The 111,131-nt window shown below is 62.7% G+C and carries 114 protein-coding genes (1 of these 114 cut by a window edge); 54 read left to right on the forward strand and 60 right to left on the reverse strand.

Going from position 1 to position 111,131, the window contains the following annotated elements; translation table 11 throughout:
* Positions 1 to 122: 122 nt before the first annotated feature.
* Positions 123 to 545: an Hsp20/alpha crystallin family protein gene (locus AC5RTE_RS11650; RefSeq protein WP_494041552.1), complete on the forward strand. Its 423-nt coding sequence runs from the start codon at positions 123 to 125 to the stop codon at positions 543 to 545.
* A gap of 182 nt (positions 546 to 727) precedes the next feature.
* Here the strand turns inward: AC5RTE_RS11650 and AC5RTE_RS11655 are convergent, their stop codons facing one another.
* The 5 genes from AC5RTE_RS11655 to AC5RTE_RS11675 form a co-directional block, all read right to left on the reverse strand.
* Positions 728 to 1,696, reverse strand: a complete 969-nt coding sequence (locus AC5RTE_RS11655; protein ID WP_494041553.1) for an NAD(P)H-hydrate dehydratase — start codon at positions 1,694 to 1,696, stop codon at positions 728 to 730.
* Entirely contained in the window at positions 1,680 to 2,456 is a 777-nt protein-coding gene (locus AC5RTE_RS11660; RefSeq protein ID WP_494041554.1) for a histidine phosphatase family protein, read from the reverse strand. The genes AC5RTE_RS11655 and AC5RTE_RS11660 overlap by 17 nt, the downstream gene beginning before the upstream one ends.
* Positions 2,457 to 2,617: 161 nt before the next feature.
* The gene (locus tag AC5RTE_RS11665) at positions 2,618 to 4,294 is read right to left on the reverse strand and encodes an alkaline phosphatase D family protein (protein ID WP_494041555.1); all 1,677 of its coding nucleotides are present in this window, start codon (positions 4,292 to 4,294) and stop codon (positions 2,618 to 2,620) included.
* Between the two features lie 113 nt (positions 4,295 to 4,407).
* The gene (locus AC5RTE_RS11670) at positions 4,408 to 5,505 is read right to left on the reverse strand and encodes an LCP family protein (protein WP_494041556.1); all 1,098 of its coding nucleotides are present in this window, start codon (positions 5,503 to 5,505) and stop codon (positions 4,408 to 4,410) included.
* A gap of 192 nt (positions 5,506 to 5,697) precedes the next feature.
* On the reverse strand, positions 5,698 to 6,357 hold the full coding sequence (locus AC5RTE_RS11675) for an arsenate reductase/protein-tyrosine-phosphatase family protein (RefSeq protein WP_494041557.1): 660 nt from the start codon (positions 6,355 to 6,357) through the stop codon (positions 5,698 to 5,700).
* A gap of 165 nt (positions 6,358 to 6,522) precedes the next feature.
* On the opposite strand from AC5RTE_RS11675, the gene AC5RTE_RS11680 reads away from it, so the two are divergent.
* The 3 genes from AC5RTE_RS11680 to nhaA all read left to right on the forward strand — a co-directional run bounded on the left by AC5RTE_RS11680 (position 6,523) and on the right by nhaA (position 10,028).
* Positions 6,523 to 7,725, forward strand: coding sequence for an FAD-dependent oxidoreductase (locus tag AC5RTE_RS11680; protein WP_494041558.1), 1,203 nt, complete (start codon positions 6,523 to 6,525; stop codon positions 7,723 to 7,725).
* A gap of 166 nt (positions 7,726 to 7,891) precedes the next feature.
* Positions 7,892 to 8,566 carry a PAS and ANTAR domain-containing protein gene (locus AC5RTE_RS11685; protein WP_494041559.1) on the forward strand — a complete coding sequence of 225 codons (675 nt, stop codon included), beginning with the start codon at positions 7,892 to 7,894 and terminating at the stop codon, positions 8,564 to 8,566.
* A gap of 121 nt (positions 8,567 to 8,687) precedes the next feature.
* Positions 8,688 to 10,028, forward strand: a complete 1,341-nt coding sequence (gene nhaA / locus AC5RTE_RS11690; protein WP_494041560.1) for a Na+/H+ antiporter NhaA — start codon at positions 8,688 to 8,690, stop codon at positions 10,026 to 10,028.
* Between the two features lie 147 nt (positions 10,029 to 10,175).
* Here nhaA and AC5RTE_RS11695 read toward each other — a convergent pair whose 3' ends face one another.
* The 5 genes from AC5RTE_RS11695 to AC5RTE_RS11715 form a co-directional block, all read right to left on the reverse strand.
* Complete coding sequence (locus AC5RTE_RS11695; protein WP_494041561.1) at positions 10,176 to 10,439, reverse strand: GlsB/YeaQ/YmgE family stress response membrane protein; 264 nt, start codon at positions 10,437 to 10,439, stop codon at positions 10,176 to 10,178.
* A 105-nt stretch (positions 10,440 to 10,544) separates the two neighbouring features.
* Positions 10,545 to 10,769, reverse strand: a complete 225-nt coding sequence (locus AC5RTE_RS11700; protein ID WP_494041562.1) for a hypothetical protein — start codon at positions 10,767 to 10,769, stop codon at positions 10,545 to 10,547.
* 104 nt (positions 10,770 to 10,873) lie between these two features.
* Entirely contained in the window at positions 10,874 to 11,644 is a 771-nt protein-coding gene (locus AC5RTE_RS11705; protein ID WP_494041563.1) for an MBL fold metallo-hydrolase, read from the reverse strand.
* Entirely contained in the window at positions 11,641 to 12,228 is a 588-nt protein-coding gene (locus AC5RTE_RS11710; protein ID WP_494041564.1) for a hypothetical protein, read from the reverse strand. Before AC5RTE_RS11710 ends, AC5RTE_RS11705 begins: the two co-directional genes overlap by 4 nt.
* Positions 12,229 to 12,240: 12 nt before the next feature.
* A complete protein-coding gene (locus AC5RTE_RS11715) occupies positions 12,241 to 13,389 on the reverse strand; it encodes a zinc-dependent alcohol dehydrogenase (RefSeq protein ID WP_494041565.1) in 1,149 nt (382 codons plus the stop codon).
* 218 nt (positions 13,390 to 13,607) lie between these two features.
* Between AC5RTE_RS11715 and AC5RTE_RS11720 the strand changes: the two genes are divergently transcribed.
* Positions 13,608 to 14,132 (forward strand): DUF2243 domain-containing protein, encoded by a 525-nt coding sequence (locus AC5RTE_RS11720; RefSeq protein WP_494041566.1) that lies wholly within the window; start codon positions 13,608 to 13,610, stop codon positions 14,130 to 14,132.
* 77 nt (positions 14,133 to 14,209) lie between these two features.
* A complete protein-coding gene (locus AC5RTE_RS11725) occupies positions 14,210 to 15,094 on the forward strand; it encodes a manganese catalase (RefSeq protein WP_494041567.1) in 885 nt (294 codons plus the stop codon).
* 71 nt (positions 15,095 to 15,165) lie between these two features.
* Here the strand turns inward: AC5RTE_RS11725 and ctaD are convergent, their stop codons facing one another.
* The 4 genes from ctaD to AC5RTE_RS11745 form a co-directional block, all read right to left on the reverse strand.
* Positions 15,166 to 16,899, reverse strand: coding sequence for an aa3-type cytochrome oxidase subunit I (gene ctaD / locus AC5RTE_RS11730; protein WP_494041746.1), 1,734 nt, complete (start codon positions 16,897 to 16,899; stop codon positions 15,166 to 15,168).
* A 20-nt stretch (positions 16,900 to 16,919) separates the two neighbouring features.
* The gene (ctaC, locus tag AC5RTE_RS11735; RefSeq protein WP_494041747.1) at positions 16,920 to 17,738 is read right to left on the reverse strand and encodes an aa3-type cytochrome oxidase subunit II; all 819 of its coding nucleotides are present in this window, start codon (positions 17,736 to 17,738) and stop codon (positions 16,920 to 16,922) included.
* Positions 17,739 to 18,044: 306 nt separating this feature from the next.
* Positions 18,045 to 18,293 carry a hypothetical protein gene (locus AC5RTE_RS11740; protein ID WP_494041568.1) on the reverse strand — a complete coding sequence of 83 codons (249 nt, stop codon included), beginning with the start codon at positions 18,291 to 18,293 and terminating at the stop codon, positions 18,045 to 18,047.
* A gap of 45 nt (positions 18,294 to 18,338) precedes the next feature.
* Complete coding sequence (locus AC5RTE_RS11745; protein WP_494041569.1) at positions 18,339 to 18,698, reverse strand: hypothetical protein; 360 nt, start codon at positions 18,696 to 18,698, stop codon at positions 18,339 to 18,341.
* Positions 18,699 to 18,974: 276 nt separating this feature from the next.
* Between AC5RTE_RS11745 and AC5RTE_RS11750 the strand changes: the two genes are divergently transcribed.
* From AC5RTE_RS11750 to AC5RTE_RS11790, 9 genes are read left to right on the forward strand one after another with little or no spacing between them, the layout of a single operon-like run.
* Positions 18,975 to 19,841, forward strand: coding sequence for a metallophosphoesterase (locus AC5RTE_RS11750; RefSeq protein WP_494041570.1), 867 nt, complete (start codon positions 18,975 to 18,977; stop codon positions 19,839 to 19,841).
* Between the two features lie 28 nt (positions 19,842 to 19,869).
* On the forward strand, positions 19,870 to 21,342 hold the full coding sequence (locus tag AC5RTE_RS11755; protein WP_494041571.1) for an SDR family NAD(P)-dependent oxidoreductase: 1,473 nt from the start codon (positions 19,870 to 19,872) through the stop codon (positions 21,340 to 21,342).
* Entirely contained in the window at positions 21,339 to 22,985 is a 1,647-nt protein-coding gene (locus tag AC5RTE_RS11760; protein WP_494041572.1) for a LicD family protein, read from the forward strand. The genes AC5RTE_RS11755 and AC5RTE_RS11760 overlap by 4 nt, the downstream gene beginning before the upstream one ends.
* Positions 22,982 to 23,296 (forward strand): DUF6752 domain-containing protein, encoded by a 315-nt coding sequence (locus tag AC5RTE_RS11765; protein ID WP_494041573.1) that lies wholly within the window; start codon positions 22,982 to 22,984, stop codon positions 23,294 to 23,296. Before AC5RTE_RS11760 ends, AC5RTE_RS11765 begins: the two co-directional genes overlap by 4 nt.
* The gene (locus AC5RTE_RS11770; RefSeq protein ID WP_494041574.1) at positions 23,293 to 24,612 is read left to right on the forward strand and encodes a family 1 glycosylhydrolase; all 1,320 of its coding nucleotides are present in this window, start codon (positions 23,293 to 23,295) and stop codon (positions 24,610 to 24,612) included. The genes AC5RTE_RS11765 and AC5RTE_RS11770 overlap by 4 nt, the downstream gene beginning before the upstream one ends.
* A complete protein-coding gene (locus AC5RTE_RS11775; protein WP_494041575.1) occupies positions 24,602 to 25,735 on the forward strand; it encodes a glycosyltransferase in 1,134 nt (377 codons plus the stop codon). The genes AC5RTE_RS11770 and AC5RTE_RS11775 overlap by 11 nt, the downstream gene beginning before the upstream one ends.
* Positions 25,736 to 25,788: 53 nt before the next feature.
* The gene (locus AC5RTE_RS11780) at positions 25,789 to 26,127 is read left to right on the forward strand and encodes a DUF8129 domain-containing protein (RefSeq protein WP_494041576.1); all 339 of its coding nucleotides are present in this window, start codon (positions 25,789 to 25,791) and stop codon (positions 26,125 to 26,127) included.
* Positions 26,128 to 26,130: 3 nt separating this feature from the next.
* Complete coding sequence (locus AC5RTE_RS11785; protein ID WP_494041577.1) at positions 26,131 to 27,735, forward strand: M20/M25/M40 family metallo-hydrolase; 1,605 nt, start codon at positions 26,131 to 26,133, stop codon at positions 27,733 to 27,735.
* Positions 27,716 to 28,894 carry a carboxylate-amine ligase gene (locus tag AC5RTE_RS11790; RefSeq protein WP_494041578.1) on the forward strand — a complete coding sequence of 393 codons (1,179 nt, stop codon included), beginning with the start codon at positions 27,716 to 27,718 and terminating at the stop codon, positions 28,892 to 28,894. Before AC5RTE_RS11785 ends, AC5RTE_RS11790 begins: the two co-directional genes overlap by 20 nt.
* Here the strand turns inward: AC5RTE_RS11790 and AC5RTE_RS11795 are convergent.
* Together AC5RTE_RS11795 and AC5RTE_RS11800 are read right to left on the reverse strand one after the other, a co-directional pair.
* Positions 28,891 to 29,232 (reverse strand): YnfA family protein, encoded by a 342-nt coding sequence (locus tag AC5RTE_RS11795; RefSeq protein ID WP_494041579.1) that lies wholly within the window; start codon positions 29,230 to 29,232, stop codon positions 28,891 to 28,893. The genes AC5RTE_RS11790 and AC5RTE_RS11795 overlap by 4 nt on opposite strands.
* A 70-nt stretch (positions 29,233 to 29,302) precedes the next feature.
* Complete coding sequence (locus AC5RTE_RS11800) at positions 29,303 to 30,043, reverse strand: aquaporin (protein ID WP_494041580.1); 741 nt, start codon at positions 30,041 to 30,043, stop codon at positions 29,303 to 29,305.
* 46 nt (positions 30,044 to 30,089) lie between these two features.
* Here AC5RTE_RS11800 and AC5RTE_RS11805 point away from each other — a divergent pair, with 46 nt between their 5' ends.
* The 5 genes from AC5RTE_RS11805 to AC5RTE_RS11825 all read left to right on the forward strand — a co-directional run bounded on the left by AC5RTE_RS11805 (position 30,090) and on the right by AC5RTE_RS11825 (position 34,855).
* Entirely contained in the window at positions 30,090 to 30,761 is a 672-nt protein-coding gene (locus AC5RTE_RS11805) for an arsenate reductase/protein-tyrosine-phosphatase family protein (RefSeq protein WP_494041581.1), read from the forward strand.
* Between the two features lie 133 nt (positions 30,762 to 30,894).
* Entirely contained in the window at positions 30,895 to 31,317 is a 423-nt protein-coding gene (locus AC5RTE_RS11810; RefSeq protein ID WP_494041582.1) for an arsenate reductase ArsC, read from the forward strand.
* Positions 31,318 to 31,345: 28 nt separating this feature from the next.
* Complete coding sequence (trxB, locus tag AC5RTE_RS11815; RefSeq protein ID WP_494041583.1) at positions 31,346 to 32,353, forward strand: thioredoxin-disulfide reductase; 1,008 nt, start codon at positions 31,346 to 31,348, stop codon at positions 32,351 to 32,353.
* A gap of 187 nt (positions 32,354 to 32,540) precedes the next feature.
* Positions 32,541 to 33,848 carry an FAD-dependent oxidoreductase gene (locus AC5RTE_RS11820; protein WP_494041584.1) on the forward strand — a complete coding sequence of 436 codons (1,308 nt, stop codon included), beginning with the start codon at positions 32,541 to 32,543 and terminating at the stop codon, positions 33,846 to 33,848.
* Positions 33,849 to 33,880: 32 nt separating this feature from the next.
* Positions 33,881 to 34,855: an alpha/beta fold hydrolase gene (locus tag AC5RTE_RS11825; protein WP_494041585.1), complete on the forward strand. Its 975-nt coding sequence runs from the start codon at positions 33,881 to 33,883 to the stop codon at positions 34,853 to 34,855.
* 26 nt (positions 34,856 to 34,881) lie between these two features.
* On the opposite strand, the gene AC5RTE_RS11830 is transcribed toward AC5RTE_RS11825, so the two are convergent.
* The 3 genes from AC5RTE_RS11830 to AC5RTE_RS11840 form a co-directional block, all read right to left on the reverse strand.
* Positions 34,882 to 35,628, reverse strand: coding sequence for an ABC transporter permease (locus AC5RTE_RS11830; protein WP_494041586.1), 747 nt, complete (start codon positions 35,626 to 35,628; stop codon positions 34,882 to 34,884).
* A gap of 90 nt (positions 35,629 to 35,718) precedes the next feature.
* A complete protein-coding gene (locus AC5RTE_RS11835) occupies positions 35,719 to 36,000 on the reverse strand; it encodes a hypothetical protein (protein ID WP_494041587.1) in 282 nt (93 codons plus the stop codon).
* A 170-nt stretch (positions 36,001 to 36,170) separates the two neighbouring features.
* Complete coding sequence (locus AC5RTE_RS11840; protein WP_494041588.1) at positions 36,171 to 36,779, reverse strand: flavodoxin family protein; 609 nt, start codon at positions 36,777 to 36,779, stop codon at positions 36,171 to 36,173.
* Between the two features lie 204 nt (positions 36,780 to 36,983).
* Between AC5RTE_RS11840 and AC5RTE_RS11845 the strand changes: the two genes are divergently transcribed.
* The gene (locus AC5RTE_RS11845; RefSeq protein ID WP_494041589.1) at positions 36,984 to 37,784 is read left to right on the forward strand and encodes a hypothetical protein; all 801 of its coding nucleotides are present in this window, start codon (positions 36,984 to 36,986) and stop codon (positions 37,782 to 37,784) included.
* Positions 37,785 to 38,080: 296 nt separating this feature from the next.
* Here the strand turns inward: AC5RTE_RS11845 and AC5RTE_RS11850 are convergent, their stop codons facing one another.
* The 3 genes from AC5RTE_RS11850 to AC5RTE_RS11860 all read right to left on the reverse strand — a co-directional run bounded on the left by AC5RTE_RS11850 (position 38,081) and on the right by AC5RTE_RS11860 (position 41,402).
* Positions 38,081 to 38,383, reverse strand: a complete 303-nt coding sequence (locus AC5RTE_RS11850) for a DUF7793 family protein (RefSeq protein ID WP_494041590.1) — start codon at positions 38,381 to 38,383, stop codon at positions 38,081 to 38,083.
* 84 nt (positions 38,384 to 38,467) lie between these two features.
* Positions 38,468 to 39,646, reverse strand: a complete 1,179-nt coding sequence (locus AC5RTE_RS11855) for a PP2C family protein-serine/threonine phosphatase (RefSeq protein ID WP_494041591.1) — start codon at positions 39,644 to 39,646, stop codon at positions 38,468 to 38,470.
* Between the two features lie 493 nt (positions 39,647 to 40,139).
* Positions 40,140 to 41,402: a glycosyl hydrolase gene (locus AC5RTE_RS11860; RefSeq protein ID WP_494041592.1), complete on the reverse strand. Its 1,263-nt coding sequence runs from the start codon at positions 41,400 to 41,402 to the stop codon at positions 40,140 to 40,142.
* 301 nt (positions 41,403 to 41,703) lie between these two features.
* On the opposite strand from AC5RTE_RS11860, the gene AC5RTE_RS11865 reads away from it, so the two are divergent.
* From AC5RTE_RS11865 to AC5RTE_RS11875, 3 genes are all read left to right on the forward strand, one after another.
* Positions 41,704 to 42,492 carry a YsnF/AvaK domain-containing protein gene (locus tag AC5RTE_RS11865; RefSeq protein ID WP_494041593.1) on the forward strand — a complete coding sequence of 263 codons (789 nt, stop codon included), beginning with the start codon at positions 41,704 to 41,706 and terminating at the stop codon, positions 42,490 to 42,492.
* 215 nt (positions 42,493 to 42,707) lie between these two features.
* Positions 42,708 to 43,619 (forward strand): CPBP family intramembrane glutamic endopeptidase, encoded by a 912-nt coding sequence (locus AC5RTE_RS11870; protein WP_494041594.1) that lies wholly within the window; start codon positions 42,708 to 42,710, stop codon positions 43,617 to 43,619.
* A 195-nt stretch (positions 43,620 to 43,814) separates the two neighbouring features.
* Positions 43,815 to 44,573: a CPBP family intramembrane glutamic endopeptidase gene (locus AC5RTE_RS11875; protein WP_494041595.1), complete on the forward strand. Its 759-nt coding sequence runs from the start codon at positions 43,815 to 43,817 to the stop codon at positions 44,571 to 44,573.
* 25 nt (positions 44,574 to 44,598) lie between these two features.
* On the opposite strand, the gene AC5RTE_RS11880 is transcribed toward AC5RTE_RS11875, so the two are convergent.
* The 5 genes from AC5RTE_RS11880 to AC5RTE_RS11900 form a co-directional block, all read right to left on the reverse strand.
* A complete protein-coding gene (locus AC5RTE_RS11880; RefSeq protein ID WP_494041596.1) occupies positions 44,599 to 44,982 on the reverse strand; it encodes a DUF7793 family protein in 384 nt (127 codons plus the stop codon).
* Positions 44,983 to 45,089: 107 nt separating this feature from the next.
* Positions 45,090 to 45,737: a DUF305 domain-containing protein gene (locus AC5RTE_RS11885; protein ID WP_494041597.1), complete on the reverse strand. Its 648-nt coding sequence runs from the start codon at positions 45,735 to 45,737 to the stop codon at positions 45,090 to 45,092.
* 94 nt (positions 45,738 to 45,831) lie between these two features.
* Positions 45,832 to 47,979, reverse strand: coding sequence for a copper-translocating P-type ATPase (locus AC5RTE_RS11890; RefSeq protein ID WP_494041598.1), 2,148 nt, complete (start codon positions 47,977 to 47,979; stop codon positions 45,832 to 45,834).
* Positions 47,980 to 48,134: 155 nt separating this feature from the next.
* Positions 48,135 to 50,597 (reverse strand): Ig-like domain-containing protein, encoded by a 2,463-nt coding sequence (locus AC5RTE_RS11895; protein ID WP_494041599.1) that lies wholly within the window; start codon positions 50,595 to 50,597, stop codon positions 48,135 to 48,137.
* Positions 50,598 to 50,624: 27 nt separating this feature from the next.
* Complete coding sequence (locus AC5RTE_RS11900; protein WP_494041600.1) at positions 50,625 to 51,251, reverse strand: hypothetical protein; 627 nt, start codon at positions 51,249 to 51,251, stop codon at positions 50,625 to 50,627.
* A 426-nt stretch (positions 51,252 to 51,677) separates the two neighbouring features.
* Between AC5RTE_RS11900 and AC5RTE_RS11905 the strand changes: the two genes are divergently transcribed.
* Positions 51,678 to 53,000 (forward strand): BTAD domain-containing putative transcriptional regulator, encoded by a 1,323-nt coding sequence (locus AC5RTE_RS11905; RefSeq protein WP_494041601.1) that lies wholly within the window; start codon positions 51,678 to 51,680, stop codon positions 52,998 to 53,000.
* 62 nt (positions 53,001 to 53,062) lie between these two features.
* Here the strand turns inward: AC5RTE_RS11905 and AC5RTE_RS11910 are convergent, their stop codons facing one another.
* Positions 53,063 to 53,791: a TetR/AcrR family transcriptional regulator C-terminal domain-containing protein gene (locus AC5RTE_RS11910; protein ID WP_494041602.1), complete on the reverse strand. Its 729-nt coding sequence runs from the start codon at positions 53,789 to 53,791 to the stop codon at positions 53,063 to 53,065.
* A gap of 150 nt (positions 53,792 to 53,941) precedes the next feature.
* Between AC5RTE_RS11910 and AC5RTE_RS11915 the strand changes: the two genes are divergently transcribed.
* Positions 53,942 to 54,622 (forward strand): DUF4386 domain-containing protein, encoded by a 681-nt coding sequence (locus AC5RTE_RS11915; protein ID WP_494041603.1) that lies wholly within the window; start codon positions 53,942 to 53,944, stop codon positions 54,620 to 54,622.
* Between the two features lie 45 nt (positions 54,623 to 54,667).
* On the opposite strand, the gene AC5RTE_RS11920 is transcribed toward AC5RTE_RS11915, so the two are convergent.
* A complete protein-coding gene (locus AC5RTE_RS11920; RefSeq protein ID WP_494041604.1) occupies positions 54,668 to 54,820 on the reverse strand; it encodes a hypothetical protein in 153 nt (50 codons plus the stop codon).
* A gap of 32 nt (positions 54,821 to 54,852) precedes the next feature.
* On the reverse strand, positions 54,853 to 55,050 hold the full coding sequence (locus AC5RTE_RS11925; protein WP_494041605.1) for a DUF2795 domain-containing protein: 198 nt from the start codon (positions 55,048 to 55,050) through the stop codon (positions 54,853 to 54,855).
* A gap of 413 nt (positions 55,051 to 55,463) precedes the next feature.
* Here AC5RTE_RS11925 and AC5RTE_RS11930 point away from each other — a divergent pair, with 413 nt between their 5' ends.
* From AC5RTE_RS11930 to AC5RTE_RS11960, 7 genes are all read left to right on the forward strand, one after another.
* On the forward strand, positions 55,464 to 55,880 hold the full coding sequence (locus AC5RTE_RS11930) for an MmcQ/YjbR family DNA-binding protein (protein ID WP_494041606.1): 417 nt from the start codon (positions 55,464 to 55,466) through the stop codon (positions 55,878 to 55,880).
* Between the two features lie 224 nt (positions 55,881 to 56,104).
* Positions 56,105 to 57,121, forward strand: coding sequence for a 1,2-phenylacetyl-CoA epoxidase subunit PaaA (gene paaA, locus AC5RTE_RS11935; protein ID WP_494041607.1), 1,017 nt, complete (start codon positions 56,105 to 56,107; stop codon positions 57,119 to 57,121).
* A complete protein-coding gene (gene paaB / locus AC5RTE_RS11940; protein ID WP_494041608.1) occupies positions 57,118 to 57,579 on the forward strand; it encodes a 1,2-phenylacetyl-CoA epoxidase subunit PaaB in 462 nt (153 codons plus the stop codon). Before paaA ends, paaB begins: the two co-directional genes overlap by 4 nt.
* Positions 57,576 to 58,514, forward strand: coding sequence for a 1,2-phenylacetyl-CoA epoxidase subunit PaaC (gene paaC, locus AC5RTE_RS11945; RefSeq protein ID WP_494041609.1), 939 nt, complete (start codon positions 57,576 to 57,578; stop codon positions 58,512 to 58,514). The genes paaB and paaC overlap by 4 nt, the downstream gene beginning before the upstream one ends.
* An 11-nt stretch (positions 58,515 to 58,525) precedes the next feature.
* Positions 58,526 to 59,050: a 1,2-phenylacetyl-CoA epoxidase subunit PaaD gene (gene paaD, locus AC5RTE_RS11950; protein ID WP_494041748.1), complete on the forward strand. Its 525-nt coding sequence runs from the start codon at positions 58,526 to 58,528 to the stop codon at positions 59,048 to 59,050.
* 9 nt (positions 59,051 to 59,059) lie between these two features.
* Positions 59,060 to 60,301: a 1,2-phenylacetyl-CoA epoxidase subunit PaaE gene (paaE, locus tag AC5RTE_RS11955; protein WP_494041610.1), complete on the forward strand. Its 1,242-nt coding sequence runs from the start codon at positions 59,060 to 59,062 to the stop codon at positions 60,299 to 60,301.
* Between the two features lie 24 nt (positions 60,302 to 60,325).
* Complete coding sequence (locus AC5RTE_RS11960) at positions 60,326 to 61,108, forward strand: enoyl-CoA hydratase/isomerase family protein (protein WP_494041611.1); 783 nt, start codon at positions 60,326 to 60,328, stop codon at positions 61,106 to 61,108.
* A 3-nt stretch (positions 61,109 to 61,111) separates the two neighbouring features.
* Here the strand turns inward: AC5RTE_RS11960 and AC5RTE_RS11965 are convergent, their stop codons facing one another.
* A complete protein-coding gene (locus AC5RTE_RS11965; protein ID WP_494041612.1) occupies positions 61,112 to 61,420 on the reverse strand; it encodes a hypothetical protein in 309 nt (102 codons plus the stop codon).
* A gap of 191 nt (positions 61,421 to 61,611) precedes the next feature.
* Here AC5RTE_RS11965 and galU point away from each other — a divergent pair, with 191 nt between their 5' ends.
* A complete protein-coding gene (gene galU, locus AC5RTE_RS11970) occupies positions 61,612 to 62,502 on the forward strand; it encodes a UTP--glucose-1-phosphate uridylyltransferase GalU (protein WP_494041613.1) in 891 nt (296 codons plus the stop codon).
* Positions 62,503 to 62,522: 20 nt separating this feature from the next.
* Here galU and AC5RTE_RS11975 read toward each other — a convergent pair whose 3' ends face one another.
* The 7 genes from AC5RTE_RS11975 to AC5RTE_RS12005 form a co-directional block, all read right to left on the reverse strand.
* On the reverse strand, positions 62,523 to 62,969 hold the full coding sequence (locus tag AC5RTE_RS11975; protein ID WP_494041614.1) for a VanZ family protein: 447 nt from the start codon (positions 62,967 to 62,969) through the stop codon (positions 62,523 to 62,525).
* Positions 62,970 to 63,252: 283 nt separating this feature from the next.
* Entirely contained in the window at positions 63,253 to 63,870 is a 618-nt protein-coding gene (locus AC5RTE_RS11980) for an LPXTG cell wall anchor domain-containing protein (protein WP_494041615.1), read from the reverse strand.
* Between the two features lie 181 nt (positions 63,871 to 64,051).
* Positions 64,052 to 65,236, reverse strand: a complete 1,185-nt coding sequence (locus tag AC5RTE_RS11985; protein WP_494041749.1) for a DUF4012 domain-containing protein — start codon at positions 65,234 to 65,236, stop codon at positions 64,052 to 64,054.
* 688 nt (positions 65,237 to 65,924) lie between these two features.
* Positions 65,925 to 67,238: a UDP-glucose dehydrogenase family protein gene (locus AC5RTE_RS11990; protein WP_494041616.1), complete on the reverse strand. Its 1,314-nt coding sequence runs from the start codon at positions 67,236 to 67,238 to the stop codon at positions 65,925 to 65,927.
* A 46-nt stretch (positions 67,239 to 67,284) separates the two neighbouring features.
* On the reverse strand, positions 67,285 to 68,772 hold the full coding sequence (locus AC5RTE_RS11995) for a sugar transferase (protein WP_494041617.1): 1,488 nt from the start codon (positions 68,770 to 68,772) through the stop codon (positions 67,285 to 67,287).
* Entirely contained in the window at positions 68,756 to 69,994 is a 1,239-nt protein-coding gene (locus tag AC5RTE_RS12000; protein WP_494041618.1) for a glycosyltransferase family 4 protein, read from the reverse strand. Before AC5RTE_RS12000 ends, AC5RTE_RS11995 begins: the two co-directional genes overlap by 17 nt.
* Before the next feature lie 13 nt (positions 69,995 to 70,007).
* Positions 70,008 to 71,141: a glycosyltransferase gene (locus AC5RTE_RS12005; RefSeq protein ID WP_494041619.1), complete on the reverse strand. Its 1,134-nt coding sequence runs from the start codon at positions 71,139 to 71,141 to the stop codon at positions 70,008 to 70,010.
* A gap of 589 nt (positions 71,142 to 71,730) precedes the next feature.
* Here AC5RTE_RS12005 and AC5RTE_RS12010 point away from each other — a divergent pair.
* From AC5RTE_RS12010 to AC5RTE_RS12040, 7 genes are all read left to right on the forward strand, one after another.
* The gene (locus tag AC5RTE_RS12010) at positions 71,731 to 73,257 is read left to right on the forward strand and encodes a tyrosine-protein kinase domain-containing protein (RefSeq protein ID WP_494041620.1); all 1,527 of its coding nucleotides are present in this window, start codon (positions 71,731 to 71,733) and stop codon (positions 73,255 to 73,257) included.
* Positions 73,258 to 73,523: 266 nt separating this feature from the next.
* Positions 73,524 to 74,324, forward strand: a complete 801-nt coding sequence (locus tag AC5RTE_RS12015; RefSeq protein WP_494041621.1) for an ATP-grasp fold amidoligase family protein — start codon at positions 73,524 to 73,526, stop codon at positions 74,322 to 74,324.
* Positions 74,325 to 74,383: 59 nt separating this feature from the next.
* The gene (locus tag AC5RTE_RS12020; RefSeq protein ID WP_494041622.1) at positions 74,384 to 75,547 is read left to right on the forward strand and encodes an oligosaccharide flippase family protein; all 1,164 of its coding nucleotides are present in this window, start codon (positions 74,384 to 74,386) and stop codon (positions 75,545 to 75,547) included.
* 847 nt (positions 75,548 to 76,394) lie between these two features.
* The gene (locus tag AC5RTE_RS12025; protein ID WP_494041623.1) at positions 76,395 to 77,759 is read left to right on the forward strand and encodes a hypothetical protein; all 1,365 of its coding nucleotides are present in this window, start codon (positions 76,395 to 76,397) and stop codon (positions 77,757 to 77,759) included.
* Positions 77,760 to 79,230: 1,471 nt separating this feature from the next.
* Positions 79,231 to 79,377 carry a hypothetical protein gene (locus AC5RTE_RS12030; RefSeq protein WP_494041624.1) on the forward strand — a complete coding sequence of 49 codons (147 nt, stop codon included), beginning with the start codon at positions 79,231 to 79,233 and terminating at the stop codon, positions 79,375 to 79,377.
* 330 nt (positions 79,378 to 79,707) lie between these two features.
* Positions 79,708 to 80,931: a MinD/ParA family ATP-binding protein gene (locus tag AC5RTE_RS12035; RefSeq protein WP_494041750.1), complete on the forward strand. Its 1,224-nt coding sequence runs from the start codon at positions 79,708 to 79,710 to the stop codon at positions 80,929 to 80,931.
* A gap of 344 nt (positions 80,932 to 81,275) precedes the next feature.
* Positions 81,276 to 81,419: a hypothetical protein gene (locus AC5RTE_RS12040; protein ID WP_494041625.1), complete on the forward strand. Its 144-nt coding sequence runs from the start codon at positions 81,276 to 81,278 to the stop codon at positions 81,417 to 81,419.
* A gap of 53 nt (positions 81,420 to 81,472) precedes the next feature.
* Here AC5RTE_RS12040 and AC5RTE_RS12045 read toward each other — a convergent pair whose 3' ends face one another.
* Positions 81,473 to 81,868: an Hpt domain-containing protein gene (locus AC5RTE_RS12045; protein WP_494041626.1), complete on the reverse strand. Its 396-nt coding sequence runs from the start codon at positions 81,866 to 81,868 to the stop codon at positions 81,473 to 81,475.
* Positions 81,869 to 82,406: 538 nt separating this feature from the next.
* On the opposite strand from AC5RTE_RS12045, the gene AC5RTE_RS12050 reads away from it, so the two are divergent.
* Complete coding sequence (locus AC5RTE_RS12050; protein ID WP_494041751.1) at positions 82,407 to 83,447, forward strand: glycosyltransferase family 2 protein; 1,041 nt, start codon at positions 82,407 to 82,409, stop codon at positions 83,445 to 83,447.
* 3 nt (positions 83,448 to 83,450) lie between these two features.
* On the forward strand, positions 83,451 to 83,609 hold the full coding sequence (locus tag AC5RTE_RS12055; RefSeq protein WP_494041627.1) for a hypothetical protein: 159 nt from the start codon (positions 83,451 to 83,453) through the stop codon (positions 83,607 to 83,609).
* A 95-nt stretch (positions 83,610 to 83,704) separates the two neighbouring features.
* Here AC5RTE_RS12055 and AC5RTE_RS12060 read toward each other — a convergent pair whose 3' ends face one another.
* The 6 genes from AC5RTE_RS12060 to AC5RTE_RS12085 form a co-directional block, all read right to left on the reverse strand.
* Positions 83,705 to 84,793 (reverse strand): LamG domain-containing protein, encoded by a 1,089-nt coding sequence (locus AC5RTE_RS12060; protein WP_494041628.1) that lies wholly within the window; start codon positions 84,791 to 84,793, stop codon positions 83,705 to 83,707.
* Positions 84,794 to 85,079: 286 nt separating this feature from the next.
* On the reverse strand, positions 85,080 to 85,577 hold the full coding sequence (locus AC5RTE_RS12065; protein WP_494041629.1) for a hypothetical protein: 498 nt from the start codon (positions 85,575 to 85,577) through the stop codon (positions 85,080 to 85,082).
* Positions 85,578 to 86,225, reverse strand: coding sequence for a signal peptidase I (locus AC5RTE_RS12070; RefSeq protein WP_494041630.1), 648 nt, complete (start codon positions 86,223 to 86,225; stop codon positions 85,578 to 85,580).
* A complete protein-coding gene (locus AC5RTE_RS12075) occupies positions 86,215 to 86,823 on the reverse strand; it encodes a hypothetical protein (RefSeq protein WP_494041631.1) in 609 nt (202 codons plus the stop codon). The genes AC5RTE_RS12070 and AC5RTE_RS12075 overlap by 11 nt, the downstream gene beginning before the upstream one ends.
* 71 nt (positions 86,824 to 86,894) lie before the next feature.
* The gene (locus tag AC5RTE_RS12080; protein ID WP_494041632.1) at positions 86,895 to 87,449 is read right to left on the reverse strand and encodes an alternate-type signal peptide domain-containing protein; all 555 of its coding nucleotides are present in this window, start codon (positions 87,447 to 87,449) and stop codon (positions 86,895 to 86,897) included.
* Between the two features lie 138 nt (positions 87,450 to 87,587).
* Positions 87,588 to 88,052: an Lrp/AsnC family transcriptional regulator gene (locus AC5RTE_RS12085; protein WP_494041752.1), complete on the reverse strand. Its 465-nt coding sequence runs from the start codon at positions 88,050 to 88,052 to the stop codon at positions 87,588 to 87,590.
* Between the two features lie 161 nt (positions 88,053 to 88,213).
* On the opposite strand from AC5RTE_RS12085, the gene pdhA reads away from it, so the two are divergent.
* Genes pdhA through AC5RTE_RS12100 form a run of 3 tightly spaced genes read left to right on the forward strand, consistent with a single transcriptional unit; the run spans position 88,214 to position 92,129 of the window.
* Positions 88,214 to 89,467: a pyruvate dehydrogenase (acetyl-transferring) E1 component subunit alpha gene (gene pdhA, locus AC5RTE_RS12090; protein WP_494041633.1), complete on the forward strand. Its 1,254-nt coding sequence runs from the start codon at positions 88,214 to 88,216 to the stop codon at positions 89,465 to 89,467.
* Positions 89,464 to 90,576 (forward strand): alpha-ketoacid dehydrogenase subunit beta, encoded by a 1,113-nt coding sequence (locus AC5RTE_RS12095; protein WP_494041634.1) that lies wholly within the window; start codon positions 89,464 to 89,466, stop codon positions 90,574 to 90,576. The genes pdhA and AC5RTE_RS12095 overlap by 4 nt, the downstream gene beginning before the upstream one ends.
* Positions 90,577 to 90,578: 2 nt before the next feature.
* Positions 90,579 to 92,129 carry a dihydrolipoamide acetyltransferase family protein gene (locus AC5RTE_RS12100; RefSeq protein ID WP_494041635.1) on the forward strand — a complete coding sequence of 517 codons (1,551 nt, stop codon included), beginning with the start codon at positions 90,579 to 90,581 and terminating at the stop codon, positions 92,127 to 92,129.
* 191 nt (positions 92,130 to 92,320) lie between these two features.
* On the opposite strand, the gene AC5RTE_RS12105 is transcribed toward AC5RTE_RS12100, so the two are convergent.
* A complete protein-coding gene (locus AC5RTE_RS12105) occupies positions 92,321 to 93,241 on the reverse strand; it encodes an SGNH/GDSL hydrolase family protein (protein WP_494041636.1) in 921 nt (306 codons plus the stop codon).
* A 210-nt stretch (positions 93,242 to 93,451) separates the two neighbouring features.
* Here AC5RTE_RS12105 and AC5RTE_RS12110 point away from each other — a divergent pair, with 210 nt between their 5' ends.
* Entirely contained in the window at positions 93,452 to 94,216 is a 765-nt protein-coding gene (locus tag AC5RTE_RS12110) for a class I SAM-dependent methyltransferase (RefSeq protein WP_494041637.1), read from the forward strand.
* A gap of 43 nt (positions 94,217 to 94,259) precedes the next feature.
* Here AC5RTE_RS12110 and AC5RTE_RS12115 read toward each other — a convergent pair whose 3' ends face one another.
* A complete protein-coding gene (locus AC5RTE_RS12115; protein WP_494041638.1) occupies positions 94,260 to 95,279 on the reverse strand; it encodes a transposase in 1,020 nt (339 codons plus the stop codon).
* A gap of 322 nt (positions 95,280 to 95,601) precedes the next feature.
* Between AC5RTE_RS12115 and AC5RTE_RS12120 the strand changes: the two genes are divergently transcribed.
* Both AC5RTE_RS12120 and AC5RTE_RS12125 read left to right on the forward strand, forming a co-directional pair.
* The gene (locus AC5RTE_RS12120; protein ID WP_494041639.1) at positions 95,602 to 96,417 is read left to right on the forward strand and encodes an MBL fold metallo-hydrolase; all 816 of its coding nucleotides are present in this window, start codon (positions 95,602 to 95,604) and stop codon (positions 96,415 to 96,417) included.
* A gap of 113 nt (positions 96,418 to 96,530) precedes the next feature.
* Positions 96,531 to 97,325: an SGNH/GDSL hydrolase family protein gene (locus AC5RTE_RS12125; protein ID WP_494041640.1), complete on the forward strand. Its 795-nt coding sequence runs from the start codon at positions 96,531 to 96,533 to the stop codon at positions 97,323 to 97,325.
* A 35-nt stretch (positions 97,326 to 97,360) separates the two neighbouring features.
* On the opposite strand, the gene AC5RTE_RS12130 is transcribed toward AC5RTE_RS12125, so the two are convergent.
* The 4 genes from AC5RTE_RS12130 to AC5RTE_RS12145 form a co-directional block, all read right to left on the reverse strand.
* Complete coding sequence (locus AC5RTE_RS12130; protein WP_494041641.1) at positions 97,361 to 97,597, reverse strand: hypothetical protein; 237 nt, start codon at positions 97,595 to 97,597, stop codon at positions 97,361 to 97,363.
* Between the two features lie 364 nt (positions 97,598 to 97,961).
* Positions 97,962 to 98,597 (reverse strand): metalloregulator ArsR/SmtB family transcription factor, encoded by a 636-nt coding sequence (locus AC5RTE_RS12135; protein WP_494041642.1) that lies wholly within the window; start codon positions 98,595 to 98,597, stop codon positions 97,962 to 97,964.
* 269 nt (positions 98,598 to 98,866) lie between these two features.
* Positions 98,867 to 99,016: a hypothetical protein gene (locus AC5RTE_RS12140; RefSeq protein ID WP_494041643.1), complete on the reverse strand. Its 150-nt coding sequence runs from the start codon at positions 99,014 to 99,016 to the stop codon at positions 98,867 to 98,869.
* 266 nt (positions 99,017 to 99,282) lie between these two features.
* Complete coding sequence (locus AC5RTE_RS12145) at positions 99,283 to 99,537, reverse strand: hypothetical protein (protein WP_494041644.1); 255 nt, start codon at positions 99,535 to 99,537, stop codon at positions 99,283 to 99,285.
* A 201-nt stretch (positions 99,538 to 99,738) separates the two neighbouring features.
* On the opposite strand from AC5RTE_RS12145, the gene AC5RTE_RS12150 reads away from it, so the two are divergent.
* On the forward strand, positions 99,739 to 100,236 hold the full coding sequence (locus AC5RTE_RS12150; protein ID WP_494041645.1) for an Hpt domain-containing protein: 498 nt from the start codon (positions 99,739 to 99,741) through the stop codon (positions 100,234 to 100,236).
* A gap of 23 nt (positions 100,237 to 100,259) precedes the next feature.
* Here AC5RTE_RS12150 and AC5RTE_RS12155 read toward each other — a convergent pair whose 3' ends face one another.
* Both AC5RTE_RS12155 and AC5RTE_RS12160 read right to left on the reverse strand, forming a co-directional pair.
* Positions 100,260 to 101,078: a GAF and ANTAR domain-containing protein gene (locus AC5RTE_RS12155; RefSeq protein WP_494041646.1), complete on the reverse strand. Its 819-nt coding sequence runs from the start codon at positions 101,076 to 101,078 to the stop codon at positions 100,260 to 100,262.
* 120 nt (positions 101,079 to 101,198) lie between these two features.
* Positions 101,199 to 101,948 carry an SDR family oxidoreductase gene (locus tag AC5RTE_RS12160; protein ID WP_494041647.1) on the reverse strand — a complete coding sequence of 250 codons (750 nt, stop codon included), beginning with the start codon at positions 101,946 to 101,948 and terminating at the stop codon, positions 101,199 to 101,201.
* 195 nt (positions 101,949 to 102,143) lie between these two features.
* Between AC5RTE_RS12160 and AC5RTE_RS12165 the strand changes: the two genes are divergently transcribed.
* Positions 102,144 to 102,863 carry a GAF domain-containing protein gene (locus tag AC5RTE_RS12165; RefSeq protein ID WP_494041648.1) on the forward strand — a complete coding sequence of 240 codons (720 nt, stop codon included), beginning with the start codon at positions 102,144 to 102,146 and terminating at the stop codon, positions 102,861 to 102,863.
* A 265-nt stretch (positions 102,864 to 103,128) separates the two neighbouring features.
* On the forward strand, positions 103,129 to 103,866 hold the full coding sequence (locus AC5RTE_RS12170) for a hypothetical protein (protein WP_494041649.1): 738 nt from the start codon (positions 103,129 to 103,131) through the stop codon (positions 103,864 to 103,866).
* Here AC5RTE_RS12170 and AC5RTE_RS12175 read toward each other — a convergent pair whose 3' ends face one another.
* From AC5RTE_RS12175 to AC5RTE_RS12190, 4 genes are read right to left on the reverse strand one after another with little or no spacing between them, the layout of a single operon-like run.
* Positions 103,867 to 104,034, reverse strand: a complete 168-nt coding sequence (locus AC5RTE_RS12175) for a hypothetical protein (RefSeq protein WP_494041650.1) — start codon at positions 104,032 to 104,034, stop codon at positions 103,867 to 103,869. It lies immediately after the preceding gene.
* A 12-nt stretch (positions 104,035 to 104,046) separates the two neighbouring features.
* Positions 104,047 to 104,793 (reverse strand): GAF and ANTAR domain-containing protein, encoded by a 747-nt coding sequence (locus AC5RTE_RS12180; protein ID WP_494041651.1) that lies wholly within the window; start codon positions 104,791 to 104,793, stop codon positions 104,047 to 104,049.
* Between the two features lie 48 nt (positions 104,794 to 104,841).
* Complete coding sequence (locus AC5RTE_RS12185; protein ID WP_494041652.1) at positions 104,842 to 105,138, reverse strand: hypothetical protein; 297 nt, start codon at positions 105,136 to 105,138, stop codon at positions 104,842 to 104,844.
* 3 nt (positions 105,139 to 105,141) lie between these two features.
* A complete protein-coding gene (locus AC5RTE_RS12190) occupies positions 105,142 to 105,873 on the reverse strand; it encodes a GAF and ANTAR domain-containing protein (protein ID WP_494041653.1) in 732 nt (243 codons plus the stop codon).
* 379 nt (positions 105,874 to 106,252) lie between these two features.
* On the opposite strand from AC5RTE_RS12190, the gene AC5RTE_RS12195 reads away from it, so the two are divergent.
* On the forward strand, positions 106,253 to 107,512 hold the full coding sequence (locus AC5RTE_RS12195) for a glycoside hydrolase family 26 protein (RefSeq protein WP_494041654.1): 1,260 nt from the start codon (positions 106,253 to 106,255) through the stop codon (positions 107,510 to 107,512).
* Here the strand turns inward: AC5RTE_RS12195 and AC5RTE_RS12200 are convergent.
* Together AC5RTE_RS12200 and AC5RTE_RS12205 are read right to left on the reverse strand one after the other, a co-directional pair.
* Positions 107,509 to 107,922: an Hpt domain-containing protein gene (locus tag AC5RTE_RS12200; protein WP_494041655.1), complete on the reverse strand. Its 414-nt coding sequence runs from the start codon at positions 107,920 to 107,922 to the stop codon at positions 107,509 to 107,511. The genes AC5RTE_RS12195 and AC5RTE_RS12200 overlap by 4 nt on opposite strands.
* Before the next feature lie 30 nt (positions 107,923 to 107,952).
* Entirely contained in the window at positions 107,953 to 108,756 is an 804-nt protein-coding gene (locus AC5RTE_RS12205; RefSeq protein ID WP_494041656.1) for a GAF and ANTAR domain-containing protein, read from the reverse strand.
* Between the two features lie 449 nt (positions 108,757 to 109,205).
* Here AC5RTE_RS12205 and lepB point away from each other — a divergent pair, with 449 nt between their 5' ends.
* Positions 109,206 to 109,793, forward strand: coding sequence for a signal peptidase I (gene lepB, locus AC5RTE_RS12210; protein WP_494041657.1), 588 nt, complete (start codon positions 109,206 to 109,208; stop codon positions 109,791 to 109,793).
* Positions 109,794 to 109,922: 129 nt separating this feature from the next.
* Here lepB and AC5RTE_RS12215 read toward each other — a convergent pair whose 3' ends face one another.
* Positions 109,923 to 111,131: the end of a peroxidase family protein gene (locus AC5RTE_RS12215; protein ID WP_494041658.1), read on the reverse strand. The gene runs 4,017 nt beyond the window's last position; only the last 1,209 of its 5,226 coding nucleotides appear in the window; the start codon falls outside the window, past its right edge; it ends in the stop codon at positions 109,923 to 109,925.

Raw genomic sequence — 111,131 nt, forward strand, 5'->3', positions numbered from 1 at the left:
GAAAAATTTTTCCCGGAACCACTTGCAGATCTTTTTGGCCAGTGCTAAAAAATCTATATCAGCCAATACAGATCGGCTGGTACAAAAACTATGTTGGACCGTCTCTCACGAGGAGGGAAGCCATGTTGATGCGAACCGATCCGTTCCGCGAGCTGGACAGGCTGGCCCAGCAGGTCCTCGGCACGGCAGCGCGTCCGGCAGCGATGCCCATGGACGCCTGGCGCGAAGGCCAGGACTTCGTAGTCGCCTTTGATCTGCCCGGTGTTGCAGCGGACTCAGTGGACCTTGATGTCGAACGGAATGTCCTGACGGTGCGGGCAGAACGCCCTGAACCTGTAGGCAAGGATACCGAGATGATCGCCTCCGAGCGGCCGCGCGGCGTGTTCAGCCGCCAGCTGATCCTTGGTGACACCCTGGACACCGACAACGTGAAGGCGTCTTACGACGCCGGCGTCCTTACCCTGCGGATTCCTGTCGCTGAGAAGGCCAAGCCGCGTAAAATTGAGATTGAGACGAAGGGGGCAAAGCAGGAAATTTCCGCCTAGTCCCCAGCAGGATCGGGATGTCGGGCAAAGACTGTTGACTGCCTTTTGGGCGGATAGCCATTCTGAGCACGCCACAGCGCTGGACGCGCACGGGCAGGGTAGGCCTGCATTTCCCGATACGGTGGCCCCCGGTTTCGGCCGGGGGTCGTCCCATGTCCGGGCTGGAACCGCCGGGGATGGCTTTAGGTGTTCAGCTCCAGCATCAGGGCGGGCAATTCGTCGGCCAGTTCGCGGGCCAGGAATCCCAGTGGGCCCAACCTGCTGGCGAGCCGGTCTGCTGCGGCGGCGTGAAGGTGGGTCCCCCAGCATGCCGCCTGCGCGCTGGTGGTTCCCCGGGCGCGCAGGCCCGTGATCGCCCCGGCCAGCACGTCCCCGCTCCCGGATGTTCCCAGGCCTCCGTACCCGGTGGTCATCTTCCAGAGTTCCGATTCCTCCGGTGCGTCCCCGCCGGAGGGTCGGCCGATGAAGCCCTGGCAGCTCACCACGGCCTGGAACTTGTCGGCGATCTCAGCAATATCTGCCGGCAGGTCCTCCACGTCGCGCTCCAGCAGGACAGCGGCTTCCTTCGGGTTCGGCGTGAGGATCAGCCGCCCCTTCCACGGATCCAGCCGGTCCGCCACCTTCACCAGGCCGCCGAGGGCGTAGGCATCAAGCACGACGGCGGGACCTCTGCCTGTGGTCCCCTCACCAGAGCCTGAATCACCGGAGCCGCCCGATTCCCGGTCCAGCAGTGCCCGCAGCAGCTCCTCGGCGAGGTCCGGATCGTCAAGCCCGGGGCCCACCAGGATCGCATCGGCGCGGTCGAGATAAGAAGAAATCCGGTCCAGGCCCTCACCTGTCAGCGACCCCTCGGCGGTTTCCGGAAGCCCCATCGCCCCGCACTCCGGGAGGGCCACGCCCAACTGCATTGCTACCGACTCGGCCACGGCGAGCGTGAGCTTTCCGGCGCCTGCCCGCAACGCAGCGGTACCTGCCAGGAGTGCCGCTCCGGGCGTGGCCCGGGCACCGCCGATCACCAGCACGGAGCCCCGCGAATACTTGTCCGCGCCCGGCGCCGGCAGCGGCCAGTCGCGCAGCAGGGACGGCGTCACCAGCGTGGGCGACGCGGTGCCGGTTCCGGCGGTGGCTACGGAATCACTTTGGGTGGACACTGGCGTCTCCTGCGTGTTCGGTCACTGTTACGCCCTGCTCGGTAAGGTGGTCCGCCACGTTGAAGCTTTCCAAGGTCCATGGCCCTTCGCCGGACGGCCGCACATAGCGGGTCAGGGAAGCGTTGAGGACGGATGTGCCGGCCGCAAGGTCCAGGATTTCCCGCTCGGTCATGCCCTCCAGCACGTAGCGGAACAGCAGGATCACGGCGTCGTGGCAGACAAGCATTACCCGGTGGCCTGTGCCAAGGTTGTTCAGCTCATCCAGGACGGACCGCAGCCGCAGTGCCACGTCCGCCCAGGATTCACCGCCCGGGGGCCGGTAGTACATCTTCCCCAGCCACTCGCGGCGCTCCGCTTCTTCCGGGAAGCGGCTTTCAACACCGCGGCGCGTCAGCCGGTCCAGGATGCCGAGTTCGCGGTCGCGCAGGCGTTCATCCGTCCGCACCTTCACCGGCCAGCCCGCTGCCTCAACAGCGATTTCGGCCGTCTGGCGTGCACGGGCGTAGGGGGAGGAAACCACTGCGTCGGGCCGGAGGTCCTCAGCGATCCGGGCAAGCGCGGCACCCAGGGCCTTGGCCTGTGCCTGCCCGGTGCCGGACAAGTTTACGTCCGCGTCCCGGGCGGGGACCTCAATGACCTCCGCTCCGGCCAGTCGCGCATCCGTGGCCGCCACGTTGCCTTCACTCTCACCGTGGCGGATCAGGATCAACTCCACCGCCCCGGCTTCCTGGACAGCCTCTGTCAGTCCGTCTTCTTTCACAAAGCCTCACCCCGTCCGTGTGCCGTGCCGAATGCAGGAACATTACCAGCGGCGTACCCAGAGGGCAGGGCAAGTAAACGACCAACAGGGAACGGACGACGGCGGAGCCCGCCGGTGCGCAACAAGTGGCGCGCCCCGGGAAGCCCCGCCCACCGCCCCGGCTACCGCTCCGGCGTCAGCACCTTCGAAAACACTGTGGCGCCGTTCGCGTTGCGGAGGCTTGCGGTAAAGCTGCTGTCCTCGCCCAACTGCACGTGCCCAAAGAACTGGTTTTCGCCGTCGCGCGGTGACTCGCCGGGGAAGCGCCCGGCTTTGGCGAAGACCACCTCCGGGCCGAAGGTGCCGTCCATGGGATTGGGGCCGAAGGACCCTGCGGCAATGGGCCCGGCCACGAATTCCCAGAAAGGATCGAAGTCCGTGAAGGCGGCGCGCTCGGGGGAGTAGTGGTGGGCGGCGCAGTAATGCACATCCGCCGTCAGCCACACCACATTCTTAACCCGGTTGTGCTTGAACGCACTCAGTACCCCTGCGATCTCCAGCTCGCGGCCCAGCGGCGCGCCGGCGTCGCGGTTCGCCAGGCTCTCCTGGTTCACGCCGCCGTCGGGGACGATGATGCCCAGCGGCAGGTCTGCGGCAATCACCTTCCAGGTCGCCTTGGACCTGGTGACCTCACGGACGAGCCAGTCCACCTGCTCCTGACCCAGGATGTTGGTGGCGTAGGGTTCCTTGCCGTCGGTGTTCGGGGACTTGAAAGTGCGCATGTCCAGGCAGAAGATGTCCAGTTGCGGGCCCCGGCTGATTTTCCGGTAGATGCGCGCGGGCTGGTACTGGCCGGCATCGTCGAACGTACCTGGGCGCCAGAGCGCGGACGAGTCGGCGATCGGCATGTTCTCCTGCCACGCCTGCCGGCCGCGGGCCGCAAGGGTGTTGACATCGCGGACGGTGTAGCGCGGGTCATCCAGGATTTCACCCGGGTACCAGTTGTTGGTGGTCTCGTGATCGTCCCAGTTGGCGATCACCGGCACCTCCGCGAACATGGCACGCATGTTGGCGTCCATGGAGTTGTACCGGTGCCGGCCGCGGAACTCCGTGAGGGTTTCGGCCACCTTGGACACCTCCTCGGTCACCAGGTTCCGCCACACCTGCCCGTCCTTCTCCACCACGGTTTCGGTCAGCGGGCCGTCAGCGTAGACGGTGTCCCCTGAGTGGATGAAGAAGTCCGGCCGGGTCTGGTGCATGGCCCGGTAGCCGCGCATCCCGCCGATCTCCTCGTTGATGCCCCACCCCTGCCCGGCGGTGTCGCCGGTCCAGACAAAGCTCTGGGCGGACGACGCCGGCACTTCACCTCCCGCGCTCGTCCCACCGGTGCGGCCCTTGCCGTTGACCGTCCCGGCGTCCGGAGCCGTGCGGAAGGCGCCGCGGACCGTTTCACCTGCCGCGCCGCCGTCATCCTCGAAGCTGATTTCCAGCGCAAAGCGGGTGTTGGACGGCAGGTTTGCGGCGTGGATTTTGGCAGTGAAGTCGGACGCCTGGGTGGCGCGCGGCCCGCGCAGGGTGCGTTCAAAGGAGCCGCGGCCGCGCAGGACCTGGCCGTTGGCGTCAACCGCCCGCAGCACTGCCGTCAGTCGCCCCACGCCCGAAGCGCGGGACCACAGCACGGCGGAGTCGGAGGTGACGTCGCCCGTGGCGATGCCGCTGGGCAGGGTGAGCCGGTTCCGGACCAGTGCAACCCCGGCGGGTCGCTGGCTCGGGGCGGCCTGTGCGGTTGCGGGTGCGGTTGCCAATGCGGCGGCGAAAACGGAACCTTTGACAATGGTGCGGCGGGGTATGTCAGTCATGGTGCCAGCCTCCCGGCCCCCGGCGCACAGACTGTTTCCCTTCGATGAACGGGCGGTGAGCCAGGGCTGAACAGCTGGAGGGGTCACCTCCGCCCGCTCCTCCGGCTCCGGACCTACGGCACCGCGAACTCCCCGATCCGGCCCTCCCGCAGGGCTGCCCCCACAGCGTAGATGGCGCCGTAGTCCGGAAGCAGCACCGACTGCCCGGCGATAAAGCCGTTCCCGGCCGTAGGCAGCGTCATCGTACCGATGGCGTTCACGTCCAGGTTCCGGAGGCTGTATGCGAGGATGGCGGCCTGCACCGGGTCAAAGCTCTTGTTCACCGTCAGGCAGCAGGATGCGAAATCCACCAGGCTCCGGACGGCCGTCACGTCGTTCAGGGCGCCGCCGGCAGTGAGGCGGGCGAGGACGGCGCGGAGCAGGATCTGCTGGTTGCGCACCCGCTGGAAGTCGCCGTCCACGAACGCGTACCGCTCCCGGACAAACTCCAGCGCCGCCTGGCCGTCCAGGTGGTTCACACCCGGCCCGAAGACGTGCCCGGTATCGTGCGTGGACTGGAACGGGACGGGAACGTTCACGTCGATGCCGCCCAGCCCGTCCACCATCAGTTTGAAGCCACCGAAGTCCAGCATCAGGGTGTGGTCGATGGTGATCCCCAACAGCTGCTGCACCGTCCGGGTGGCCATGTCGATCCCGCCGTACTGGAGGCCCGCGTTGATCTTTCCTCCGCCGAAGCCGGGGATATCCACCCACATGTCCCTGTTCATGGACACGATGTACAGGGTCCGCCGGTCGGCCGGGACGTGGACCAGCATCAGGACATCGGCACGTTGGTCCATGGGCTGGCCGGTTGCCTCGGTATGGGCTGCCGCGTCCTTCGCGATGCCCCGCATGTCGCTGCCGATCACCAGTACGTTCATGGCAACGGCAGGGTGTTCCGGAATAGGCGGCGGAGGAGGCGGGGCCGGCGGCGGGGTTTCGGAAGGTGTTGCAGTTGGGATGGGTGAGGGAGTTTCGCTTTGCGTTGCAGCCGGTTGTGCCTCAGCGCCCGTGCGGCTAAGGCTGACGACGGCGACGACGGCAACCGTCACGAGCACCAGCGCCAGCAGTGCAGCGATCCACCGGCGCCGCCCGAGCGAAGCCAGGACAGGACCGCGCGGCCGGGGGCTGGAGGGGCTGGTGCCGGGTTCAGAACCGCTAGGCAAACTCATCGTGCCTCACCTCTTAGCGGGGATGGTGGGATCAGTGTCCGCCCGTCCGGGCCTCCCTGGCTACAGACGTGTCCAAACTGTCATCTGCGGGATATTTAAGGGCCGGGCCGGGCCGCGGCCAGGTACGGGGTCGCGCCAGGCGGTGCGCCGTCGTCGAGGGTCGTGGGGAAAGGTGCCGGGGTCGCCGGAGCGCTACAGCGTCCCGGCACGCGTCCAGCGAACGGGAGCGTTGAGGCGTGCGTGGCGCAGGATGGACACGATGGCCGGGGCGAGTTCGTCCTCCATCTGCCGGTACACCTCGGGCGCGCGGCGGTAGGGGTCGATTATGTCGTTTTCGGATGGGTCGGCAGGCAGCGACAGGTGCCGCACGGCGGCCGCGCTCGCCGGCAAGCCCCGCCAAAAGGCATGGTTGACGGCCTCCGGGTCGCCGTCGCCGGACAATCCTGCCTCAGGTTCCTTGTCCCCGGAGGCGGCGCGCTCGTCCAGAACGTCAAGCATCCGGGCAAACTCGCGGATGGTGAAGGTCCGTTTAAGGAGGGACGCGTCCAGCTGCAGGACTTCGCCGCGGTGCCCGGAGGTCATGGTGAGCACCAGGTCCACGCCGCGCAGGATCCCGGGCGTCAGCTGGCGGGCAGCGAAGTTTTCAGGGTCGCCGCCGAATGTACGCACGATGTCAGCGGAGATGGGCTGCATGGGGTCACCCACCATGGCCCGGGTCCCGGCGCTGGCAACCTCGAAACCGCCCGGCAGCACCTGGTTGAGCCCCGCCTGCAACAGCCGTTCGGCCACCGGGGACCGGCAGATGTTGCCCGTGCAGACGGTCAGGATTTTTACTGGTGCGGGTGAGTCCAAGGGAGATTTCTCTTTCCAGCCGGTGCGTCCGTGGTTTTCAACATACACGCAACTACCCGACGCCGGCCGCACCTCCCCGCATCCTCTCTCACCTTACGCAGGTTTTCCCGGGATCCTCTCTCACTTTCCTGCAGGAGGCACGATGATATGAGTGTGAAAAGCGCTATGGAACGTGACTGTGTCATTGCCGGCGGCGGCCCGGCCGGGATGGTCCTTGGCTACCTGCTCGCCCGCCACGGCCTGCGTGTAACCGTGCTGGAAAAACACGGGGACTTCCTGCGCGACTTCCGCGGCGACACGGTCCATCCATCCACCGTGTCCCTGCTCGGCGAGATCGGGCTGCGTGAAAAGTTCCTGGAACTGCCGCTGACGCGTTTGTCCACCCTGGACGCGGTTCTCGACGGCCAGCGCATCACCATCGTCGACTTCAGCACCCTGCCGCGTCCGGACAACTTCCTCGTCTTCGCGCCGCAATGGGACTTCCTGAACTTTCTTGCCCGGGAAGCGGCGGCCTTCCCCAACTTCGAACTGCGCATGTCCACCGAAGCCACCGGCCTCATTATTGAGAACGGCCAGGTTTGCGGTGTCCAGGTGGATGCGCCCGACGGCGGACGGGAGATCCGTGCGACGCTGACCGTCGCTGCGGACGGCCGTGCTTCCGCCCTGCGCGCCGCTGCCGGGTTCGCTCCCGATGGGTACGGCGTGCCAATCGACGTGCTGTGGTTCAACCTGCCAAAACCGCCCGAGCCACCGCCCGCCACCCTCGGATACATATCCGCCCAGGGAATGGTCCTCACGATCGACCGTGGCGACAGTTACCAGTCCGGGATGGTCATCCCGAAGGGCGGCTTCGACGAACTTCGCGCCGGAGGAATCGACGCCCTTCAAGCGCGGATAACCGCTGCTGCTCCTGTCCTTCAGCCGGTGGTGGGTACCCTCACGGGCTGGGATCAGATCAAACTCCTGTCAGTCCAGATCAACCGGCTCCGGCGCTGGTACCGACCAGGATTTATCGCTATCGGCGACGCCGCCCATGCAATGTCCCCGATGTTCGGAGTCGGCGTCAACTTCGCCATCCAGGATGCCGTCGCCCTGTTCAACGCCGTCGCGGAGGACCTCGCAACGGGGTCGGTCCCGGCAGACAAGCTCGCGGGCGTGCAACGAAGGCGGGAAAGGCCCGTGAAGGTCATGCAACGGCTGCAGCGGAATGGGCACAAGGCGTTGGCAAGGGCAACTGCCGGCCGCCGCATCGCACCCCGCTGGCTGGTGGTGCTGATACGGACCGCGTCGCCGCTGCTGCGCCCGGTCACAGCCCGTCTAATCGGAATAGGAATCCGCCCCGAACACGTCAAGAGCCGCAGGACATGAAACCTCAGGCCACCGGTCAGATTTTACGCTCCGCTCTATTCACCTTTCAGCGATGGGGGAGGCTCCGGCCTATCCGCCGCACCGCTTCTTGGCGATAATGAAGAAGACAGGCAACGATGCCTGCGCCCTTCGGGCGGGGCTGGACTATTGGACCGGAGGTAGCTCTGTGGCTGAGCTGAGCCGCCCCTACACGTACTCGAGCGCCTTGGGCAGCAACGAGTGCGCGGCGGGCACCTTCCACGTGGACGTGGAGGGCTGGAAGATTCAATGGTCGGACGGCATGTTCCAGCTGCACGGGTATGAGCGCGGCGAGGTGGTCCCTACGGTGGAGTTGTTGTTCTCACACAAGCATCCGGACGACAGGCCCAAGTGTGAAGACATCGTTGGGCAGGTCGTCAAAACCGGAGGCTACTTCTGCATGTATCACCGGATTATCGATTCCCGCGGCCGTACACGGCGGGTGCTGACCTCCGGCGAAGCCATCATAGGGGAAGCAGGGAAAGTCACCACTATGGAGGGGGTCATGATCGACCTTACCTCCACACTCCAGCGTGAAACGGAGGAAAAAACCCGCGAAGCCGTAGCGGGGGCAACCTCCACCCGCAGTGTCATCGACCAGGCAAGGGGGATCCTGATGGGCCAACTGAAGTTGGGCTCTGACGATGCCTTCCAGGTGCTGGTAAGCACCAGCAGCCACCGCAACGTCAAACTGGTGGTGGTGGCAGCCGAGCTCGTCCAGCTGGCGAACTCTGCGGCAACAGGCGCTTACCTCGACGCTGCCGTCAAAGCCATTGCCCACGACAGCAGGTGGCCAGGTGGCGTTGCGCGCCGGGCGGGCTGAACGAACTGCCCCGGACGTAACACAGGCCGAAAAGGAATCGCGGGCCCTGTAGGATCGTTTGAAGGTGCGCCGGGAAGTCTGGTCGGCATAAATTTGTCGATCCCGGATCTGAGGACGCTTCATGAGTCAAAAGCCCCCGCCCAGCCCCGCCCGCTCCACTATCTTTGGGCGCGGCAGTTATGCCGAATCCCTGCGGATTGGGGAGATCCTTCGCAAAGAGACGGTGGGCGGAGCCTTACTGGTTGCCGCAGCTATCATCGCTCTGGTCTGGGCCAACTCGCCCGCCGCCGACAGTTACTTCGCCCTGCGGGATTACAAAGTGGGCTACGAGCCGTGGCACCTTGACCTCAGCCTCGGCGCTTGGGCGGCAGACGGGCTGCTGGCGATCTTCTTCTTCCTGGTGGGACTGGAACTCAAGCGGGAGTTCGTTGCGGGGGACCTGCGGCAGATCAACAAGTCGATCGTTCCGGTGGCTGCCGCAGTAGGCGGTGTAGTGGTCCCCGCGCTGATCTATATCGCATTCAACTTTGCCAGCCCCGAAACCATCCGCGGCTGGGCTATCCCCACGGCGACGGACATCGCCTTCGCGGTGGCCGTCCTGGCCATCATTGGATCGCATCTGCCCAGCGCGCTGCGGATTTTCCTCCTGACGCTGGCCGTGGTTGATGACTTGATCGCCATCAGCATCATCGCGTTTTTCTACACCAGCGATTTGCACGTCATGCCGCTGCTCCTGGCCCTCATCCCATTGGCGCTTTATGCCTTCCTGGCGCATAGGTTCCGTTACTTCTTCGGCATGAAGGCGTCCGCGGCCTGGGTCATCCTGCTGCCGCTCGGGGTAACCACGTGGGCGCTGGTCCACGCTTCCGGCATCCACGCCACGGTGGCAGGGGTGCTGCTCGGCTTCGCCGTCCCGGTGATCCGCTCACAGGCAGGCGGCGGGCCCGAAGCAGGACCGGGGCTGGCAGAAATCTTTGAACACCGCTTCCGGCCCATTTCCGCAGGAATGGCCGTGCCGATCTTCGCGTTCTTCTCGGCCGGTGTGGCCGTGGGCGGCTGGGAAGGGCTGGGCTCGGCGCTAGTCGATCCTGTGGCCGTCGGCATCATCGCGGGCTTGGTTCTCGGAAAGCCACTCGGGATCATGGGCACCACCTGGCTGCTGACCAAAACCAGCCGGGCGGAGCTGGACAAGTCCTTCAAATGGATCGATGTCTTTGGCGTGTCCCTTTTGGCCGGCATCGGGTTCACAGTGTCCCTGCTGGTGGCCGAACTCAGCTTCGGCCAGGGCAGTCTGCACGACGACCACGCCAAAGTCGGGATCCTTACCGCCTCACTGGTGGCCGCGCTGCTGGCCACGGCAGTGCTCCGGACCAGGAACCGCCAGTACCGTGCAGCCGAGGAAGCCGAAAAAGTGGACGCGGACCAGGACGGCATCCCTGACGTATACCAGGACCGGGCGTAGGGAGCCCAAGCCAGCGGCCGACGTCGGGCTGTCACCACAGCCGGCGGGCGAACCTCATGCAACAGGCCCCGGGACATCCCAGGGCCTGTTTCATGACGTTCCGTCGACCGGCTGCCTGCCCACTTTGAATGGGCGCTCAGGCGGGCTTTAGCGCCGCACTGAATTCCGACGGCCCAAGACCGCCTCGGCGGTGCCGATCAGGAGCACCGCGGCGATGACAGCCACGATAAAGCCCAGGAAGTTCAGTTCGAAGATGTCTCCCGTGCCCAGCAGGGACGCCACCACTCCGCCAATGACCGAGCCAACGAGGCCCAGCAGGAGAGTGGCGAGCAGACCAAGGTTCTGCTTGCCCGGCTTAATGAGGCGGGCCAACGCGCCGATGATCAAGCCGGCAACGATGAATCCAATCACGGTGTGCTCCTTCATGGTGGTCACCGGGCTCGGCCCGGACTGCCGCAGGATGCCGCAATAGCTCTATTGTAAGCGTGCTTACTGTTGTCCCTGGAACTTAGGCCCTCAAGCCGTGGCCAGCGGCGCGATCGGTGCCTCGATGTGCCGGATCTCCAGCGCCTCCGGATCCAGCAGCTTCCGCGTTCCGGTCCTTGCATCCAGGATCCAAAACAGTTCCAGGGCGGGTACGACGTCGGTCACCCGCCCCCGGTGGAAGAGCTTGCCATTGTGCCACGCCTCGATCTGGTCGCCGATGCGGAGCTGGGCCGTCAGTACTTTTTGTGCCTCCATGAGAGCCTCCTGCTGTTGTATCCCCGTAGGCACAGCTTGCCGTGCCCAGGTTGCTGGCATGTTTCAACAGCGTGATATTTCTGCGTCAAGATGAGCCGCTGAACTTAGGAGGCCGCCTCCCGCCGGGCTGCCGCCACCGCCTCCTCAATTCCACCGGTCCAGGGTTGGCCGTGCCCGGGAAGTACCAGGGAAGCGCCGGTCCGGGCGAGTTGTGTGAGGGTGTCCAGGTTCTGCCGGCTGTCCATGGTGGCAGCCCCGGCCACGATGCGCGGCCCGGTCCGCCCCGAATATGGATCAAGCGTCACCAGTGCGTCCCCGCTGAACAGCACGTCGCGGTCCCGCAGGTACAGCCCGCAGTGCCCGGCGGTGTGGCCGGGGGAGAACACCACCTCAGGAGAGCCCGGCACGGGCAGCGTGCCGTTGGCGGCGGGAAACAGGGTGAGTTCGTCCACGCCCTTCACGCGCAGGGCACCGGCCTTGGTCATGCTGGCGAGGACGGGCAAACCGCGGGGGTGGGAGAGCGAGAAAACGAAGCGGGACTTCTCGTGCTGGTACCGGTAGGGGTGGCGGGCGATGAAGGAGTCACCGCCGTGAACCCAGACCGGCACCTTGAACTCGGTGTGCAGTTGGTGCGCCAGGCCCAGGTGGTCGAAGTGGGCGTGGGTGAGCACCACCGCCTTGATGTCGCCCACCCCGTGCCCCAGCCCCCGGACCGATCCCTCCAGCGTCTTCCACATCGCGGGCAGCCCGGAGTCCACCAGGGTCAGTCCGTCAGGGCTTTCCACCAGGTAGAAGTTGACGAAGGCTTCTGAAACGCAGTGCACACCGTCCGCCACCGTGGTGAATGAAGCCTTCCCCGAGGTGGCCGTGGTCATTTCCGGCCCGCCCGCAAAATCGCACGCACCGCTGCGACGCCACCCAGGCCGGCCAGTACCCAGGGCCCGCCCACCAGGATCGGATCGATCCACTGGTGGTTCACGTCCGCCCGTTTCTTCCCAAAGCGCGAGCTAAGGCCGTGGCGGGAGAACTCACTGAGCACTCCCGTCTCTGTCACCGGGTTGTCCGGGCGCGGGGTTGCCAGTGAGCGCAGGTGGTGCTCCCACGCATCCACCCGGTCCGCGGCAATGAGCAGCAGCCAGTGCGCGGCCCGGCCCTCGCTGAACCGGGCGTAGGAGTACTTCCGAATGGCCCCTGACGCGCCGGCCGGCGGGGTGGACGTGCCAAAAACAGGTGTGACGAAGGCGTGCTCGATGGACCTCTCCCGCGGCCACTCCTCCTGCTGGCGTTCGGGAAAGTCCCAGTGCGCTCCGGTTTCGATCCCGGGCTGCTCCCGGGGGAACGAAGGCCGGTCGGCGGGGTCGAGGTCTGCTCCCCACCCCGGAATCCGCGCCCGCAGGTCCTGCGCGGATTCCTTCAAGCCGGGCTTGCCGGCGGTGTAAGGCGTTGGTATTTCAGCCATAATCCGTTCCTTTCAGGCCGGGGTGGAAACGATCAGGGGCTTGATGCAGCCATCGAGCTTTCCGGAGAACATGTGGTACCCCTCGGCAATGTGCTCCAGCGGAACGCGGTGGGTGACGATGTCGCTGGGCTTCAAATAGCCATTCCGGATGTGCTCGAACAGCCGGGGCCACTGCCGCTTGACCGGGCACTGGTTCATCCGCAACGTTAGGCCCTTGTTCACGGCATCCCCGAACTTCACGGCACTGAAAATGGGCCCGTACGCGCCCACCACGGACACCGTCCCGCCCTTGCGCACCGCGTCGATGGCCCAGTTCAGCGCCACGGGCGAACCGCCCTGCAGCTTCAGTTTTGCAGCCGTTACGTGCTGGAGGAAGTTGCCGTCCGCCTCGGCCCCCACCGCGTCGATCACGACGTCGGCGCCCAGGTAGTCGGTGGCCTTCTTCAGGTGCACCACAATGTCGTCGTACTCAACAAAGTTGTACGTTTCAGCGTGTGCGAAGGTCCGGGCCTTCTCCAGCCGGTACTCCAGGTGGTCGATCACGATTACCCTGCCGGCCCCCATCAGCCAGGCGGATTTGGCGGCAAACAGCCCCACCGGCCCGGCGCCGAACACCACCACAGTGTCACCTTCAACGATGTCGCCCAGTTGGGCGCCGAAGTACCCGGTGGGAAGTGCGTCGGTGAGCAGGACGGCGTCCTCTTCGTCCATCCAGTCCGGAATCTTCGCGGGCCCCACGTCAGCGAAGGGAACGCGCACAAACTCGGCCTGGCCGCCGTCGTAACCTCCGCACGTGTGGGAGTAGCCGTAGATGCCGCCCACCGCCGTCGCGTTCGGGTTGACGTTGTGGCAGTTCGAAAACAGGCCGCGGGAGCAGAAGTAGCAGGAGCCGCAGTAGACGTTGAAAGGAACCATCACGCGGTCACCCGGCATGAGGTTCTGCACCGAAGAGCCCACCTCATGCACCACGCCCACGAACTCGTGCCCGAACGTCATTCCCACGCGCGTGTCCGGCATCATGCCGTGATAGAGATGCAGGTCGGAGCCGCAGATGGCTCCGGTGGTCACCCGGATGATGGCGTCGTTGGGGTGCTCGATCTTGGGAATGTCTTTTTCTTCGACCCGGATCTTGTACGGGCCCCGATAAACCATTGCTCGCATGTGTGCCGCCTTGGTTGTTGGCTGGCAGTGCGGTTCCCTCGTGCAGGAACCACCCCGCTGCTTGAGGCGCACCGCCTGCCCTACGTTTCCACCTCGGGCAGGGGCTGGTCAAGGGCCGCAACACGGGCACCGATAGTGGGGGCACGGAATGCTTAGAGCGTCCGACGGCGGGTAGGGGACAGGGTGATAGGCGGACCCATCGAAGGGGGAGCGGAAGAGTGTCACGGGAAACCCGAACCACTGCGGGGAAGGCGGCCGGAGCGCCGGCCAAAGCCCCCGCGTTCCTGTTCGGCATGGGCATTGGCGGATTCGTGGACGGCATCGTCCTGCACCAGCTGCTGCAGTGGCACCATATGCTCAGCCACACCGAAAGCGGCAACACCAAAACCGTCGCGGGCCTGGAGCTGAACACCCTGGCTGACGGCCTGTTCCACAGCGCCATGTGGGTGCTGGTGGTGGCCGCGGCAGCCCTGACCGTCCGCGCCCGGCAGCAGGGGAGGTTTTCCGCCCGCTGGAACTTCCACGCCGGCCTGGTCCTGGTGGGTTGGGGCGTCTTCAACATCATCGAAGGCCTGATCAACCACCAAGTGCTGCAGATCCACCACGTCCGGGACGATCTCGGCGGACCGCTGGCCTGGGACCTCGGATTCCTGGCAGTCAGTGTGCTCTTGGTCCTGGGCGGCTGGCTTTTGTTCCGGGGTAGCCCAGCGTCTGGAAAAATTGGCGGATCTGGCGCAGGATAGTAAGCATGCTGATTAAGTCGGCTGCCGGAACCAGCTCGGTTCTGAAATCCCAGATGTGAGCTCGAGAGGACATACTCATGGTTTTCTTTCACAAGCAGGAACTTCAATACAAGGCAACTCCGGACAAGCCGGACGCCGTCTACGCCCGCAAGCTCCAGGAAGTGCTGGGCGGCCAATACGGCGAAATCACTGTTGCCATGCAGTATTCGTTCCAGGCGTGGAACGCGCACATGCCGGGTAAGTACCGGGACATGCTCTTCGGGATCGGCGCCGAGGAATTCGGCCACGTGGAGATGCTGGCCACCATGATCGCCCAGCTGCTTGAAAAGGCCCCCCTCGGAATCACCGAAGACGCCGTCCAGTCAGATCCCACCGTCGCCGCCATCGTGGGCGGAACCGATGTACAGTCCGCCATCGTGGCCGGAGCCGGTGTCCGGCCGGTGGACAGCAACGGCAACCCCTGGCAGGGCAGCTATGTCACCGCCAGCGGCAACATGCTCGCGGACTTCTGGGCCAACGCCAACGCGGAAATGCAGGGCCGGCTCCAGGTGGCCCGGCTCTACCACATGACCGATGACCACGGCATCCGCGACATGCTCTCCTTCCTGCTGGCTCGGGATACCATGCACCAGAACCAGTGGATCGCTGCCGCACGCGAGCTGCAGGAGGAAGGCAACGAAAACTTCCCCGTTCCCAGCAACTTCCCCATCAACAAGGAGATGCGGGACGTCGCCTACCAGTACCGGAACTTTTCCGACGGCCAGGCCGCCGCTGACGGTTCGTGGGCCAAGGGTCCTTCACCTGACGGCCTCGGCGAATTCAGCTACGTGGCAGAGCCCCCGGCCGGTGTCCCCATGCCGCCGCCCACGCACCCGGACTCCCGCTTCTACGGCACCACCGAGCTGCCGAACATGATGGAAAAGGCAGCGGGAACCATTCAGGACAAGCTCAACAAGGAGTAATAGGCAGCGAAAAGCCCCCTGCCGGCCGGTACCCGGAAAGTACCGGCTGACAGGGGGCTTCCTTGTGGCGCTTACGTGTTGGGGTCCGGGTCCTTGACGTCCCGTGGGCCGATGTCCGCGGCACCCAGGACATCGGCAATCGGGTTGTCAGCAGGCGCGTGCTCACGGACGCTGAGTTCAGGGTGGTGCAGGTCCAGGGCCGGGCGCTCGGACCGGATCCGGGGCAGCGAGGTGAAGTTGTGCCGCGGCGGCGGGCAGGACGTGGCCCATTCCAGGGATGCTCCAAAGCCCCAGGGGTCGTCCACCGTGACCTTCTTGCCGTGCCGCCAGGTGATATAGACGTTCCACCAGAATGGAATGAGGGACGCACCCAGCAGGAAGGAACCGAGGGTGGAGAACTGGTTCATCCATGTGAAGTTGTCCTCCGGCATGTAATCGGCATAACGCCTGGGCATACCCTCAACACCGAGCCAGTGCTGGATAAGGAAGGTGGCGTGGAAGCCAAGGAACAGGAGCCAGAAATGGATCTTGCCCAGGCGTTCATTCAGCATGGTCCCGGTGAACTTGGGCCACCAGAAGTAGAACCCGGCGAACATCGCAAACACCACGGTGCCGAACACCACGTAGTGGAAGTGCGCCACCACAAAATAGGTGTCGGAGACGTGGAAGTCCAACGGCGGGGAGGCAAGGATGATGCCGGTAAGGCCGCCGAAGAGGAACGTGATCAGGAACCCGATGCTCCACAACATTGGCGTTTCGAACGTCAACGAGCCGCCCCACATGGTGCCGATCCAGTTGAAGAACTTCACGCCGGTGGGAACCGCGATGAGCATGGTCATGAAAGCGAAGAACGGCAGCAGCACCGCGCCGGTGACGTACATGTGGTGTGCCCACACCGTTACGGACAGGGCGGCAATGGCGATAGTGGCGTACACAATGCCCTTGTAACCGAACAGCGGCTTCCGGCTGAACACCGGGAAGATCTCGGAGACAATGCCGAAGAACGGCAGCGCGATAATGTACACCTCGGGGTGGCCAAAGAACCAGAACAGGTGCTGCCAAAGGATGGCGCCACCGTTGGCGGGGTCGAAGATGTGTGCGCCGAACTTCCTGTCCGCTCCCAGGGCAAACAGGGCCGAGGCCAGCGGCGGGAACGCCATGAGCACCAGGATGGACGTGACAAGGGCGTTCCAGGTAAAGATCGGCATCCGCCACATCGTCAGGCCCGGGGCGCGCATGCAGATGATGGTGGTGATGAAGTTGACCGCACCGAGGATGGTACCGAAACCTGACAACGCCAGGCCGAAGACCCACAGGTCCCCGCCGATGCCCGGGCTGAAGGTGGTATTGGACAGCGGCGCGTAGGCGAACCAGCCGAAGGAAGCAGCACCCTGCGGGGTGATGAAGCCGGAGGTTGCAATGGTGGAGCCGAAGAGGAAGAACCAGAAGGCCAGCGCGTTCAAGCGGGGAAAGGCAACGTCCGGCGCACCGATCTGCAGCGGCATGATCACGTTCGTGAACCCGGCGAACAGCGGGGTGGCGAACATCAGCAGCATCACGGTGCCGTGCATCGTGAAGAGCTGGTTGTACTGCTCCTTGGTCTGCAGGATCTGCATCCCGGGTTCAAACAGCTCGGCCCGGATCAGCAGGGCCATCACGCCGCCAAGAAGGAAGAAGATAAAGGACGAGATCAGGTACATGTACCCGATGGTCTTGTGGTCCGTGGAAGTGATCCAACTGACCACCATGCTGCCCTTGGGGCGTCTGACCACAGAGGGAGCGGCGGTGTCCGATGTAACGCCCATGTTCTGGCCGATGGCGGTCATTACGGTTCCGTCCTTTGCTGTGCCTGCTCCAGGGCCGGTTGTGCCGGATTCTTGTCATATTGATCCCCGAGGATGCCGGTGTTGCCCTTTGCCCGGAGATCCGAAATGTGGCTGTTGTATTCCTGCTCGGTCACTACCCGGACTTTGAAGAGCATTTCGGAATGGTATTCACCGCAAAGCTCGGCACACTTGCCGGTGAACTCACCGGTGCGGTTGGGAATGATGTCGATGAACCTGTTGAACTGGTTTTCGCCGGGGTACATATCCCGTTTCTGAAGGAACTCCACAACAAAGAAGGAATGCTGGACGTCGCGGGAGTTCAGCTGCAGCTCAACCTTTTTACCCACCGGCAGGTACAGGGTGGGCAGCCGGTCAGGAGCGCCCCAGTTGCCATCCAGGTGGGCCTGCACGCCGGGATCCTCGTGGACGTCTTCCTTGACATAGTTGAAGTCCCAGGACCACTGCTTGCCGCGGACATCGATGATGACATCCGGGTCCTCGAAGCGGTCGTCTATGGCACGCTGGTCGCGGTCGGTGAACACGAACAGGACCCCGACGATCATCAGCGGCACGGACAGGTAGAACACTTCCAGCGGGAGGTTGTAGCTCATCTGGCGAGGGAACCCGACAGTGTCTTTCCTGCGGCGGTAGGCAATGACGCACCACAGGATGAGCCCCCAGGTGATCACACCGATAATCAGTGCAGCGATCCACGAGTTGACCCATAGGTCCGTGATCAAGGGTGTGTGGTCCGTGGTGTCCCGTTCGCCGGGCAGCCAGCCGCGCTGGACTTCAGCAGAGCAGGAGGTCAAACCCATCAGGGCCGGAATCGAAAGTAACGCGGCACTGCGCCGCGATCTGAAGATGTTTTTTCCAGTGCTGCTCACCGCGGTTCCCTCCGGACATACCCAGAGGCCCAACTGCATGAGCCGAATAACCCATGGCGCTGGCCAGTGGTTTGTGCCCACACTAGCGCGGGGAGGAGCGCGATGGGAAGAGGGCGTACTCGTCCCCATCCCATGGCCAACGCCGCGATAAGGGACTGCGATGATCAGGCAGGCGGCCTGGCACCGCTGGAGGTGACGCCCGACGGCGGGACGAAACTATCGGCGTCGGGCGTCACTTCAGCTTGCCCCGCCGCCGGCCGCATCGGGTGCTTCGCTGATGATTTCCCTGGCCGCCATGGCCAGCAGTTCACGCTGGAGGGCCGGCAGGGAGATCAGTCCCTCCGTGTAGGCCTGGACCTCATACTCGCCGGCAACGCCGCTCATGCTGAAGTACCGGAGCCAGAGCTCGGAGACGCTGATGTCGGCCTCCTGCAGGGCGGCATTGAGTTCGTGGCGTTGCTCCGGTTCGTGCGGTTCAAATCCCATCGCTGTCCCCCAATAGCGTTGTTGCCGTAGGCCTGTGTTGCTGCCTTAGGCGACGTCTGGGTAACTGCGGAGGATGTAATCGGCTGCGGCCGCTCCGGTCATGTGCAATTGGGAGCGGCTGACGTCCACGCCGCAGCGCAACATGCCAGCGCGGAAGGCCTGGTCCGGTTTGGCCCGGAAGCCATGCAGCGAAGCCCAGCTGACATAGAGGCCGTAGAGGCAGTCGGGCCCCAACGGGTGCTCGGCCTCAGGGTCCGGGATTGTGGCCTCATCAAGGAACTGCTGGAAGTACGAGGACGGCATGATGGCTCTATCCGATTCTGCAACAATGCGCCACCGGGTGGCTTCAGCAGCTGCTCGCCCGGCCGATGCAGGAGTGCCGGGGAGGACGAATACGCCCGTCACGCTTCTGAATCTACTCGCGGGGCAGGGGGGAAGTACAGGGGAAGTACAGCCGTCCGCCGAACCGGCGGAGCACGTCCGGGGCAGCACCAGCACACAGCCGTAACAAAAGACAAGTCTTCCCAACAATTCATAAGCGTGCTTATTATGTTCTTCTTTCGACGGCATGCAGAGCCCGTCAGCACATCTTCCCTGGTGGGCTCCCCGGGAAACGGCTGAAAGGCTTCCATGCATCTGACCCGTTCCGAGTACTCAAACCCCAACCATGTGCTAGTCCACGTGAGCGACCCTCATTTTGTGGAAGAGGGGCTGCTGTACGGCGAGCTGGATCCCCAGACAGGGCTGGTGGAAGTCCTTGATGCCATAGAGGCCAGCGGCCATAAACCGGAAGCGATCATCTTTTCCGGCGATCTAACGGACAAGGGCAGCGTGGAGGCCTACCGGCGCCTGCGGACCATGTGCCAGGGGTACGCCGGGCGCATGGGGGCGCAGCTTATCTGGGCCATGGGCAACCACGACGAACGCAGGAATTTCCAGAAGGTGCTCCTTGACGAGGCGCCGGACACGCTTCCCATTGACCGTACCTATTACTTGGGCAATCTGCGGGTGCTGGTCCTTGATTCCTCCACTCCCGGCCACCACCACGGGGAGATCAGTGCCCATCAACTGCACTGGCTGGCCGGGGAACTGGAAACAAGGGCCGACGACGGCACGCTCCTGGTGATCCACCACCCGCCTGTTCCCCCCGTACAGGAACTCGCGGTGCTTTCGGAGCTGCGGAACCAGGACAGCCTGGCGCAGGTACTGGAAGGCAGCGACGTTATTGGCATCCTGTCCGGCCACACACACCACAGCGTGTTTTCCACGTTCGCCAACATCCCCGTCTCGGTGGCCTCCTCCACCAGCTATAACCAGGACCTGGCATTGCCGTCAGGGGCCATGCAGGGCCTGGACGGCGCCCGTTCCTTCAACCTCATCCGCATCCACAACCGGACTTTTGTCTCGGCGGTGGTCCCGGTGGGCGAGTACCCCCGGATGAGTTCCTACGTCACTGCCGAGGAAACCCGCCAGCGGCTCCAGGCCGCGGCCGTCACCATCCCCTCCGCCACCGAGAACGCAGGAGGCACCCCCATCGGCCGCCGCTAGGCCGCCAATCCCCAAGAAAGGACCAGCCATGAACCAGAAACCACCCTCTCCAACCGGCACCCGCCGCCGCAACGTGGCGGTCATCCTGGCCGGAGGCATCGGCGCCCGCATGGGCCTGGACATACCCAAGCAGTTTGTTCCGATCGCCGGCCGCACCAGCCTTGAGCACACGGTGGAGCTGTTCCAGCACTGTGGGCTGGTTGACGAGATCATTGTCATGATGGCCCCCGGGTACCTGCCGCGGGCCGAGGAACTGCTTTTGGGCAACAGGCCCGGGGCCACATCGGATGCGAAAGCAGCCAAGAAATTCGGCAAGCTCACTTCCATCCTGACCGGCGGCGCGGACCGCAGCGAAACCTCACGCCTGGCGCTGGACGCCATCGCGGACAAGGACGCCAACGTCATCTTCCACGACGCCGTCCGGCCCCTGCTCGACGGCGACATCATCATCGCCTGCATCCGCGCACTCGACGTCTATGCCGCAGTGGACACCGCCATCCCCTCAGCGGACACCATCATCGAAGTGGATGATGAGAACTTCATTCGTGCCGTTCCGCCGCGGGCCAAGCTGCGAAGGGGCCAGACGCCGCAGGCGTTCCACATGCCCGTCATCGCAAAGGCGTACGAAAGGGCCGGCCAGGACCCGGACTTTTCCGCCACGGACGACTGTTCCGTTGTCCTTAAGTACTGCCCCGATGTCCCCATTTTTGTGGTGGACGGGGACGAAGCAAACATCAAGATCACCCAGCCCATCGACATCCACCTTGCGGACAAACTCTTCCAGCTCAGGCACAAAACCATGCTCCCCGGCGGTAATACGGACGGGCTCCGCGGTTCCACCGTTCTGGTGTTCGGTGCGAGTTCGGGGATCGGCCTGGAACTTGTCCAGCAACTTGAGGCTGAAGGCGCCCTCGTTGTGGGGCAGAGCCGCACCGGTAACGGAACCTACGTGGAGGACCGCAAGTGCGTAGCGGAGGCGCTCGCCTCAGCTGCTGCCACCCACGGCCGCCTGGACCACGTCATCCTCACAGCCGGCGTCCTCAGTGTGGGGCCGCTTTCCCAGCTGACCGATGAGCAACTGCACCACGACGTTGACGTGAACCTCACGGCGGCTTTTATTGTGGCCCAGGAGTCGCAGAAGTACCTGGCTGAAAGCAAGGGATCATTGACGCTTTTCGCCTCCAGTTCCTACACCCGGGGCCGGGCGAACTACACGGTTTACTCCGCCACCAAGGCCGCGATCGTGAATCTCACCCAGGCGCTCGCGGACGAGTGGAGCGCGGATGGCATCCGGGTGAACTGCATCAGCCCCAGCCGGACGGCGACACCCATGCGGACCAGGGCTTTTGGGGCGGAGGAGGAAGGATCCCTGCTCCCCGCGGCAGCTGTGGCCGGGGCGAGCGTCCAGGTCCTGGCGTCGGCCATGACCGGGCAGGTGGTGGATGTCCGGCTTCCGTACACGGACCCGTCCAAAGATTCGGAACTGGTGGCGCAGCCATGAGCCAGGACGTCGAGACCCGGGACGGCCCGCTGGCTCCCGGGGCTCTGGCTGTTCAGGTGCCGGCCGGGAGCGGCAGCTACAGCCACAGCCTCTGGGCGGACAGGGTGTCACTTACCCTGACAGGACCGCCCATCCCGGCGGGCACAACCCTGTCCATCCGGCTGGGCGACAGGCCCATCTGGAGCGTCCATACGGGCGAGGCTGCCAGGGCCGGTGCCGGCGGCTGCACCATCGACTGGCCGCCGGCCCTGGCCGTCCGCCTGTCCGGCTGGGCACAGCTCGCGGTGCTGCAAGACGGAAAGGCGTTGTGTCCGACGGCGACGGTCATCTTTGATGACTCACCCCACCAGTTCTCGCTGGAGGAGCCGGGCACCGGGGTGCCCCAGATTATCAACAAGTGGGGGCGGATCGCGCGGAACTTCGAAGGCCAGCGGGCCTACCTGATTGATGAGGCGTTGGACGAGGCCTGCACGCTGGTTGAGTTGATGCGGAACCGCGGCCACGAATTGTTCGTCACAGGCGGCACGCTCCTGGGGCCTGTCCGGGACGGGCACGTCATGCCCGGTGACGACGACGTGGACCTTGCCTACCTCAGCAGGTACGAAAACCCCTCGGACATCGCTTTGGAGGGCTTCGAGCTGGAACGGGCCCTGCATGCGGAGGGTTACGAAACCGTCCGGCATTCCGCCGGGCACCTGCAGCTGCTCTTTCCCGGAGCGGACGGGACGGACAGGTTTTACCTGGACATCTTCACGTACTTCAACGTGGGCGGCTGGTTCCACGGAACCTTCCATGCCCGCGAGCGCGCCGAGGAAGTAACCATCTTCCCGTTGCGGAACCTCACCATCAACGGCAGGGAACTGCCAATGCCGGCCGAGCCGGAGCAGATGCTTGAGGCGATCTACGGTCCCGGCTGGCACACCCCCGATCCGGCGTTCCGTTTCGTCACGCCACCGCCGGCACGCCGCCGTTATGACACCTGGCTGGGCGGCCTGGACTGGGACCGGGAGAACTGGGAGGACCACCACCGGGCGCTGCTTCAGCGGACAGCCGGGCACGATGCCGGCCAGACACCCTCGGCCTGGGCAGCGGAGCTGGCCCGCGGACTGCCCCCGGGGTCACGCATCCTGGAGCTGGGCTGCGGACTCGGCGCGGACGCGAAGCATTTCGCGGAACAGGGGCACCACGTAGTGGCCGTTGACTACAGCAGGCCGGCGCTCCAATACCTGCAAACGCAGCCGTGCGGGTCCGGGACACTGGAGGCCCGGCGGGTCAACCTCAACTCGCTCCGGCAAACTGCACCACTGGCCAGACTGACCAATGACGGTGCTGGTCCGCTGCATGTGTACTCGCGCCTTTTGCTGAATTCGCTGGACTGGCAGGGCCGGGAGAACACGTTGGGGCTGATCCGGCAGCTTCTGCGGAACCAGGGCCAAACTGCGGCAGCGTTCCTGGAAGTACAGGTGGCGGAGCCGCGGCCGGCCTTCCCGGATTGCCGCTTCTACGGGCCCATCGATGTTGGCGACCTGAAAGGCAGCCTCGCTGAACTGGGGCTGCAGGCAGAGGATGTTCCACCACAACCAGGGGGCCTGGACGATGGCGCCCTTCCCACCCGACGAGTGAAAGTGAGGGCCTTGCCATGAATGATCCACTGATTGACGCCATCCACGAGCACGAGCCCCTGGCCGACCCGCTGGAAGAGGTAAATTTGCGGCTGGCCATCGCCGCAACAGATATTGCTGAGCTGCGCGCCGAGGTTCTCCGGCTGGACCGGGACCTTGACGAGTCCCGGCGGTTAAACCGAAGGGCTGCGGAGCTGCTGGACCTCGTCTACGAGCACCTGGCCGCCAACCCTGGCCGCCCCGCCGCTGGGGCCGGTACCTTTGACCGCGCCGGCACCCGGCCGGGCGGCGCGCAGGCTCCTGCTTTCCAAGGCGAAGGCGCCGGTTTATGAGCGCACTCGAAATTATCGGCGCCTTTGAAAGTACGTACCTCCCGCGCCATGACAAGGACATCTTCGAGTCCACTGCCCACGACGTCCAGTGGAAGCAGGACCTCGAACTGCTGGCCAGCTGCGGAGTTCAAAGGCTGCGGTATCCGGTGCGCTGGCACCGGGTGGAAGCCGAGGAAGGCGTCTTCAGCTGGCAGGACACGGACAGGGTGCTGCACTATCTGCGCGACCACGGTTTCCAGCCCATCGTGGACCTGGTGCACCACACCAGCTATCCCCGGTGGATGGAAGGGGGCTTTGCGGATCCCCGCTTCCATTCCGCCTACCTGCGGTACACGGAGGAGTTTGCCCGGCGCTACCCCTGGGTGGAGGAATACACCCTCTTTAATGAGCCCTTCTCCACCCTGTTCCTCACCGGGCATGAGGGCATCTGGCCGCCCTACCAGAAGGGCATGGACAACTTTGTGAGCCAGATCCTCAACGTGCTGCCGGCCGTGGCAGAGGCGAGCCGCGCCTATGCGGACCTGCTGCCCGGCGCCAAGCATGTATGGGTGGACACCTGTGAACACCACACCGGTGAGGGTTCCGGCGGAAGCGCCTACGCTGCCATGGCCAACGAACGCCGCTTCCTGGTGCTGGACAGCTTCCTCGGCAAGGGCTACGACCCGGACGGCCCCGTGGCGGACCTGCTAAGCGAAGCCGGGGGAGAGAGGCTGCAGGACCTGGAGCCGGGACGGGTCGATGTGTTGGGGCTGGACTATTACGCGCACTGCCAGTGGCACTTCGATGACCTCGGCGGCTCGCCCAACACTCCGTATCCCCTGCCGCTCGCCCAGCAGATCTACCTGTACTGGGACCGCTACCGGCTGCCGTGCCTGCTGACGGAAACCAACATCCGCGGCCGCACATCTGACCGTGCCACCTGGTTCAAGTACGTGCTGGAGCAGTGCGAACGGGCGCAGCAGATGGGGGTTCCCCTTGAAGGCCTGTGCTGGTTCCCGGTGATCGACTCCACGGACTGGAACACGCTCCTGTACCGCAGCGACGGCTCCATCGACCCTGTGGGCGTGTATTGGCTGGACGATGAGCTGGCCCGCCAGCCGTCAGCCATGTCGGAGTCGTACGCGAAAGCCGCCGCCGGCACGCCGTCGAGTGAGCTCCCGGCCTTCACGCTGGGCGAACCCGTCGCCACATGGCTGCGCGGTTACGAGCAACAAATGTCGCATTGGAACTGGACAGCTGCCCCTGATGCGGATCAGGGAAACAGCCTGCCCAATACGCAGACCAAGATGGAATTGAGGATAGTCAATGCAGAGTGAACTGATCGTCTTGTCGCATCTTCGCTGGGACTGGGTATGGCAGCGTCCCCAGCACCTCGTGTCCCGGCTGGGCTCCCGCTGTTCGACATGGTACGTGGAGGAGCCGCTCACGCCCGCGCCCGATTTCGGTGGACCCAACCGCATGAACCACACGAAAGTGGACGGGCTGAACCGCGCCTGGCTGGAGATCCCGGAGCAGGGCCACCACGTGGGCTTTTTCGACGACGTCCTCCCGGATTACATCGAGCAGTTGCCCGGGCTGGTGGGCCCGCAGGCCGGCGAGCGTGTGGTGTGGATGTACACCCCACTGTCGCTGGAACTGGCCCTCGCGCTTAACCCCACCACGCTCGTGTATGACGTCATGGACGATCTCGCCGCCTTCAAGGATGCCCCGCCGGAGCTGGTAGTGAGGCAACGGCAGGCGCTCCGCAGGGCCGACGTCGTCTTTGCCGGGGGCCGCTCGCTGCACAGGTCGATGGTGCGGCAGGGCCGCGCGGACACACTGCTCTTCCCCAGCGGCGTGGAGCCGGAGCACTACCGGACCCCGACGGCGGCACCCCGGGTTCCCGGGCAGCGTCCGGTGGCGGGGTACGTGGGAGTGCTGGACGAACGGCTGGACCTGGGCCTCGTCGCAGATCTTGCCCGGGCACTGCCGGAATGGGACATCAGGATGTACGGGCCGGTGGCCAAGATCGACCCGGCCAGCCTGCCGCAGGCGCCCAACATCAGCTATAAGGGGTACACCAGCTATGCGGACCTGCCGGCAGCGATGGCTGGCCTGGATGTGGCCCTGATGCCGTTCGCGTTGAATGAGGCCACACGCTCCATCAGCCCCACCAAAACCCTGGAGTACCTCGCGGCCGGACTGCCGGTGGTTTCCACGCGGGTTCCGGATGTGGTGGCGGACTTCCCCGGCGTGGTGCACCTGCGTGACGACGGCGCCGGCTTTGCCGCCCTGTGCCGAAGGCTTGGCCAGCGGGACCCGTCGCGTGGGCCCAAGGCCAACACCCGTGAGCTGCTGAAGAAGTACCACTGGGATGCGATTGCCGCCCGGATGGCGGAGTCGGTTTTTGCAGCAGGATTGCAGGAACCGGAACCGGTTGACGCCGAGGCGACAGCCTGATTGTGTTCTGGAACCCCCACAAGTTGCCCTACAAGAGGAGGAGCTGAACAACGATGAACGAAGTACCCCTTCACAAGGAACTGCCACTGCCGGACTACGACCACCTGCCGGTGGGAACTTTGCCGTCGCGCATCTCCGGCCTGGAAGAGGCGCAAGTGGCGCAGCTGATCACCTACGAGAAGGCCCACGGGAACCGCCTGCCCATCATGCAGATCCTCGAAAAGAGGCTTCATGACCTGCAGGGCGGTACGGTGCCCCGCGGCCCACAGGCGCCCAGCACCCCGGAGGTCAACACCGGCACGCCGGACACCCCGCAGACGGCCAGTGTTCCCGGACCGCCCATCAATCCGCCGTCGCAAGGTGATCCCACCAACCCTGCGCAGCCCCGGTGAGCCATGGAGCAGCATCACGGAGTCGAGGACCACGACGGTCCCGACCACGACGGCCCGGAGCGCCCCGCCCCGGATGATGCCGGCGGGGATAACGGCGGCCCGGAAAACCAAAGCGGCGAGGACCTTCACGCGTTCGTCAGGTCCCGCCGGGCCGAGTTGGAGGGCCAGTTGGCTGAGTGGGTGCGCGTGCCCGGCGTGCTGGGTGACCCCGGGCACGTGCAGGACCTGCTCCGCTCCGCCAACTGGCTCGCCGGCGAGTTCCGTCACGTCGGCTTCCCGGTGGTGGAGGTTTTCACCACCGGGGAGTCCCACGCCGTGTACGCAGAATGGTGTGAGGCACCCGGCGCACCCACGGTCCTGGTTTACAGCCATCACGATGTACGGGTGGCCAAGCCCGGGCAGTGGGACCAGACTGCCCCGTTCGAGCCGGTGGTTCGCGACGGCAGGCTGTACGGGCGGGGCAGTTCGGATGCCAAGGGCCAGGTTCTGGCCCACCTGTGGGGGCTGCGCGCGCACCTGCACCAGCAGTCCACACGCTCTCCCACTTATGACCCCCAAAACCCGGACGCTCTCTCACTTAACGCACCCCAAACCCCAACGCTCCTGCAGTCCCCGGCGCCGGCCCTTAACCTGAAGTTCCTTGTCGAGGGGGAGGAGGAGGGCGGCTCGCCGCACCTGGCTGAGCTGCTCGAGGAGCAGGCGGACCGGTTCAAGGCGGACCTTGTGGTGTTCTCGGACACCCTGCTCTTCCGGGAGGATTATCCGGCGCTGTGCCTGAGCCTGCGCGGGATGCTCAGCGCACATCTGGAAATCACCGGTCCTGAGGTGGACGTGCACAGCGGCGCCGTTTCCGGTGCCGTCCCCAATCCGGCTTTCGAACTGAGCCGGCTCCTTGCCGCCTTCCATGACAAGGATGGCCGGATTGCCATCCCGGGGTTCTACGACGACGTGGCGCCGGTGCCGGAGGAGTACCGGGAAGCGCTCGCACGCCTGCCGTTCACGGACGAGGACTGGCTTGAGCGTTCAAAGATGGGGAGCGTCACGGGCGAAGCGGGTTACTCGGTACCGGAACGCTTGTGGCTCCGCCCGGCGGTGGAAATCACGGCAATGATCGCAGGTGATCCGGCCGGAATTTCCAGCGCCGCCGTCCCGTCTGTGGCGTCCGTGGACCTGAGCCTGCGGACAGTACAGGGCCAGCGGGTGGAGAAGGTGGCTGAGCAGCTCCGGCAATGGGTCCAGGACACGGTGGGGGACAACTACGGCCACACGCTGAGCGTTGACCTGGCGACAGCCCAGGAACCGTACTGGACGCCCGAGCACCCCGCTGTCCCGGCGCTGGAGCGGGCCATGGCTGCAGGCTTCCGCTCATCAGAGGTGGGCAGGATGGGAAACGCCGGCGGCGGACCGGCCACACTGCTGAGCAGGTTATTGGACGCTCCGGTGGTGTTCTTCGGGACCGGCCTGGTGGAGGACCATTGGCACGACAGTGATGAAAGCGCCAACCTTGAGGTCCTGGTGAACGGCGCGGTGACGCTGGCCTGCTTCTGGGATGAGCTGGCGGGCATGGAACTGACAAAGGACGACGGCGATGGACACCTCAGGCATTAACGGCACCCCAGCGGGGGCGGCCGGCGCGAACGGCCGGGGCCCCGGCACGCGGACATTCGGGGTGGAGGAGGAGCTGCTCCTGGTGGACCCCGGCAGCGGGGATGCGGTTCCGGTAGCGGGCGCCCTTCTGGACCTGTACGTCCGCCCGCTGGAGTCCCGCAACGGTCCTGTCCTCACGGCCGAGTTCCAGCAGGAGATGATCGAGGTGGTCACCCCGCCCCAATCGACGTTGGCTGCCCTGGAAGCGGACATTGTTGCCGGGCGGGCCATCGCGCACCAGGCGGCTGAGGACGTGGGGGTCAGGGTGGCAGCGCTGGCCACCTCGCCACTTCCGGCAGATCCCCATCCCGTGCAGCTCCGGCGGTTCAAAGCCATGGCGAAGGAGTATGGGCTTACCGCCCGTGAGCAGCTCACGTGCGGCTGCCACATCCATGTCTCCGTGGAGTCGGCGGAGGAGGGCGTGGCGGTTCTGGACCGGATCCGGAACTGGCTGCCGGTGCTGATCGCCCTGAGCGCCAACTCCCCGTTCTGGCACGGCGAAGACACCGGCTACGCCAGTTACCGCTCCCAGGTGTGGAACCGGTGGCCGTCCGCCGGTCCGCTTGAAGTCCTCCGTACCCCGGAGGCCTACTATCAGCTGGTGCAGGACATGGTGGGCACCGGCGTCGCGCTGGACGAGGGGATGATTTATTTTGACGCCCGGCTTTCCCGGCACTACCCCACCGTGGAGCTACGGCTTGCGGATGTCTGCCTCCGGCCGGAGAACACCGTGCTGCTGGCCGGCATCGCCCGCGGACTGGTGGAGACGGCGGCGCGGGAGTGGCGGCAGGGCGTCGAGCCGGCGGTGGTTCCCACTGCGCTGCTGCGGCTGGCGGGCTGGAAGGCGAGCAGGTGGGGGCTGCGCGGAGAGCTCCTCGATCCGGTGACAAGCCGGCCGGCGCCCGCTCTCGCCGTCGTTAATGCCCTGATGAACCACGTACGCAAGGCCCTGGAAGACATCGGGGACCTGGAACGGGTGGAGGAGCTGATGGACGATCTGCTCAACGCCGGCACGGGCGCAGCCCGGCAGCTTGAGGTCCTGCACCGCACCGGGGACCTGGAGGACGTTGTACGGGACGCGGCCGACTGCACTGTCCGGGTCCCAGCCAAGGAGGACTAGAGAGCAGTGTTGCGCGGGGCGAACATGATCACGGCGACTCCGAGCAGGCAGATGGCGGAACCTGCGATGTCCCATTTGTCCGGCCGGAAGCCGTCAAAGACGATGCCCCAGACAAGGGAGCCCGCCACGAACACGCCCCCGTAGGCGGCGAGGATCCGGCCGAAGTGTGCATCAGGCTGCAGGGTAGCAGCGAAACCGTAGATGCCCAGTGCGATAACGCCCAGGCCGGCCCACCACCACTCCTTGCCTTCCCTGACCGACTGCCAGACCAGCCAGGCGCCGCCGATTTCAGCGGCGGCGGCAAGGATAAACAGCAGAATTGTTTTCGCGATGGTCACAGGGCTATTTTCGCAGCTCTATCCGGCTGCTCAGGGCGGCCACGGTGCGCAGGGCCCCAGTGCCGCCGATTCAGGAGCTGGCTTCGTCGGCCCCGTGCGGCAGGACCACGCGGTCCGCAGCTTGTGCCGCGAGGGGGAACAGGAGGAGCAGTAGGCCCACACCCGCTGCCGCGCCGATGAGCTGGGCGATGATGAAAGCAGGTACCGATGCCGGTGCGATGCCGGCGAACGTGTCGCTGAAGATGCGGCCGATGGTTACTGCCGGGTTGGCGAACGACGTCGAGGACGTGAACCAGTACGCGGCCCCGATATAGGCGCCTACCGCCGGTGCGGCAAGGGCGCCCCGCTGGGTGGCGGCAAGGGCGAAGATCAGCAGGATAAGGCCGGCGGTGGCCACAACTTCGCTGAGCAGATGGCCGCCGGTGGCGCGGTCCTTCCCGGAAAGGGAAGTCCCTACCTCGAACATGGCGTTCGCGATCACGCTGCCGCTGACCGCGCCGAGTGTTTGGGCCGCAACATAGGTGCCCACCTCCGGCAGGGTGAGGCCCGTCCCGCTGCGCCGCCCCAGGAGCCAGTCCACGAGGGAGACCACCGGGTTGAAGTGCGCTCCGCTGACGGGCCCGAACAGAAGGATCAGGACGGTCAGGCCCAGCACCGTCGCGGTGCTGTTCTGCAACAGCTGCAGGCCGACGTCGTTGGGTGAGAGCTGCTGGGCCATAATCCCGGAACCGACAATGATCATGACGAGCAGGCTGGTGCCCAGAAGCTCAGCGACGGCGCGGCGCCACAGCGGTGGCTGGTTGGTAGTCATGGCTTCAAGCTTGACCCACGAAATTATCTCAGTCAAAATTGAGGCAATGAAAACTGAGCTTGCTGACACTTTCCACTTGCGGGTGGCCAAGCATGCTGCCCTCGCTGACCCTGCGCGGTTGCGGATCGTTGATCTGCTCACCCTCGGGGACTTTTCCCCCACGGAACTGCAGGCCGAACTCGGGATGCCGTCCAACCTGCTGTCCCATCACCTGCGCGCCCTGGAAGGAGCGGGGCTGGCAACCCGGCACCGCTCCGAGGCCGATAAGCGCCGCAGCTACATCCGCCTGGCTGCCGGGGCACTCGAAGGGCTGGCGCCCGGCGCTGAACACGGCGCCGCCCGCGTTTTATTTGTCTGCACGCGCAACAGCGCCCGTTCCCAACTGGCGGCCGCCCTCTGGCAGCAGGCCAGCGACATCCCTTCAACCTCTGCCGGCACGCACCCGGCGGACCGTATCGCGCAAGGAGCCATCGACGTCGCCCGCCGCCACGGCGTGGATCTTCCGGAGGTCCGGCCCAGGAAGCTGGGACCGGTGACCGGCGGCGACTTTGTCATCACGGTATGCGATAACGCCCATGAGGAGCTTTCCGGCCTCGGCGGCGTCCACTGGTCGGTTCCGGATCCCCTTCGGACCAACACGGTGGAAGCCTTTGAATACGCCTTCAACGATCTTTCCCACCGCATCAGCGACCTCGCGCCGCGGATGCTCGCGGCCTGAACGTTTGCCGCACCATATTGACAACCATCAATGCACTGTCCCATACTTCCTGCATCGATCAACTTCAATATATGATGCGGGAGGTGCGGTCGCGGCGATAAACCCAGCGTCCCCTAACCCCCAGGAGCAAACTATGAGTACCGAAACCGCCAAGAAGCCCTCCGTCCTGTTTGTCTGCGTCCACAACGCCGGGCGCTCCCAGATGGCCGCCGCCTTCCTCACCAGCCTCGGCAAGGGCGAGATTGAAGTCCGCTCCGCCGGGTCCCAGCCGGCGGAGCAGATCAACCCCGCCGCCGTCGAAGCGATGGCAGAACTGGGCATCGACATGTCCGCCGAGGTGCCGAAGGTCCTGACCACCGAGGCCGTGAAGGAGTCGGACGTCGTCATCACTATGGGCTGCGGCGACGAGTGCCCGTACTTCCCGAGCAAGCGCTACGAGGACTGGGTTCTGGAAGACCCGGCAGGCAAGGGCGTCGACTCCGTCCGGCCCATCCGTGACCAGATCAAAACCCGCATCGAGGGCCTGATCGAGTCCCTTATCCCCGCCGCCAAATAGCCCGTTCCGGACACCAGGAGAGACATCCATGAGCAGCAACAACGTCACAAGCGGACCGGCCAAGGCCGAGCAGCTGATCATTATCGGTTCCGGGCCCGCCGGGTACACGGCCGCAATCTATGCCGCGCGCGCCGGCCTTGAGCCGCTGGTGCTGGCCGGGTCCGTCACTGCGGGCGGTGCATTGATGAACACCACGGAGGTGGAGAACTTCCCCGGTTTCCCGGGCGGTATCCAGGGGCCGGAGCTGATGGACGGGCTGCAGGAGCAGGCGGAGAAGTTCGGCGCGAAGGTGGTGTTCGACGACGTCACTGATGTTGCGCTGAAGGGTCACCTCAAGCGCGTGGTCACCGGCGGCGGCGAGGCTTATGAGGCTCCGGCGGTCATCCTGGCTACCGGTTCGGCCTATAAGGAGCTCGGGCTTCCGGAGGAGAAGAAGTTCAGCGGCCATGGTGTTTCCTGGTGCGCCACCTGCGACGGGTTCTTCTTCCGCGAGCAGGACATCATCGTGGTCGGCGGCGGGGATTCGGCGATGGAAGAGGCCATGTTCCTGACCCGGTTCGGCAAGTCCGTGACCGTCGTCGTCCGCAAGGGCGAGCTGCGCGCCTCCCGGATTATGGCGCAGCGGGCCAAGGACAACCCGAAGATCACCTTCGCGTGGAACTCTGCCGTCACGGCGATCCACGGGGACGGGAAGGTCTCCGGTGTGACGCTGACTGATACGCGCACGGGGGAGTCCCGCCACCAGGACGCCACCGGGATCTTCGTGGCCATCGGGCATGTGCCGCGGACGGAGCTGCTCACTGGACAGGTGGAGCTGGACGAGGACGGCTACATCAAGGTGGACTCACCCACCACCGTCACCAACCTCTCCGGCGTTTTCGCCTGCGGTGACGCCGTGGACAGCCGTTACCGCCAGGCGATCACGGCTGCCGGTACCGGATGCGCTGCCGCCCTCGACGCCGAACGCTACCTCGCTGCTTTAGAGGACGCGGACAGCATTGCCACCGCACTCGTCGAGGAACCAACCCACGCCTAAATCCTGACCAGGGGAGGAGGTGAGCGGAATGACGACAGGATGCTGCGGTGACTCCGGTTGCTGCGACGATCAGGACTGTTGCTGACCCCTTCCGCCCGGCCAGGCAGCAGGGCTTCAGGCCTCATAGGGACACTTCACGCTGCCTGGCTGGGCGCCCACCGCCTAAGTAATGAAAGAAGAGGACAGCATGGATGCGACCGCGAGCGGCCTGCCCGTTGCCGTGATCGGCGCCGGGCCCGTCGGGCTGGCCGCCGCGGCCCACTTGCTGGAGCGCGGCCTGGTGCCGGTGGTCTTCGAGTCGGGCACGACGGCGGGTGCCGCTATCGAGCAGTGGCGTCACATCCGGCTGTTCTCACCTTGGCGGTTCAACCTCGACGCCGCTGCCGTGCGTTTGCTCGAGGCTGCCGGCTGGCAATCACCCCGCCCCACCGCACTTCCGTACGGCGGTGAACTTATCGACAACTACCTCGCACCGCTGGCCGCGCTGCCGCAGATCGCCGCCCGGCTGCACACCGGCGCCCACGTTGTGGCCGTCAGCAGGCAGGGCATGGATAAAACCCACACCAGGAACCGGGGGACCACGCCGTTTTTGGTGAGGGTGCAGCACACGGACGGCGAAACCCGCGACCACGTTGTAGCGGCAGTGATCGACGCCTCCGGCACGTGGTCCCGGCGAAACCCGCTTGGTGCTTCCGGGCTGCCTGCCATTGGCGAGGACACCGCGGCGGACCGGATCTCCGCGCCCCTGCCCGACGTCGTCGGCCGGGACCGGGCGGCCTTTGCCGGCCGCCGTGTGCTGGTGGTGGGCTCCGGCCACTCCGCCGCCAACACCCTGATCAGCCTCACTAACCTCGCCAAAGAGGAAGCGGGCACCCGAATTCTTTGGGCCGTCCGCGGTCCTTCCGCCGAGAAGGCCTACGGCGGCGGGGACGCGGACGGACTGCCGGCACGGGGCCAGCTCGGCGGCCGTGTCCGGCGGCTCGTGGAGGCCGGAAAAATCGAACTTCACTCCGGCTTCTGCATCAGTTCACTGAAGTCCCTCGGCTCGCACGTGACCGTCGAAGCGGTCGATGGCCGCACCCTCGAGGCCGACGTCGTCATTCCCTGCACCGGCTTCCGCCCGGACCTGGACATCCTGCGCGAAATCCGGCTCAACCTGGACCCTGCCGTTGAGGCGCCGAAGGAGTTGGGCCCGCTGATTGATCCCGAGTTCCACTCCTGCGGTACCGTCCGGCCCCACGGTGCCAGGTTGCTGGCACACCCGGACAAGGACTTTTACATTGTGGGTATGAAGTCATATGGCCGGGCGCCGACCTTCCTGCTGGCCACCGGCTACGAACAGGTCCGTTCCGTCGCTGCTGCCCTGGCCGGTGACAGGGAGGCCGCGGAGACCGTGCAGCTGGAGCTCCCCAGGACGGGCGTCTGCTCCACCGGCGCAGAACCGGTGCTGGTCGGCATCCCCACCGGCCTGGCCCACGGCCGCTCCGGCTCTTAACTGACCTCTTATTGAAGGGAACATCGGAGGACATGGGGCAGGGGCCACGGAAGAAGCCACAGTGCGGGCTGCGTCGGGCCGGCATCGCGGTGCTCATTGTGCTGGGACTGATACTTGTGTCCACGGTGGTCAACCTGATCATGGAGTCAACAGAGAAGTCGAGCATCACTGCCTACGGCCAGCGCGTCGCCGTGAGCAGCGGCGCGCTGAACGTGTACCGGAACGGGCAGGGGACCGGCCCACCGATCGTTCTGCTCAGCGGCCTGGGAACCCCGGCGCCCGGCCTCGACTTCGCGCCTCTGGTCCGCGAGCTGCACGGCTTCGACGCGATCGTCGTCGAGGGGTTCGGTTACGGCTACAGCGATCTGGAGGCCCCTCCGCGGACCAACGAGAACATCAGCACCGAACTTCACGGCGTACTGGCAAAGCTTGAGGTTCGGCAGCCCTACATCCTGGCCGGTCACTCCATCGCCGGTTTCTACATGCTCGACTACGCCAACCGGTATCCCGCCGAGGTGGCCGCCGTCGTCGGAATCGATGCAACAGTACCCAAACCGGGAGACGGGCCAGTGCCAGGGCCGGAGTCGGGCCTCAACTGGCAGAAGGCCCTGGCCGTTACCGGCATAGTGCGTGCAGTGTCCGCCGTCGCCCCGGACTTCGTGGACCCCGCCAGTGATGCCTACACCGATGACGAGCTGCAGCGCATGCGGATGATGACCAGCTGGAACTACGGCAACCCGGCAGTAACGGATGAAACGGCCCGGATAGCGAACAACGCGGCGGCCCTGAGGGGAATGACTTATCCCGCTGACCTGCCGGTGCTGGCCCTCCTTGCCGATGACGGGTCCGGCTCAACACCCAGGAAAACGACCGCCGCCGAAAACTTGCTGAACAACGTTACACGCCACAAGATCGTCACTTTGGAAGGCCCTCACTACCTGCACTGGACCCAGTCGAAGCGTATTGCAGAGGAGATCCGGGCCTTTGTGAGCAGCAACGCGGGCTGACCCAGTCAGGCTTGGAGCTGCAGCGGCTACAGCGGGTCGGGACGCACGCGCACGGCAGCCAGCGAACGGACAAGCGCGACGGCGGTGATGGCGCCGGCCGCCATGATGGACGCCAGGACCACCACCTGGAACCGCCCGGCCTCCAGGGGGGAGGCGCCGCCGAAGATTGCCCCAACGAACGCGCCCGGCAGGGTCACCAGGCCGGTGGTTTTGGTCTGGTCCGTCGAGGGGATCAGGGCGGCATGAACAGAGTAGCGGGCCTGAGTGAGAGTGGCGCGCCGTGCCGTGGCGCCGAGGGCGAGCCAGCCTTCCACCTGGTCCCACTGCTCGTGGACCGCCTCTTGGAAGCGGTGTCCGGCAAGCACCGCGATGGTCATGCAGTTGCCGATCACTATCCCGCCTACCGCAAGGACGTAGCGCGGCTCGAGGGCCACGGCGCCTGTAGCAAAGACGACGGCGAGAGTTACCAAAATGCCGATGGCCATGGTTGCTGACACCATGGCAAAGCGCCGCCATGACCAGGCCAACCGCCGCGTTGCCGTCACAGCAGCCACGGAAAACATCACCAGCAGCGCCGCCGCCACCCAGAGCGGATCGCTGATGATGCCACCCAGAACCACACTGATGAGCGCCAACTGGGCGGCTCCCCGCAGAATGGCAACGGCCGGTGCAAGGAACGAGGGCGTCCGCGCGCCCCGGAGCACCGCGACGGTTATCAGCATCAGGATGGACACGGCCGCGAAGGTGGGTGCCAAGGCAGCGAGGGAGTCCATCAGTTCAGCCTAGCCGTGAAGCAGGGCGTCTTCAGCGGGGAGATGCAGTCAGGACTTTGTGGCTGATACCGCGGCGGTTGGCAAGGGGAATTAGACCAGGCTCGGCTGGCTTGAGAGGATGTAATCCACGGCTGCCGGGCCCTTCATGGCCAGTCCGGGCCATTCGTGCCGACCGGTGTTGCGCTCCAGCTTCGAATGTCCGTGCTGGTGCATGGCGGTCCATAAGGAGTTGGTAGGGCCCGGCCGCTCGGCGTTGAGCAGGCACCAGCTGATGTAGAGCCCGTAAATATCATCCTCCCGAAGGGCGGGCTGCTTTTCTGAGTCCTGCACAAAGCATTCGGAAAGGAAGCGGGTGTAGTTCGGGATGCTCATGAATGGCGTTCCTTCGGGTCGTGGAGCGTGACGAGCGTGTGAGTGGTAGATGTCCAGCCGAAGTGCTTCGGAGCCACGTGCGCGAAGGATGGGTCGGATACCGAAAAAGTTTCAAGCATCGTTCACAGCGGAATGACCTGCCGACGGCGGCGCAGGCACGGCAGGGTGCCTCACCCTGCCGGATAGGGGGCCTGGGTGAGTACGCGGGCCAGGTGCACGGCGTTGCGGGCGGCTCCCGCCGTTGCCGCAGCAGTTTTTTCGGGGACGCTGTCGAGGTCCTTGTAGTCCACCGTCTGCATGGCCTCTCCCACCCAGTAGGTGGCGCCTTGGGCAGGGACGGTGAAGCCGACGTCGTTCAGTGCCTGCTGCGTGTCCGCCACGGTCTTGTGGGCGCCGTCTTCGTTGCCCACCACGGCCACAATCGCAACTTTTCCGTACATGATTGGCCGCCCGGCCTCATCCGTTTCGGCCAGCTCGGCATCGAGGCGTTCAATGACCCGCTGGGCGATGCTGCTCGGGTGCCCCATCCAGATGGGGGTGGCGAGGACCAGCATGTCGGCCGCGAGGATCCTCGCGCGAATCCCGGGCCACTCGTCGCCGTCGCCCATGTCGGTTTGGACGCCGGGCATCACGTTGTGATCGACAACCCGCAGTGAGGCTCCTCCCACCCCATGGCCTGCAAGTTCATCCAGCACGTGGCGGGCCAGGAGTTCGCTGCTGGACGGGGCGGGCGAAGGTGTAAGGGAGCAGATAAGGGCAAATGCGCTGAGGTCGGCCATGGTTCATCCTTCTGTCATCGAGTCTTCCTTGGTGCCAGTCTAGGGTTCGTGGCGAACGGGAGAACGGATGGCCCGAAATGCCCTTCCGGCCAGGACGCCTTGCGCGAAAGATAACAAGTGTGCTTAGTATTTAGTTAGTAACCTTACTTACTAATTCACCAGGCTGGCTTTGAAAGTCCAGCTGCCAACCAATGGAAGCGAGTGATGATGACGGAAAACCAGTGGCCTGAGGCTTCTGCCCGAAGCGATCTCGACCAGTACGGAAACGCAGCACCAACGGATCCATCGGCAGAGCCCGAAACCTACGTCACCAAGAAGGATGCAGCCAAGGGAGAGACGTCGAAGATCGCCGGGCAGGCGGCCGGTGCGGCCCACAATGTGGCGCAGACCGCCAAGCTTGAGGCTGGAAACGTCGCGTCCGAGGCAAAGTCCAGCGCAAAGGGGCTCCTGCACGAGGCGAAGTCGGGATTGGGGAACCAGGCCGGAGCGCAGCAGCAGAAGGCCGCGGACGGGATCCGGACCATCTCCAGCCAGCTCCAGGCCATGGCTGATGCTCCTGATCAACCGGGCATCGCCGGCGACCTGGTCCGGCAGGCTGCCGAGCGCGCAACCTCCGTTGCATCCTGGGTGGAAAACAAGGAGCCCGGGGCGCTGCTGGAGGACGTCCAGTCCTTCGCCCGCCGCAAGCCCGGTATGTTCCTGCTTCTGGCCGCCGGCGCAGGCGTCCTTGCGGGCCGTCTGTTACGGGGCCTGCAGCCTGCCCCGGCGCCGGAACCTGCCATCCCGCCGCAGCCTGCACAGGCACCCGCTGCAGCAACCGGAACTGCTGCCTGGGGCGAAGAGTCGGTTTACCAGAACCATACAACGGCCCCGGCGACGTACGGCGAAACCATCTACGGCGAACCAGCGCGTCCGGCCTACTCCGGCACCGAAGCAGGCGGAGTTCCGCTCAGGGACCTGGATGATCCGTACAGCGAAATCCGTGGCGCAGAGCGCCAGCCCTAAACGTTTAAAGTCACCGCAAGACAACGGATCCACCAACCAAAGGACCAGTGCCATGAAAAAACTGCTCATCGCTTTTCTGCCCGCCATCATCAGCCGGGTCCTGAACGCCCGCAAGGCAAAGCAGCTTCGCGCAGGCCAGACCCGGCCGCCGCGGAACCGCTTCTAACCGTTGCCAGGCCGGGCAGCCCGGCTCGGATTTGTAACCAGAGCCTCCGGGCGTGTGAAAACCCCCGGAGGCTCTGCGCTGTGCGGCGACCGGGGCCACCCTCAGATCCATGCAGCACGCCGTCGCAGCCTTAGGCGGTGAGCCACCTCATCGCCTCATCCCTTGAGGTGAAGTAGCGGGTGAGGTGTGCGGGTTTGTGCCGGGCCATGTAGAAGCTGGCGATGGCTTCGTCTACCGGGGATGCGCCAACAATTGCTGCACGAGCGAGCGGCCACGGTGCGGCGAAGGCGTCCTGGGCCCGCTGGCCAATCCAGGTCATTCCGGTCATCTCCACCAGCAGCGGAAGGGTGCGTCCTGCACTAAGAACAGCAGCCCGTTCCATTAATGCTTTCGCGTCGCTTTCCGTGACTACGGCACCGGGTGCGAATGTCAAACAGAGGACCCGCCCGCACAGCTCCACAGTGCCAGTGGTTCCTTCACACCCATGTTCTTTCACAGCGCCTCCTGCGTTCCAATACTACCTAAGGCGCTTGATGACAAGGAGGGTGAGGTCATCCGTGGGGTGCAGTGGAGAGTTGATCATCGCCCTTATGGCCCCTTTCGTGTCGGTACCGGGGGCGGTGAGTGCCAGTAGTTCCGTCTGCAGTTGTTCGACGTCGTCGTTGGCGAGTTCCAGGATGCCATCGCTGGGGATGATCAGGGCGTCACCCGGCTCGAGGCGAAGCGACTCCGTTTCCCAGCGGCAACCGGGCATAATGCCAAGGGGTGGGCCGCCGGCCGGGAGCTGCGTGATCTTTCCCTCGCCTGTGGAGTGGTGGGCGATGCCGTGCCCGGCGTCGGAATAGCGGACAATTCCTGTTTCGACGTCGAGGTCGGCATGAAACGCGGTAACGAACACGTCATCGAGAGCCAGTTCGTCGTGCAGCTGGTTTGAAACCGCGGTCAGGGCCTCGCCTGGCTCGACAGGGCCGGTGGAACGCAACCGGGATTGGACGGTGGCAGCCAAAATGGCCGGGCCTGTTCCCTTTCCCATCACGTCCGCCACAGTGAACCGCAGCAACTTGTCCTCAATCTGCCAGTCGTAAAAGTCCCCGGCCAGGTCGCCGGCGGGCCGGGTTAGTGCGTGGAGTTCGTAACCGGGCAGCGCGGGAGGAGCGGCAGGCGCGTGGGCACGCTGAATCTTTGCTGCGTTCTTCATATCGGCGCGGACGTTGATTTCGCGCTGGACGATGGCGGCGAGATCGCGAAGTATCTGCTCCTGCTCAGGGGTGAAAGTCCGTGGCTCCTGGTCGATGAGGCAGAGCGTTCCGATGTTCCAGCCGCCGGGTCCCTGCAGCGGCTGCCCGGCGTAGAAACGGATGTTGGGCTGGCCCAGAACCAGCGGGTTGCTCCGGAACCGATCGTCCTGGCGTGCATCTTCGATAACCAGGGTATTGGGGGTCTTGATGGTGTGGGTACAAAATGCATCCGCCCGGGGGATTACCCGTTCCAGGCTTCCGGCCAGGGATTTGAGATACTGGCGGTCATCCGCAACAAGGGCGACAGTTGCTGTGCTGACTCCAAAAAGTTGCTGGGCCAGCCGGGTGATCCGGTCGAAGCCCTCTTCAGCAGGACTGTCGAGAAGTTCTGTCGCCGCCAACGACGCCAGCCGGTTCTTCTCCTCTTCCGCTGCTGCTTCTGAAGTCTGCTCACCCATTGGCTATCTGCCTCCTTTTGCCGGATACCGACATACCCAACTATGTCATCCTAAATTGCATGAGCCGGACGACGCCTAACTGGCGGTAAAGCTTTCGCTGACAGCGTGGCCGCATGGCTGCCGCCACCCAGGAACCGGAGTCAGTCCCCAATAGGAGCCGGTTTGGGTGCGGCCGGTACCGTCTCTCCAACCCGGGGCCGCCTTCTGATGATGACGTTATTGGTGCAGTGGACTGAAGTGGAAGAGCTGCTTTCCACCATGTTTCGCGGAATCCAATACCCGTCCACAACTTCGAATCGGGACGACAGGGGGTAGAAAGGGTGATCGGGTGTCAGATGCATCTAACTTCCTAATTTGCGGGTGCGCTTTGCCGTAAGACGTTCGTAGTGCTCGCAAGAAAGGATGGGTGCTGCGTTTGGACACTGATTACCCGGCAGGGGAATCTGCAGTCCACTGCCGGGCAATTGGTTGTTTGGTATGGGTGCTGACGCTGTTACTGCCGTGCCGCCAGCGCGTTTTTCAGTGCCTGCGCTGACGAGCTGCTGCTGTTGATGCGCCAGTCCGCTTCCTTGTTGAAATGGAACCAGGTGATGGCGGTGACGTCACCCTGGGCCGCCAGGTAGCTGATCAACGAGGTGTTCCAGTCGGCTTTGGAGCCGCCCTGCTCCGCGGAAGATGTTTCAGCGATCAGGATTTCCTTGCCCGGCGCCAGGGAACGGAGCTCGGAGATGCCCTGGCCGAAGAGCTGTGAGGGCGTCTGCCAGGCGCTCCATGTTGCCGATGTGCCCCAGTTGTAGCCGTCAAGGGCGACGGCGTCCACGTAGGCGGCGCCGGGGTACAGCCCGGCCAGCGGCGTGGATCCCCAGTAGGGGACATTGGGGTTCCATACCCAGGTGATGTTCGAGGCACCGGTGGATTCGACGACGTCGTGGACGTGACGCCAGGCCGCCACGTAATCGCCGGTGGTGTTGCCGTTGATGCCTTCGGCCCAGGGGTACCAGTCGCCGTTCATCTCGTGCCCGAACCGCAACATGACCGGGTGCCCCCAGGCAGTTAGGGACTGTCCCCAGCTCAGAAGGTGGGTATCAAAATCACCGGCTGCGATCCGGTCCAGGGAGTAGGCGGGCTGGTCCGTGCCGCCGCCCCAGGCCCAGGGTTCCCAGGTTAGCAGCGTTATTGCTCCCCGGGCCCTGACTGCTTCGAGTTCGGTAAGCGGCGGGGCCTGGTTGAAGTCTTTGTAGGAGAGGATGATGGACGGCGCTTCGCCGGCCAGGGCAGCGACTTCGTCCAGCTCCGCGCCCGCCAGCGGGCCGCCGGGGACACCGGCCCCGAAGCGCAGGAGCGCCCTGGTAGGGGCTTCGGCTGCCGGTGCAGGTGCCGGAGCGGGAGCTTCCTGGCTGTCTTCCGTTGTGGTGGACGGTGAGCTGTACGTGACGGTGAAGCTGGCCGCGGCTGTGGTCCTGCCCGAGGCTGCCTGGATTACGACGGCGGGATCGTTCGTCACCGGGATCACCAGGTCAACCTTAAAGTAGCCCGACGCGCTGGCCGTAAAAGCAACGGCGGCCGTGCCGCCGGTGACTGTTCCTGCGGCCTTTTTCGGAAAGCCGGTCCCGGTGACCGTCACCGAAGTTCCCGCTGGCCCAGACGTAGGGCTGAGACTGATTGAGGCACCTGCGGCCTGCACGGCCGGGGCCGTACCCGTCACTGTCCAGGCCACAAGCGCCAGGACGCATGCCACAAAACGTAGCGTTTTCATTCCACTCCAAAAACAGTTCCGTCCCCGAACGGAGTCAGGGAGCATGAGGGCACGATCCACCCCCTTCCCTTCAAGTTTTAGGCATTCTGCGCCCTCAGCCCCGCCGTATCAGCGCAGGATTTGCAGAGGATTCTGCAAGCCCGGCTGGCCCCTTGAAGGCACGTCAGACGGACCAATTCCAGGCGCGCGGCTTGCATGACGGATAGGAAGTGTGCTTACTATTTAGGTAGAAAGCATGCTTACTAATGCTTCCAGTTTTGTCTTCACGCAGCATCAAGTTAGTACCAAGAAGGAGATACACATGATCAGCACTGAGAACCTTTCTGCACTGACCACTGCCGGCGGACACGTCGTAGGTTCCGATGGAAGCAAGATCGGCTCCATCGGCCAGATTTACGTGGATGACCAGACTGCCGAGCCCACCTGGGTCACGGTCAAGACCGGGCTTTTTGGCACGCACGAGTCCTTCGCCCCGCTGGAGGCCGCTACGCAGGACGGCAACGATATCGTCCTCGCCCACACCAAGGACAAGGTCAAGGACGCCCCCCGGGTCGCCCCGGACGGGCACCTGGAACCGGCCGAGGAAGACCAGCTCTACACCTACTATGGCCTGGGCACCGGTCAGGGGTTCACGGGCAACGGATACGCCGCCGGCACCGCAGAGGACACCGTGGGCCGCGGAACCGTTGGCCACGACACCTCCGGTCCCACCACCGATGAGGCGATGACCCGCTCGGAGGAACAGCTCCACGTCGGCACGCGCAAGGAAGAAGCCGGCCGGGCACGGCTGCGCAAGTACGTGGTCACCGAGAACGTCACCACCACGGTCCCGGTCCAGCGTGAAGAGGTCCGGATCGAACGCGAACCGATCACCGACGCCAACCGCGGCGACGCCCTGGACGGCCCGGCCATCAGCGAGGAAGAGCACGAAGTCATCCTGCACGAGGAACGCCCGGTAGTGGAGAAGGAAACCGTCCCGGTCGAGCGCGTGCGCCTGGACAAGGAAACGGTCACCAGCGAGCACACCGTCACCGAGGAAGTCCGCAAGGAAAACATCGAACTCGACGACGACGGCATCACCCGCCGCTAAACCACTCCGGAATCCTCATCCGATTCCCCACGCACGGCCCGTCCTCCCCCGAGGACGGGCCGTGCTTTTTCTGTGTGCCGGACACTTGTTCCCGGTCCTGCGGGGGCACAGAATAGTAGCTGTTCCCACGTCAGCGGCTCAGCGCTTCTGAGGCACGCGGCGGCAAGCGCTGCGGTGCCTTTCCTCACCGGAAACTTCAAACGGCGGTCAAGCTGATGAAATCGCCTGGTTCCCCTGGCTCTGTCCTGTCGCTCACCAAACGGCACCCGGTGGCGGCCTTCGTGGTCATTGCCATCGCGCTGTCATGGACCGTCCAGATCCTTTCCCTCCTGCTGCTGGGAAACATCCTGCCGGGAATCCTTGCCGAACTCCTGATCCTGCTGGGAACGGCAGTCCTGGTAACGGCGGCGGCGGACGGCCGGCCCGCCGTCCGCGAGCTCTTCCGCAGGGCATTCTGCTGGAGGGTGGGGGCGGGGTGGTACATGGCAGCGCTGCTGGCACTTCCTGCACTGACGGCGCTCATCGCTGCGGTCACCGGGACGATCCACCCGCCGGCCGACGGCTGGTGGCCGTTGACGGGCAATTACCTGCTGAACACTGTGATTATTGGTGCCCTCCTGGGCAACATCTGGGAGGAGCTCGCCTGGACCGGGGTGGTGCAGCACCGGCTTATGGAGCGGCATGGACCCGTAGTTGCTGCCTTGCTGACGGCCATCCCGTTCGCACTCATCCATCTGCCGTTCGCCTTCGCCGAGCGGGGCTTCACCGGCACTCCATGGTCCGACGTCGCGGTCTCCTGGGCGGTCCTTTTCCTTTTCGCACCGTTCTTCCGCCTGCTCATGGGGATCGCCTACCTGGGAACGGGCTACAGCCTGCTCATAGTGGGGCTGCTGCACGCCTCCTTCAACGCCTCTGCCTCCACGAAGCTGGACGTGTTCGACGGCGAGTGGCAGCAGATTGCCGCTGTGATCGTCCTGCTGGGAGTGGTGGCCGCCGCCTCCCGGGCTTGGCGCCTGCGGGCTGCACCGGCTGAAGGAGGCCAGGACGCCCGCACAGTCCGGCGCCCCACAAAGGGCTCAAGCGCCAACACCACCGGCGACAGCGACGGACCGCGTTACGCCCGTTGATCGAAAAGAGAAAAGCCGATGGTTCCTCAATTTCGTTCAACCCCCTGGCCTGATACTCCGGAGCGGACAGGCGCCGGGACCGGCCGGCTCCGCCACTGGACAGCCCGTCATGGGTTGCTGGCCTATACGGTGATGGCGTATGGGATTGCCTGGCCTTTGTTGGTCGGAGGATTCTTCGGAACTGAGGCCGGCACCTTGGACCCCGAAGGCGGGCTGGTTGCCGTCATGAACCAGGTGGCCTCCGCGGCCCCGTTGCTTGCTGCCGTGGTGGTCCTGGCCCTCAGCCAGGGTAGGCGTGGCCTGGCCTGGCTGGCGGGGAGCCTCGTCCGGTGGCGGGTCCATCCCTTGTGGTACGCGTTCGTTTTTCTCGCTGTCCCGCTTCTCGGGGTAGCCGCCACCTGGGCGTTCCACCCGGGGGCAACAGTTGCAGCCCTGGGGCAGAACTGGCCGCTGCTCTACACGCAGTTGCCATTGGGTATTTTGAGCATTGCCGTTTTCACCGGTCTGGCTGAGGAACCTGGATGGCGCGGCTACGCCCAGCCAGCTGCCAATCGGCGTTTCCATCCCTTGCTTGCCGCGCTGGTCGTGTCAGTGATCTGGGCACTCTGGCACCTTCCAAACGCCTTGTTTGTGCAAAACCATGCCGAGACCCTCGCCCATCTGCTGGCCACAGTGGTCAACGGCTTCGTCCTGGCCTGGGCTTACAACTCCACCAGCGGCAGCGTCCTCATCGTGATGCTTCTCCACGGAGCCCAGAATGCTACAGGGGGACTGGTAATTCGACTGTTCGACGGATCCGGGGACGGGCCGACAGCCACCATGTACTACCTGATCTCGGCGTTGGCGTTCGGTGTTTTGATGGCGGTCGTGACGGTCCTGACCCGGGGGCGATTGGGCCTCTCTTTTCCAGGAGGCATGATTCAGGCTGAAACTGGCTCCCGGGGCCAAGCCTGAGAATTCCTGCAACCACCCGCCGTGCTCAAGGCGTGGAGATGGGTTCCTCGAGAAGCCAGTGCAAAGCCTCGGTCCTGTTCGTGAAGAACCGGGTGGGACACGGATGGCTGCCAGGACCGCGAAAGCCGGCAATCACGCGGTCCACCGGATTGGAGCCGAGCAGCGCAATGCGCGAAGCCGCACTGGGAGTTGAGAAAGCGGCACGGGCTGCGTGGCTGACTGTTTCGACGCTGGTCATCTCCACCAGCAGGGGGCGGCTCTTGCCATGGCAGACGTCATTAACCTCCGCCATGGCAGCGTTAATATCCGCTTCTCCCAGGATGGCTTTGGGGGACCAAACCAAGTGGAGGACCCCCTCCGGGCCGAGCGCCAAAGTCCCCTTCCCGCCGTCGATCATTTTCGTCTCCATGACGCACCCCTCCAGTCGGCGCTCGTGCGAAGCTTGCTACCGCCCATCACGGTCAAAGCGTACTTCCAACAACCTGCAGGCCTCTGGCCGACTTCCGTACTTGCCGGCTACAGGGCAGCCAGCAGGTCCTTCATCTCCTGAATTTCGGCTTCCTGCGAGCTGGCGATGTCCTTGCTGAGCTGGACCGCGTCGCTGTTCTTGCCGTCGGTGGTTTCGGTCCTGGCCATCGTGACGGCACCTTCATGGTGGGCGATCATCTGGGTCAGGAACAGCCTGGCCGCCTCGGTGCCCTGGGCGGCCTCGAGCTTTGCCATGTCATCCTCGCCCATCATCCCCGACATGCTGTGCCCGGATGCCTTATGCGTGGGCATCTGGGTGGGCTGGCCCCAGCTTTGAAGCCAACCGGTCATCTTCTCGATCTCGGGGCCCTGGGCGGCCTTGATCCTGGTGGCCAGGTCCGTCACCGGCGCCGGAATGCCTTCCTTGGCAAGGATAAGATCGCTCATCTCCACCGCCTGGGCGTGGTGCGGGATCATCATCTGCGCGAACATGGTGTCCGCATCATTGATCCCGGCCGCCGCTGCGGGGGCCTCGCTTGATGCCGGGGCCGAACCGGATGGTGTTCCGGAGCTGCCGTGGTGCATGCCCGGCATGCTGGTGGTGTCCGAACCGCCCGCTCCGGAACCGGCGGAGCAACCGGCAAGGGCGATTGCCCCGGCGATGGCAACAGTTGAAATCGTCAGCGTCTTCTTCATGGTGATCAAGGTCCTTCCGGTTCTTTCTGCCTCCCGCAGGGGCAGATGGTTATCAGGGTACCGGCGCGATGGCCTGCCGGTTCACGCTGCCGGGTCAATGCACCTGGGCGGGATTGAGCTTGACCCGCCGCAGCAGTTGGGCGTTCAGTGCCACCACAATCGTGGACGCAGACATCAGCACGGCCCCGGCAGCTGGTGACAGAACCACCCCGGCGAATGCCAGGACGCCCGCTGCCAGGGGAACTGACAGGACGTTGTACCCGGTGGCCCAAACGAGGTTTTGCCACATCTTCCGGTAGCTGGCGCGGGACAGGTCCACCATGGACAGGACGGCCCGTGGATCGTTCCCGGCCAGGACAACGCCGGCGGATTCCATGGCCACATCCGTGCCGGCACCGATGGCGATGCCAACCTCGGCGCGGGCCAGCGCGGGCGAGTCGTTGACGCCGTCGCCCACCATGGCCACTTTCATGCCGCGGGCCTGCAGTTCAGCAACTTTCTTGTCCTTGTCCGCGGGCAGGACCTCGGCGAACACCTCGTCGATGCCCAGGTCCTCGGCGATGGCCTTGGCCACCTGGCGGGCGTCACCGGTGATCATGGCCACCTTGACGCCGCGGTTCTGCAAGGCCGCCACCGCCTGCCGCGACTTGGGCCGCACTGCGTCCTCCAGGCTGACCGCACCCAGGGTGCGTCCGCCGTCGAGTACGTGCAGGACAGCCGCGCCGCGCTCCATCCACCCGCGGGTCACCTCGGCCAGGGCGGGAGGTTCGACGACGGCGAGCTCGCGCAGGAGCGCGGGTCCGCCTACGTGCAGGGTGCGTTCGTTCACGCTGGCCCGGACGCCGCGTCCCGTCAGCGCGGAGAACGAGGTGGCAGCGGGCACCGCAAGATTCCGCTCCTGTGCAGCGCGGAGGATGGCCCGGGCTACGGGATGCTCGCTGTCGGACTCCACCGCGGCAGCAAGTGCGAGCAGCACGTCGGGGTCTCCGCCGGGCACAGTGGCGATGTCCTTGAGCTGCGGTTCGCCCGTGGTGAGCGTGCCGGTCTTGTCAAAAAGGACAACATCAATGGTGCGCATGCGTTCCAGGGCCATCCGGTTCTTGATCAGCACCCCGGCGCGGGCGGCCTGCTCGGTGGAGATGGCGATGACCAGCGGGATGGCCAGGCCCAGTGCGTGCGGGCAGGCGATCACCAGCACTGTGACGGTCCGGGTGACCGCCTCCGGGACGCTGCCGAGCAGGGTCCATGCGGTGAAGGTGATGACACCGGCGCCGGCAGCGAAGTAGAACAGGAAGGCCGCTGCCCGGTCCGCCAGGGCCTGGGCTTTGGAAGAGGACGCCTGCGCTTCGGCCACGAGGCGCTGGATCCCGGCCAGGGCAGTGTCGTCACCCACAGCGGTGATCTGGACGCGGACGCTGTTGTCAGTGGCGACGGTCCCGGCCACCACGGGGTCCCCGGGGCCGCGGGAAACGGTTTTTGATTCTCCGGTGATCATGGACTCGTCGACTTCCGCCTGCCCTGTGACCACTGTCCCGTCCGCGGGCATCCTGCCGCCGGAGCGGACCAGGACGGTGTCACCTGCGCGCAGCTGGGAAATTGGGACGGTTTCGGTGCCGGTGGCGGTGATGCGTTCGGCCTCGTCGGGGAGGAGCGCGGCGAGGGCATCCAGTGCGCCCTGTGCCGAGCCGAGGGCCCGCATCTCAATCCAGTGGCCCAGCAGCATGATGGCCACCAGCAGCGCGAGTTCCCACCAGAAGTCCAGGTCGAAGCCCCCGATGCCCAGGGTGGTGATCCAGGACGCGGCGAACGCCACCGTGATGGCCATGGATATCAGCAGCATCATCCCGGGCCTGCGGGTTTTCAGTTCCCGCCATCCGCCCTTGAGGAACGGCTGGCCGCCGTACAGGAAGATCACGCTGCCCAGGATGGGCGGGATCCAGGCCGAGCCCGGGAAGGCCGGGGCCGTGTAGCCCAGGATGTGCCCCACCATGGGGCTGAAGTAGACCACCGGCAGGGACAGGGCCAGGCTCAGCCAGAACCTGTTCTTGAACATCGCTGTGCTGTGGCCTGCGTGCTGGCCGGCTGTGTGCACGGCGTGGTCATCGTCGTGGAGGCGGCTGTGTCCGTGGCCTGCGGGGGAGACGGTCACGTGGCCGGAGAGCGCGGCGGCGGGGGACCTTTGCGGTGTGGTGGCAGTCCCGCCTGCATGCACATTTTGGTGGTGCTGGGTCTGGTGTTCCATGTCAGTTTCCATTTCCACTAAGAGGTGATGGGCGCTGGGGTTGAACGGCTGTGAAGGCCGGTTGAACGCACGGCCGGGACATACCACTTCACTGACAACACTTCGAAATATACCCCCCAGGGGTATAAGCGTCAAGAGATTGTGTCAGCCAGGAACTAAAAGTCGCCGTCCACAATGCCCGTCTCGGTCGCCGGTGCGATGGAGCTCGCTGTACCGCTGGTGCCGGTTACGGACGACGTCGGTGTCCACACCATGGCTGCAGGGGTAGCGGAGGTCCGGATGCTGGCAGTCCCGCTCGCCACGCTGCCAAGGGTCACGGTCACCACTGTCCTCGGCACACCCGCTGTGGTAACCGTGGTGGCCGTCATCGTGGCGTTGAACGTGACGGTTTTGCGGTTCTTCACGAAGTTGCCCCGGGTGTTCACACTTCCCAGGTTCACCGTGCTGCCCGGCCGCTGGATGTCCAGCGTGTCTCCGCTGTTGCCCGTGCCGAGGCCCTGGACGTTGCCGTCGCGCAGGCGGACGGTTACGGGGAGGGGAGCGCCGGTCCACCCCGGGGTGACCGACGGAAGGCTTACCTGCTGGCTGTAGGTGAAGCTCACGGTGTCGCCAGCGTCCGGCCTGGCCGCCGCTCCGGTGCCGTTAACCGCCTGGACGTCAGCGCCGCGCAGGGGACTGTTGTCCACACGCCGTCCCGCAACGGTGGCGGAAATGGTTTCCCTGTTGGCGCCGTCAATGAGGATGGCGCGGAAATCGTACAACCCGTCGGGCACCTGCCGGGTGTCCCAAGTGCATGAGTACGGAGCCGCAGCCAGGGTGCAGCGCGTGGTCCAGGTGGACGTCCCTGCCGGTGCCGTTTGGATCCTGATGCTGCCGACGCCGGCTGTCGAGTTGGCTGCGGCGGTGAGGGTTGCGGTACCGGTCAGGTAAGCCCCCGGATCCTCCACCGACACGGAGGCCACGGTATTGTCCACCACCCTGTTGGTGACCGCGGCCGACGTCGTACTGACGCCTGCTGCGTCCGTGGCAATGGCACGGAAACTGTAGGAGGCGTTTGCCAGGACGGTGGTGTCGAACCGGCAGGAATAGGGCGGCTCGGTGACTGTGCAAAGCGATGACCAGGTATTGGTGCCCGTGCGGGCGTACTGGATCTGCACCTGTTCAACGCCGGAGTGTGCATCTGCGGCGGAGGCGGCAAACGTCCTGACGCCCCGCAGCGGTGTGCCCGGATCGGTCATCGTCGCTGTGGGCGCCGCGTTGTCCGCCAGGACATCCGGAATGGTCTCCGAATAGGTGGACGTGGATCCCGAGACGGCGACGGCCCGGAGGTCGTAGAACTCGTTGGCAAACGTGCCAGTGGCCCAGCTGCAGTTGTACGGGGCGAGCAGGTTCAGGCACAGGGTGTTCCACCTGTTGGCCCCCGCAACGGAATACTCGACGCGGACGGTGTAGGCCGTGTTGCCCGGGCTGTGAAGGGTGGTGGAGAGGTTCACGGTGCCGGTCACCACTTCGCCGGGATTGTTCAGGACCACCGAGAATGTATTCGCCACCGTGGTCTGGACGGTGGGCGAGGTGCTGGTGAGCCCGGCATTGTCCGTGGCCACGGCCCGCAGGCCATAAGCGCCATCGGGCGAGTCTTGCGTGTTCCACGGGCACGAATAGGGTGTTGCCGCCGCCGTGCACAGCGTGGTCCAGGCCCCGTTGGGAGGCAGCAGCTGGATGGCCACGTTGCGGATGCCGGTCTCAGCGTCGCTCGCTTCGGCAGTGAGTGTGACCGTGCCCCGTACCGTGGCTCCCGGGCTGGCCATGCTGACCGACGGCGGCGTCCAGTCGGCTGCCGTACCGAACGTGTTGGCGGTGCTCGCGGTGGTAGCGGTGAACGCAGCGGAGGAGAAGGCGGTGGACGTCGCCGTCACCAGCACAGCGAGGGCGGCCATTATCCCGACGGCGGCGCTTGCCTTCCGGCGCCGCGACCGGGCAGCTGGGGGAGCCGGGGCGGGCGGGGGAGTGCCGCCGTCGTCCCTGCCCCTGTCCTCGTGGTCCTCCTCGTCCCATGCCCTGGTGCCGAACACGGCAAGAGCGATGGCGAGCAGTGTCAAAACACTCCACCATGCCAGGGCCGGGAGGTTGCCGCTCTTCAGCCAGAGACCGGGAAGCCCCACCGAGGGGATCAGGAGCCGGGCCTGGCCGGTGATCTGGCCGCGGTCCAACGGCGTGCTGTCCGCCTCGGCATTGGCGTCTCCGGCCGTCACGAAGGTGCCGTCCCTGTTCTCTGCCACGATCCGGTGGAGACGAATTTTCTCTACTCCACCGGGCTCGGCGGAGGCAGGGCTGGTGAACTCCACCACGCCGCCCACCGGCACCTTCTGCTCGGCGCCGAACGGGGCCGCGATGACTGCGTCGCCGGCGCTGATGTGCGGCTCCATGGACCCGCTCTGAACCACAGTGCCATGCCAGCCCAGCAGGACGGGCAGCGCCGCAATCAGGGCAAGGCTCAACAGCACGCCCAGATACAGCCGCGAGAGCGTGGACGCCACCAAAAGCGTCCAGCCGTCAGCTGAAAACAGGGGCCCCCACCAGGAGGGTACCCGGGCGGACCCGGGTTCCTCCCGGTTCACGAGGTCAGGTTTGCCGCTGCCTTCCGGCTACGGCTGCGTGGGGGACTCGTCCGACTGCAGCTCCCAGACCAGGTCGATGCCCACGCGGGCACCCTGCAGTGCGTTGACGTCCTCCTGGCTCATGCCGGTGGTGTCAAAACGCCAGGTTCCGCGGTAGCTCTGCGTTTCGCCGGGGGTTCCGGCGGTCTGCCACGGTGCACCGCCGGTGGCGAAATCGCGGTTGACCGAGGCCAGTGTGGAGAGGGGCAGTTCGGGGACGGTGTTGGCAACGGGAGTGAATCCGGTGCAGTCATTGAACGAACCGCCCGTGCCCTGCTCGAGGTCAAAGTAGATCCGGTTTTCCAGGCCCTTGGAGGTAATGAGGTTCTGGGTGTAGGCCCTGACCTCGCCCGGGACGTTGGAGTTGGACGTGACTACAATGCACTTTTGGCCCGTCTGTCCGGGGACGATGTTTTCCACGGTGAAGGCGGCGGCGCCGAGATCGTCGTCGGTGAGCGTCACATTGCCGGTGCTCCATGAGCTGCCGGAGTTCCTGGTAGATGCCGTGAAGGCGGCCTGGGATCCTTGCCAGACCATGCCGCCGGCAATGAGGACGGCCAGGGGGGCAGCGCCGAACACGGCGATTTTACGGGCGCGAGCAGAGGGATTTTTCATGACTGAGACCTTGTCCTGGAACCGATGAATTGGGTTTATGCCTGGTTAACCAGGCGGACCCTCCCAGGTGTCCGCAAGCCCCCCAAGCGCTGTCAACTTCAATGTACGGGAATTTAATGCTACTTGACAGTAGTTGTCACGAGCTTGTTGCAGGACGGAAGAGAGGTGCTACCTAGGGCTTTCCCAACTTCGCCGACCCCTTCTGTTTTCACCGCGGTTTCAGGAGTAGCTGCGCCCTTGCGGCAACTTTCCGTTGTTTACAGCAGAGGTTGGCCGATTTACAGCCCGGGTACAGGCCCAGCGAACCAAGTACCGGGCGGAAATAGCCCAAGTAAGAAGCGAGTACCCACCACTGTGGTTCACCAAATGTCCCGTCGCTTCAATGGGAACCATTGCACCACCGAACTGCTTTTGGGGGAACCTCTCGTGATTACTTTGGAACTGGCAAATGACACCGGCCATGAAGGCCTTGTGCTTGAAGTCCTGCCGCAGACGCCGGCTCTTCAGATTTCCGTTTTCGGCCCGCTGACCATTCGCCGCGGCGACGTGGAGCTCAGCGCCAACCACCTGGGCGGACCCAAACCCCGCCAGGTGCTGGAAATTCTCCTGATGAACTTCGGCTCTGCGGTCTCCAAGACCCGGCTGATGGACCTGCTGTGGGGCGGCAACCACCCCGCCGCCGCGCTGCCCACACTGGAAAGCTACGTCAGCGTGCTCCGGCGCCACCTGCAGCCCGGAAGTGGTCGGACAGGTCCCTTGAAAACAGTCACCGGCGGCTATGCCATCGACCGGTCCCTGGTGGAACTGGATCTGGACCGGTTCGAGACGCTGACCAAAATGGCCGGCCAGGCGGAGCCGCGCGTGGCGCTCTCCATGCTGACAGGGGCACTTGACCTCGCGTCCGAGCCGCTGCTCGGGGATGAGCTGCTGCCGGCCTGGGCAGAGGAGGAGCGGGCTGCCCACGCAGCGCAAGTTGGCCTTGCCCGGGTCATGGCCGCAGAAACCGCCCTCTCCGTGGGCGAAGCAGGAAAGGCCATCGCCTGGAGCAGTGCCGCCGTCAAGGAAGATCCCCTCAACGAACGGGCCTGGACAGCGCTGATCCAGGGGCTCGAACAGAACGGCGAAACTACTGAAGCTCTGCGGGCCTACGACCGTTGCCGCAGGATCATCGATGAGGAACTGGGCTGCGCCCTGGGGCCGGCGCTCCGGGAAGCGCAGGCACGGCTCCTCAAAAGCACGGCGGCAACATCAGCGCCGTCAGGCATCCGTGGCACCCTTTCGGTGGTCGCCGGCAGCCGGCCCCAGGCCCCTGCGGTGCTTGAACGAAATACGGATCGCCTGCGGATCCTGATTGTTGATGACCACACCACGTTCTCAGACCTGCTGGCCGGGGCGCTGGACCGCGAGCCGGACCTGGAAAGCGTGGGAGCGACGAAGTCCGTGGCAACAGCGGTGACCATGTTCCGGGACCTCGCGCCCGACGTCGTCATCATGGACCTTCACCTTTCTGACGGCAGCGGGCTCACAGCTGCCCAGCGCATCCTCGCGGAGGCGCCGGAAACCCGCATCGTCATGCTGACGGGCAATCCGTCGCAGGAAGCGCTGTGTGAGGCCGCCCGCATCGGGATCTGCGGCTTCCTCCCGAAAGACGGCGCACTGGGAGTCATGCTAGACACACTGAGGCACGCCCACGTTGGAAACATGATCGTGAGTCCGGCGCTGGTGGCTACGTGGGGCGCCGCGGCCTGATCCTTGCCGCGGGCGGATGGTTTGCGGACGACGGCGGCTGGTGCTTGGCTGCCAAGCCGCCCCTACGCGCGGCGCAGTTTAGCCTTCGTTGAGGTCCAGCCCTCACGGTGGAGCCTGTCGAAGCCCTCCAGGAGCAGGTCCAGGGCGAACTCAAACTCGAACTGGTCATCGCACCCGTGGCCCACTACGGAGTCGGGGTCGTGTGGAGTGGCGGTGGCGACGGTCACGATGTTGGGGTACCGCTGCGCCATTTGTGCAAACATCTCCGCCTGCACTTCAGGGGCGGGCTGCGGCGCCGACTCGGTTTTCTCGGCCGCTGAGGAGTCAAACAGTTCCTGGGTGAATCCCCACATCCGACCGCCGAGGGCATGCATGGCATGGTGGGTGAGGTCAGGGGACAAACCGCCGGCGAGGAACAGTCCGGCGAAGGACTCCTGGTAGTCAAGGACAGCCGTAGTGGGTTTGGTGCGGGTCTCGATCGCCGGCCTCGCCCATGCGTGCCGCTGGAGCGTTCGGCGGGCGGACAGTACCCGGTTCCGGATCGCGGTCTTCCAGTCCGCGTGGGTTTCGGGCGGGTCAATTTCACCGATGATGACCTCCACCATCCCGTCCAGAAGGTCTTCCTTGTCCGAGACGTGCTTGTACAGGGCCATGGGAACGACGGAAAGCTCCTGGGCGAGTCTGCGCATGCTGAGCGCCTCGACTCCAATGACGTCCGCGAGTGCTACGGCGGCGAGCAGAACCCGCTCACGGTTTAACCGCACGCGCTCAGCTGTTTTCGCCTGCGTCATCGGGCTCCTTCCGCGGAGTTTGAGGATAAGCCGTTGACAAGTGTACGCGGTACACCTAAAGTCGCAATCAATAGAAGTGTACGCCGTACACCTCAACAGTAAGGGAGGCGCATCATGGCCAGTTCGGAACCGGGCACAAAGCTCCGTCCTATGGTTTCTCACCGGAAGACCTCGCTGGCTGCCGGCGTGCTTTACCTCCTCACGTTCGTGTCTATCCCCACCCTATTCCTCTATGGCGAGGTGAAAACCGATCCCGGATACATCGCCGGTCCCGGTCCCGACACCCTTGTTATTGTCGGCGGGCTCCTGGAGGTGGTTGTTGCCCTGGCCTGCATCGGGACCGGTGTGGCGCTGTATCCGGTGGTGAAGCGACAGAATGAAGGGCTCGCGCTCGGGTTCGTGGCTGCGCGGATTCTGGAGGCCGGGGCCATTTTCGCCGGCGTTGTGGCGCTGATGTCCATCGTCACCCTGCGCCAGGCCGGCGTTGGAGAGGACGGGCTCATCACCGGTCAGGCGCTGCTGGCCCAGCATGTCTGGACCACGCTGCTCGGCCAGGGCCTGATGCCCGCGTTCAACGCACTGCTGCTCGGTTCGCTCATGTACAAGTCCCGGTTGCTGCCACGGGTGCTGCCGGTGTTCGGGTTGATCGGGGCGCCGCTGCTGATTGCGGGAGCAGTGGGCACGCTCTTCGGCTTCTGGGGCCCTGTGTCGCCGCTGGCCGGACTCGGTGCGCTGTGCCTGACCGTCTGGGAGTTTGGAATGGGCATCCGTCTGGTCGTGAAGGGCTTCAACCCCGACGCCGTGGCGAAGCTCGCCACAGCCGATGCCTAAGACGCGTGGGTCGAGGCCGGCGGTGAGTGCTGCCGGCATCACCGGCTAAGCACGGGCTCGTTGCTTTATCCAGCCCCCTAGGGCCGTGGCGGCGAACAGCAGCAGGCCGATGAAGGCCAGCCACAGCAGGCCCTCGATAATGAGGCCCAGGATTGACAGGACGAACCAAATAACAAGCAGTGTGATGAGCAGTCCCATGACCGAATACCTGCTTCGGGTCAGACCATCTGCTAGTTACTGTCGGAAACCGCTGAGCTGACGGCAGTTGGGCTGTCGTACTCCTGGTCCGGGATCGCTTCAAGGGCCTGGATGACATTGCTGTCAGCGCCAGAGTCCTTTGCTTTGGACAACAAGGCGTCGCGGTTGGCGGGATATTCCACGCCGCCGAGGAACTTCTGAATCTGGATGGGGTTGGGGGTCTCGGCCATCGTGCCAGTTTCCTTTCTGCTGTCCGGATCTTGTCTCTGCGCTAACTGCCCGGGAAAGAGAGGCCGGGCAGATGTTCATCGTAGGCCGGTACGTCTTAGAAAAGAAGACTGCTTTCCTGCCCTGCGCCGGTAGAGATCGTGCCCCAACCCATGCGGCAGGAAGTGTAGGCAACCTCTTCTCCGGACATGTGGTGACGCGCGGGGCCTGCCACTCGGGAAACTGCCGCGTCGGTTTTCAACCATGTTTGGACGAGGAAGTCCCGGTTTAGTGACAGGGAGACCGGTCAGGACATCCACGAAAGCCCCGTTGCGGCTATAGGCCAGCACGGCAACGTCCGAGGGAGCGGAACCGGAATTACTCTGCCCCACCTGCCGGTAATGCCCCTCATCACCCGCGGGGCTACCTTGTCGCCATGGAACGCATGGCCGTACCCGAGGACATTGATGCCATCTGCAGGGGCCTGCCGGAAGTTGAACTCGGGACTTCCTGGGGTGACCGCCCAACGTACAAAGTTCCACGCGGACCGAAAGGACGAGGTTTCGTGCTGTACCGGGCCCCACATAAAACCGCCGTGGACCCGGAAACCGGCGAGCTATACCAAGACCTGCTCGTCATCGTCGTCCCGGATGACGCCGCCAAGGCAGCACTGGTCGAGGACCCGTCCGTTCCTTTCTTCACCATTCCGCACTTCGACGGCTACAACGCAGTCCTGGTGCAGGAGTCGCGGCTGGGCGAGATCGCGCGCGACGAACTGGCCGAGATCATCGTCGAAGCCTGGGCCGCCCGCGCGCCCAAAAGACTGGTGGCTGCGTTCTTCGCCGGCCGCTGAGCGCGTTAAGTAAGCGAGCGTTGGAGGAAAGGCGGCATTAAGTGAGAGACCGTCCCAATAAAACGGGCATCAAGTGAGAGAGCGTCCGGGAAAAGCGTGCGTTAAGTGAGAGAGCGTCCTGGGGGAGGTGCGTGCTTGACGGTCCGGAGCGCTTTTGGATATCCTGAACGAACGGTCGGTAAATAATTCCGCACGTCCCAGAAGGTCTTTGCATAGGAGCAACCATGGCAGCGCAGAACCTGCAGTCAGTGCCAGCCGAGCTATCCCCGGAGGAGCAGGCGGCCCAGGAGGCGGAAGCCCAGGCCCACTTCGACCGCGTCATGGCTGAGGACTCCCGCATCGAGCCCAAGGACTGGATGCCGGCGGCCTACCGCAAGACCCTGCTGCGCCAGATTTCCCAGCACGCCCACTCCGAAATCATCGGCATGCAGCCCGAAGCAAACTGGATTTCCCGTGCCCCCAGCCTGAAGCGCAAGGCCATCCTCATGGCCAAGGTTCAGGACGAGGCCGGCCACGGGCTTTACCTCTACAGCGCCGCCGAAACCCTTGGCCAAACCAGGGACAAGATGATGGACGACCTCATCGCCGGCAAGGCCCGCTACTCGTCCATCTTCAACTACCCGGCCCTCACCTGGGCGGACATGGGCGCCATCGGCTGGCTGGTGGACGGCGCCGCCATCTGCAACCAGGTCCCGCTGTGCCGCGCCTCCTACGGCCCCTACGGCCGGGCCATGGTCCGGATCTGCAAGGAAGAATCGTTCCACCAACGCCAGGGCTTCGAGATCCTCCTCGAACTCTCCAACGGCACTCCGGAGCAGAAGCAGATGGCCCAGGACGCCGTCAACCGCTGGTACGCCCCGGCCTTGATGATGTTCGGCCCGCCGGATGACGATTCGCCCAACTCCAAGCAGTCCATGGCCTGGAACATCAAGCGCTTCAGCAACGACGAACTCCGCAGCCGCTTCGTGGGCATGATGGTGGAACAGGTCCGGGTCCTCGGCCTCACCCTCCCGGATGACCAGATCCGCTTCAACGAGGACTCCAAAAAGTGGGAGCACGGCCCGCTGGACTGGCACGAGTTCCAGGAAGTCCTCGCCGGCCGCGGCCCCTGCAACGCGCAGCGTTTGGAGCGCCGGAGGGAAGCGCACGACGACGGCGCCTGGGTCCGCGAGGCAGCTGCCGCTTACGCAGTAAAGCAGCAGGTTAGGGAGTCGATGAAGACGAAGGAATACGCAGCATGAGCCCCCACGGCAACCCGGAAGTTCCCGCCAGTTCGGCCGCAGACATCAACACCGACGCGGCGAAGGTCCCGGCCGGCCCGGACACCACGGTCAACACCGCGGCATCGGCTCCGGCGCCTACAGCACCGGTACCGGTATCGGCCACCGAACGGGAATATGCTGCCGCAGCCACGGGCCGCGGCGCCTGGGGTCTGTGGGAGGTTTTCGTCCGGTCCAGCCGCGGTCTCAGCCATGTCCACGCCGGGTCCCTGCACGCTCCGGATGCCGCCATGGCACTGCGCAACGCCCGTGATCTTTACACCCGCCGCAACGAAGGCGTCTCCATCTGGGTTGTCCCGGCTGAAGCCATTGCCGCGAGCGATCCGGATGCCAAGGGTTCGTTCTTTGAGTCGCCGCAGGGCAAGGACTACCGGCACGCCACGTACTACACCAAGAGCGAAGGGGTAAAGCACCTGTGAACACCCCCGCATCGAACACCCAGGAAACATCAGGCCACGGCGACATCTCCACTGGCGTCCAGGCCCCGTCGGGAAGCGGCGACAGCAATGCCAGCGCCACCAGAATCACCCCCGGCAATGCCCTGCGCCCGGAGGACATTGCCCTCGAGGTCCGTACCGGCCTGGCCAAGCCGTCAGAGGATGTTGCCGAGTACGCCCTGCGGCTCGGCGATGACGCGCTGATCCTCGCCCAGCGTTTGGGCCACTGGATTTCCCGTGCCCCGGAGCTGGAGGAGGACGTGGCCCTGGGCAACATCGCCCTGGACCAGCTGGGCCACGCCCGGAGTTTCCTCAGCTACGCCGGCGGTGCACTGTCCAACGAAGACGGCACGGCCAAGTCCGAGGACGATCTTGCGTACTTCCGCCGGGAGCACGAGTTCCGCAGCGTCCAGTTGTTCGAGCAGCCCAACGGCGACTTCGCGGTGACCATCGCCCGCCAGTTCATCGTGAGCTACTACCAGTTCGAGCTCTACCGCCGGCTCACGGAATCAACGGACGCCACCCTGGCCGCCATCGCAGCCAAGGCTGTGAAGGAAGTGGACTACCACCGGGACCACAGTGCCCAGTGGGTCCTCCGCCTGGCTGGCGGCACCGAGGAGTCGCGCCGCAGGATGATTCACGGCCTGCGCCTGATGTGGGCGTACGTCAACGAACTGTTCCAAGACGATGAGCTGACGCAGCGGCTCGCCGAGGCGGGTGCCGCCGTCGCGCCTTCCACCCTGCGGGAGGACTTTGACCGGCTCACCGGTGAGGTCCTTGCAGAAGCAGAGCTCGAGGTGCCGGACGTCCCGGCTGCCCCGGGCGGCGGCCGGCACGGCAGGCACTCGGAGCACCTGGGCTACCTCCTCGCGGAGATGCAGGTCCTCGCCCGCGAGTACCCCGGAGCGAAGTGGTGACCACCCAGGCCATGTACATCTCGGACTTCGAAAGCCGGACGCGCACGCCGCGGCAGAAGGCGTGGGACATCGCCGCCACCGTGTGTGATCCGGAGATCCCCGTGCTCACCATCGAGGACCTGGGCATCCTGCGGAACGTACAGGTGGCAGCCAACAACAGAGTGACCGTCACCATTACCCCCACCTATTCCGGCTGCCCAGCCATGGACGCCATCCGCGATGACCTGCAGGCTGCGTTCACAAAGGAGGGCTACACGGACATCCATGTGGACCTGGTGCTCGCCCCCGCCTGGACCACGGACTGGATGACCGAGGCAGGAAAACAAAAGCTGCAGGAGTACGGCATCGCCCCGCCGTCGGGCATGTCCAACCCAGCAAGGCAAGCCGGCCCCATCCGCCTCCAAATGGCCGTCAAGTGCCCGCAGTGCGCCAGCCTGCACACCAAGGAACTCACCCGCTTCGGCTCCACCTCCTGCAAAGCGCTGTACGTGTGCCAGGACTGCAAGGAACCGTTCGACTACTTCAAAGTGCTGTAAGGAAGCCCCATGCCTGTTGTCCGCCAGACCGCCGCAGAGACGGCGCAGGCCACCGGCCGCCGTCGTCCGTCCTTCCACACCCTGGCCGTGAAGGAGGTGCGCCGGCTCACCGAGGATGCCATCGAGGTGGCCTTCCATGTCCCAGCGGAGCTCGCCGGCCAGTTCGACTACCTGCCCGGCCAGTACGTGGCCCTGCGCACCAAGCTCCCGGACGAGACCGGCGAGCTGCACGAGGTGCGCCGCAGCTACTCCATCTGCGCCGAGCCGCGCAGCTTCGCGGACGGCAGCAGCGAGATCCGGGTGGCGGTGAAGAAGGACCTGGGCGGGCTGTTCTCCACGTGGGCCAACGCCGAACTGAAGGCTGGGGACACCCTGGATGTGATGAGCCCCATGGGCGCGTTTGTGTCCCGGCACGGCCGCGACGGCAAGGCCGTGGAGCAGAACCGGATGAACTCCATGAACAACCCGGAGGAGCTGGCGGGGGACGTCGCCGCCCACGGGGAGGCGAGCTTCGTGGCCATCGCCGCGGGCAGCGGCATCACCCCGGTGATCGCGATCGCCCGGACGCTGCTGGCCAAGAACCCGGAGTCGCGGTTCGACCTGATCTACGCCAACAAGGCTGCGATGGACGTGATGTTCCTGGAGGAGCTGGCGGACCTGAAGGACAAGTACCCGCAGCGTCTGGCCATCCACCACGTGCTGTCCCGCGAGCAGCGGATCGCGCCGCTGCTGTCCGGCAGGATTGACGCCGAGAAGCTCCAGCAGCTGCTGGGCACGGCCATCCACGCGGACGATGTGGACGAGTGGTTCCTGTGCGGGCCGTTCGAGCTGGTGCAGCTGTGCCGGGACACCCTGGCCGAGCGCGGGGTGAAGCCGGAGAACGTCCGGTTCGAGCTGTTCACCTCGGGCAAGCCGGACCGGCCGGAGGGGCACGCCGGCCGGCCAGTGGTGGTGGACGAGTCCAAGGAGACGTACAAGATCACGTTCAAGCTCGACGGCCTGCAGGGCGAGGTGGCCAGTCCCACCCACGCCCGCGAGTCCATCCTGAACGCCGCGCTGCGGGTCCGTCCGGATGTGCCGTTCGCGTGCGCCGGGGGAGTGTGCGGCACGTGCCGGGCCAAGGTCGTCACCGGCAGTGTGACCATGGACGAGAACTACGCGCTGGAGCAGGATGAGCTGGACAAAGGGTACGTGCTGACCTGCCAAAGCCACCCCACCAGCAAGGAAGTCACCGTCGACTTCGACGTCTAAGTCTCTTCAACTTCAAGGAGTTCCATGATTTCCCACTCCATCAACAACGGCGTCGCCGAGGTCGTCCTGGACGCACCGCACAAGCTGAACTCGCTGGATGAGCAGGCGCTCGCGGATTTAACCCGGGCGTACGACGACGCTGCTGCCGCCGCCTCCGGCGGTGAGGTGCGGGCGCTGCTGCTGAGGGGAGAGGGCCGCGCCTTTTGCGCCGGCCGGGACATCCAGAACGTGACGCCGGAAAACGACGACGCCGCCGCGTATCTGGGCGGGCTGGTGGAGCCGCTGCTGAAGAAGATGAGCGCGTTCCCGGCGCCCACGTTCGCTGCGGCCCAAGGCGCTTGCCTCGGTGTGGGGCTGGGGCTGCTGCTGGCCACGGACGTGGTGTACGTGGCGGAGAATGCGAAGTTCGGCTCGCCGTTCGCCAAGCTGGGCGCCACGCTGGATTCGGGCGGGCACTGGTACTTCACTGAGCGGCTGGGCATGCACCGGACGCTTGACCTGATTTATACGGCTGAGCTGATCAGCGGCAGTGAGGCCGTGGCGCAGGGGATGTTCAGCCGTGCTATGCCGGCGGACGAGCTGCTGGAGACCACGCGGGGGATTGTCTTGAAGGTCGCCACAGGGGCGACGGGCGCTTTTGTGGCCAGCAAGGAGCTGGTGGCGCACATCCGCGACCAGCGACTGGGCCTGTGGGAAGCCATGACCGAGGAGAACACCGAACAGGCACGGCTCTGCAAAACCGACGACTACGCCGAGGGTTTCCGGGCGTTCCAGGAGAAGCGCGAACCCCGGTTTATGGGCAGCTGAGGGTCAGGACGGTACGGGTTCTGCGTACGGATCAAGGCCCTCTGAGCTGTTATCTGTGGAAGCTGGCAGATCCGGCACCGTGAGAGGCTGGAACAGCTCACGCAACTGGTTTCCCACCATGTGCGCTTCCATTAGGTGCTCGCTCATGTCACTGGAGCCGAGGACGCCTGCGGCGTAGTCCCTCAGCTCGTTCTGCAGCTCAAGGAGTTCGGCGTGAAGATCGTTGTTGGTCCGCACCCAGCCGCAGTCCTGGGACGCCGCCCTCGTCAAGCCACTCATGACCTGGGCAGCCCGGTTGATTTTCTGTGCCATCTCGGACGTCAGTTCCATAAGCAAGCCCCCCGGGCTGGTCGATGCAGGCGCCACTGAGGCCTACGCCACAATGAAGGATGAATGAATCATATCCGTTTTAGGTCTCCTGCGCCCTACTTTCTTGAGGAAACCTTGAGCTTCAGGATGCCGGAGAATTGCCATGGGTAGTTGCTGATTTGTAAGGTTCAGCTATGACTAAGGGGAAAGCTATAACCAAAGCCGTGATTCCTGCTGCCGGATTGGGAACTCGCTTCCTGCCCGCCACCAAGGCAATGCCGAAGGAAATGTTGCCGGTGGTTGACCGTCCGGCCATCCAGTACGTGGTGGAAGAGGCCGTCAAGTCCGGCCTCGACGACATCCTGATGATCACGGGCCGCAGCAAGCGTGCGCTGGAGGACCACTTCGACCGTGCACCGGGCCTGGAGCGCGTGCTGGAGGAAAAGGGCGACAAGGACCGGCTGGAAGCCATCCACTACGCTTCAGAACTCGGTCCCATCCACTACGTCCGCCAGGGCGAGGCCAAGGGCCTGGGCCACGCGGTGCTGTGCGCCAAGCAGCACGTGGGCAATGAGCCGTTCGCCGTCCTCCTGGGTGACGACCTTATTGATGAGGCGGAGACTCTGCTTGAGACCATGATGGAGGTGCAGCAGAAGACCGGAGGTTCCGTGATTGCCTTGATCGAGGTGGACCCGTCCCAGATCAGTGCTTACGGTTGCGCGGACATCACCCCTGTGGACGGCGAGGATTACGTCCGCGTCAACAGCCTGGTTGAGAAGCCGGCTGTGGCTGAGGCTCCGTCAAACCTGGCCGTGATAGGTCGCTACGTGCTGCACCCGACCGTGTTCGGCGTCCTGGAAAACACTGCTCCGGGCCGCGGCAACGAGATCCAGCTGACTGATGCGCTGCAGACCTTGGCTGCTGGTGAGGGCGAAGGCTCCGGCGTGTACGGCGTAGTGTTCAAGGGCCGCCGCTTCGACACCGGTGACAAGCTCAGCTACCTCAAGGCTGTCATCACCTTGGCGTCTGAGCGCGTGGAGTTCGGCGAGGACCTGAAGACGTGGCTGAAAGGCTTCGTAGGCTAGATTGCCCTGTACTAACTTTTTTAGAGGTCCGCTGCCGGGAGGCGGCGGGCCTCTAGTTTTTTTAGCGCAAGCGCGGCGAGTAGGGCGCCTATGACGGCGCCTGACAAGTTTGTCACAAGGTCCGTTGGGCTTGCAAAGCGATTGTGTAGAAACAGGAGCTGGCCCAGTTCCATGCTGCAGGAGATGAGTAGACCGAATATTCCTATTTGCCACCAACGCTTTTTGGCAAAAGCAAGCTTGCTTATAATTCCGATGGGGATAAAAAGAGCGACGTTCGCGGATGCTTCAATAAACTTGTAATTGATCCGGCGGGGCAGGCCATGGCTGTGAAGGAATTTCAGGATGGCTGCGAGTTGGCCTTGTACGGGCTGGTCTATGGGGCTCGGCCAAAATGCGATCAATGCCAGGGGAACCAGCATGGCAATCAGGACCAATCGCCACAGCCGATAGTTCTCGAGCTGTTTCACTCGGCCCTTAGGCAGTTCGTAAAAGGGCTAGCGCTGCAGTGGCAAGTGCGGCGACCGCCAGCAGCGCCAGCAAAACATAGGAGAGCGCTTGAGGGCCGGGGAGGGGTATGGAAAAGTCGCAGTGCCGCGGTGTTCGCTGCCAATGTCTCCCCATAGGTCTAATAGATACCACAACTTCGCCGACGCCTCGGCCGGTGAGTATGCTAAGCCCTTAAATGAAAAAGGTGGGTGTGCTCCGTTCTGGAGTACACCCACCTTCTTCGGCGGTTATCGGGTCATGCTGTTATGCAGCGACCTCGGACTTGGCGCGGCGGCGAACAACAACTACTGAAGTTGCGCCTGCAGCCAGGGCGCCTGCGCCAACTAGGGTCCAGAGGACCAGGCCGGAGTCAGCGCCGGTGTTGGCTAGGCCGGTGCCACTACCCGTGTTGGCCAGGGGAGCCCCTGCGGTGTTGCCGCCGGTGCTGGCCAAAGAAGCTACAACGGTAACCGTAACGGGACCGACGGTAACGCCTGATTCCTGGCCGGTTGCGGTGATGGAGTACGTGCCGGCCTCGCTGATAGCGATCGGGAGGGAAATTGCACCCTGGGCGTCAGCGGTTGCCTGCAGTGTCTGGGCTTCGGCTACAACGCTGATGCGCGCGGCCACCGAGCGGCCTCCGGCAATGTTGGCGCCATTGGAAGCGGGAGCCTGTCCCGGCGTGACGCGAATGATGAGCGGTTCACCAGCGCGGAATCCCTGGCCGCGGAAGACGAAGTTTTCGCCCGGGCCTACGACACCGTCAGAAACTGCAGCCTGAGGCGGAAGAGCCGGGTATGTGTTGGTGGTGGCCATGGCGGGAGCCGAGCCAATCAGGGCGATGGAGCCAGCAAGTGCGAGTGCTGCAAGAGTTTTCTTCATGAGTGTCCCCCCGGAGACGTTTAAGTTTTGGTGTACCCGATTGTGAGGAATTTTTCCTCTCCACACGAGACCTGTGTGGAACTACGGATAGTGATCCCGAGAAAGACGTTACCATCCGCTCCACGTCGTGAGCAATGTCAATCGAGACGGTTTACATTGTGTTAACGCGCAATCCGCATTTCTAGCTGCACGGGACCGTCTCTGTGGCTAATGTCACGTCTTTTACATCTTGAACTGTGGGCGTGACAACCACGTTAGGTTCTGTGTGCTGGACGATCTTGCCAAAGGTGAACTCGACCGTTCGGCTTTCTCCTGGCGCAAGCCGAATGGCAAGTACGCCCACCGGCCTGTTGCTGTGGATGTAAGGCGCGAATTCTGTTCTTTGTCCATCCAGTTTCGCCGTTTCCACCTGAGCTTGAACCGGGCCATAGGCAACGACATTCGTTTGTACGGATCCAGGGGGAACGCCGAAGTTTCCATTCCCGGTGACGTAGGCGGGCAATGAATCGGCTGCATGCGTCGGGGCCGTGTTCGTGCTCGTGATGCGGATGGTCGTCTGCTCGTAGCCGTCCCTTGGACATTCTTTGACGAGCTGAACTGTGCGCTTGACGTAGTAGTCCATCTTCGCGCCGGTGCCATCGTTGAAGTAGACCCCAAATTGGGCTGGGGCGATGCTAGAGCCAGACACTGACCCGCCGAGAGCGTAGTCGCCTATAACGGCTTGTTCTGTCGGAAGTGATGACCATACGAGAACCCGTCCCTCGGCAGCACCGCGACCGAGACCCTCGAGAATCCCCTCTTCGTTTCCATTACCGTCAGACAGGGCTGCGAATATCTCTTGGGCGACGCCCGCAAAATAAGCATCCTGCAGCGTGGGCTGCTCAATCTTCGCGTAGACGTCTGATAGCAGAGTTGGAACAACGTTGTTACCGTTGAGTTCGGTAGGCAAACCAGCGGCCGCTGAGGCCAGAAGCTCGCTATCGGAGACCTGTACAGGACCGGTGGCATCCAAAATGTAGCCCAACACCACCGGATCGACAGATATAACGCCGTCAACTGTCTGCCCCGTTTTCTGTTGCCACATGGTTCGAGCAGTCATGGCTGCCGTAGGGAAGTCAGGCGTGAGGTTCACATCCTGCATAAATTTCCCTAAGCGAGACGTATATATATGACGCTGCTCCGGTTCTATATCCACCAAAGGGGACATTGGACCCAGTGCACTAGCGCTGTTCTGTGCTGCAAGCGTCAACTTTCCCTTGTCGAGTGTCAGCACGGCAAGGGCTCCAGGAATGCCTCCGCTTGCACGCGTTTCAGCATTATTCTGGATCATTAGCAGGTAATTACGCGGGGACTTGGAGCCAAGCATGTCTGGAGCCACGCTTGCTGCATCAGCGGCTGCATGCAAAGTACTGGTCACACCGTTGAGTTGGTCTCGTGCCTGCTCGAGGGGTTCCCCGACTTGAGGGAGCAAAGTGGCAGCGTCAATCTGATTCAGCCTCTCGGCCGAAAGATGAATAGCGCGAGCCGCAGATGCAACGCTAGGCGCAGCCGCCTCGAGTTGAGTGAGATCAGTTCCTGAGCTGCCAGGAATCAGCCTTTTCCAGTCAAGGGAACTGTAAACACTGACCAAGGGTTGTAAACCCCTAATTGCTACGTCGTCTGCCGAACGAGCTATTTCGGCTACAGCGCCAAAGTTCGCTCCTACTCCGGGGAGGATTGTTGCCAACGTCCATACTGGATCGTTTGCGGCTTCCTTCGCCGCTGACGTCCGAATCCGAAATTCTTCGACTGTCGCTGAAGCACCAGCAGGGTTGTTGTCTGCGACATGATGCCTAATCGAAGCGATTAGTCTCGACGCTGCCGTCAGTTCAGAGTGAATCGTTGCTGCCTTAGTTGCCAGATATGCTGCGCCCGCTCCTGAGACAACTAATAACACCAGGCAGGACAACAGAACTATCCGCAAATGCCGGCGACTAGGTGTCCCGCGGCTGTGGGGACGCCCTTCATTTTCGGAGTTCTCAACGTGGTTGCGCCTGTTGGGAATGTTATCCATGTCAAGGACGTCCCAAACCTCGATATACCCAACCGGCGGCTCGCCATTTGGCAGCATCAAGGGCGTTTCGGCCATCAAGGATGCGCGGCGACGATACGACTCCCGCTAGATCGTAGGGATCTAGGTCACAGTATTCCTTCCACTCTGTGAGCAGAAGTAGGGCGTCTGCGCCCTGAATAGCGGTACGTGTGTCCGTCTCGTAGTGGAGTTCAGGGAAACGACGACCTGCGTTACGAAGGGCCTTTGGGTCGGTTACTGTAACAACAGCACCCTGTAGCTGCAGTTGCGCAGCTATGCTTAGGGCCGGCGAGTCCCGGACGTCATCGCTTTCCGGCTTGAAAGCGGCGCCCAAGACAGTGACGCGTTTTCCAAGTAGGGATTCGTTGCATAGGTCGCGAGTTAGCTCCACAACTCGGCTTCTGCGTCGCATATTAATTGAGTCAACTTCTCGAAGAAATGTAAGGGCTTGATCAGCGCCTAGCTCCCCGGCCCGTGCCATGAAGGCTCGAATATCTTTGGGTAGGCAACCACCACCAAAGCCGATGCCGGCGTTTAGGAACTTCCGTCCAATTCTCTCATCCATACCTATTGCATCTGCTAACTGTGTGACGTCCGCTCCGGCAGCCTCACACAGTTCCGCCATCGCATTAATGAACGAAATTTTCGTAGCTAGGAAGGAATTGGCTGCAGTTTTGACGAGTTCCGCGGTTGGATGGTCTGTAACTAGGCGAGGGGTGCCAGATTGCAGAGAAGCGGAGTACACGTCGTCAAGGATCGCCACGGCCCGATGCTCTTCAGACCCCCCCTGGACTCCATATACAAATCGGTCAGGCTGTAAGGTATCTGAGACCGCATGGCCTTCCCTCAAGAACTCGGGATTCCAAACTAGGTCCACATCCGAATTATGGGCGGTAATGGAGCCTGCAAGCCGCTCTGCAGTGCCTACGGGAACAGTAGATTTACCAACTACAAGGTCGCCGCCGGACAGGTACGGAATAAGTCCTGCTATTGCAGCATTTACATATGTCATGTCTGCGCCGTTTTCCGCTTTCTTCTGCGGCGTTCCAACACAGACAAAGTGCACAGAGCTTCCTGCGGCCGCTGCCATGTCTGTTGTGAACGAGAGGCGACCCGTTTCTTGAACTTCACGCAGCAAGTCAGTCAAACCTGGTTCATAAAAAGGAGCCCTAGCCGCAGATAGCTCCTGTATTTTCAGTTCGTCAACGTCAATTCCTACTACTTCGTGGCCGAGTTTAGCCATGCAGGCAGCATGAACTGCACCGAGGTAACCGCATCCGATTACGCTGATACGCATAGTTGTGTTTCCTTCTTCATGAGGCATAGGGCTAGGGGCATGACGCTTAGTAGGCGCCAGTACTCTGGAAAACAGCGCGGACGGTCCTGAGAAGAATTACCAAGTCGCCGGTCAAGGACCAGTTCTCAACGTAGTAGAGATCAAGTCGAACCGAATCTTGCCAAGATAGATTGGAACGACCGCTGACTTGCCAGAGGCCCGTCAATCCGGGCTTCACTAGCAGCCTCCGGCGGACATCATGCTCGTAAATTTCGACTTCTCTGGGCAACGGTGGCCGCGGACCAACCAAGCTCATAGAACCACTTACGACGTTGAAAAGTTGTGGCAGTTCGTCGAGGCTGTACCGTCTCAATACCGCTCCTGCGCGAGTTACACGAGGATCCTGACGCATCTTGAACAAAACGCCATTGCCTTCATTCTTTTCAGCTAATTCGTTAAGTTTGGCTTCAGCGTCGATAACCATGGATCGGAACTTTAACATCCTAAAGGGCGAACCCTCTCTGCCGATGCGGTCTTGTTTGAAAAGAATTGGTCCAGGGCTGTCAAACTTAACCACTAGGGCTACAACGGCTAGTACGGGCAGTGCTACGAGGATAAGAAGGGTGGCCAGCAAGATATCGAATAGCCTTTTTGCCACGCCTTGGCCACCTTCCAGGGCGGGAGTGGTTACGTGAATAAGGGGAAGCCCCGCGACTTGTTGCGTGTGGATGCGCGGGCCAGCAATATCCGTAAGGGCTGGAGCCATAATCAGCCCAACGTTTTTCGCCGCTAGCTCCCAGCCCAGATGGCGAAGCGTCTGAGGGTGAAGTTGGACGCCGGCTGAAATTGCTACCGCATCTGCGTCACAAGCCCTTATCGCCGCTAGAATCGAGGCCGGATCAGGGGCTGTACCTAAAATAGGCAGTTTGGACTCGGCTTCTAGTTCTTTCCTTCCTGAGGATCCAGGGGAGTATCCAGCAATTGGTAAATATCCCGCGTGCTTAGCGCGCCTCAAGGAGGATGCCAAATGAACAATGGCGCTAGGTCCACCTACCAACATCAGGCGGGACATGCTGTCCCCCTTATGACGATCAACACTCAGATGCTGCCGGAGCATCCAACGCCCTAAAAGAAGACCAGCAAGGCCGACCGGAAGGGCGACTCCGACATAGCCGCGCGCCGTATCAATACGAAAAACGTAGGAGAATATGGCTATCAAACCGAACAACCAAAGCGAGGCGGCAGCCACGCGCTTATACTCCTCGGCGCCAGAACCCAGCACTCGACGTTCACGACTATTCCAAGCAGCTAGCATGAGCCACCATACAATCGCTAAAGTGACAGATAGGATTGCGTAAGGAGCATCCTGACCGGCAATCCCACCAGGCTCAACGCCAAATCGAATGACAAAGGCCCCGATTACTGCCCACCCTACGACGAGGGCATCAAGGATTTGTAGGCGTCTAGTGTAAGCACGGTGCCACGCAGGCACTGAATCTCGTGACCATTCCTCCTGGCTCACATCGTTCTGCAGAACGTCACGGTTTCTCGTCATTGGAGACCCCTGCTTCAACATTTTGCTGGCCTATTATTCGCTTGGTTCCATGTACGCCTGCTCGGTCAGGCTCACTTTGCAATACAACTGACACCTGGCGTGCGACTAGATCAATCCGGTAGCGACTGGCAGCTTCCCGTGCAGCTGCGCCAAGTCTTGCTCGCAGTGATCTATCGCGAATGAGGTTGTCCAGTGCCTTGGCGAGTTGGAGCGATTGACTGGGGTCGACGAGCAAGCCCGTGCGCTCATGATCAATAGTTTCAAGTGGACCCCCCGAATTTGCTGCTACAACAGCGCGGGCGGCGGCCATTCCTTGAACCACCACCTGGCCGAATGGTTCAGGAAGGATGCTGGCGTGAACCAGGATGTGGCCCGTAGCTAAAACCGATTCCACTCCTGTTATGTGGCCGCGCAAAGAAACGCGGTCGTCTAGCTCATGCTCTTTGATAAACGCCTTGAGTTTGCTTTCATACTCAAATTCACCGAAAAGAGCGCCGCCCACAATCTCGGCCTGCCAGTTGCTGTTTTCTAGTTCATCGCGCAATACTACCAATGAGCGCAAAAATTCTAACTGACCTTTCCAGGGACTGAGTCGGCCGAGCATGATGAGTTTTGGGGTCGCTTGTGATGGTGCAGGCGGCAACTCGTAAAATGAATCGGCGACTGCTGACGGTATCACGCTGGTACGCGCTGATGAGAGAGGCGAAGATGAGGCTGTGCTCGCCGAATTAGCGATTACATGCGCAACGCGGACACGAATCAGAAGACGGCTCAAAAGCGCGGAAATCTTGCCCAAATATGCTGGAGTCAATTGATCACGCTGATGAAAAATTAGGCGCCTACCATGGAGGGGAAGCGTTGAAAGTACAAGAACACTTCGTAGTGTATTTGCGTAAACGGTAGGACTAGAATATTGCTTCAAGACATTCGCGTAGTCCTTACGCATCTTCAATAAAGTTTCAATACGCAGGATTATTGCTTGCAACCTATGAACGGTTCCTAGGTGCTCTGCTGCCCGCGATCCAAAGTCCATGCGGGCGGCGGACCATGACACACCGGGCAGACCCTGAAGACTTTGTGAAAGCGGCCCGGATTTATCTACGTGAACATGCACTTTGTGAGCAAGACCTTCGCGGACAAGATCTAGTAGCGCGATTTCTCCGCCTGACATAACGGACGTGTGGTTGAAAATTAAAACGTCCACCGGGGTTTTGATTTCCACTGATATTTGGCTCCTAATTCTCATGGAACGCCGCCGGAATCCAATTCAAGGTGTGCCTTTCAAATTCTGGGCGATCGAATTTGAAGGCTCGCGTGATGCACGCTTCCTTGTTAACGCTGACTGCAACTTCAACGGCTGCCCTGATGTCATCAGGAGAATTGAAGTCAGTTAGCGCACCGGTCACGCCAGGTAGGAGGCTTTCCGAAGCCCCGCCCATGGTTGTGGCCACGACAGGAGTTCCGGTTGCCATTGCTTCAACTGGCATGATGCCGAAATCTTCAATTGCAGGAAAAACAAATGCCAGTGCCTTTTGGTATAGGGCGTAAAGCATCGCATCAGAGACCCTGCCTAGAAATATAACTGGGACGGTGGCGTTGGCGGCCACCACTCGCAATCTCTCCAGGTCAGGTCCGGAACCTGCGACCACAACGGGAAGTTTTGTTGCATCTCCCGCCTGTATGACAGCATCCAACTTCTTGTATGGGACAAGCCTGGACGCCCCCAGCAAGAAGGACTCTGGGATAGAAGCGAGGATATCTTGCTCATTCTGGCTGAGACAATCAATCCAGTTGCCTACCGCAGAAATTCCGGAGACGTTGACAGGCGGATATATGACTACTGCCTCTTGGTCCCAAGAGTCCTGTACCCGTTGCTTTACGAAGTTGCTATTCGCTGCAATCGCAACTGGCTGTTTGGCGCGATGCCGGTCCAATGCTCTGAATGCGGGCGCGACGGACCTGACGGTTGCGCTTGCTCCTCTGTGGTCCAGATGAGCTGCCCATATATACCTGGCCGGCGTGTGCGCGTAGACGTAGGTTGGGACCGGACGCATTTTCCTGCCGGAAGCGACGTGGTGTGCAAAAAGGTGCGAACTCACCAGCGCCCAATCGTAGTGGCCAAGAGGTGCCTTGCTCCATACGTCAGGCATGAACGGCAAAGCTAATGATTTTCGCTTACGCAGAGGCGTTTTAGCCAGCCAAGATTCCTGAACGCGTCCGGTCTCATAACGATCTTCATGATCATTCCAAAGGCAGAAGATATCTGTTGAAGGAAAAATTCGGGCGAACTCGTCCAGGACCTTTTCCGCTCCTCCGGTTTCCTCGATCCACTCGTGAACGAGCAGTCCTCGGAAGTCAGACTTCCCCATACGAGTCAAAGCGTCCCCCCAGTGAATCCAAAAACGCTGTCATCGGAGAGCAGCGCATGCCGAGGCCGATTCAGCTTTTCCCAAACCTCGTTAGGGAGGGGGTGCTGCTTCGGCCATCCCAAATCATAGTGGATAGAGCCGGGTGGCCTTTCTACGTGACGGACGGCTGAAGCTTTTCGCTAGGCTTCGCCACCCGCTGCAGCTCTTAGCCCAGCCGGTTGGGAAGCTCGCATTTCGGATACGCTGCCAAGTGCTTTTACGCTGGCGGGTACTCTTCAACCTAGGACGGGCCGAGCGCGGAGTCGCCGATCGCATGCGGTTGTCCTGCAGTCTAGCAAGGCGTGCGGGAGGTTTTAGGCAAGGCAGCAGGCCCTGAAGGTGCACCGAAGATGGCTGATTCACCCCTACGTGGTGTATCCGTTGATCGTCACAAGACTCCCAGCCTAAGTTTGACCACCTTTTTGATGCGGCTGCCAAAGCCCACGCTTCTTGTGAGCGAGCATCTGGCAGTGTCCTTCTTCCGCGCCGGTATAGTATCCGGTGAGCACATACGGCCTTTTCGGTGGCACCCCGCGTGGTGCCCCCCGTAATGACACTGGGGACTAAAAATTTGAACCTGCAAGAGTACCTGCGCGTCTTGCGCCGCAATTGGATATGGATAGTGGCGTTTTCGCTTTTGGGGCTACTTGTCAGTGGAGCCGCCACCGTCCTAGTCAAAGCCAGCTACACGTCGAGTACGCGACTGTTCGTGGCGATACAGAATTCTGGATCTGTGCAGGAACTGCAACAGGGGAATACGTTCAGCCAGGCACGCGTGCAATCGTATGTGAAAATCATCACAACACCTGCGGTTCTGCAGCCCGCTATCGATTCCCTGGGTATTGACACAACGCCCGAGGTTTTGGCGAACAAAATCAAAGCGTCGACCGATCTGAACACGGTATTGATAAATATTTCCGTAACAGATCATTCGCCGGTCCAGTCGGCAGCGACTGCCCAAGCCGTGGCTGACAGTCTAATACGTACGGTTGACCAGCTTGAGAAGCCTAAAACTGGGGGCGTCTCACCCGTTAGCCTCTCTGTCGTTGCGCCTTCCAAGGCGCCGGCGACACCTTCGGCGCCAAACGCAAAGCTGAACCTGATGCTGGGCTTGCTCGTAGGCATAGCGTGTGGTGCCGCTTTTGCTCTTCTCAGAGCTACCCTCGACAGTCGCATTCGCAATGAAGCTGACCTTCGCCGCTCGACGGATGCTCCGATACTAGGTGGCATTGCGTACGATGCCGCGGCAAAGGTATCTCCGCTACTGACACAGGAAGCAATGCGGAGTCCTCGGGCAGAGTCATTCCGCCAGCTTCGGACAAATTTACAGTTTGCTAACGTCTCAGGCCATGCAAAGACAATTTTGGTTACCTCCTCTTTGCCAGGTGAAGGTAAGAGTTCTACCGCAACAAACCTTGCCATTGCTATGGCGCAGTCCGGGCAAACTATATGCCTTGTCGATGCTGACCTAAGACGTCCGATGGTTCATGAGTATTTGGGCCTAGACCGTAACGCCGGTTTAACCACCGCATTGGTTGGGACTGCAGAACTGGACGATCTTCTTCAACCTTGGGGAGAAGGTGGCCTATACGTTTTGACCTCAGGGCAAATTCCTCCCAACCCAAGCGAACTCCTCGGTAGCGCGGCTATGACTTCCACCATTAAGGAGCTCGAGGCAACTTTCGATGCTGTCATCGTTGATGCTCCTCCACTACTGCCCGTCACAGATGCAGCGGTACTTTCCGGGCAGGTGGGCGGTGTTGTGATTGTTGTGGGCACTCAAAAGGTCACCAGCAAGGAGCTCGAAAAGTCACTGGACGCCTTGAACCTGGTGTCGGCTAACTTGCTAGGTATCGTTATGAATCGGACACCCGTCAAGGGACCCGACGCGTACGGCTACACATCCTACGGGTATGAGCCTTCGGATGAGGTAGATATCTCAACTGTTGGGATAAAGCAGGATAGCGGACAGTCATCCCTGCCGCCTGATTCCTATGATGCTGGCCGCACACTGTTGGAAGAAGGTCGAAGGCTAGCTAGGGCGAGTCCTCCGGCTTTGTCCAGGCGTCAGGAATAGAGCTAGTCCCCTAAGTTATGCAGGCAAGACAAGCTTGCATGTGACCTTGTTAGAGGAGGATTGGGCTTGCGGCACTTAGGCGCTACATTCCTCGTGATTTATCGTTGCCCATAATGGGCACCAATTTAAGGATGGACGGCATTAATTCGTCAGAAGTTGCCTTTCGCGAGGCGTTATGGTCGGTTTTTCGCCATGTTCCTGTTAGGTTGCGAAGGCGCCTTCTCTACCTAAAAGCCCACCGCAGGCTTCTAAGCTTGGCTGAACCAATGACGTTCAATGAGAAAGTCAATTGGCGTATTCTTCACGATCGCCGTCCGCTCCTCGCCTGGACTTGCGACAAGGTTGAGATGAAACGGAATGTCGCGCTTCTCGATTCTGCTGTTCTCATACCGCGGACCCTATGGCAGGGCACGGACCTCCAAGAGTTGAAGGATCGGTCCTTTCCTGACCGATGGATTTTAAAAGCAAATCATAGGTCACAATGCGTATATATCGGGCGAGGTCAACCTGATTTTGAAGCACTGTCAGAGGCTACGGACGGTTGGATGACCTCGTTTCAGGCAACCAATCTCGGTGAGTGGGCATATGAGGTGGCAAATCCGTCTTTTCTTCTCGAAGAGTGGATTGGTGATGTGGATCAGCCTCCCAGTGACTATAAGTTCTTCGTTTTCCACGGTGTAGTGCGCATGATCCAGGTCGATGAGGACAGGTTCCAGCAGCACAGGCTAAGCCTCTTCACTCGTGACTGGGAAAGGATCCAAGCCTCTAAGGATCTTTGGGACGGCACTAGTACAGTCGGCCGTCCAGCAAACCTTCCCGAAATGATCCGAATTGCAGAATCCGCGGCGCGCGACTTCGACTTTATGCGAATCGACCTGTTTGACACCCCTAATGGGGTCTACTTTGGAGAGACAACTCCCTACCCGGGCGGAGGTCTCTCCCCTTTCAGCCCAAAATCTTTTGACTCGGAACTGGGAGCATTTTGGCATCTGCCCAACCTAAGTACCCACGACCAGCAAAGCAGCTCTGAGGCTGCCATTGGCTACCGAGGTGACTTACACCGATGAAGGGGGGTCGCAGCCATCTCAGGAGAGTTGTAGGGTTTGCCCTTGTGCCAGCTGCGACGATGATCTCGACAGTTCTTGTTTTGCCTTTGATCAGCCGACAGTTCGGGCCGGAAGGCTGGTCAGCGGTGGGAATCGGACAGTCCATAGGAGCATTCATTAGCATCGTTGCTGGTCTTGGATGGCAGGTTATTGGCGCCCAACAGGTGGCTGAAAGCGGCCGAAGGCGTAGGCGCATTCTTTTCGCAGAAAGTCTCAAATCACGCGCGCTAGTGCTGATTCTTCTACTAGGGCCCGCTGGAATAACGTGCCACATATTGAGCCCTCAATTCAAAGCGGAAGCCGTCGTGTTTGCTGCAGCAATGGGCTTGAATTGCTTAAACGCTTCCTGGTTTTTTGCCGGCACTGGGGAGGCGAAGTACGTCTTCTACAACGAGGGCCTAGCTCGACTCACCGGTTACGTGCTCTCTATTCCGGTGCTTGCTCTGACCCAGTCGCTTATGACTTATGCCGCATTACTTCTTTTGACCGCCCTCGTAAGTGCCCTCTTGAACCTCCTTGTCATACTGCGTCCTTTTAATCGGCGCGATTGGATAATTGCGCGAAGTACCTCCGCAATTATCAAGGAGCAATCATACGGCGCTTTGTCACGTATGCTCACTGCCACGCAGCTGCACGTTGGGCCTGCGATCGTAGCAGTCGCTCACCCCCAAAGCCTTCACGTCTTCACCGCACTGTACAATGTGCATAAAGCCATGAACAACGCTTCGGCAACTTTCCCACAGGCATTTGCGTGGTGGGTGGGTTCTCCTAGTGACATGAAGGAACGCGCTAAAAGGACAAACTTGCTTGCGACCATAACAATAGTCGTTGGCATTATGATTTCTCTAGGCTGGGCCTTCTTAGGTCTGCCGATACTTAGTTGGCTCTACGACGACTCAGTTGAAGTTTCCCAAGCCTTGAATATCGTATGCGCCCTATCTATGGGAATGTTCGCCGCGTCAAGGGCGGCGGGCCTCTTGGGCTTGATTCCTCTTGGAATGCAGCGTCTAGTTTACCTGTCTTCGTCAGTCGCTGCGACATTTTGCGTAGTCGGCATGGTCGTCGGCGCGTCTGTGGGTGGCTCTTTTGGAGCCTTTTTGGTCATGGCTTTCACCAGCCTCATCCTGACTACTTATCTCCTGACGGTTCGGTTCATCCGCGCCAGGCGCATCCTCGGGGCATAGACCATAAGGACCTTGAAGATACTGGCAACTAAGGTTGGAGGTCATCAAACTATCGATGATCTGTCCTTATTCTTGGGTCTTTTACCGATGCCAGAAGTTGTCTGTGCGGAAAACGTGTAGCACGCATTTTTGAGCGACGAGGAGCTGGCAACTCGAGATTCGCGGCGTGGGCAGGCCATAAAAGCACACGCTAGCCGCTCGTAATGCAGGCAACCTTATTGTTGCTTTGAGGGCATGGTGAGGAGTGCTATTTGCCTGGCCCGATAGGTAAAGATACTGCGGTGAGCTCTTTGTGCGCCAGAGGTTTGCGGGGAAGCAGTCTCGCATGGACATGCTTCACGATCAGGGACGCAGACAACTTCTGAGTTAGACCTGGCACGCACCAGCAAGGTCGCGTCGACCGCTCGAGTTCGGTAGTGTGAAACGCGGGTCGTGGGAAAGTCTAGGTGTAAATGACTGCTTCTGCTGGCATCAGACGTTAAGGATCGCGGAGCCCCGGGCGGGCGGGGTTCTGTGTCAGCCAGTGTGGTTCTTCTAGGCCGCGGCGAAGCGGAGAACGGCCCAGCCACGCGGGGTGTGCTGAAGCTCCGACGACAAAGCGGTCTGGAAGGAAATTGCCGTCCCTGCGTAGGTGGGGGCGCGCGGACCGAGAAGCGCTGAGGGTGGGCGACTTGGAGAGCAAGCAACGTTCTTCGGCTAAAATTAGGCCATCTGCGTCACTTTAATCTTTGGGGGAAGCTTGCCGTCCGTTAACTCCGCGCTGGACGATGCGCCTCGAACACCAGGGTTCGGAAAAACAGCCATTTCCAATGCTGATGGGTTGGTGCGAAGCGCTCGTAGCTACGGCATGACGCCCAGCTTGTTAGTCCTTCCGATGCTCGTTGTTGTGGCGTTGTTACCCTGGTTAAGCTCTATTGAGAACGTCTGGGATGCTGTCCTTCTTGCCATTCTTATTTGCATTTGTGCTGTCGGTACTATTCGCTCGTTCTCCGCTGGCGCCAGGCCGCTAGGCTTAGTGTTCTATCCATTCACTCTTGCTTGGCTCGGTGTCGGTCCCATTTATCAGCTATCGCATGGTGCATTCGCTTGGGGTGACATCCCACTATTCGCACAAAGCGGCGTTATATCTTTTGCGTTGCTATTGACCCTCGTGGCATTGCTTGCTTTTACTGGTGGCTACGAGTTTCTGCGGTATAGGCGGAGACCTATGGCAGCAGATGCAGCACCCGTGGAGGTGCGCCCACTGGTGGTCTGGGGGCTAATTTTCGTCGCCGTTGCTTTGGTCCCGTTTGCTCTTTCCGCTAGCGGGGGATTGTCTGGTATGTTTGCCACCCGATTTGCCCGCGCAGATGCCTTTGAGCAAGCTGGTTTGACGCAAGAGGCCGTAGGCGGATTGCGCTACGCATTGGGCAAACAGATACCCATTGCGCTGTCCATTGCAGCGGCCTGCCTCTCCGTCGTTCAGGCGAGAAAACGCGTCCGAGCGCACGGACTCATGGGGCTCTACGGAAATGAGTTTGCTGCGCTCCTGCTATCGCTGGGCCTCATTGTGTTATTCTGCAACCCCATTGCGAACAGCCGCTATATTGCCGTCATCGCTTTTGGATCAGCAGCGCTCTACGTTTTTCAGCCCCGGAGTAAATGGGGCGGGCTGATAGTTGCCATAGCTTCCGTTAGTGGCACGCTTGTAATTTATCCTTTGCTAGATATCTTCCGCAGAGGATTCGTGGAGACAACGTCACTGAAGGCTGGAGTGGAAGCTTTTGGAAGCGTGGACTTTGACGGATTTCAACAGGTGGCAAACAGCATTATCTATGCCGAAGAGCGCGGTCATAGCTATGGGCATTACAGCCTGTCGGCCTTACTCTACTTCCTGCCGCGCTCGATATGGGAGGAGAAAGCAATTCCAGCATCCATCGATGTGGCGTCTAACAGGGGGTATCGTTTTACGGACCTTTCGATGCCATTCCACGCAGAGATGTATGTAGAGTTCGGTGTCATTGGGATGATCGTTATAATGGTTCTGTTTGGTATATTTGCGAGCCGCATCGACTCATCTTGGGTCGCGTTTGGGAGTACGCGTCTTGGTTTGGCTGCGCCGTTGATTGCTGTGGCCCTGCTAGGTTTCTTGCGCGGCCCGCTCGGATCACTCGCGCCGATTTACCTTACGGCTGTAGGCTTATTCTTGCTCGGTTTGAGACGAACGAAATAAATCAGAATTACCATTTACAAGTCCAGTGCACTAAATGGCGTTTGTTCTTCGTGTTTGCCTGTCATACAAGTTAGGTACCACAAATGCTGTAGCGCTCGTAGCAAGTAGTTCCATACGCCCTGTCGTTGCCACCGCCGTATCCAATAGCGAGGGCGTCAGGACCGACTCTTCGCAGGGGCTCCTCCAGTGGCAGTGTTATCGTCCACCAGGGACGACCAAGGCCATTCAGACATTAGGATTAACAGCAAAGAGGCTACCCCGCGTGAGATGCGCGGTGCGGGTCCTACCTGCCGTCGCCGTAGCAGAACCTTCGAAAGCACTTCTCCCAACCCTTGGTCTCTACTTGGCGGTAGTTGTTGGAGTAACTATGGCTACATTAGGCGGCCGATTTTTGTCTAAAGAGGCATCGTTTAATGGGAGATTGAGAGTAGCTAGTGCTCGATGTCGGTCCCGAAACACCCTAAAATATCCATAGGCGAGCGCGTCAGCGGTTACTCCTCGTCTAGGCATAAATGTGCCTTAATGCGCCCTTGCTAACGAGAATCGGTTGACGGAGTGCGCAGCCGACGGGTCCTTGCAATGAACAATGGGCTTGCCACTCAGCAAATTGCTGCCGAGAGTGTCGGAGGAGTCGAGGTTATGGCCATAACCGCCCACATCTGCCCTCCCAGTAACGTTCTGCTGTTACTGGCAACGTCTTTGTTTACCGCTACTGCAAGCACATCACCGCGACTTATGTTCGCATTCTCGCCCCAGCGCTTGAGTCGAAACTGGCAAGACTTGGCGCGCCGGTCAGCGGAAACAACTGACACGTAGGTTTTAGTGGCATGAGGAAGTTGTCCTTGAGCTTGGTCCCTTGGGACCTCTTCCTCTTTTGGCTCACGAAGGGGTGATGCGTCGTAGTTGGTCTTGCTTTGGAGAATTGCGACGCCCTGAAGATTGACGTCATGGAACTCTGTCGCCGAATTAGCATCCAGACTGCGCAAGGGAAGTTCGCTCTGTGGGCTTCTTCAATAGTGTCCGTGGCGGCAGCCCGCTCCTTGCCCGTGATCATGGGAAGCATCACTCATGAGCAACAGTTCCCTAGGTCAAGGAGACACCAACATTGTGGTGCGGTTTATGTTGGGGTAGCTGTGGTACCCAAGCCTCCGGGCTGACGTCGTTACTCGTAATAAACGCTGTGACTTGATCAAGCCTTGAGGTTGTGTTGTAGAGCGTCGCGGCACGGTTAGATATGGATCCACTTACGACGCGCGGTACTTGCGGCGTGAGCTGAGGCACCGGAAACTAAGGGTACTTTCCTATTTTCTGCTCGGTGCCTTAGCAGTCGTGACAGTGGCTGTCGTACTGGTGGCCCTGCTGAGGTAGCGTCTGCGGGCGGCATGCCTGCTATTGATATGACTTGTCATTGCATCTGTCACGTGGTTAGGTCAGGGTGATTGGGGGATCACTGTGACCGATGGAGGCTGTTGTGGCTATATCCGAGTACGCCTTTGCGCTGAGTGCGCTGCTGGGCACCCTGCTGGTTCCCTTCTTTGTTGTGGGCCAGATGCTCCGGCTGAAGCGCCGCGCCATCCGTGTAACCGCTCAAACGCAACCACGAGGAAACCGCCGCTAGCCATGCCGTACGTCGACATCAACCCCCACAAAGCCCGTCCCAAATGGCAGGCCTACGCGGCCCTGGCAGCCCTCCTGGTCCTTACTGCAGCCGTAGTAGGCGCAGCCCTCGTCCGCATCTAACCCAGGTCATCTGCCGGAACCCCTAGACTTACTGTTTGAACGAGTGCAGCATGCCAGTTTTGCCGAAACGTCCTGGGGGACACACATGCTCGATCCGGCGGATCAGAACGCACGCGCCAATGCAGAGGATGCAGGGCAGCCGCAACTGCGCCGTCGCCGTGACAATCGTCGCGACGATGGTGACCTGACGGATGCCCGGACAGGAACCATGCCAGCCGTAACGCCCAACCCTTCCCGCCGGCCCGACGCCGGCAAACCGCTCACGCGTCGAATTTCTTGGGCGGAGGCCGCTGCTGCAGCCGACGTGGCAAAACCTGCCGGAGAGATTCCTGCTCCTTCCCGGGCGTCTGCTTCAGTCCAACCTGCCAAGGGGGGCGCCGGCGCCCCTGTCGTTGGTTCCGCAAACGCGAAAGCTTCCGCAACGCAGTCGGACGCTCCTTCTGAAACCCCCGCTTTCCGGCGTGCCCGGCCCACGGTTGCGGACACGATCGCCGACAAGCCCATTCCGGACTTCATCGGCTCGCCCGGTTTGTTTGTCAAGGAACAGAAACCGCGACCAGTGGGCGGCGTCCGCGGCGCCATCTTCAAAATGACCGGCGGAGCCTGGAACATGGGCCCCGGACAGAAACAGCGCCAAGAAGAAGAACTGGGCCGCCGCATCTCCCGACAGCTGCAAGGCAGCTACAACACCGCAGTGCTCAGCCTCAAGGGCGGCATCGGCAAGACCTCCACCACCGTGGGTGTAGGCCTGACCCTGGCGGAGTACCGCGGCGATGCGCCATGCGCCATCGACGCGAACCCCGACTCCGGTGACCTCGTTGAACGCGCCCTTGGGGAGGGGATCTACCAGCAGTCAAGCCCCCGCACCATCACGGACCTGCTGCGCAACATTGAGTCCGTCGATTCGCTCACCGCACTGGCCCGGTACATGCACCACGCCGGCCGGCTGCACCTCATCGCGGGGGAGCAGGACCCGGAAGTCTCGGACTCGCTGACCGCCGAGGAATACCTGCGCATCCGGAAACTCATCGCCGCCTACTACTCCGTAGCACTCACCGACTGCGGCACCGGTGTCACCCACAACGCCATGAGCGGCATCCTGCAATCGGCGGACAACCTGGTGATTGCCGCCGGCTATGCGGTGAGTGGCGCCAAGCGTGCCCGCAGCACCCTGCACTGGCTGGCCAGCCACGGCTACGAGGACCTGGCCCGCAACGCCATTGTGGTGATCACGGACAAGGACGAGGTTTCCTCCCGGGTGGACAAGGACGCCATCGAGGAACACCTCGCCGGCATCTGCCGCCAGCTGATCGCAGTGCCGCACGACCGCGGCGTGGCCGACGGTGACCTGGTAACCCTGGACGTCCTCAAGCCCGAGACCCGGCGCGCGTACAAGGAAATTGCCGCTGCCATCGTGGACGGGTACCGGTAGACGTCAGCCTAGGTAAAGCCTGTGTGTACACGGTGCGCTCATGTTGCCGTGGCCGAATTTTGACCTAACCTTGCCTGCAATTCCTCGCAAAGTCCCGAGTCTGTCCCGTAGTTTGGGCTCATCAGGCAATACCAGGGAATAGGCAGGAAGCGGGACATGGCATCACTGACTACGCTGTGGCTCTTGGTGGCATGTTGGCCTCACTGGGAGCGGCAGGCCTCTTCGCCGCTCGTCTGATTAGGGCGAAGAGCCGGCACTAGGTGGCGCAGCCTGCTCAGTCCAAGTCGCGTAACAGTTCCGTTGGCTTGATCGTTTCTTGAGGGTCACTTTTGTAACCTCGCGGCATGGGAAAACATGGTGCTGGCTATTACGGGAAGTACTCCCGCCGAGAGCGGCGGCAGGCCCGCATGCGATTGTTGTCCTACGTAATGCTCGCCGCCCTGGCCTTGGCGACCATACCGGTGGTGCTGATGGCTCTCAACAAGTGACGCGATGAGGCCGCAGAGCCTTGAAGCGTCCTCAAAGTTCCGGACACCCGGTACTAAACCGGCTGGGCGACTTGTTGTAGGTCAGCCCGGGCTTTGACAAGAAGGTCTTGGCTGCTCACAACCAGCGCACTAACCGAACTCTCAAGGGAAAGCGCAGCAGCACGCGCTTCTTGAAGCTGATTGGTGCGTATCAGGGCCTCAATGGCCCGGCACTTGCGCTCCGTTTCCTTTGCCCCAATCATGGCGGAGGTGACCCTCAGGCTCAAGAGCGCATCCATGGCGGCCTCCCGGTCCCTTTCATTGAGATGTATGCTGATCCGCGCCATCCTGCCGGGGAGCATACGCAGATAGTCACCTAAGAAGTTCAAAGCACAGGCCGGGTCTCCTATGTCCTTCGCCAGGGCCATGAGCGGTGCCGCTTCCAGCAGAGCCAGGCCGCGCTCAACCACGGTCTCTGAGTATTTTCGCAACAGCAGCTTGCCTAAGTATGTGGCACCGTTTCCGGCGGAACTTTGCAGGTTTAACCGCGCAGGCAGGTTCAGCAGCGTTAGCGGGGGCTGTGGGCAGCGCGGGTTGACGTACGTGCATCATGAATCAGGTCCTTGGGGGGTGAAGCGAATAGCTGGAAAGCGTTCGATGGAAAGCTCGCAAATACTCGGTGGTCCATCTATTCAGCTGGTTGAAGAGACTTTGCCGGGTATGAATCAAGAATCCCTGCAGTTGGAAGTCAAGAAAGGCTCAAGAGTTTTTACGCGTGTGCTGCAAAACGTGTCATACATCACATTGCAATTCGCTTGAGTTGTTCTTGATGAAAGTTTGCACTTTCCTTGACGGGTTACATGCAGTTCTTTTGCGTTTTCGTTGGAAGGCTCGGTTCGAATAAACCGCTGACGAAAAGGGACTCATGAAAGAGCTATGGGCATTGCTGGTGCCTTGCCTGGCAATTGTTGAACCTAATAAGTTGCTGGCGGTGAATCCGTGATTACAGTGATAATTCCGGCGCACAATGAAGAAGCCGAAATAGCAGAAACACTGGGCTCGCTGTATAAACAGACCCTTGTTCCAGACAGAGTGATAGTTGTGGCTGACAACTGCACCGATGCCACTGAGGAAATTGCCGCGCGGGCCGGTGCAGAGGTGATCTGGACGGTTGGCAACACTGACAAGAAGGCCGGCGCGCTGAACTTCGTCCTCGCCGACTTGCTGCCAACATCGGCACCGGAAGATCTCATACTCGTGCAGGACGCCGATTCCCAGCTGTCCAGGGACTTTATTGAGCGCTCGGCCGCCCACTTGCGGAAAGACTCCAGGCTCGGTGCCGTAGGAGGTGTGTTCCAGGGCGGCCCCGGTGGTGGCTTCGTTGGCCACCTGCAGCGGAACGAATATGCCCGTTATGTCCGGGACGTGCAGCGCCTCCATGGAAAGTGCCTGGTGGTGACCGGCACGGCAGCGCTCTTCCGGGCCCGAACTCTACGGGACATCGTGGCGGCCCGGCTCGACGGAATCCTGCCTGCCGGCGACGGGCGCGGCGGCGTTTATGACACGTCCGTCCTGACGGAGGACAACGAACTGTCGTTCGCCCTGCTGACTCTTAAGTACCGCATCCGCTCTCCTACAGATTGCACCCTCGTCACCGAAGTAATGCCCACCTGGCGGCAATTGTGGGCGCAGCGGCTGAGGTGGAAGCGGGGCGCACTGGAAAACTGCATGCAGTACGGCTGGACCGCAGTGACCCGTCCGTACTGGGGCAGGCAGCTGCTTTCCGCCATAGGTGTGATGGTGACATTTGCCTATGTGGGCACGGTGGCGTTTGCACTGGTCACGGGGGCAGCAATGCATATCCAGCCATTCTGGCTTGCCGTGACCGGTGTCTTCGTGATCGAGCGGATAGTGACGGTGAGACTGCGGGGATGGAGGTACATGCTCGCCGCCGCCACTATGTACGAAATAATGATCGACCTGTTTCTGCAGGCGGTCCACGCGAAGGCGTATACAGATGCAATTCTCAAAAGGAAGAAAGTGTGGTAATCCATGTATAACAACGCAGCTATTCCCGCGGCCGCCGGCGCCGGCTCAGGAACTCTCGCCATGACCGGAGCGGGCGATATTTTCTGGTTCGCCCTCGCCGCCTTTGCGCTCCTCGCCCTTGGCCTGGCCATCAAGCGGATAGTTCCGGTCCGCGGCCAGTAGGTCCATCAACATTGGTTATTAAGCAAATGTGATGCAAAAGCAGACACAGGCGCGAGGTGAGCACCGGATGCGCACCTCGCGCCTGTGGCCATTCTTTACGTTGTAATGCTGATGGTATTTGAGCACCTTGCGGTATCGCAGATTTTATAAGTCGTGGTACTTCCCAGCCTCACGGAACTTGTGAAGCTTCCGGTATTGGCAATTGTTTTTTTCACGCCGTTCGTCCACAGCGTTACGCTGGCCCCAGTGGCACCGGCCCATTTCAAGGTTGTGGTGGCGCCTTTTTTCGTAGCGGTGCTGGTGGCGCTTAGTTTGATTTCCGGGGCAGGTAGCGGGGGAGTGCTGATCGATGCCACGAAGGAAAAGTCCCGCACAACAACGTGTTCGGGCTTGACGTGGGCAGGGTCGCCCCCGCCCCCGCCGGTGACCCACAGGTTGAAGTGGACTCGCTCCTTTGCCGGTACCGGCACTGTTGCACCTTCCAGTACCGTGCGCTTGAGCAGAGGCCCTGTGTAGCCTTCGCCGGCGAAGGTCTCATACGTGACCCGGCCCGGTTCCCAGACCATCCGGTGGGTAGTAATGGGGCTGTTAGTGACATCAAAGGTGACGGTGTTGTTGCCCGTTCCCGGCGGCTTGGTGGCATCAAACCAATAGCCGTGGCCCTGGCTCACCGGCCAGGACTCCCCATAGGCGGCCCCGCCTCCCCAGGCCGAAGCCTCGCAGAGGTCGATCTCGTTGTAGCCCGGGGCCGCCGCGGGATCATAGGTGAACAAGCATCCCCACACCACTTCCTTTTGCAGTGCGCTGAGATCCTTTTCCACAACAGTGCTGTATGTCCCGTACCCGAACCCCTCCCTAGTGGACTGGAATTCAGCTCCAACGGGTGCTTCCCCGGTAGGGTTTGTGATTTTCAGGGAGACGTACCCGTTGGCGTCGGGACCGCTCACGTTGGCAGGGTCGTATGCCTGGTTGTACTGGGGTGCGCCACCCCAAAAGCGCTTTTCCCAGTTGAAACCCTTCCAGCTGAAGCTGCCCGATGGGCCGGGATTTGGATCAAGCGGGGTTGTATCAGCAGCATTTGCGCCGGGCAGTCCCGCCAATGCTGTCACCCCCGCGACCACCAAGATAGCGAGCGGTTTCCCGCGGCGCGCGAAAGGTGAGGCAAAACAGTTTCCAGCGGTCATGCAAAGTCCCCTCCATCATTGCTCCCAGCAAGCTTTGCGTGCACCACGGTGTGCACCAATTCATCCTCACTGCGTTTTCCGGCCAAAACAATAGAACAAATGTGGATTTATCGGACTTTAGCTCAAGAGAAACGAAGGATTTTGCCATTAGCGCAGGAATTGCGCAGGAATGGCGAAAGTTGTTGCTTTTTTGGTCGCCGGCGCCAAATCCGGAGGCACGTGTGCAATTCGTTCAAGACGAGGACTATTGCGGAAAACTTTAAGGATCGGCAGAGAGCTTGGAACGCTACGTCGTGGTTGAAATGCAGGTAACTTTGTTGCTGTTGTTGCCCTGTTCGATTTGTACCACTGCGGTGGCGGTGATCTGCGTCTGGTCGGCGTAGGCGGCTGTTACCCGAACAGTAAGGTGCGGAGTGGTCCGGTTGGCAGCGATGATCGGCGAGGATATGTTAAGTGCCACCGTGCTGGTGGTGCCGAGCGTCACCGCGTCGGAGTAGGAGGGTCCGTAGGCGCCGCTGGGCTGGAGAGCGTCGTACGTCAGGGAAACGGGAACCTTCGGGCCGGTGGCAGTCAAGACGGCGTTCGTTCTGTTGTTGTCGTTGGTGCACGTGAACCCGGAAAAGATTGGTGCGGGCCAGGTGGCTGCGGCTGTGACGGTCATGGTGGCCGTTGCGCTTTGCTGCCACAGTGCGGACGCGGCCGTTCCTCCCAGCCCGAGCAGAAGGGTGAGGACGAAGGCGCCAACAGCGGGTGCGGCGCCTGGCATATCCCGAAAGCGGGGCATCTATGCCGCCTGGGCGGGAGTCTTGCCGGTTCGGGATCGGCGGACGGATTTATAGACGGCGATGGCGCCATAGCCGATCAGCGCCACGGCGGCTATCTTGGTCCACGTCTCGCGATCGGAATTGCCCAGGGCGTTGGCTACGTAGCCGACGTACGGCACCGCATAAAAAAGTTTGCCTTTGACCTGGATCTCACGAACGGGCTCAGGGTCGTTGGCGCCGTTGTTGTCGCCCCGGGTGATCAGTGTCTTTTCACCCTGCTGGGTGGCGCCAAAACCAACAATGCGGTGGGTTTCCACATCCGGGCGGCCGGAGTACTGCTGGAACGTAATCACATCGCCGTACTTGAGCTCGCTGAACGCTACGGGCTTCATCACCATGAACGTCCCCGGGGGAAACTTTTGGACCATGGATTTGGTGAGGATGGTGTAGGTCTGGGATCCGGTTGCTACCGGAATCACAATCAACACCATCGCTGCGAACAAGGCGATGAGCATCGCGGACATGCTGGCCATGCGAGCAATGGTGCTCCACGCCCCACCCCCTTCGTCCCGGGTGTCCTTGGTTTTGGACGGCGACGCTGCCGCCTGGTTGTCCGTCCGCGGCATGCGGGCCGGGGGAGCCGGACGTGTTGTCAGGTCAGCAGCCACCGGGCACCCCGCAGGTCTGGCGGGCGGTGAGCGTCAGGGGAATGTTCACTGCTTGTCCTTTGGCAGTTGCAGGGGCTGAGGAGTTGAGGGTGACCTGGAAGCAAAAGACCGTGGACCCGCCCTTAGCCACTGTTGGTGATACGAGCCCCGATGCTTCCAGGGCGGTGTAGCCGGTGGTGGTGTTGCAGTCCGCCGGGAGGGAAACGATCTTGGTGTTGACGGTGACGTTCTGCGCCAGGCTTCCGTCTCCCGTGCCTGTCAAGGGTCCTTTAGCGACAGTGATAACGGTGTCGAACGAACCACCGGCGTTGGTGTTGTTGGCCACTGCAACCCCGCCGTAGACAGATCCGCCCGGTAGCAGTGTGGCGGTTGGAGTGATAGCCAGGGTGGCGGGGGTACCGTCGGCCAGGGTCATGGTGGTTGCCTGGCCGGACGGAACCGAGGTGAGGCCCACAATGAACGAGGCCGAGGATACCGTTCCGGCTGTCGTGCTGGTAGTGGCGTTCCAGAGGGCGTAGGTGCCTTGTACGGTCAGGAGGCCCAGGACCACTGCGACGGCGATCAAAGCCGCCGCCTGCAGCAAGCGCTTGATGCGCATTGGCCCCTCCCGGCTCTGCTTCTGGATCGTCAGCGGTGTGGGCGGCTGGAAAGCCGCCCACCGGCATCAGGTTACTGGGTTGCGGCCTGACCGGTACCGGCAACCACCTGCTGAAGGGTGAATTTGATGTTGCCGAAGCTGTAGGACTTCGACACGTCAGCGCGGCCTGATGTGGTTGAAAGGAATTCGAAGGTGATGGTGGCGGTGACCTTCTGGATACCGGTGGACGCGGTGAGGTTGTTCGGAACGGGCTGGCCGTTGATCGTCAGGCTCGGGGCGCTGACTGCGACGTTGGCAGGGGTGAAACCGTTGGTTGGCTCAGCGCCGAGGGCCACGATGGTGGCAGCCATCTTGTCCCCGGTGAGGGTGACGTCAACGTCCTGGGTGAAGGTGAGCTTGTCGCCCGGGACCACCTTGTAGGCGCTGATGTCAGGGATGGTGGTTCCGGTGCGGTCCTTCCAGACGCCGTTGGTGCTCTTTACGACGTTGAGGTCACCGGCAACGATGGTTCCGGGCGCTGCGCTGGCTTCTGCGTTCCACGCGGCGAGGGTTCCGCCGCCGCCCAGCAGCAGTGCTGCGCCAACGGCGATGGCTGCGGTGCCCTTGACCAGAGTGCTGTTCTTCATGATGTGTCCCCTTTAGTTTTTGTGTGCCGTGGTTCAGCTGGAAACTACATTGCCGGGGCAACCTCAAAAACTGGGGGGTCAAAGGGTCAACAAAAGCTCAAGGTATTTGAAAGTTAAACTACCGGTCAGAGGACACGATTACCGAGTATCAACATCCTCAAACACCAGGAACGTCTGGGTGTCCAGCACGCCCGGCATGGACTGCAGCTGGTCGAAGATGACCCGCCGGAGGTCGATGTTGTCCACGGCGCGGACCAGAAGGATCACATCGAAGTCCCCGCCTACCAGGGCCACGTGGTGCACTTCCGGGATGGCTGCCAGCAGGTCCCGGAGTTCGCGCCAGGAATCCTGCTTCAGCTTCAGGGTCACGTAGGCGGAGGAGCGCAGCCCCGCCTTGATCGGGTCCACGAGCGCCGTGAACTTGGACAACACCCCTTCGCTCGTGAGCCTGCTAATCCGCGTGTACGCATGCGCCCGCGAGATGTGGACGTTCTCCGCCACCTGCGTCACGGACATCCGGCCGTCCCGGGTCAGCTCCGAAATGATGCTGCGGTCAATGTCGTCCAGCGGGACCGGTTCCGTCCCCGCATCCTTGGCTGCCAATTCGTCCACGCGCCCCGTCAGTAATGTGGCTCACACTTACAATTCGTCTCCCAGTTTAGGCAGAACCGGGAAGCTTTTCCACGATTCCTGTAGGTGCTGGATACGAAACCTTTCCCGGGCGGATACTGGGGAGTAATAGTGGCAACAAAAGGACGGAACCGATGACGATCTCCGCGAACCAAACCGCGCCGGGCACCAGCAACGCAGGTCAGGCCAGCGCCGCCCCCGCCGAGGACGCCCTGGCTGAGGCCGTTAAGAAGTTCGGCATCACGGCCGAGGATTACATGCTCCCGGCCCGGCATCAGATCCAGATGGTGGACCCGGACGGCCGGCTCAAACCCGAAGGCGAGCAGGGCACCGAACCCGGCCACGAGTACCCCTTGCCCAGCGACGAGGAACTGCTGTCAGCGTACGAGCAGCTCGTCGTCGGCCGCCGCGTCAACGACCAGAACTCGGCACTGGTCCGGCAGGGCCGCATGGCCGTGTACCCGTCCAGCCATGGCCAGGAGGCGTGCCAGGTGGCCGCCGCGCTGTGCCTGTTCGAGGGCGACTGGATGTTCCCCACCTACCGCGACGCCGTGGCCGTGATGACCCGCGGCGTGGACCCCGTGCAGGTGATGACTATCTTCCGCGGCGACTGGCACGGCGGGTTCGATCCCCTCAAGCACAAGGTAGGGATCCAGTGCACCCCGCTGACCACGCAGCTGCTGCACGCCGTCGGCGTGGCCCACGCTGCCAAGCTCCGCGGCGAGGACACCGTGGTGCTGGCCATGTGCGGTGACGGCGCCACCAGCGAAGGCGACTTCCACGAGGCCCTGAACTTCGCGGCCGTCTTCCACTTGCCCGTTATCTTCTTCGTCCAGAACAACAAGTACGCCATCTCCGTGCCGCTGGCACACCAGTCCGTGGCGCCGTCGCTCGCACACAAGGCCGTGGGCTACGGCATGGCCGGCGAACGCGTGGACGGCAACGACGTCGTCGCCCTCCTCGCCGTCCTGGACCGGGCCGTGAAACTGGCCCGGGAAGGCTCCGGCCCCCTGCTGGTGGAAGCCAACACCTACCGCATGCAGGCCCACACCAACGCCGACGACGACACCCGCTACCGTGAAAGCGCCGAAGTTGCCGAGTGGCGGGCCAAGGACCCGGTGAACCGGATGCGGACGTACCTGTCGGACCGCGGCCTGCTGGACGACGCCGTTGAAGCGCGGATCAGTGAGCACGCCGAAGCCGTGGCGGCCCAGCTGCGCGAAGGACTGAGCGAGGACGTGCCGGTGGACCCGCAGGAACTCTTCCGCCACGTTTTCTCCGCGCCCACACCGCAGCTGAAGGAACAGTCCGCCCTGCTCGCCGACGAACTGGCCCGCGACGCAGCAGCATCATCGCAGGATTCAGCATCAAAGGAGGCCGGCAAGTGAGCCCCACCATCACCACCTCGTCCGAGGCCAACGGCAACGTCAGCGCCGCCACCGCCCGGGCAGCCGCCTCCGCTGCTGCGTCCGCCGAAGCCGCCGGGCCGCAGCCGGTCACCCTGGCCAAGGCTTTGAACACTGCCTTGTTTGACGCCATGCAGGCTGATTCCTCCGTCCTGGTGTTCGGCGAGGACGTGGGAATGCTCGGCGGGGTCTTCCGCATCACCGACGGGCTCACCGCCACCTTCGGCGAGCAGCGCTGCTTCGACACCCCGCTGGCCGAGTCCGGCATCGTGGGCATGGCCGTAGGCATGGCCATCAACGGGATGCGCCCGGTGATCGAAATGCAGTTCGACGCCTTCGCCTACCCGGCGTTCGAACAGATCATCAGCCACGTGGCCAAGATGCATAACCGCACTCGCGGGGCGGTCAAGCTGCCCCTGGTGATCCGGGTGCCGTACGGCGGCGGCATCGGGGGAGTGGAGCACCACTGCGACTCCTCCGAGTCCTACTACGCCCACACCGCCGGCCTGAAGGTCTACACCCCCGCCACCGTGGCCGACGGGTACCGGTTGCTCCGCGAAGCCATCGACTCGGACGATCCCGTGGTGTTCATGGAGCCTAAGAAGCTCTACTGGTCCAAGGACCTGGTGGACCTTGCGTCGCTGCGGTCCGCCCATGAGCAAGGCACGACGGCGGGCCGCACCTCCGAGGGGCGTGCCGCCGTCGCGCGTCCCGGCACTGACGCGACGCTGATCGCCTACGGTCCGTCCGTTCCCACTGCGCTCGCCGCTGCCGAGGCCGCCGCGCTGGAGGGGCGCTCGCTGGAGGTCATCGACGTGCGGACGCTGGTGCCGTTCGATGATGCGACGGTATGTGAATCCGTGCGGAAGACCGGCCGCGCCGTGGTGATCGCCGAAGCGCACGGGTTCGCGTCTGTGTCCTCCGAGATTGTGGCCCGGGTGCAGGAACGTTGCTTCCACTACCTGGCCGCGCCCATCCGCCGCGTCACCGGGTTCGACATCCCGTACCCGGCACCCAAGCTTGAAAAGTACTACCTGCCCGGCGTGGACCGCATCCTCGACGCCGTCGACGACCTGCAGTGGGAGAACTGACCATGAGTGAAACACGCGTGTTTTTGTTGCCGGACCTGGGCGAGGGCCTCACCGAAGCCGAACTGGTGTCGTGGCACGTTTCCGTGGGGGACACCATTTCCGTGGACCAGCCGATCGCCGAGGTGGAGACCGCGAAGTCCACTGTTGAGGTGCCTTCGCCCTATGCCGGGATTGTGGCTGAGCTGCACGGGCAGCCGGGGGAGACCCTGGACGTGGGGAAGCCGCTGATCTCGGTGACGCCATTGGTTACCGGGATCGCCGCGGATAATGCCGCCCCCGCCCCAGCCGAGCCAACCGAGCCCGAAACCAAGCCTGTTAAGACCGAACTGGGGGAGCCTGCGGCTGAGGCAGTTGAAACTCCTGCCGAGGCGGAGGGCGAGTTGTACCGCGAAGAGGAAAAGGCCGGCTCAGGCAACGTGCTGATCGGTTACGGTACCCCGGGCGGGCACGGAGTGGCGCGGCGGACGCGGGCGCGGAGGTCATCGGCGGCTGCCGCAGTCACCACCCTTCCCGTGGAGGATGGCGCACTTCCCCTGGAGGATGGGGCGGCCGACGGCGGGCCGGCGGTGAATGCCGACGTGGACCTTTCGCTCCTGCGCACCCGGGTTCCCGGCAAGCTCGGCGCGGTGATCTCCCCGCTGGTCCGGCGCATGGCGCGGGAACACGGCGTGGATCTGGGGGAACTGCCGGGTTCCGGCGGGGGTGGCCTGATTATGCGCAAAGATGTGGAGGCCGCCATAACGAGTCCGGCACCGGTGACCGCACCGAAACCGGCGGTTGAACCTGTTGAGGGGGTGCCGGCCGAACCCCGGCCCTCCGACATCCAGGGCGCGGACGCCCGCACCGGCCTGCCTATTTCTTCGCGCACTCCTGTCCGGGGAGTACGCAAGGCTGTAGCCGCCAACATGTCGCGCAGCCGTGCGGAGATCCCCGAAGCTACCGTGTGGGTGGATGTTGACGCCACTGGGCTGCTCGAGCTCCGCGAGGGGCTCAAAGCGAATGGGCCTGACGTGCCGGGCCTGCTCGCGTTCATCGCCCGATTTGTCACAGCCGGGCTAAAAAAATACCCGGAGCTGAACACGCGCATCGAAACCGCGGGCGACGGGTCCCAGGAGATCGTCTCGTTCGACGGAATCAACCTCGGCATCGCTGCCCAGACCGACCGCGGCCTTGTGGTCCCCTCGGTCCGGGCGGCGGAAAAGCTGAGTGCCCGCGAGCTGGACGCAGAGATCAGGCGGCTGACCGACGTCGCCCGCCAAGGCAAGGCAACCCCCACCGAACTGGGCAGCGGTACGTTCACGCTGAACAACTACGGGGTGTTCGGCGTGGACGGCTCGGCGGCAATCATCAACCACCCCGAGGTGGCTATTCTCGGCGTCGGCCGGATCATCGACAAGCCCTGGGTGGTGAACGGTGAGCTCGCCGTTCGGAAAGTTGCCGAGCTGACACTCACCTTCGACCATCGGGTCTGCGACGGCGGCACCGCTGCCGGGTTCCTCCGCTTCGTGGCCGACGCCATCGAAAACCCGACCACCCTCCTCGCCGACCTCTAACCCCTCCCACCGACGCTCTCTCACTTAACGTCGGTTTTTCCGAAACCCTCTCGCAGTTGATGTGGGTCTAACCCCAACCCTCTCGCAGTTGGTGTGGGTTAAACGTCAACGCTTCCGCAATCTATGCGAAAGAATCGGGAAGGTGGACGTACGACGGCGGCCGCGTGCGCCGTCGTACGTCCTCTCAGGAGTCAATGCCGAAAGGCGACAATTCCCGCTTCCCGGACAACTGCCCGATAGTATCCCTTGGCATACCCGGTTTCATTCGGGTGGAAGCTGACGTTGCTGCCGTCGAAGATGATCCAGGGTGCGGGCGAGCCGATTCCGTGCCCGTAGAACTCGTCGGTGACATCCACATACACAGTTCCGGGGACGTGCTTGGCCGCGTTCCTGATGATCTTGTTCAATTTGTCCGTGCCCCTGTTGAAGACCTTGGCCGCTTCGTCCGTGATGTAGGGCTGGTCGCCGAATTCAGGGGAGAACAGGTACGGGTACCCCAGCGCGACGATGGTGGCGTTGGGTGCCTTGGCGCGGATGGCCGCGTACGCATTGGCCAGGTCGGGGAGGACCTTAGCCTTGGCCGTGGCTTCGCCGATCTTGACGGCGGTTTTGCAGTCGTTCAATGTACTGGGGAGCAGGCACGCCCGGAGTACGTCGGCGTATCCGACGTCGTTACCGCCGGCGGTAATGGTCACCAGGTCTGTTTCTGCATTCAGCAGCCCTGCGGCCGATGCCACTTTCACCTGGAGGGGCACCATGGCGGCAGTCCAGCCCGAGCAGGCGGCGTTGGCCTTCAGTTGAACGTCATCCCGCGCGTCCAAGACATCCACGTAGCCCGGCGATGCCTGGTAGCACGCCTTGTCAGCAGACTCGGCGGGGTAGAGCGGAGACACTCTGACATTGGGCGCGCCGATGCCGGCAGTGTAGGAATCCCCAAAGGCTACGTAATCCAGTGGTTCCCAATTGTGCGCGGTTGCCGCCGTCGTCGTCGGGCCCGCAAGCAGCCCGACGACGACGGCGGCCAGTGCACTAAGGCGCCTGGCAGGAAAGCCCCCACAGGTGCGCGAAACGCTTGGTGTACTTCCTGTCCCTTCACGAGACGGCTTCCTCATCTTTCCTACCCTTTCCCTTCCGCTGCGCCGCGGCAGGGGGCCCGACGCTGACACTCCTAGCCCACCCCGACGGCGTTACTCCGGCGTTACAGGTTTCATACGAGCACCCGCGCGCCGGACGAGGGCAAGGAACGACGGCGGCTGCGCACCGTCGTCGTACGCTTGACTTGGCGGCTGATTCCGTCACACCCGTTGGGAGAAGGTGTCCAAGTGGCTACTCCGGAACAGTTCTACGACGGACTCGCGCCTGAGTACCACCTGTTGTTCGGGGACTGGTGGTCGGCAGCGCAATGGCACGGGCGGGTGATCGCTACCGTCCTGGCCAAGCGGGGGATCATTGAGGGGCGCCTCCTGGACTGCACTTGTGGCATAGGAACCCAAGCCCTGCCGCTGGCGAAGCTGGGGTACCGCGTGACAGCCACCGACGTGAGCAGAGCAGCGGTTGACCGGGCCCGGACGGAGGCGGCTGCGAGGGGAATCGACGTCGATTTTGCCTGCTGCGATGTGCGAGCCGTGCGAGAGCAGCTCGGCGGGTCCTTGGATGTGGTCATCTCCTGCGATAACGCCCTGCCGCACCTGCTCACCGATGAGGATCTGCTGCGTGCCCTGCACAATGTCCATGCATGCCTGCGGCCCCGGGGGCTGCTGCTCGTCTCCCTCCGCGACTATGACGCCTTGCGCCTCTCGTCGCCCGGGGGAGTGCCAATCTCCGTTCACGGAACTGCCGGGTCCAGGCACGGGTCCGGTCAGGTTTGGACGTGGTCCGAGGACACGGAGTACGTGGACATCGAGGTGTTCACCTTCATGGAAGATGGTGCCGGATCATGGACAGCGCACTCCGGTACCACCCGCTACCGCGCGCTGCGCCGTGCAAAACTCGGAAGCCTGCTGGCCTCGGCCGGATTCACCGCAATCGAATGGCTGATGCCGGACGCGAGCGGCTACTACCAGCCAATGGTGCTCGCCCAGGCGTGAGATAGCTTGGGCCTCGCTGCATGAACCCGAGTTCTCACGTTCATCACGGTAGGAAACTGAGGTAATCAGGTGAGATACCAAGCTTCGCTAGCTGTTCGGGGGCATTCGGCAACTCAAGCAGGCCGTTGATGACGCCAATAGTTCCCAACCCAAATCCGAGGACATTTCGCAGGACCCTTCCAGTTCGCCTGGGCCACGAGTTGTACTTGCCGGTTACTTCCGTCTCCTGGTTCAGGTCGGGGAGGGACCAGTCCTTCAGAATTGTCAGGATTATTACGGTCCGGAGTAGGCTCGAAACTCTCGCGTATGCGTCTGTCCCCTCCCGATGCAGCCACATCTCGGCCTTAGCCAAGTTCTGCGCCACCTTTTTTCGTTCGGCTACTTCGACGTCCCGCGCATCTTCGGAAAAGTACCGATGTCCCAGCCGATGCGTAGTGGCAAGTCTCCGTGCCGCTCGACTCATCATTTTTGTAATGCGCCTTCTTTTTCGCCTCGCCACTAAATTTAGGGGTGATACACGAAAAATTTCGCGATCCCCTAGTTGCATCAATCCAGACTCGGCCTCGTGAAGCTCCGAAACTGCGTAGGGGAAGGGAACCAAGACCCGAGAAACGAAGTCCCAAAGCGTGCTGACTGCGAGCGCCGATGCAATGCCAGTTGCTGCTATTGCCGCGGCCGGAAGCCACGGATTTTGCTCCCGGACATCCGGCGGTAACCCGATGTAAAGCCGGACCACAGCAACCGCTATCGACAGCACCAGAACAATTGAGCCAAGGACGGAAATTACGTTGGCGGACCTAACTGAAATTGCCATATTCTTGCTGCCGATCGCATACGACTTGACGCCCTCTTCTTCGCTTCTGTTCAGGCGAGTAACTACATCAACAAGCTCGGCGTCATAACGCGAGGGAACTGGGGGTTCAGGGAGATAGGAGAGTTCATCGACCCAGCGTCTAAGCGTGCTTGGTGCTACTCCGAATTCGGAAGCAATGGACCTCAACGAGCGCCCGCTCTCACGGTACATATTGACCGCTCGCAGCTTCAATTCCTGCTCGTAGGGCATTCGGCGCTCCTTAGTAGCGACCGTCCCCAGAACGCATAAATCCACTATGCTCCTTAGGCAGAAAATTCTCTACTTCCGCAGAAATCATTTGCTGGCACCCGAATAGCGGCCACGCCAGCATCGTCGGCAAGTCCTCGACCTTCCAGGGCTCGTGAGTATCCTGCCCACTTAAACAGGGACTTCCACCTCAGCGTGACGGAGGGCACGCCGCCGTCGTTCTCGTTCTCCCTCCCGGGGTTTCGTCAGGCCCAACCACCGGGCCGGTGGGTACAATCGACGACTAAACGAACGAACACTGCTTTGCCGGAGGTACGGAGAAACAATGTCGGAATGGCTCGAAGTCGGGACGAACAACTACGTGCTGGTTACCGAAGGGTCCCTGCTGAACACCGGACTGATCGTGGGCTCCGAACGTGCCATGGTGATCGATACCGGCTGCGGCCCCCGGCAGGGGCGGGAGATCCTGGATGCGGTGCGGGTGAAGACCCAGCTGCCCCTCGTCGTCGTCAACACCCACGCCCACTACGACCATTTCTTTGGCAATGCCGTGTTTGCGGAAGCGGGTGTCACCGAGTTCTGGGCGCACCAGAACTGCGCCACGGAGATTGACGAACACGGGGACCTGCAGCGCCGCTTCGTGGGGACGATTGAACCGGAGATGTCCACGGGTGAGGGCCGGAACGTGGAGATCGTGGTTCCCAACGCCATCGTGAAGGACCAACCAGTGATGGTTGACCTCGGCGGGCTGACCGCCACCCTCTTCTACCTGGGCCGCGGACATACCGACGGCGACCTGCTGGTGGGTACCCCGACCACGCTCTATGTCGGCGACCTGGTGGAGCAGGGCGCGCATCCGTCCTTCGAAGACTCGTACCCGGAGGAGTGGGCGGACGCGCTTCGGCACATCTCGGCTCTCCGCCACCGCTACGAGTTCCTGATCCCGGGACATGGGGAGCCGTGCAGCGACCAGTTCGTCAAGACCATGGCGAGAACCATGATCACTGCGGTCCGCCAGGCGCAGCGTTCCATCCGCGAAGCTCCCTCTGATGCCACCAAGGCCATCCCCGTCCTGCCTTACGGGCCGGAGCAGTCGCGCTGGTTCATCAAGCGGTTGCAGGAGACCCGCCGGGAGCACTAGCTCTGCGGAGGTTGATGAGGGCGGCGCCGCAGGCCAGGGAACGCCGTTAGCTGCCCGGGCAGTTATACGGCGCGGGTAAAGTATGGCGGAAGACATCAAACCGGGGGCCAAGCATGACCAAAAACGAGTGGATCAAGTACGGTGCACTCCTTGTGCTCGCAGTGGCCGCCTTCGGGGTGGCAGCCATCGCCCTAATGGGTCCGCGCGATACGGGCGAATCCGCCGCTGTCCGGGTCAGCCCGACCGCCATCACTGCGACAACTACCGCGCCTCCGGCCCCCACTTCCACCCCTACAGCTGAACAGCCCGGTATCCGGCTGCCCGCCGAGCCGGTTCTCCTAATCCTCGGGGACTCGTACACCGCCGGGGTTGGTGCAGATCAGCCGGACGAGGGGTGGGCGTCCCTTGTCGCCCGGGAACTCGGATACCCCACCAACATTGACGGAGTGTCCGGAACCGGCTTTGCCTGGGGCGGCGGACGCCAAGACGAGCTGGGCGGTGAGTACGAAGTCCGGTTGCGGAACACCGCTGCGAACCCCGCCTTCGTGCCCAACCTGCTTATACTTCAAGGCGGCCAGAACGACTCGCTGGTTACAGACGCGGATGAAGTTCAAGCGGCCACGGCGCAAACCATCGAGGCGGCCCGCAGGTTCTGGCCCGGCGTCCAAGTGGTGGTACTGGGGCCGTCCGCACCCCAGCCCGTAGCCGAGGAACTGCGCGGGGCGAACAGCGCCGTCCGTGCTGGGGCCGCAACTGCCGGCGCTCCCTTTATTGACGCCGTCGAGGGCGGTTGGTTCACGAGTGCCAACAGTCCGGAATTCGCTTCCGACGGCGCCCACCCCAACAGTGCCGGCCACGCGTACATTGCTGAGCGATTCCTGGAGTCCTGGGCAGAGTTGATCCGGTAAGGATGCTGGCTGGGAAGATCTTGATGCCGCGCCGGCTACGGCCGCGGGGCGTTCTGCGGCTCTGCTGCGGTGCGGATGAATGCGCAGTCTTCGGCGGAAAGGATGCTTTCGCCGTGCCGGTCCTGTTCGAGCTGCGTTCCGGTGGCTTTGTTGATGGCTGCCACTACTGTTCGGGGAAGGGTCCTGCACCCGGGGTTATTGACCAGCCACTGCTGCGTTTCCGGCGCGAATTGGTCCCACAACTTGTCAATGCCCATTACGGTTGCCTCCACCCTAGTCATTCCTGACAACCGCCGCCCAGCTCGTGGGCGGATGGCGTCTGATTCCCGCGTCCCTGGCGCCAGCAGGGAAGGGATGGAGGGGTTTGTGATTCCAGGGGCGGAGGGGACGTCATTGTCCCCTCCGCGTCTGCCCGCACCAGGAGCCCCCAAATCAAGGGATATCCCTTCCCTTGGTGCGGTGTCCTCTCCTAAGAAAAAGGAAAAGAAGCCCGAACCTTTTGACAAATAGACGTTTTGGTCAATTCGCCAGTACGAGTGTGTTGCCTACTGGAGGGTAGGTCAAGGGACTTAGAACAATTGTGCCGGGGGCTGCAGGAGACGCCCAAGTCTTCAGAGCGTGTGACCGGCGCCGGCGTTAGCCGTAGCGCCCTTCGGAACCATCGCGAAGTTCGTCGCGGGCAGCTTCCAGCACAGTGCAGTTTCCGGTGCGGGCTGTCATGAGAAGCCGCCCGGCAGCTTCCTCCGTGGTGCAACCCGTTCGTGCCGCTAGCGCCCGGCAGGCATCTATTATCACCGAACGCGATACGAGTGAGCCCTCCAAGGCTGAGAACTCGTCCCAAAGTGCAGTTGATCCCAGATCTTGCGGAACCGGGCCAGGGCTAAGGGAGCCAAGGGCGGCCGCTGTCCGGGCGTGAAGCACGGATTGGGCAGCGGTAAGCAGTTGAGTGGCTTCGGGGTAGGCCAGCCGATAGACAAGATGTCCGCCGGACCGTAGGCACCGGATCAGGTCCTGCCCCCGCATCTGCGTGAGGTGCCGGGACAGGTGGGTTGCCTTCACCCCCGTGCCCTCGCACAACTCCGGGATGGTGGACTCGCCTTGGGAAAGCAGCACCAGGACCTGCGCCCGCACCGGGTGGGCCAAGGCCTTGAAAAGCTCGGCTGCAGCAGACATTGACGGTCCGCTGCCGTCAGCGTGAACCGGCCTGCCTGCCAGAACGTGGTGGCCGTCCATGCCTGCCTCCCTTGGCTGCTTTGCTCCCGGGGTATGCATGCCATTATCCTCCGCCGGCTCGAGGAGCATCATTGGATGCCGCATCCCACGGAAGATTATTTTGGCAGAACCCTTTACGAACCGGAGCTCGTTTACTAAAGTCTCTTCTTGTCAAAGTCCGGATGGGCGCTAGGGGGCGTCCGGGAAGGGGGAGTGCATCACCACTGACCTATACCAGAAGACAATTGACCACTACGTAGAAAGCCCCTCCCAGGAGGGGCTTTCCCTTGTCCGGGCTGACCTTTGTCCGCCGGGCATCCAGCAGGTCCTCAGCTGTTGCCGATGTGGACGATGCTGTCGCGGTCCTGCTCGCTGGCGGGTGCGTCAGCGAGGCCGGCGGGTGTGAGGTCGAGGTCTTCCAGGCTGGCCACGCGGGCAGTTCCGTCATCGGAAGTGGAAGGCTTGCTGGTGATAGTCATCGGGATGTTCCTTAGGTCCGTTTTGGGTTCGGGAAAGAGCCGGGGAAGGGCTGCAACGTGATCCGCGGTGGTGTCCACCACCCGGGAGAAGCAGCACTGCGAACAACGGAGGGCGACGGCGACTGTACCGTGTTTCCTGCCCCTTACCGCCGGAAATTCCACAACCAGGTGGATGTCAGTATCGCAGGCAGCGCACCAGGGGTGTTTACCGCGAGGCTGCTGGGTGTCACAGGGAATGTAAGTGTTCGTTGTCGCAATCAATCTGTTCAGACCACGGCCGGGTAGCTGGTCAGGATGTAGTCGGCAGCAGCCGGGCCTGTCATGCGCAGTTGGTGTGCCGGGTTTACGAGGTTTGCCATGGCGTCCCAAAAGACGTGTTCCGGCTGTGGTGCTTCCTGGGAGAGGTTGCACCAGCTGGTGTACAGCCCGTAGAGGGCGTCCCCGCTGAGAGTGGAGCTGGTCTCCAGCGGGTCTTCGTAGGTGGCTTCAGTGAGGAATTGGTTGAACTGTGATTGCGCCATGTCGGCTCTTCTCAGCAGGGTGCAGTAATCCGCCGTTGGGCTACAGCAGCCAAGCCCGATGTCCTGCACGGGACAACAAGCGAACTGCCAGCTTATCAGCGCCTGAAAGTTCTTCAGGAATAAAAGCGACCTTGGACCCGTTAGAAAACGTCAAGGTGCGGCCGCAGGGTTCTCCCAGCGTCCACTCCGTACCGTCCAACCATGATCACTTCCACCAACTCAGCCCGCGCTGCGAGTGGGTCCAAACCTGGCGTTACCTCACCCTGGATAACCGCCGGAGGGTCGCACCGTCCGCTCCTTGACCATGAAGTCTTGGACAGGCTGCGCGAGGACCTCCGTGAGTACGACGTGTGGCGGATATTTGTGCAGAACTTCATAGCCGCCTTGCCTCTGCGGATTGAAAAGTTGCGCGCGGCTTTGACCACCGGGGACGCCGCTGGTGCCAGGGACGCCGTCCTTAGCCTCAAGACCGCCAGCCAGATGGTGGGCGCCGAGCGCCTCGCTGCCCTGGCCATGGACCTGGAGGCGGCCCAGCGTGAAGCTGCCCGGATCGCTGATCCGAGTGTTTCCTTGCCCGGCCTCGCGGTGAGCCACTTAACCCGGATCAGGCAACGTGCCGAACAAACGTCCGACGCCCTCCAGGCGCATTTGGCTACAGCCAGGCCGCCCCGGATGATTACCAGCCAGGTTCAGGCCTGATGCAACACTCCAGTCCGGGTGACTCAGACCACGAACCGGGTCCCGGGCGCGCCGCTGGGCAGGTTCTTCAAAATCCCTTCCGCCACCTCCCGTACCCGCATGCCCCGCCGGGTTGAAGCGCCGGCAAGCATTCGAAAAGCCTCCGGATAGGAACAGCGGTTCTTGCCCATGATCACACCGCATGCCACGTCGATGGAAGTGCGGCTTTCCAGGACGGCCTTCAGGTTGTCCCCGGCCGCACGGACGCTGCGGACCTCCAGGGCCAGCCGCAGGCTCTTCCCCGCCATGCCGGAGAACCAGACGGCATGGCTGACCATCTCGGAAGCAAACTGGACCTCCCGGGGCGCGAAAAAAGCCAGTACGCAGGACACTCCGGCGTCCAGCCGGATCGGTACAACGAGGGCCCCGCCGTAGCCGGCGTCGAGGAAACGCCGCCGGTAGGCTTCCCACCGCAGTGGCGGGCCGCCGTCGGCCTCCACCATCACGGGACTGCCTGCCTCCACAGCCGCGGCCAGCGGTCCGTCGTCAAAATCCTTTTCCAGCTCGGCAAGGGCAGCCGCCCGGCCGTTGTTGGCCGCCAGGGTTGAAGGGCCCTGCGGCGATATGAGCGTGGCCGCGCAATCGATCTGGACCCCTGCAGTACCGCTGAGGGCCAGCGCGGCAACCTCCGCCAGCCGTCGCAGGGAATCGACGTCGGACCCTGAGTCCGTCACCAGGTCCAGCAGGAGCCCCGACGGTTCCCGCCAAAGCTCCGGGCCGGATAAGCCCGCCGCTGCCAGCCTTCCGCCGTCGGCCTTCAGCACCCTGTTCCTGATACCCGCCACCTGTAGTGTCACCGTCATGCCCCCGTTCGATCCTCGTCCGCGCAGCGTCATCCGCGGACTCCCTTTCGAAACTAGGGCGGCACACAAGGGGAGGGCACGAGTAGCGGGTACTCGAATTTCCCATGCCCCTCCGGTGGGCTACTTGTTTTGCTGAGTCTCCAGCCACTCCTGGAATGTCTGGCGTCCGACGGTGGCACCTGCCTTGGGAATCAGCTTCCCCTTGCGCATGGCCTTGCCCATGAAGCCGGGAGCATTCACCTGCACTACGCGCTTTCGCTTGCCCGTCTTCTGCAGGTAGGCGCGGACCAGGTCCGCGAGCCTTTCGGCCCGGGGACCGCCAAGATCCGGCAGGCGCCCCTTCGGCCCTGCCTCAGCGGCGTTAACCAAAGCCTCGGCCACTTCCGCAGCGGCCACCGGCTGGGTGAACATTTTCGGGACCAGAACCAGCGGGCCGGCCGAGGCAACTCTCACCGTCATGGGCACGAACTCGTGGAACTGGGTGGACCGCAGGAGGGACCAGGGAATGCCGCCGTGCCGAACTTCGTCCTCCTGCACCAACTTTCCCGCGTACAGCCCCGAGGTTGCTTTGTCGATGCCCACGATGGAGAGCGCCACGTGGTGCCGCACGCCGGCCGTCTTCTCCGCCGCCAGCAGGTTCTGCGTGGCGTTGGTGAAGAAGTCCACCGCCTTCTTGGTGGACATCGTCTCGATGCCGGAAACGTCGATGACCGCCTCAACGCCCTGGAGCGCCTGATTCAGGCCCCGGCCATTCACCAGGTCCACACCCTCCGAACGGCTCAGGCTGACCACATCGTGGCCGCGCTCTTTCGCTACCTCGACGACGTGGCGCCCGACGGTACCGGTTCCCCCTGCAACGGCAATTCTCATAAGCAAATCTTAGAAGCAGTCCAGGACAAAGTTGGTTCCCACACTCTTTTGTAAGTTTTCGATACGTGGTCCCTGTGCCTTCTCCGCGTGCGGGGTAGCCCCGAGACGAATTGCTAAGTAGGCTTAGTAATATGTTTTGCTGCAACTTCGAAAGCCTCGGTTTCAGGACGCGCGCGCTGGTTGGAGGTGAACGGCGTGGATAAAGAGGAGGAGCGGCGTCGTGAACTCGCTGCCGCTATCGGTGTAGACCCCCGGAAGCTCCTGCCGGCCACAGCAGGGCGGTCCCGGTGGTCGAAGTTCGAGTTGGAGGCATACCTTGATGGTGCGACGCCCTGGCGCACGCGCGAAGCCGGCCACGGGACAGACAAGGCGGGAAGCCCGGGAAAAACGCGGGAGCACGCGTTCTCGGCGCTGGGAGCCGCGGGCCGTTCCCTGCTTACTCCCGAGCGGGCCGAGGCCGAACGCCTGAGGTCCTTAAACGAGACGGACCTGCTCCACAGCGGTACTGAGGAAACCTTCGACCGGATTGTGGCTGCCACCAGGAAGTTTTTTCAAGTGGGTGCTGCGTCAATGTCCCTGATCGCCGAGGACGCCCAGTACTTCAAATCCGTCTTCGGGCCGCTCCGCGATGAGACTCCACGGCAGATCGCGCTCTGTACTGCCACAGTGGAACGCAACTCTATGCTGATCATCAATGACACCTTTACCGATGAGCGGTTCGCGTCCAATCCACTCGTGGTGGGGGAGCCGCACATTCGCTTTTACGCGGGCTACCCCTTGCATGGGCCGCGCGGCTGGAACATCGGCACTTTGTGCATCATCGATCAACAACCCCGCGCCTTCCCGCCGTCGGAGCAGCAGGTCCTCCGGACGCTCGCTGCGATCGTCCAAGGCCATGTCGACGCGCGCACTTAGCGGCGCTCACCGGCTGCCCGCCTCCTAGGGTTTTCCTTGGTGGTGGCCTGGCGTGGATCCATAGGATTTCCGCAAGGCTGAACCGTCAAGGTGTAGGTATCTGGCCGGGGAGCGAAGCCCCCATCGTTCATTCCGGTCAGTGCCGGGCCTGGCGTCGCACCCCAGAAGCGATTCCAGGCCCGGCTGCCAGGTCTCCCGCTTCAAGACGTGAATAGCCCACCCGCGCCGCGCGTCGTTGTAGCGCGTCACGGATTGGATCGCGGAAATGCCCATCACCAGCAACGTCGCTTGGGACGGACGACTCGAGGCCTTCAAGGGCAGGGACTCAGCCCGATACGTCGAGTTTGTGAAGGCCTCGGCCAGCCGGTGCGCCGCTTGCCGGCTACCTCTTGGCCCGGGCGCAGCCCTGTCCCTGATGGTGTTTGTCACCGAGAGCTTGGATTCCAAAGGCAATTCGTCGTTGGACTTCGACCCTGTGGTCTGTCATCGGCAATGCCAGGAACCTGGACTGAGCGTGCGTGAAGCACTTGGAGTGGTGGAAGGCGTTATCTCAATAGGTGCCCGGCTGGTCCTTGGCGGGGGCAGCTCGGGGACGGCTGCGGTTCCTGTGCTGGCCTACACCCTGGTGCCGAACGTTGTCATTGGGGAACCGGGCGGGGAAATGACCTCCGCGCTGGTCTCGGTCCTGCTGAACCACGGATTTAGGTTGTCTGCCACTGCCAGTTATGGGGACATCCTGCAGCGGGCTGTCCCTACCCGCGACACCTGCAGCTGCACCTTGGCCAGGAGAGGCGAAGTCCAGTTGCATGTCGACGGGCTCCTGATGTGCTCGCAACAGCTGGACAGATGGAACCGTCACGACGCCGTCTGGCTGCGAGCCGCACGGGAAGGGCGTGTCCTGGTAATCAGCGGCGATAACCTGACCCTTGCCCAAACTGGCCTGGAGCTGACAACAGCTGCCCGTCTCGGGACGCTGGTCACCGGTTTCGTTTCGGCGTCCTGATCAGCGGGGGATCCGGCGTCCCCTGAACCTGTTCAGGAGCAGAAGGAGGATGGCCACCACCAGCAGTACCGGAGCCACGCCGAGAAAAAAGCCTAGTGTTTCCACAGCCAGCCCCACAACGAGAAGGACAATGGCGACGGCGACAATTGCCACGACTAACGCTTTCATCAGTTACACCTTTCAGTCATCAAAGTGGGTGACGGTTTCCTTGGCGCCGGACAGCCGCCGGATGATTTGCTCGGCGACCGTATGGAGCTTCATGTTGCGGTGGTTGGAGGCCAGGAGGAGGAACTGGTACGCCTCCTCCTGGGTGCAGCGGTTCTGGGTCATGATCATGCCGCAGGCGAGGTCTATGTCCGTCCTGCTTTTCATTGCGGCTTTCAGGTCCTCAGCCAGCAGCTCTGCAGTGATAATGCGCAGGGCCAGCCGCAGCGCCCGCCCGGCGGTGTGCGTGAACACGGTCGCGTCCTGGATGGCTTCCTCGGTGAACAGTCCGGCCGCGGGGGCGAAGAAATTCAGGGACGCGGACGCGCTTTTTCCTAAGTCGACGGGTACCCCCAGGACGCTTCTATAACCTGCAGCTTCCAATCCCCGGGAATACAGGGGCCACCGCTGGTCGTTCCGGGTGTCCGTCAGCAACACAGTTGTGGACGTGTGCACTGCTTCCAGGCATGGGCCGAACCCGAGGTCCTGTTCAATGCGGTCCAGGGCTACGGCGGTCTCACTGCTGCCGGAGACAGTAGCTGTCCGTTTGTGCCGGTGCAGGGTGACGGCGCAGGCGACGGCTGCACGCGTAGTTCTGCTGAGGGTTGAAGCAGCGTGCTGGACGACGCCGTCGAGGAAGCCCTTGATGTCCTCGCTTTCCACAATGAGCTCGTGGAGTTGCTGAAAGTCCTCATACTGCCTGTCTGTTTCCACAACTCCCATGCTAAAAGCACGGTTTGCGGAACAACAGGGACGCCGGCGTGCCTGCCACTAGTGTGCGCCCCGTTCGCCCTCGTCTGCCTTGGGTTGGATAGTCTGGCTGTAGCTGGCACGCAGCCCGTCGACGCCGAGGGTGTTAAGGGTTTCGTTCAACGCGTGTGCCAGGATGTCGCGCTCAATCGCCGGAAGGCTTAAGGCGCCGTAAACGTACGCCTGGACCTCAATCAGGCCTGCCTTTCCTCCAATTCCAAAGTATTTGATCCAGATCTGCTCAAGAGTCAGTGGTGCAGCCTCAAATGCTAACCGGAAACCTTGGCGCTGTTCGTCCTCGTCCCCAGGGACGGCCATAGTTCACCCCCGGTCAAGATCGAGTCCCGGCGTGGACTCGATGATTTTTTCTGCCACTTCCTGCAGCGGACGGTTCTCGTTGAGGGCTCTGGTGATCAGGTGGAGCATCGCGTGGTGGTTGTCAACGCCGCGGCTGGCCATGACGATGCCCTTGGCGGTGTTGATGATGTCGCGCTGCGTCAGGGTCGACTTGAGTTGCTCGCTCAGCATCTTGCCCCGTTCCCTGGCCTGAACGTTGGCGAGGAAGATCGAGGCCTGGGCTGCGAACAATTCCAGCAGCCGGATTAGTTTGTGCGACGCCGCCTTCGGGTTTGCCCAGTAAATCTTGATGGCCCCGAAAGCCAGGTCCCCGGAAAGGAGTGGAACACTGATGCACGACCGCAACCCCAGTTCGTCCGCTGCCAGGCCCCATTCCGGCCACCGGAGATCGGTGCGCACGTCCGCAATATCGACAGGGTGCCCGGACGCCCAGGCACTAAGGCAGGGACCCTGCTCAAGCTCGTATTGAAGGGTGTCCGCCTGTTCCACCAGCTGGTTCGTGGAAGCTGCGCTGCTGCGGCGGCCGCTGGAGTCGATCAGGGAAACACCGGCGCCGGCGGCGTCGCCGACTGCCAGAACGGCTGCCTCGGTGATGAGCTTCAGGGCATTGTCGACCGTTTCCTCGGTAAGGAGCACGTTGGAAAACCGCGCATAGACGGCGGCCAGTTCGTCAGCCAGCGGCAATTCAGTGTCCATGACCGCTCCATTCCCAGCGCTTTGGCCCTTGATGAACCAACTGCTCTCCTCCCCACATCACAGCACACATAGCCTCCACAATCCACTCATCGCCGGGCCCAGATGGTACGAGATGCCGTGGCCGGGGTTGGGGGACTCCGGCCGTGCCGTGGGAGCGTTCGACGGCGTCCATCACCATGGCGGCGAGGCTCCGGCTGCTGGCCATCCAGCCGGCCGGCCGCAGTTTCGCGGCCGACAGCCCTGGCGCCGTGACGAGCGTCGAAGTACACCAGAATTCTGTGGGGCGGCTTGTAATACAGCCTGCGCTTTGGCCTGGACTACGGCCCCACCTTTTACAATGGTGGTCAGGTTGCAGGTCATGCTGGGGGGTAGTGCGCGAATGCCGAATGAGATCAGCAAAGATGAGGGCCCGAAGGGCACTTTGGGGACACGCCGCGTCTTCGTTCTCGTAGGGCTTGCCGCGGCGATCGCGGCAGGAATTGGTGTGGCCGGAATTTATGGCGGCCTTGCCGGCGGTCAGGACAGGCAGAGCCAGGTCGCGGAACCAGAGCCCACGGCTCCGGTCTGTCAGGTCCAGGACCGGGCGTCGCTGGTGCCGGCAAGCGGTGCCCTGTTCGGCGTCAACCTTGACTGGCAAACCAAAGCTCTGGAACGTTACGCATTCGACCTGGGACACAAGCCCGCGGTCAGCGTCTACTTCACCCCGTTCCCCTACAGTGCGGATGAAAAAACGGACCTGGCGCGCGCCGTCGTGCAGATCCGCGCCAACGGCCAAATGCTGCTGCTGACCTTGGAACCGTCCAACGGACTGGCCGGGGTCACTCCCGATTCCGCCGAGGCGCTCGCGAAGGACCTAGCCGAGTTCAACAACGACGGCGTCCCTGTCCTTTTGCGGTTTGGCCACGAGATGAACGGCTCCTGGTACCCATGGGCCCAGCAGCCGGCGCAATACATCGAAGCATTCCGGACGATTGCCGCCGCGGTACACACCCACGCCCCCGGTTCAGCAATGATGTGGGCACCGAGCTACGGCGGGGGCTACCCGTTCGCCGGCGGCCAATACGAAGCCAAAGCCGGGTCGCCCGAGTACGCGGCCTTGGATACGGATACGGACGGTTCCCTGACCACGAACGACGACTCCTATGCTCCTTACTATCCGGGCGATGACGCCGTTGACTGGGTGGGCATGTCCCTCTATCACTGGGGTGGCGAGTTCCCGTGGGGCGAAAACGAGTTGCCGGAGCCGAACAAGTTCGCAAATCAGCTCACCGGCAATTACTCCGGAGCCAACGGTGATGACAGCGCGTTGCCGGACTTCTACCAGGTATACGGGGAGGCGCACGGCAAGCCGGTGGCCATCACGGAAACTGCCGCGCTTTTCAATCCGGCAGGCGGCGGGGAGGCGGAGTTGGCCATCAAGCAGTCCTGGTGGGGCCAACTCTTCGATCCGGCCACAGCGGCACGGTTCCCACAGTTGAAAATGATCAACTGGTTCGAGTGGGACAGGGACGAGGAAGAGATCAAGGGCCGGGTGGACTGGACGGTGACCAATACTCCTGCGGTACGCGACGCGTTTGTTGCGGCGCTGCCTGACTGGCTGCGTTACGGCCCGGCGGAGTCCTGCCGCCCCCGCAGCTAAACCCTATCGGGGGACCGCAGCAGGTGCCTTTTCAAAAAATAGCTCGTCTGCTGGGCGCATTGCCTGATCCCGATCAAATGGAGTGCTGCCATCCGGGGCAGGAGGACCCCCGGGTCGCCGTTCTTGGGCGCCGACCGCAGCGCGCCTTCCAGGTCAAGGGCGAGGCCCGCCAGACGTTCCGCGCCCACCATTTGGCTCGAGGTTTTCAGGCTGAGCACTGCGTCTTTGGCGGTGACGGCATCACCGGTAGTCAATGCCAGCCGGAGCCTTTCCGTCCTGGCCGGCATATGCGCAACGAAATCCTGGACGAAGACCTTCCAAACGCTTTCGTCGTAGTCCAGTTCAGAGCGCAACCTGTCCAGCACAGAGCAGTCGAGCAGGGGCAGGGTGTGGCCGTCGTACTGGGTCACGGCTGTCCTCTTCGCCAACGGGTCCATCGCCTAGGACTTGAAGTGGGTGGTAGGTGTTCCGCCGGGCAGGTCGCTGAGGATGGTTTCGGCCACCACCCGGGCTTTGACGTTTCTGTGGCTTGAGGCCTTGGCGAGGATGTTGAAGGCTTCCTGGTAAGAGCATCGGTTTTGGCCCATGATGACACCACACGCAACGTCGATGGAGGTTCTGCCCTGCATTGCGCTGCGTAGGTGGTCCGCCGTTGCCTGGGCAGCCCTCAGGTCCCTGGCCATCATGTAACTGCTGGCCGCCACCTCACTGAAGGCCGTGAGTCGCGAGACGACCGGGGGAGTGAAAACGTCATCCCTGTCCGCCAGGAGGGTCAATGCTCCGAAATTGCCTGGCTCGAGGGGTAGTGGAACCGCTACCAGGGAGCGGTGGCCGGCCTCCGCCAGGAGCTGCCAGTAGGCGGGCCAGCGGGGCGTCTTGGAGTAGCTGTTGAGGATAAGGGCCAATTGCCCGGTGAGTGCCTGGGCGACCGGACCGTCACCGTTTTCCTGGTCGGCACGGGCGAGGCCGACAGCGCGGTCCGCGGTGCCGGACGTCAAAAAGGCTTGCCGGGGTTGCGGCAGGGACACCACGCAGTCCAGCTGGCAGCCGGCGTCCGACAGCACCGCTGCGCCGGCAAGGACAAGCAGGTCCAGTGATTCCCGGTCATTTTCCGCCCGGAAATCCAGCAGTGGTGCGGACGTCGTAGGGACCGATGACTCTTTGCGGAACCACGCTGTCCCGCCGCCTCCGTCATCGGCCCCGGTCTGATGGTGCAGCTTCCGCACCCCAAGATTGATCCCCATGATCTGTCCCCCCTGAACAGTTGAATCGTTGAAGAAGTCTTCTGCGACGTCTTTTGGACGTTACGGGGCGGGGGTGGGGAGCACACGAGTAGTGAGTACTCGCTTTTAATTTTCGACTACTTGGTTCCGGCCGTTCTGCCGGGTTGCGGCGACGGGGGAATCAATGGAAGTTGCTTTGCTTGACGGTGCCGGCTTCTCGACACCGCCAAGCGCTAAGACCTCTGCTGTTCCCCCAAAAGACCTTGGCTACTGGACCCAGATCCCAGTTAGTGCTTTGCGCTTCGGGCCTTACACGGACAACTGTGCACCGCCTGGCTCAAGGGCCCCCGCAGATGGGGTCAAGGATGAATCAAGGTTGGCTCAAGTTTTACTGTCGGGGCGCATCCCAGCTGCCTGGAAACCATCCGGCCTCCTAGGGATTCCCTAGCACGGCTGGGGAGACTGCAGGTATGGCACCAACAGCACCGCTGAAGCGCACCGGGTCGATATCGAAGGGACACGGCAGGCGCCGGCTCGCGACCCGCCCACTGCCGGCCATGCCAAGGAAAGCTTCGGCTCAAGGCCGCTGGCGCCGCCCTCTGGCGACGGTGCTGATTCCCGCCCTGGCAGTCCTTGCCGTACGCGCGTGGGTGCTGGAACCTTTCACCGTGTCCTCGGACAGCATGGAACCTACTATTGATTCGGGCTCTGTGGTGCTCCTGTATAAGCCGGCTGCCGCCTCCGGGTTGATCCAGAACGGCGTAGTGGTCGCTTTCACCAACCCCATGGACGGCCATCCGGCCATCAAGCGGGTGGTGGCCAAGGAGGGGCAGACCGTTGCCATCCTCGACTCCGAGCTGTATGTGGACGACGTGGCCGTGCCTGAGCCGTTCATTGACCACAGCCGCATCGACGGGACGTACTTCGGGCCGGAGACTGTGCCCGCGGGAAGCGTTTTTGTGCTCGGTGACAACCGGGGCGTGTCCATTGATTCCAGGGACTTCGGGGCTGTGCCGTTGACGGCGATCCAAGGCACCCTGCTGGCGGGGCAAAAGTAGTTCGACTTAGCGCAATTCCAACCCCCGTGTCATAGGGGAGCATGCTGGGACCAACGTCAAAAGGTGGCCTACCCCCTGACTGGGGGTAGGCCACCTTTGGCTTTGGTGGTACGACTGTGGTTACGCCGGTTACTTGGCCCCGGTGAGTTCCTTGGCCGGTGCTTTCCTGGCGTTGGCCCGGGAGCGGTACAGCTTGTACGCCAGGAGGGCGCAGGCTGCCAGCAGGCCCCCCGTGGTGACTGCCAGGGTGGCAGTGCCTGGATCCGTCACCAGGTACTCGGCCAGCGCCGCCAGGGAAATGGCTGCGGCGGTACCGAGGGCGCCACCGAACGGTGCTACTCCGGGTACCTGTGCCGGCTGTTCCGTGCCGGGCCCTGCGCTGAACGGGTTCGGGAGGCCTTGATCAAAGATGCCGCGTTCCTTCTCTGTTGTACCGGGAACAACAACTTCGCTCAGGTCGGAGAACTTTGGAGCGCTGCTGCCGTCGGCCGGGGCAACCTGGAACCGGTAAGCGGCACCGTTCTCCAGGTCCCGGACCACGATGCGTGTGGCACCTGGCTCGGCAGTCAGGATTTCTCCCACCTGGGTGCCCTGGGAATCAACGGTCCTGAGCAGGAATCCTCCGCTGAAATCCGTCGTATCCACGGGTGCCTGGTTTACGGGTGCGGTGTCGGACGGTGTCTGGTTTACCGGCGCGACGGGTGCGGTGTCGACGGGTGCGGTGTCGACCGGTCCCTGGTCCACAGGTGCCGGGTCGACGGGGGTCTGGTCCACCGGGCCCTGGTCCACAGGTGCCGGGTCCACAGGTGCTGGATCGACCGGTGCGGTTCCGGGCGCGGGCCCGGTCCCCGGTGCCGGCGTGACAATCACAACCACCTCGCCATCACCGGGGATGACGCCGATCCCGTCATTGATCCCACCGTCGGTGCCTTCGCCGGCTCCTTCGTCCACCTCGTCCTCGGTGCCTTCGCCAGCACCGTCGTCGGCTCCTTCATCCACCTCATCGGCGCCATCCTCCACCTCGTTCTCCCCATCGTCATCCACTCCGTCGGTTCCATCACCGAAGAGCAGTTGTTCGATGTTGTGAAGGGTGTCCGTGCCGTGCTCACCGCTGTTGTGCTGCACAGTGGTGACCGAGCCAGGGGAGCCCAGGGTGCCGTCACCACCGGTTGTGGTGATGGTGTAGTTGGCCGCGAAGTCGGAGAAGAAAGCCGTGTCGGTTCCTTCCGCGGAGGTGAGGAGCTCCCGGACAACAATGATGTTGGCGGGGTCCACGGTCCCGGCAAACACGGCCTGCTGGAGCGTCGGGCCGGTCAGGGTACCGTCGGCACTGCGCTG

The sequence above is a fragment of the Arthrobacter sp. K41 genome, from assembly GCF_059089645.1.

Coding starts and splice junctions, on each gene's coding strand:
- AC5RTE_RS11650 (WP_494041552.1), top strand. CDS start 123: ATGTTGATGCGAACCGATCCGTTCCGCGAGCTGGACAGGCTGGCCCAG.
- AC5RTE_RS11665 (WP_494041555.1), bottom strand. CDS start 4,294: ATGACTGACATACCCCGCCGCACCATTGTCAAAGGTTCCGTTTTCGCC.
- AC5RTE_RS11670 (WP_494041556.1), bottom strand. CDS start 5,505: ATGAGTTTGCCTAGCGGTTCTGAACCCGGCACCAGCCCCTCCAGCCCC.
- AC5RTE_RS11680 (WP_494041558.1), top strand. CDS start 6,523: ATGGAACGTGACTGTGTCATTGCCGGCGGCGGCCCGGCCGGGATGGTC.
- nhaA (WP_494041560.1), top strand. CDS start 8,688: ATGAGTCAAAAGCCCCCGCCCAGCCCCGCCCGCTCCACTATCTTTGGG.
- AC5RTE_RS11700 (WP_494041562.1), bottom strand. CDS start 10,769: ATGGAGGCACAAAAAGTACTGACGGCCCAGCTCCGCATCGGCGACCAG.
- AC5RTE_RS11705 (WP_494041563.1), bottom strand. CDS start 11,644: ATGACCACGGCCACCTCGGGGAAGGCTTCATTCACCACGGTGGCGGAC.
- AC5RTE_RS11710 (WP_494041564.1), bottom strand. CDS start 12,228: ATGGCTGAAATACCAACGCCTTACACCGCCGGCAAGCCCGGCTTGAAG.
- AC5RTE_RS11715 (WP_494041565.1), bottom strand. CDS start 13,389: ATGCGAGCAATGGTTTATCGGGGCCCGTACAAGATCCGGGTCGAAGAA.
- AC5RTE_RS11725 (WP_494041567.1), top strand. CDS start 14,210: ATGGTTTTCTTTCACAAGCAGGAACTTCAATACAAGGCAACTCCGGAC.
- ctaD (WP_494041746.1), bottom strand. CDS start 16,899: ATGGGCGTTACATCGGACACCGCCGCTCCCTCTGTGGTCAGACGCCCC.
- ctaC (WP_494041747.1), bottom strand. CDS start 17,738: ATGGGTTTGACCTCCTGCTCTGCTGAAGTCCAGCGCGGCTGGCTGCCC.
- AC5RTE_RS11740 (WP_494041568.1), bottom strand. CDS start 18,293: ATGGGATTTGAACCGCACGAACCGGAGCAACGCCACGAACTCAATGCC.
- AC5RTE_RS11755 (WP_494041571.1), top strand. CDS start 19,870: ATGAACCAGAAACCACCCTCTCCAACCGGCACCCGCCGCCGCAACGTG.
- AC5RTE_RS11760 (WP_494041572.1), top strand. CDS start 21,339: ATGAGCCAGGACGTCGAGACCCGGGACGGCCCGCTGGCTCCCGGGGCT.
- AC5RTE_RS11765 (WP_494041573.1), top strand. CDS start 22,982: ATGAATGATCCACTGATTGACGCCATCCACGAGCACGAGCCCCTGGCC.
- AC5RTE_RS11770 (WP_494041574.1), top strand. CDS start 23,293: ATGAGCGCACTCGAAATTATCGGCGCCTTTGAAAGTACGTACCTCCCG.
- AC5RTE_RS11775 (WP_494041575.1), top strand. CDS start 24,602: ATGCAGAGTGAACTGATCGTCTTGTCGCATCTTCGCTGGGACTGGGTA.
- AC5RTE_RS11780 (WP_494041576.1), top strand. CDS start 25,789: ATGAACGAAGTACCCCTTCACAAGGAACTGCCACTGCCGGACTACGAC.
- AC5RTE_RS11785 (WP_494041577.1), top strand. CDS start 26,131: ATGGAGCAGCATCACGGAGTCGAGGACCACGACGGTCCCGACCACGAC.
- AC5RTE_RS11790 (WP_494041578.1), top strand. CDS start 27,716: ATGGACACCTCAGGCATTAACGGCACCCCAGCGGGGGCGGCCGGCGCG.
- AC5RTE_RS11800 (WP_494041580.1), bottom strand. CDS start 30,043: ATGACTACCAACCAGCCACCGCTGTGGCGCCGCGCCGTCGCTGAGCTT.
- AC5RTE_RS11805 (WP_494041581.1), top strand. CDS start 30,090: ATGAAAACTGAGCTTGCTGACACTTTCCACTTGCGGGTGGCCAAGCAT.
- AC5RTE_RS11810 (WP_494041582.1), top strand. CDS start 30,895: ATGAGTACCGAAACCGCCAAGAAGCCCTCCGTCCTGTTTGTCTGCGTC.
- trxB (WP_494041583.1), top strand. CDS start 31,346: ATGAGCAGCAACAACGTCACAAGCGGACCGGCCAAGGCCGAGCAGCTG.
- AC5RTE_RS11820 (WP_494041584.1), top strand. CDS start 32,541: ATGGATGCGACCGCGAGCGGCCTGCCCGTTGCCGTGATCGGCGCCGGG.
- AC5RTE_RS11825 (WP_494041585.1), top strand. CDS start 33,881: ATGGGGCAGGGGCCACGGAAGAAGCCACAGTGCGGGCTGCGTCGGGCC.
- AC5RTE_RS11830 (WP_494041586.1), bottom strand. CDS start 35,628: ATGGACTCCCTCGCTGCCTTGGCACCCACCTTCGCGGCCGTGTCCATC.
- AC5RTE_RS11835 (WP_494041587.1), bottom strand. CDS start 36,000: ATGAGCATCCCGAACTACACCCGCTTCCTTTCCGAATGCTTTGTGCAG.
- AC5RTE_RS11840 (WP_494041588.1), bottom strand. CDS start 36,779: ATGGCCGACCTCAGCGCATTTGCCCTTATCTGCTCCCTTACACCTTCG.
- AC5RTE_RS11845 (WP_494041589.1), top strand. CDS start 36,984: ATGATGACGGAAAACCAGTGGCCTGAGGCTTCTGCCCGAAGCGATCTC.
- AC5RTE_RS11855 (WP_494041591.1), bottom strand. CDS start 39,646: ATGGGTGAGCAGACTTCAGAAGCAGCAGCGGAAGAGGAGAAGAACCGG.
- AC5RTE_RS11860 (WP_494041592.1), bottom strand. CDS start 41,402: ATGAAAACGCTACGTTTTGTGGCATGCGTCCTGGCGCTTGTGGCCTGG.
- AC5RTE_RS11865 (WP_494041593.1), top strand. CDS start 41,704: ATGATCAGCACTGAGAACCTTTCTGCACTGACCACTGCCGGCGGACAC.
- AC5RTE_RS11870 (WP_494041594.1), top strand. CDS start 42,708: ATGAAATCGCCTGGTTCCCCTGGCTCTGTCCTGTCGCTCACCAAACGG.
- AC5RTE_RS11880 (WP_494041596.1), bottom strand. CDS start 44,982: ATGGAGACGAAAATGATCGACGGCGGGAAGGGGACTTTGGCGCTCGGC.
- AC5RTE_RS11885 (WP_494041597.1), bottom strand. CDS start 45,737: ATGAAGAAGACGCTGACGATTTCAACTGTTGCCATCGCCGGGGCAATC.
- AC5RTE_RS11890 (WP_494041598.1), bottom strand. CDS start 47,979: ATGGAACACCAGACCCAGCACCACCAAAATGTGCATGCAGGCGGGACT.
- AC5RTE_RS11900 (WP_494041600.1), bottom strand. CDS start 51,251: ATGAAAAATCCCTCTGCTCGCGCCCGTAAAATCGCCGTGTTCGGCGCT.
- AC5RTE_RS11910 (WP_494041602.1), bottom strand. CDS start 53,791: ATGACGCAGGCGAAAACAGCTGAGCGCGTGCGGTTAAACCGTGAGCGG.
- AC5RTE_RS11915 (WP_494041603.1), top strand. CDS start 53,942: ATGGTTTCTCACCGGAAGACCTCGCTGGCTGCCGGCGTGCTTTACCTC.
- AC5RTE_RS11920 (WP_494041604.1), bottom strand. CDS start 54,820: ATGGGACTGCTCATCACACTGCTTGTTATTTGGTTCGTCCTGTCAATC.
- AC5RTE_RS11925 (WP_494041605.1), bottom strand. CDS start 55,050: ATGGCCGAGACCCCCAACCCCATCCAGATTCAGAAGTTCCTCGGCGGC.
- AC5RTE_RS11930 (WP_494041606.1), top strand. CDS start 55,464: ATGGAACGCATGGCCGTACCCGAGGACATTGATGCCATCTGCAGGGGC.
- paaA (WP_494041607.1), top strand. CDS start 56,105: ATGGCAGCGCAGAACCTGCAGTCAGTGCCAGCCGAGCTATCCCCGGAG.
- paaB (WP_494041608.1), top strand. CDS start 57,118: ATGAGCCCCCACGGCAACCCGGAAGTTCCCGCCAGTTCGGCCGCAGAC.
- paaD (WP_494041748.1), top strand. CDS start 58,526: ATGTACATCTCGGACTTCGAAAGCCGGACGCGCACGCCGCGGCAGAAG.
- paaE (WP_494041610.1), top strand. CDS start 59,060: ATGCCTGTTGTCCGCCAGACCGCCGCAGAGACGGCGCAGGCCACCGGC.
- AC5RTE_RS11960 (WP_494041611.1), top strand. CDS start 60,326: ATGATTTCCCACTCCATCAACAACGGCGTCGCCGAGGTCGTCCTGGAC.
- AC5RTE_RS11965 (WP_494041612.1), bottom strand. CDS start 61,420: ATGGCACAGAAAATCAACCGGGCTGCCCAGGTCATGAGTGGCTTGACG.
- galU (WP_494041613.1), top strand. CDS start 61,612: ATGACTAAGGGGAAAGCTATAACCAAAGCCGTGATTCCTGCTGCCGGA.
- AC5RTE_RS11980 (WP_494041615.1), bottom strand. CDS start 63,870: ATGAAGAAAACTCTTGCAGCACTCGCACTTGCTGGCTCCATCGCCCTG.
- AC5RTE_RS11985 (WP_494041749.1), bottom strand. CDS start 65,236: ATGCTTGGCTCCAAGTCCCCGCGTAATTACCTGCTAATGATCCAGAAT.
- AC5RTE_RS11990 (WP_494041616.1), bottom strand. CDS start 67,238: ATGCGTATCAGCGTAATCGGATGCGGTTACCTCGGTGCAGTTCATGCT.
- AC5RTE_RS11995 (WP_494041617.1), bottom strand. CDS start 68,772: ATGACGAGAAACCGTGACGTTCTGCAGAACGATGTGAGCCAGGAGGAA.
- AC5RTE_RS12005 (WP_494041619.1), bottom strand. CDS start 71,141: ATGGGGAAGTCTGACTTCCGAGGACTGCTCGTTCACGAGTGGATCGAG.
- AC5RTE_RS12010 (WP_494041620.1), top strand. CDS start 71,731: ATGACACTGGGGACTAAAAATTTGAACCTGCAAGAGTACCTGCGCGTC.
- AC5RTE_RS12015 (WP_494041621.1), top strand. CDS start 73,524: ATGACGTTCAATGAGAAAGTCAATTGGCGTATTCTTCACGATCGCCGT.
- AC5RTE_RS12020 (WP_494041622.1), top strand. CDS start 74,384: ATGATCTCGACAGTTCTTGTTTTGCCTTTGATCAGCCGACAGTTCGGG.
- AC5RTE_RS12025 (WP_494041623.1), top strand. CDS start 76,395: ATGACGCCCAGCTTGTTAGTCCTTCCGATGCTCGTTGTTGTGGCGTTG.
- AC5RTE_RS12035 (WP_494041750.1), top strand. CDS start 79,708: ATGCCAGCCGTAACGCCCAACCCTTCCCGCCGGCCCGACGCCGGCAAA.
- AC5RTE_RS12040 (WP_494041625.1), top strand. CDS start 81,276: ATGGGAAAACATGGTGCTGGCTATTACGGGAAGTACTCCCGCCGAGAG.
- AC5RTE_RS12055 (WP_494041627.1), top strand. CDS start 83,451: ATGTATAACAACGCAGCTATTCCCGCGGCCGCCGGCGCCGGCTCAGGA.
- AC5RTE_RS12060 (WP_494041628.1), bottom strand. CDS start 84,793: ATGACCGCTGGAAACTGTTTTGCCTCACCTTTCGCGCGCCGCGGGAAA.
- AC5RTE_RS12065 (WP_494041629.1), bottom strand. CDS start 85,577: ATGCCCCGCTTTCGGGATATGCCAGGCGCCGCACCCGCTGTTGGCGCC.
- AC5RTE_RS12075 (WP_494041631.1), bottom strand. CDS start 86,823: ATGCGCATCAAGCGCTTGCTGCAGGCGGCGGCTTTGATCGCCGTCGCA.
- AC5RTE_RS12080 (WP_494041632.1), bottom strand. CDS start 87,449: ATGAAGAACAGCACTCTGGTCAAGGGCACCGCAGCCATCGCCGTTGGC.
- pdhA (WP_494041633.1), top strand. CDS start 88,214: ATGACGATCTCCGCGAACCAAACCGCGCCGGGCACCAGCAACGCAGGT.
- AC5RTE_RS12100 (WP_494041635.1), top strand. CDS start 90,579: ATGAGTGAAACACGCGTGTTTTTGTTGCCGGACCTGGGCGAGGGCCTC.
- AC5RTE_RS12105 (WP_494041636.1), bottom strand. CDS start 93,241: ATGAGGAAGCCGTCTCGTGAAGGGACAGGAAGTACACCAAGCGTTTCG.
- AC5RTE_RS12115 (WP_494041638.1), bottom strand. CDS start 95,279: ATGCCCTACGAGCAGGAATTGAAGCTGCGAGCGGTCAATATGTACCGT.
- AC5RTE_RS12120 (WP_494041639.1), top strand. CDS start 95,602: ATGTCGGAATGGCTCGAAGTCGGGACGAACAACTACGTGCTGGTTACC.
- AC5RTE_RS12125 (WP_494041640.1), top strand. CDS start 96,531: ATGACCAAAAACGAGTGGATCAAGTACGGTGCACTCCTTGTGCTCGCA.
- AC5RTE_RS12135 (WP_494041642.1), bottom strand. CDS start 98,597: ATGCATACCCCGGGAGCAAAGCAGCCAAGGGAGGCAGGCATGGACGGC.
- AC5RTE_RS12140 (WP_494041643.1), bottom strand. CDS start 99,016: ATGACTATCACCAGCAAGCCTTCCACTTCCGATGACGGAACTGCCCGC.
- AC5RTE_RS12145 (WP_494041644.1), bottom strand. CDS start 99,537: ATGGCGCAATCACAGTTCAACCAATTCCTCACTGAAGCCACCTACGAA.
- AC5RTE_RS12150 (WP_494041645.1), top strand. CDS start 99,739: ATGATCACTTCCACCAACTCAGCCCGCGCTGCGAGTGGGTCCAAACCT.
- AC5RTE_RS12155 (WP_494041646.1), bottom strand. CDS start 101,078: ATGACGGTGACACTACAGGTGGCGGGTATCAGGAACAGGGTGCTGAAG.
- AC5RTE_RS12160 (WP_494041647.1), bottom strand. CDS start 101,948: ATGAGAATTGCCGTTGCAGGGGGAACCGGTACCGTCGGGCGCCACGTC.
- AC5RTE_RS12170 (WP_494041649.1), top strand. CDS start 103,129: ATGCCCATCACCAGCAACGTCGCTTGGGACGGACGACTCGAGGCCTTC.
- AC5RTE_RS12175 (WP_494041650.1), bottom strand. CDS start 104,034: ATGAAAGCGTTAGTCGTGGCAATTGTCGCCGTCGCCATTGTCCTTCTC.
- AC5RTE_RS12180 (WP_494041651.1), bottom strand. CDS start 104,793: ATGGGAGTTGTGGAAACAGACAGGCAGTATGAGGACTTTCAGCAACTC.
- AC5RTE_RS12185 (WP_494041652.1), bottom strand. CDS start 105,138: ATGGCCGTCCCTGGGGACGAGGACGAACAGCGCCAAGGTTTCCGGTTA.
- AC5RTE_RS12190 (WP_494041653.1), bottom strand. CDS start 105,873: ATGGACACTGAATTGCCGCTGGCTGACGAACTGGCCGCCGTCTATGCG.
- AC5RTE_RS12195 (WP_494041654.1), top strand. CDS start 106,253: ATGCCGAATGAGATCAGCAAAGATGAGGGCCCGAAGGGCACTTTGGGG.
- AC5RTE_RS12205 (WP_494041656.1), bottom strand. CDS start 108,756: ATGGGGATCAATCTTGGGGTGCGGAAGCTGCACCATCAGACCGGGGCC.
- lepB (WP_494041657.1), top strand. CDS start 109,206: ATGGCACCAACAGCACCGCTGAAGCGCACCGGGTCGATATCGAAGGGA.